This is a genomic window from Streptomyces sp. NPDC006624, from assembly GCF_040611555.1.
Classification (GTDB): domain Bacteria; phylum Actinomycetota; class Actinomycetes; order Streptomycetales; family Streptomycetaceae; genus Streptomyces.
In genome coordinates, this window is sequence record NZ_JBEXOM010000003.1 from 470132 (window position 1) to 567143 (window position 97012).

General features: G+C 73.4%; 85 protein-coding genes and 7 pseudogenes (1 of these 92 only partly in view). 49 read left to right on the forward strand and 43 right to left on the reverse strand.

Features of this window, described 5'->3' with window-relative positions; all coding sequences use genetic code 11:
• The 3 genes from ABZY20_RS08490 to rhaI all read right to left on the reverse strand — a co-directional run.
• On the reverse strand, positions 1-361 hold the start of the coding sequence (locus tag ABZY20_RS08490; RefSeq protein ID WP_356438430.1) for a rhamnulokinase family protein. It extends 1088 nt beyond the left edge of the window; 361 of the gene's 1449 nt are visible here — the first part of the coding sequence; its start codon is at positions 359-361; its stop codon lies beyond the left edge, outside the window.
• Complete coding sequence (locus tag ABZY20_RS08495; protein WP_356438433.1) at positions 358-2397, reverse strand: bifunctional aldolase/short-chain dehydrogenase; 2040 nt, start codon at positions 2395-2397, stop codon at positions 358-360. The genes ABZY20_RS08490 and ABZY20_RS08495 overlap by 4 nt, the downstream gene beginning before the upstream one ends.
• A 111-nt stretch (positions 2398-2508) precedes the next feature.
• Positions 2509-3669 (reverse strand): L-rhamnose isomerase, encoded by a 1161-nt coding sequence (gene rhaI / locus ABZY20_RS08500; RefSeq protein WP_356438436.1) that lies wholly within the window; start codon positions 3667-3669, stop codon positions 2509-2511.
• Between the two features lie 284 nt (positions 3670-3953).
• On the opposite strand from rhaI, the gene ABZY20_RS08505 reads away from it, so the two are divergent.
• The 13 genes from ABZY20_RS08505 (at position 3954) to ABZY20_RS08565 (ending at position 20886) form a co-directional block, all read left to right on the forward strand.
• Positions 3954-5471, forward strand: a complete 1518-nt coding sequence (locus ABZY20_RS08505; RefSeq protein ID WP_356438438.1) for a sugar ABC transporter ATP-binding protein — start codon at positions 3954-3956, stop codon at positions 5469-5471.
• The gene (locus ABZY20_RS08510) at positions 5468-6508 is read left to right on the forward strand and encodes an ABC transporter permease (RefSeq protein ID WP_356438441.1); all 1041 of its coding nucleotides are present in this window, start codon (positions 5468-5470) and stop codon (positions 6506-6508) included. The genes ABZY20_RS08505 and ABZY20_RS08510 overlap by 4 nt, the downstream gene beginning before the upstream one ends.
• Positions 6501-7493 carry an ABC transporter permease gene (locus tag ABZY20_RS08515; RefSeq protein WP_356438444.1) on the forward strand — a complete coding sequence of 331 codons (993 nt, stop codon included), beginning with the start codon at positions 6501-6503 and terminating at the stop codon, positions 7491-7493. The genes ABZY20_RS08510 and ABZY20_RS08515 overlap by 8 nt, the downstream gene beginning before the upstream one ends.
• Before the next feature lie 40 nt (positions 7494-7533).
• On the forward strand, positions 7534-8619 hold the full coding sequence (rhaS, locus tag ABZY20_RS08520) for a rhamnose ABC transporter substrate-binding protein (RefSeq protein WP_356438446.1): 1086 nt from the start codon (positions 7534-7536) through the stop codon (positions 8617-8619).
• A gap of 17 nt (positions 8620-8636) precedes the next feature.
• Entirely contained in the window at positions 8637-8957 is a 321-nt protein-coding gene (locus tag ABZY20_RS08525; protein WP_356438449.1) for an L-rhamnose mutarotase, read from the forward strand.
• A gap of 16 nt (positions 8958-8973) precedes the next feature.
• Positions 8974-10398 carry a BNR repeat-containing protein gene (locus ABZY20_RS08530; RefSeq protein ID WP_356438452.1) on the forward strand — a complete coding sequence of 475 codons (1425 nt, stop codon included), beginning with the start codon at positions 8974-8976 and terminating at the stop codon, positions 10396-10398.
• A gap of 88 nt (positions 10399-10486) precedes the next feature.
• Positions 10487-11521 carry a LacI family DNA-binding transcriptional regulator gene (locus ABZY20_RS08535; protein ID WP_356438455.1) on the forward strand — a complete coding sequence of 345 codons (1035 nt, stop codon included), beginning with the start codon at positions 10487-10489 and terminating at the stop codon, positions 11519-11521.
• A gap of 102 nt (positions 11522-11623) precedes the next feature.
• Positions 11624-12925 carry an alpha/beta fold hydrolase gene (locus ABZY20_RS08540; protein ID WP_356438458.1) on the forward strand — a complete coding sequence of 434 codons (1302 nt, stop codon included), beginning with the start codon at positions 11624-11626 and terminating at the stop codon, positions 12923-12925.
• A 28-nt stretch (positions 12926-12953) separates the two neighbouring features.
• Positions 12954-13697 carry a PIG-L deacetylase family protein gene (locus tag ABZY20_RS08545; protein WP_356438461.1) on the forward strand — a complete coding sequence of 248 codons (744 nt, stop codon included), beginning with the start codon at positions 12954-12956 and terminating at the stop codon, positions 13695-13697.
• 174 nt (positions 13698-13871) lie between these two features.
• Positions 13872-14243 (forward strand): trypco2 family protein, encoded by a 372-nt coding sequence (locus ABZY20_RS08550; protein ID WP_356438464.1) that lies wholly within the window; start codon positions 13872-13874, stop codon positions 14241-14243.
• Positions 14244-14254: 11 nt separating this feature from the next.
• A complete protein-coding gene (locus ABZY20_RS08555) occupies positions 14255-18493 on the forward strand; it encodes an AAA family ATPase (protein WP_356438467.1) in 4239 nt (1412 codons plus the stop codon).
• Positions 18490-20022 (forward strand): tetratricopeptide repeat protein, encoded by a 1533-nt coding sequence (locus ABZY20_RS08560; RefSeq protein ID WP_356438469.1) that lies wholly within the window; start codon positions 18490-18492, stop codon positions 20020-20022. The genes ABZY20_RS08555 and ABZY20_RS08560 overlap by 4 nt, the downstream gene beginning before the upstream one ends.
• Positions 20023-20055: 33 nt before the next feature.
• On the forward strand, positions 20056-20886 hold the full coding sequence (locus tag ABZY20_RS08565) for a pentapeptide repeat-containing protein (RefSeq protein ID WP_356438472.1): 831 nt from the start codon (positions 20056-20058) through the stop codon (positions 20884-20886).
• On the opposite strand, the gene ABZY20_RS08570 is transcribed toward ABZY20_RS08565, so the two are convergent.
• The gene (locus ABZY20_RS08570) at positions 20848-22344 is read right to left on the reverse strand and encodes a cytochrome P450 (protein ID WP_356438475.1); all 1497 of its coding nucleotides are present in this window, start codon (positions 22342-22344) and stop codon (positions 20848-20850) included. The genes ABZY20_RS08565 and ABZY20_RS08570 overlap by 39 nt on opposite strands.
• 108 nt (positions 22345-22452) lie before the next feature.
• On the opposite strand from ABZY20_RS08570, the gene ABZY20_RS08575 reads away from it, so the two are divergent.
• Both ABZY20_RS08575 and ABZY20_RS08580 read left to right on the forward strand, forming a co-directional pair.
• The gene (locus tag ABZY20_RS08575) at positions 22453-23061 is read left to right on the forward strand and encodes a TetR/AcrR family transcriptional regulator (protein WP_356438478.1); all 609 of its coding nucleotides are present in this window, start codon (positions 22453-22455) and stop codon (positions 23059-23061) included.
• A gap of 85 nt (positions 23062-23146) precedes the next feature.
• On the forward strand, positions 23147-23875 hold the full coding sequence (locus ABZY20_RS08580) for a DUF2470 domain-containing protein (RefSeq protein WP_356438481.1): 729 nt from the start codon (positions 23147-23149) through the stop codon (positions 23873-23875).
• Here the strand turns inward: ABZY20_RS08580 and ABZY20_RS08585 are convergent.
• The 4 genes from ABZY20_RS08585 to ABZY20_RS08600 form a co-directional block, all read right to left on the reverse strand.
• Positions 23843-25021 carry a lactonase family protein gene (locus ABZY20_RS08585; protein WP_356438697.1) on the reverse strand — a complete coding sequence of 393 codons (1179 nt, stop codon included), beginning with the start codon at positions 25019-25021 and terminating at the stop codon, positions 23843-23845. The genes ABZY20_RS08580 and ABZY20_RS08585 overlap by 33 nt on opposite strands.
• Before the next feature lie 125 nt (positions 25022-25146).
• Positions 25147-26277 (reverse strand): hypothetical protein, encoded by a 1131-nt coding sequence (locus ABZY20_RS08590; RefSeq protein ID WP_356438484.1) that lies wholly within the window; start codon positions 26275-26277, stop codon positions 25147-25149.
• 44 nt (positions 26278-26321) lie between these two features.
• The gene (locus tag ABZY20_RS08595; RefSeq protein ID WP_356438487.1) at positions 26322-27581 is read right to left on the reverse strand and encodes an aromatic acid exporter family protein; all 1260 of its coding nucleotides are present in this window, start codon (positions 27579-27581) and stop codon (positions 26322-26324) included.
• A 99-nt stretch (positions 27582-27680) separates the two neighbouring features.
• Positions 27681-28175 carry an FBP domain-containing protein gene (locus tag ABZY20_RS08600; RefSeq protein WP_356438489.1) on the reverse strand — a complete coding sequence of 165 codons (495 nt, stop codon included), beginning with the start codon at positions 28173-28175 and terminating at the stop codon, positions 27681-27683.
• 292 nt (positions 28176-28467) lie between these two features.
• Between ABZY20_RS08600 and ABZY20_RS08605 the strand changes: the two are divergent.
• The 4 genes and pseudogenes from ABZY20_RS08605 to ABZY20_RS08620 all read left to right on the forward strand — a co-directional run.
• A pseudogene (locus ABZY20_RS08605) lies at positions 28468-28692 on the forward strand (hypothetical protein); the annotation flags it as partial.
• A gap of 30 nt (positions 28693-28722) precedes the next feature.
• Positions 28723-29688 (forward strand): aminoglycoside phosphotransferase family protein, encoded by a 966-nt coding sequence (locus ABZY20_RS08610; protein WP_356438492.1) that lies wholly within the window; start codon positions 28723-28725, stop codon positions 29686-29688.
• Between the two features lie 93 nt (positions 29689-29781).
• Positions 29782-31071 carry an ROK family transcriptional regulator gene (locus ABZY20_RS08615; RefSeq protein WP_356438494.1) on the forward strand — a complete coding sequence of 430 codons (1290 nt, stop codon included), beginning with the start codon at positions 29782-29784 and terminating at the stop codon, positions 31069-31071.
• A gap of 61 nt (positions 31072-31132) precedes the next feature.
• A complete protein-coding gene (locus ABZY20_RS08620; RefSeq protein ID WP_356438496.1) occupies positions 31133-31423 on the forward strand; it encodes a hypothetical protein in 291 nt (96 codons plus the stop codon).
• Between the two features lie 98 nt (positions 31424-31521).
• Here the strand turns inward: ABZY20_RS08620 and ABZY20_RS08625 are convergent, their stop codons facing one another.
• From ABZY20_RS08625 to ABZY20_RS08640, 4 genes are all read right to left on the reverse strand, one after another.
• On the reverse strand, positions 31522-32550 hold the full coding sequence (locus ABZY20_RS08625; protein ID WP_356438499.1) for an SDR family oxidoreductase: 1029 nt from the start codon (positions 32548-32550) through the stop codon (positions 31522-31524).
• Positions 32551-32851: 301 nt separating this feature from the next.
• Complete coding sequence (locus tag ABZY20_RS08630; protein ID WP_356438502.1) at positions 32852-34057, reverse strand: aromatic acid exporter family protein; 1206 nt, start codon at positions 34055-34057, stop codon at positions 32852-32854.
• A gap of 493 nt (positions 34058-34550) precedes the next feature.
• Positions 34551-35216: an HAD family hydrolase gene (locus tag ABZY20_RS08635; RefSeq protein WP_356438505.1), complete on the reverse strand. Its 666-nt coding sequence runs from the start codon at positions 35214-35216 to the stop codon at positions 34551-34553.
• Between the two features lie 40 nt (positions 35217-35256).
• A complete protein-coding gene (locus ABZY20_RS08640) occupies positions 35257-36297 on the reverse strand; it encodes a PHP domain-containing protein (protein WP_356438508.1) in 1041 nt (346 codons plus the stop codon).
• Between the two features lie 116 nt (positions 36298-36413).
• On the opposite strand from ABZY20_RS08640, the gene ABZY20_RS08645 reads away from it, so the two are divergent.
• From ABZY20_RS08645 to ABZY20_RS08655, 3 genes are all read left to right on the forward strand, one after another.
• A complete protein-coding gene (locus ABZY20_RS08645) occupies positions 36414-37217 on the forward strand; it encodes an SDR family oxidoreductase (protein WP_356438511.1) in 804 nt (267 codons plus the stop codon).
• A 148-nt stretch (positions 37218-37365) separates the two neighbouring features.
• Entirely contained in the window at positions 37366-37653 is a 288-nt protein-coding gene (locus tag ABZY20_RS08650) for a hypothetical protein (RefSeq protein WP_356438700.1), read from the forward strand.
• A gap of 43 nt (positions 37654-37696) precedes the next feature.
• Positions 37697-37933 carry a hypothetical protein gene (locus tag ABZY20_RS08655; protein WP_356438514.1) on the forward strand — a complete coding sequence of 79 codons (237 nt, stop codon included), beginning with the start codon at positions 37697-37699 and terminating at the stop codon, positions 37931-37933.
• Here ABZY20_RS08655 and ABZY20_RS08660 read toward each other — a convergent pair.
• The 3 genes from ABZY20_RS08660 to ABZY20_RS08670 form a co-directional block, all read right to left on the reverse strand.
• Positions 37914-38474 (reverse strand): VanZ family protein, encoded by a 561-nt coding sequence (locus ABZY20_RS08660; protein WP_356438517.1) that lies wholly within the window; start codon positions 38472-38474, stop codon positions 37914-37916. The two genes, ABZY20_RS08655 and ABZY20_RS08660, sit on opposite strands and share 20 nt — an antisense overlap.
• 158 nt (positions 38475-38632) lie before the next feature.
• On the reverse strand, positions 38633-39295 hold the full coding sequence (locus ABZY20_RS08665) for a DUF4230 domain-containing protein (RefSeq protein ID WP_356438519.1): 663 nt from the start codon (positions 39293-39295) through the stop codon (positions 38633-38635).
• 107 nt (positions 39296-39402) lie between these two features.
• Entirely contained in the window at positions 39403-39783 is a 381-nt protein-coding gene (locus ABZY20_RS08670) for an anti-sigma factor antagonist (protein ID WP_356438522.1), read from the reverse strand.
• Between the two features lie 389 nt (positions 39784-40172).
• On the opposite strand from ABZY20_RS08670, the pseudogene ABZY20_RS08675 reads away from it, so the two are divergent.
• Positions 40173-40571 (forward strand): annotated as a pseudogene (locus ABZY20_RS08675) (type II toxin-antitoxin system PemK/MazF family toxin); the annotation flags it as partial.
• 197 nt (positions 40572-40768) lie between these two features.
• Here the strand turns inward: ABZY20_RS08675 and ABZY20_RS08680 are convergent.
• A complete protein-coding gene (locus tag ABZY20_RS08680; RefSeq protein ID WP_356438525.1) occupies positions 40769-41719 on the reverse strand; it encodes an NADP-dependent oxidoreductase in 951 nt (316 codons plus the stop codon).
• A gap of 71 nt (positions 41720-41790) precedes the next feature.
• Here ABZY20_RS08680 and ABZY20_RS08685 point away from each other — a divergent pair, with 71 nt between their 5' ends.
• From ABZY20_RS08685 to ABZY20_RS08710, 6 genes are all read left to right on the forward strand, one after another.
• A complete protein-coding gene (locus ABZY20_RS08685) occupies positions 41791-42735 on the forward strand; it encodes a helix-turn-helix domain-containing protein (RefSeq protein ID WP_356438528.1) in 945 nt (314 codons plus the stop codon).
• Positions 42736-43027: 292 nt separating this feature from the next.
• Entirely contained in the window at positions 43028-44845 is a 1818-nt protein-coding gene (locus ABZY20_RS08690; RefSeq protein ID WP_356438531.1) for an ATP-binding protein, read from the forward strand.
• A complete protein-coding gene (locus ABZY20_RS08695) occupies positions 44842-45252 on the forward strand; it encodes a roadblock/LC7 domain-containing protein (protein WP_356438534.1) in 411 nt (136 codons plus the stop codon). Before ABZY20_RS08690 ends, ABZY20_RS08695 begins: the two co-directional genes overlap by 4 nt.
• On the forward strand, positions 45249-45620 hold the full coding sequence (locus ABZY20_RS08700) for a DUF742 domain-containing protein (protein WP_356438537.1): 372 nt from the start codon (positions 45249-45251) through the stop codon (positions 45618-45620). The genes ABZY20_RS08695 and ABZY20_RS08700 overlap by 4 nt, the downstream gene beginning before the upstream one ends.
• Positions 45601-46206, forward strand: coding sequence for an ATP/GTP-binding protein (locus ABZY20_RS08705; RefSeq protein WP_356438540.1), 606 nt, complete (start codon positions 45601-45603; stop codon positions 46204-46206). Before ABZY20_RS08700 ends, ABZY20_RS08705 begins: the two co-directional genes overlap by 20 nt.
• Complete coding sequence (locus tag ABZY20_RS08710) at positions 46203-47450, forward strand: cytochrome P450 (protein ID WP_356438543.1); 1248 nt, start codon at positions 46203-46205, stop codon at positions 47448-47450. Before ABZY20_RS08705 ends, ABZY20_RS08710 begins: the two co-directional genes overlap by 4 nt.
• 51 nt (positions 47451-47501) lie before the next feature.
• Here ABZY20_RS08710 and ABZY20_RS08715 read toward each other — a convergent pair whose 3' ends face one another.
• Entirely contained in the window at positions 47502-48533 is a 1032-nt protein-coding gene (locus ABZY20_RS08715) for a 7-epi-alpha-eudesmol synthase (RefSeq protein WP_356438546.1), read from the reverse strand.
• A gap of 310 nt (positions 48534-48843) precedes the next feature.
• Here ABZY20_RS08715 and ABZY20_RS08720 point away from each other — a divergent pair, with 310 nt between their 5' ends.
• Together ABZY20_RS08720 and ABZY20_RS08725 are read left to right on the forward strand one after the other, a co-directional pair.
• A complete protein-coding gene (locus ABZY20_RS08720; protein WP_356438549.1) occupies positions 48844-49308 on the forward strand; it encodes a pyridoxamine 5'-phosphate oxidase family protein in 465 nt (154 codons plus the stop codon).
• Positions 49309-49386: 78 nt separating this feature from the next.
• On the forward strand, positions 49387-49779 hold the full coding sequence (locus ABZY20_RS08725) for a VOC family protein (protein ID WP_356438552.1): 393 nt from the start codon (positions 49387-49389) through the stop codon (positions 49777-49779).
• 84 nt (positions 49780-49863) lie between these two features.
• On the opposite strand, the gene ABZY20_RS08730 is transcribed toward ABZY20_RS08725, so the two are convergent.
• A complete protein-coding gene (locus tag ABZY20_RS08730; protein WP_031108703.1) occupies positions 49864-50160 on the reverse strand; it encodes a DUF4235 domain-containing protein in 297 nt (98 codons plus the stop codon).
• Between the two features lie 39 nt (positions 50161-50199).
• Entirely contained in the window at positions 50200-51225 is a 1026-nt protein-coding gene (locus tag ABZY20_RS08735; protein ID WP_356438555.1) for a glutathione S-transferase C-terminal domain-containing protein, read from the reverse strand.
• A 140-nt stretch (positions 51226-51365) separates the two neighbouring features.
• Between ABZY20_RS08735 and ABZY20_RS08740 the strand changes: the two genes are divergently transcribed.
• Entirely contained in the window at positions 51366-52286 is a 921-nt protein-coding gene (locus ABZY20_RS08740) for a cation diffusion facilitator family transporter (RefSeq protein WP_356438703.1), read from the forward strand.
• 88 nt (positions 52287-52374) lie between these two features.
• Here the strand turns inward: ABZY20_RS08740 and ABZY20_RS08745 are convergent, their stop codons facing one another.
• Both ABZY20_RS08745 and ABZY20_RS08750 read right to left on the reverse strand, forming a co-directional pair.
• Positions 52375-52824 (reverse strand): nitroreductase family deazaflavin-dependent oxidoreductase, encoded by a 450-nt coding sequence (locus tag ABZY20_RS08745; protein ID WP_356438558.1) that lies wholly within the window; start codon positions 52822-52824, stop codon positions 52375-52377.
• A gap of 92 nt (positions 52825-52916) precedes the next feature.
• Positions 52917-53545: pseudogene (locus ABZY20_RS08750) on the reverse strand (LysE family transporter).
• A gap of 384 nt (positions 53546-53929) precedes the next feature.
• Between ABZY20_RS08750 and ABZY20_RS08755 the strand changes: the two are divergent.
• A complete protein-coding gene (locus ABZY20_RS08755) occupies positions 53930-55126 on the forward strand; it encodes a cytochrome P450 (RefSeq protein ID WP_356438560.1) in 1197 nt (398 codons plus the stop codon).
• 13 nt (positions 55127-55139) lie between these two features.
• Entirely contained in the window at positions 55140-55340 is a 201-nt protein-coding gene (locus tag ABZY20_RS08760) for a ferredoxin (RefSeq protein ID WP_356438563.1), read from the forward strand.
• 7 nt (positions 55341-55347) lie between these two features.
• Here the strand turns inward: ABZY20_RS08760 and ABZY20_RS08765 are convergent, their stop codons facing one another.
• Positions 55348-55899 (reverse strand): TetR/AcrR family transcriptional regulator, encoded by a 552-nt coding sequence (locus tag ABZY20_RS08765; protein ID WP_356438566.1) that lies wholly within the window; start codon positions 55897-55899, stop codon positions 55348-55350.
• 91 nt (positions 55900-55990) lie between these two features.
• Here ABZY20_RS08765 and ABZY20_RS08770 point away from each other — a divergent pair, with 91 nt between their 5' ends.
• Positions 55991-56449, forward strand: coding sequence for a nuclear transport factor 2 family protein (locus ABZY20_RS08770; RefSeq protein WP_356438569.1), 459 nt, complete (start codon positions 55991-55993; stop codon positions 56447-56449).
• Positions 56450-56494: 45 nt separating this feature from the next.
• Positions 56495-57031, forward strand: a complete 537-nt coding sequence (locus ABZY20_RS08775) for a flavoprotein (RefSeq protein WP_356438572.1) — start codon at positions 56495-56497, stop codon at positions 57029-57031.
• A gap of 3 nt (positions 57032-57034) precedes the next feature.
• Here ABZY20_RS08775 and ABZY20_RS08780 read toward each other — a convergent pair whose 3' ends face one another.
• Positions 57035-57886, reverse strand: a complete 852-nt coding sequence (locus tag ABZY20_RS08780; protein WP_356438575.1) for a hypothetical protein — start codon at positions 57884-57886, stop codon at positions 57035-57037.
• A 217-nt stretch (positions 57887-58103) separates the two neighbouring features.
• Here ABZY20_RS08780 and ABZY20_RS08785 point away from each other — a divergent pair, with 217 nt between their 5' ends.
• Positions 58104-59072 carry an aldo/keto reductase gene (locus ABZY20_RS08785; RefSeq protein ID WP_356438578.1) on the forward strand — a complete coding sequence of 323 codons (969 nt, stop codon included), beginning with the start codon at positions 58104-58106 and terminating at the stop codon, positions 59070-59072.
• A gap of 31 nt (positions 59073-59103) precedes the next feature.
• Here the strand turns inward: ABZY20_RS08785 and ABZY20_RS08790 are convergent, their stop codons facing one another.
• Positions 59104-59946 carry a phytanoyl-CoA dioxygenase family protein gene (locus ABZY20_RS08790; RefSeq protein ID WP_356438580.1) on the reverse strand — a complete coding sequence of 281 codons (843 nt, stop codon included), beginning with the start codon at positions 59944-59946 and terminating at the stop codon, positions 59104-59106.
• A 63-nt stretch (positions 59947-60009) separates the two neighbouring features.
• Here ABZY20_RS08790 and ABZY20_RS08795 point away from each other — a divergent pair, with 63 nt between their 5' ends.
• Positions 60010-60960: a helix-turn-helix domain-containing protein gene (locus ABZY20_RS08795; RefSeq protein WP_356438583.1), complete on the forward strand. Its 951-nt coding sequence runs from the start codon at positions 60010-60012 to the stop codon at positions 60958-60960.
• Between the two features lie 272 nt (positions 60961-61232).
• A complete protein-coding gene (locus tag ABZY20_RS08800) occupies positions 61233-63572 on the forward strand; it encodes a ricin-type beta-trefoil lectin domain protein (protein ID WP_356438585.1) in 2340 nt (779 codons plus the stop codon).
• 43 nt (positions 63573-63615) lie between these two features.
• Here the strand turns inward: ABZY20_RS08800 and ABZY20_RS08805 are convergent, their stop codons facing one another.
• The 3 genes from ABZY20_RS08805 to ABZY20_RS08815 form a co-directional block, all read right to left on the reverse strand.
• Positions 63616-64842 (reverse strand): SLC13 family permease, encoded by a 1227-nt coding sequence (locus ABZY20_RS08805; protein WP_356438588.1) that lies wholly within the window; start codon positions 64840-64842, stop codon positions 63616-63618.
• A gap of 114 nt (positions 64843-64956) precedes the next feature.
• On the reverse strand, positions 64957-65505 hold the full coding sequence (locus ABZY20_RS08810; protein ID WP_356438591.1) for a DUF4232 domain-containing protein: 549 nt from the start codon (positions 65503-65505) through the stop codon (positions 64957-64959).
• A 44-nt stretch (positions 65506-65549) separates the two neighbouring features.
• The gene (locus tag ABZY20_RS08815; RefSeq protein ID WP_356438594.1) at positions 65550-67931 is read right to left on the reverse strand and encodes a SpoIIE family protein phosphatase; all 2382 of its coding nucleotides are present in this window, start codon (positions 67929-67931) and stop codon (positions 65550-65552) included.
• Between the two features lie 266 nt (positions 67932-68197).
• Here ABZY20_RS08815 and ABZY20_RS08820 point away from each other — a divergent pair.
• The 6 genes and pseudogenes from ABZY20_RS08820 to ABZY20_RS08845 form a co-directional block, all read left to right on the forward strand.
• Positions 68198-68553 (forward strand): annotated as a pseudogene (locus ABZY20_RS08820) (beta-galactosidase); the annotation flags it as partial.
• 289 nt (positions 68554-68842) lie between these two features.
• Entirely contained in the window at positions 68843-71086 is a 2244-nt protein-coding gene (locus ABZY20_RS08825) for a glycoside hydrolase family 9 protein (RefSeq protein ID WP_356438597.1), read from the forward strand.
• A gap of 73 nt (positions 71087-71159) precedes the next feature.
• Entirely contained in the window at positions 71160-71951 is a 792-nt protein-coding gene (locus tag ABZY20_RS08830; RefSeq protein WP_356438599.1) for an alpha/beta hydrolase, read from the forward strand.
• 431 nt (positions 71952-72382) lie between these two features.
• The gene (locus ABZY20_RS08835; protein ID WP_351137795.1) at positions 72383-72628 is read left to right on the forward strand and encodes a hypothetical protein; all 246 of its coding nucleotides are present in this window, start codon (positions 72383-72385) and stop codon (positions 72626-72628) included.
• A gap of 3 nt (positions 72629-72631) precedes the next feature.
• Positions 72632-73009: a toxin Doc gene (locus ABZY20_RS08840; RefSeq protein WP_356438602.1), complete on the forward strand. Its 378-nt coding sequence runs from the start codon at positions 72632-72634 to the stop codon at positions 73007-73009.
• A gap of 358 nt (positions 73010-73367) precedes the next feature.
• Positions 73368-75008, forward strand: coding sequence for an RICIN domain-containing protein (locus ABZY20_RS08845; RefSeq protein ID WP_356438605.1), 1641 nt, complete (start codon positions 73368-73370; stop codon positions 75006-75008).
• A gap of 48 nt (positions 75009-75056) precedes the next feature.
• Here ABZY20_RS08845 and ABZY20_RS08850 read toward each other — a convergent pair whose 3' ends face one another.
• The 3 genes from ABZY20_RS08850 to ABZY20_RS08860 all read right to left on the reverse strand — a co-directional run bounded on the left by ABZY20_RS08850 (position 75057) and on the right by ABZY20_RS08860 (position 77623).
• Complete coding sequence (locus tag ABZY20_RS08850; RefSeq protein ID WP_356438607.1) at positions 75057-76226, reverse strand: lactate 2-monooxygenase; 1170 nt, start codon at positions 76224-76226, stop codon at positions 75057-75059.
• Positions 76227-76309: 83 nt separating this feature from the next.
• Positions 76310-77002: an alpha/beta hydrolase gene (locus ABZY20_RS08855; protein WP_356438609.1), complete on the reverse strand. Its 693-nt coding sequence runs from the start codon at positions 77000-77002 to the stop codon at positions 76310-76312.
• Positions 77003-77044: 42 nt separating this feature from the next.
• Positions 77045-77623: a hypothetical protein gene (locus ABZY20_RS08860; RefSeq protein WP_356438612.1), complete on the reverse strand. Its 579-nt coding sequence runs from the start codon at positions 77621-77623 to the stop codon at positions 77045-77047.
• A gap of 328 nt (positions 77624-77951) precedes the next feature.
• Between ABZY20_RS08860 and ABZY20_RS08865 the strand changes: the two genes are divergently transcribed.
• Positions 77952-78386 carry a protease inhibitor gene (locus ABZY20_RS08865; RefSeq protein ID WP_356438615.1) on the forward strand — a complete coding sequence of 145 codons (435 nt, stop codon included), beginning with the start codon at positions 77952-77954 and terminating at the stop codon, positions 78384-78386.
• A gap of 166 nt (positions 78387-78552) precedes the next feature.
• Here the strand turns inward: ABZY20_RS08865 and ABZY20_RS08870 are convergent, their stop codons facing one another.
• The 10 genes from ABZY20_RS08870 to ABZY20_RS08915 all read right to left on the reverse strand — a co-directional run bounded on the left by ABZY20_RS08870 (position 78553) and on the right by ABZY20_RS08915 (position 89012).
• On the reverse strand, positions 78553-78726 hold the full coding sequence (locus ABZY20_RS08870; protein WP_356438706.1) for a CDGSH iron-sulfur domain-containing protein: 174 nt from the start codon (positions 78724-78726) through the stop codon (positions 78553-78555).
• 67 nt (positions 78727-78793) lie between these two features.
• Positions 78794-79447 (reverse strand): HemK2/MTQ2 family protein methyltransferase, encoded by a 654-nt coding sequence (locus ABZY20_RS08875; protein ID WP_356438618.1) that lies wholly within the window; start codon positions 79445-79447, stop codon positions 78794-78796.
• A gap of 21 nt (positions 79448-79468) precedes the next feature.
• Entirely contained in the window at positions 79469-80476 is a 1008-nt protein-coding gene (locus ABZY20_RS08880; protein WP_356438620.1) for an iron-containing redox enzyme family protein, read from the reverse strand.
• A gap of 151 nt (positions 80477-80627) precedes the next feature.
• Positions 80628-80834, reverse strand: a complete 207-nt coding sequence (locus ABZY20_RS08885) for a hypothetical protein (RefSeq protein WP_356438623.1) — start codon at positions 80832-80834, stop codon at positions 80628-80630.
• 58 nt (positions 80835-80892) lie between these two features.
• Positions 80893-81900 carry a Ppx/GppA family phosphatase gene (locus ABZY20_RS08890; protein ID WP_356438626.1) on the reverse strand — a complete coding sequence of 336 codons (1008 nt, stop codon included), beginning with the start codon at positions 81898-81900 and terminating at the stop codon, positions 80893-80895.
• A 131-nt stretch (positions 81901-82031) separates the two neighbouring features.
• A complete protein-coding gene (locus ABZY20_RS08895) occupies positions 82032-82760 on the reverse strand; it encodes an MFS transporter (RefSeq protein WP_356438709.1) in 729 nt (242 codons plus the stop codon).
• 49 nt (positions 82761-82809) lie between these two features.
• Positions 82810-85632, reverse strand: coding sequence for an NHLP bacteriocin export ABC transporter permease/ATPase subunit (locus ABZY20_RS08900; protein ID WP_356438629.1), 2823 nt, complete (start codon positions 85630-85632; stop codon positions 82810-82812).
• Between the two features lies 1 nt (position 85633).
• The gene (locus ABZY20_RS08905; protein ID WP_356438632.1) at positions 85634-87859 is read right to left on the reverse strand and encodes an NHLP family bacteriocin export ABC transporter peptidase/permease/ATPase subunit; all 2226 of its coding nucleotides are present in this window, start codon (positions 87857-87859) and stop codon (positions 85634-85636) included.
• Positions 87856-88662, reverse strand: coding sequence for an HlyD family efflux transporter periplasmic adaptor subunit (locus ABZY20_RS08910; RefSeq protein WP_356438634.1), 807 nt, complete (start codon positions 88660-88662; stop codon positions 87856-87858). The genes ABZY20_RS08905 and ABZY20_RS08910 overlap by 4 nt, the downstream gene beginning before the upstream one ends.
• A 134-nt stretch (positions 88663-88796) precedes the next feature.
• Positions 88797-89012, reverse strand: coding sequence for a type A2 lantipeptide (locus tag ABZY20_RS08915; protein WP_184980091.1), 216 nt, complete (start codon positions 89010-89012; stop codon positions 88797-88799).
• Positions 89013-89752: 740 nt separating this feature from the next.
• Here ABZY20_RS08915 and ABZY20_RS08920 point away from each other — a divergent pair.
• A complete protein-coding gene (locus ABZY20_RS08920; RefSeq protein WP_356438637.1) occupies positions 89753-91162 on the forward strand; it encodes a S1 family peptidase in 1410 nt (469 codons plus the stop codon).
• Between the two features lie 245 nt (positions 91163-91407).
• Here ABZY20_RS08920 and ABZY20_RS08925 read toward each other — a convergent pair whose 3' ends face one another.
• Positions 91408-93558 carry a SpoIIE family protein phosphatase gene (locus tag ABZY20_RS08925; RefSeq protein ID WP_356438640.1) on the reverse strand — a complete coding sequence of 717 codons (2151 nt, stop codon included), beginning with the start codon at positions 93556-93558 and terminating at the stop codon, positions 91408-91410.
• A gap of 323 nt (positions 93559-93881) precedes the next feature.
• Between ABZY20_RS08925 and ABZY20_RS08930 the strand changes: the two genes are divergently transcribed.
• Entirely contained in the window at positions 93882-94487 is a 606-nt protein-coding gene (locus ABZY20_RS08930) for a response regulator transcription factor (RefSeq protein WP_356438711.1), read from the forward strand.
• Between the two features lie 291 nt (positions 94488-94778).
• Here ABZY20_RS08930 and ABZY20_RS08935 read toward each other — a convergent pair.
• Positions 94779-96554: pseudogene (locus tag ABZY20_RS08935) on the reverse strand (ABC transporter ATP-binding protein); the annotation flags it as partial.
• Positions 96551-96919 (reverse strand): annotated as a pseudogene (locus ABZY20_RS08940) (hypothetical protein); the annotation flags it as partial. The pseudogenes ABZY20_RS08935 and ABZY20_RS08940, both read right to left, overlap by 4 nt.
• Here ABZY20_RS08940 and ABZY20_RS08945 point away from each other — a divergent pair.
• Positions 96919-97012, forward strand: a pseudogene (locus ABZY20_RS08945) (tRNA (adenine-N1)-methyltransferase); the annotation flags it as partial. The pseudogenes ABZY20_RS08940 and ABZY20_RS08945 overlap by 1 nt on opposite strands.

A 97012-nucleotide genomic window follows, 5' to 3' on the forward strand; every position in this document is an offset into this window, starting at 1 on the left:
CGTACAGCTCCGCCGCGGGCACGGTCGCCCACACCTTCTCGGCGACACCCTCGGTCCGCGCGTCCCGGTAGTGCACGGGATTGCCGAGCAGCGCCCCGTCGGCGTCCAGCAGCCCGTAGTCCACGGCCCAGCTGTCGATGCCGACGGAGTCCACCTGCCCGGCCGCCCGCAGCCCTTCGAGCACCCCCGCGTACAGCCCGAGCACGTCCCAGCGCAGCCCTTCCGGTACCCGCACGGGCCGGTTGGGGAAGCGGTGGACCTCGGTCAGCTCCAGCGCGCCGGGGCCGACGCGGCCGGCCATCACCCGCCCGCTGGACGCGCCGAGGTCGACTGCCGCGTACGTCCTCATCTGCGCGCTCATCGCAGGAAGGCGGCGGCCACGCCGGCGTCGACCGGGATGTGCAGACCGGTCGTGTGCGTGAGGTCGCCGCCGGTCAGCGCGAAGACCGCGCCCGCGACATGCTCGGGGAGCACCTCGCGCTTGAGGATGGTCCGCTGCGCGTAGAACTCGCCCAGCTTCTCCTCCTCCACCCCGTACACGGCGGCCCGCTGGGCGCCCCACCCGCCCGCGAAGATCCCCGAGCCGCGCACGACGCCGTCCGGGTTGACCCCGTTGACGCGGATCCCGTGCTCGCCCAGCTCGGCGGCGAGCAGCCGCACCTGGTGGGCCTGGTCGGCCTTGGTGGCCGAGTAGGCGATGTTGTTGGGCCCGGCGAACACGGCGTTCTTGGAAGCGATGTAGACGATGTCGCCGCCCAGGCCCTGGGCGATCATCACCCGGGCCGCCTCCCGCGACACGAGGAAGGACCCGCGCGCCATGATGTCGTGCTGGAGGTCCCAGTCCTTCGCGGAGGTCTCCAGCAGCGGCTTGGAGATCGAGATGCCGGCGTTGTTGACCACCAGGTCGACACCGCCGAAGGCCAGCACCGCCGCCCGGAACGCCTCGGCGATCTGCTCCTCGGACGTCACGTCCACGGTCACGGCGACGGCCTTGTCGGGCCCGCCCAGTTCCCCGGCGACCGCCTCGGCGTTCTCCGTGTTCAGGTCCGCGACGACCACGCACGCCCCCTCGGCCACCAGCCGGTGCGCGATGGCCTTGCCGATCCCGCTGCCGGCACCGGTCACCAGCGCGACCCGCGTCGCGAGCGCCTTCGGCTTCGGCATCCGCTGGAGCTTGGCCTCCTCCAGCGCCCAGTACTCGATGCGGAACTTCTCCGACTCCTCGATGGGCGCGTACGCCGAGACGGCCTCCGCCCCGCGCATCACGTTGACGGCGTTGACGTAGAACTCGCCCGCGACCCGGGCGGTCTGCTTGTCCTTGCCGAACGAGAACATGCCCACGCCCGGGACCAGCACGATCGCCGGGTCCGCGCCGCGCATGGCGGGCGAGCCGGGCTCGGCGTGCCGCCGGTAGTAGGCCGCGTACTCCTCGCGGTATCCGGCGTGCAGCTCCCGCAGCCGGGCGATCGCCTCGTCGAGCGGTGCGGTCGGCGGCAGGTCGAGCACCAGCGGCCGGACCTTGGTCCGCAGGAAGTGGTCGGGGCAGGAGGTGCCGAGCGCGGCGAGCCGCGGATGCTCCGCACGCGCGAGGAAGTCGAGGACCACCTCGGAGTCGTCGAAGTGCCCCACCTGGGGCCGGTCCTGTGAGGCGAGGGCGCGCACGTACGGCGCCAGGGCGGCGGCCCGCTCCCGCCGCTCCCCGTCGCCCAGCGCGGCGTACCCCTCGATCACCGGCCCGAAGGGCTCGGCCTTCCCCCGCTCGGCGAGGAACGTCTCGGCGGTCCGGATGATGAACAGCGAGTTCCGCTCGCACTCCTCGGAGGTGTCGCCCCAGGCGGTGATCCCGTGCCCGCCGAGGACGCACCCCACGGCCCGCGGGTTGGCCTTCTTCACGGCGGCGATGTCCAGCCCCAGCTGGAACCCGGGCCGCCGCCACGGCACCCACACCACGCTGTCCCCGAAGCACTCGGCGGTCAGCTTCTCCCCGTCGGCGGCACAGGCCAGCGCGATCCCCGAATCAGGGTGCAGATGATCGACGTGCGCGGCCTCGACCAGCCCGTGCATGGCGGTGTCGATGGACGGGGCGGCCCCGCCCTTGCCGTGCAGGCAGTAGTCGAACGCGGCGACCATCTCGTCCTCGCGCTCGACCCCCGGGTACACGTCGGCGAGCGCCCGCATCCGGTCCAGCCGCAGTACGGCCAGCCCCGCCTCGGTCAGCGTCCCGAGGTCACCGCCGGACCCCTTGACCCACATCAGCTCGACGTCCCCGCCGGTGACGGGATCGGTCTCGACCCCCTTGGCGGAGGCGTTGCCCCCCGCGTAGTTGGTGTTCCGGGGATCACTGCCGAGCCGGTGCGACCGGGCGAGCAGAGCGTCGGCTTCGGGGTGAACAGCCATGAACAGTTCCATTCCAAGAGAGAGTGAGGTGCCTTCTTTTCAGGGGCGCGGGAACTGCGCGATCAACCACGAACAGCCCGCACCCCGCAGATCACAGAACTCGGCAGACGCTCACGCACCCCACCCCGCCTGCTGCCCACCCACCCGCTCGGCCACGATCCGCTCGGCCCACCCGGACCGCCGATACGCAGCGAGAGGCTCGGGGTCCAGCCCCATCTCCTCGCGCACCTCCCGCAGCAACGGCCGCACATCCGTGTTGTACGCGTCCATCAGCACGGCGTTCGCCTCCAGCACGTCACCGGCCCGCTGCGCGGCGGCCAACGCCTCCCCGTCGACCAGGAGCGCCTTCGCCGTCGCCTCCTGGACGTTCATCACCGACCGGATGATCGCCGGGATCTTCGCCTCGATGTTGTGGCACTGGTCGAGCATGAACGCGACCTCGGACGTGAAGCCCCCGCCCCGGACCACCTCGTACATGATCCGGAAGAGCTGGAACGGATCGGCCGCCCCGACCATGAGGTCGTCGTCCGCGTAGAACCGGGAGTTGAAGTCGAACCCGCCGAGCTTGCCCTCCCGCAGCAGCGTCGCCACGATGAACTCGATGTTGGTGCCCGGCGCGTGGTGCCCCGTGTCGACCACGACCTGCGCCTTCGGCCCGAGCTTCAGGCAGTGCGCGTAGGCGGTGCCCCAGTCCGGCACGTCCGTCGTGTAGAACGCCGGCTCGAAGAACTTGTACTCCAGCAGCATCCGCTGCCCGTCCCCGAGCCGCTCGTAGACCTCCGCCAGCCCTTCGGCCAGCCGGTCCTGCCGCCCGCGGATGTCGTCCTGCCCGGGGTAGTTCGTCCCGTCGGCGAACCACAGCTTCAGATCCGTGGAGCCGGTCGCGTCCATGATGTCGACGCACTCCAGCAGGTGGTCCACGGCCTTGCGCCGCACCGCCGCGTCCGGATGGCAGATGCTCCCGAGCTTGTAGTCGTCGTCCTGGAAGGTGTTGGAGTTGATCGCCCCGAGTTTCACCCCCCGGTCCTCGGCGTGCTTGGCCAGCGCCGCGTAGTCGTCGACCCTGTCCCACGGGATGTGCAGCGCGACCGTGGGGGCGACGCCCGTGAACTCGTGCACCTTCGCCGCGTCGTCCAGCTTCTCCTGCGGCGTGCGCGGAACGCCCGCCTGCGCGAACACCTTGAACCGTGTGCCCGAGTTGCCGTACGCCCACGACGGCGTCTCGACGGCCTGTGTCTTGAGAGCGGCCTTCGCCGCGGCGAGCTCGGTCACGTCTGGGCTCCTGAGGCATCGGGTCGTCACGGCCTGGGCGCGACGACCTCCAATGAAACGATTCAGAACGCGAAGTTATGGGCCGCCCGAAGGGGTGTCAACCCCTCCCGTCGGACCGGCTTCCCGTGACCGGTGCGTGACCTTGCGTCCTCGAAACATTTTCGACCGGGACCCATTGACGTGACATGCGCGGCCCGCCTAACGTCCCGGCAACCCAGTTGAAACCTTTCACGACGCCCACGACGCCGCGAGGCGGTCCCGCCGGCGTCGTCGAGGAGCCCCCAATGACCCACCCGTCCACCACGGGTCCGGCCCCGGTCCTGGCGCTGAGGGACGTCTCCAAGTCCTTCGGCGCGGTCCGCGCCCTGCGGGACGTCTCCCTGGAGCTGTTCCCCGGGGAGGTGCACGCCCTGGCCGGCGAGAACGGTGCCGGCAAGTCGACCCTCATCAAGACCCTCGCCGGAGTGCACCGGCCGGACGCCGGCCAGGTGCTGCTCGACGGTGCGCCCGTCGCCTTCCACGGGCCCGGCGACGCACGCGACGCCGGCATCGCCGTGATCTACCAGGAGCCCACGCTCTTCCCCGACCTGTCGATCGCCGAGAACATCTACATGGGCCGCCGGCCGCGCCGCACGCTCGGCCGGATCGACCACAAGGCCACGCACCACGCCACCGCCGAGCTGATGAAGCGCCTCGGCGTCGAACTCGACCCCGACCGTCCCGCGCGCGGCCTGTCCATCGCGGACCAGCAGATCGTCGAGATCGCCAAGGCCCTCTCCTTCGACGCCCGCGTGCTGATCATGGACGAGCCGACCGCCGCCCTCACCGGCAGCGAGGTCGCCCGCCTCTTCGGCGTCGTACGGACCCTGAGCGAGCAGGGCGCCGCCGTGCTGTTCATCTCCCACCGGCTGGAGGAGATCTTCGAGATCTGCCGGCGGGTCACCACCCTGCGCGACGGCGCCCGGATCGCCAGCGAGCCGCTGGAGGGCATGACCGAGGACGACCTCGTGCGCCGCATGGTCGGCCGCGACCTCGACGAGCTGTACCCCAAGCAGGAGGTCGAGCCGGGCGAGGTCGCCCTGAGCGTGCGCCGGCTGACCCGTGAGGGCGTCTTCACCGACGTGTCCTTCGACGTCCGGCACGGCGAGATCGTCGGTCTCGCGGGGCTGGTCGGCGCCGGGCGCACGGAGGTCGCCCGGGCCGTCTTCGGCATCGACCGCTGGGACGCCGGCGAGGTGACCGTCCACGGCAGGCCCCTGGTCAACGGAGCCCCCTCCACCGCCATGGCCGCGGGCCTCGCCCTGGTCCCGGAGGACCGGCGCGCCCAGGGCCTGGTGATGGACATGTCCATCGAGCGGAACATCGGCCTCACCGGGCTGCGCACGACCGTGAGGGCCGGGCTGATGGACCGCGGCGCCGAGCGCAGCCGCTCCCTCGACTGGGCCGTCAAGCTCCAGGTCAAGTACGCGCGGATCGCCGACACGGTCAACACGCTCTCCGGCGGCAACCAGCAGAAGGTCGTCCTCGCCAAGTGGCTCGCCACCGGCCCCAGGGTGCTGATCGTCGACGAGCCGACCCGCGGCATCGACGTCGGCACCAAGGCCGAGGTGCACCGGCTGCTGTCCCAGCTGGCCGCCGACGGCGTGGCCGTCCTGATGATCTCCTCCGACCTGCCCGAGATCCTCGGCATGGCCGACCGCGTGCTGGTGATGCACGAGGGCCGCCTCACCGCCGAGATCCCGCGCTCCGACGCCACCGAGGAAACCGTGATGGCCGCAGCCACCGGGAGGGCCGCCGCATGACGGTCGTGACCCCGCAGGAGGCCCCCGTGGCCGAGGTGCCCAAGTCGAGCGGCACGCGCCTGGCCGATCGCGTCTTCAAGATGCGCGAACTGGCCATCCTGGTCGTCTTCCTGGTGATGATCGCCGTCACCCAGGCCGGCAACAGCGAGTTCCTGTCCGAGCAGGGCATCAAGGACCTGCTGCTGAACGCGACGATCCTCGTCCTGGTCGCCACCGGGCAGTCCCTCGTCGTCATCACCCGCAACGTCGACCTGTCCGTCGGCTCCACGCTCGGCATCAGCGCCTTCGCCGCCGGCACCCACCTCCAGGGCGGCGGCGACCCGGTCGTGGCGATCGCCCTTGCGGTGCTGCTCGGCATCGCCTTCGGGCTGCTCAACGGCCTCCTCGTCAGCCTCGGCCAGGTGCCCGCGCTCGTGGTCACCCTCGGCACGCTGTACATCATCCGCGGCATCGACTCCATCTGGGTCGGCTCCCGGCAGATCACCGCGGCCGACCTGCCCGGCGGGTTCGTCGACTTCGGCTCCGGCGGCATCTCGGCCGTGCCGTACCTGGCCCTGATCGCCCTGGCCGTCCTCGTCGCCACCGCCTACTACCTCAAGCACTTCGGCAGCGGCCGCGAGCTCTACGCCCTCGGCTCCAACCCGGAGGCGGCACGGCTCGCCGGCATCCCGGTGCGCAAGCGGATCCTCGCCGCGTACACCTTCTGCGGCGCCCTCGCCGGACTCGCCGGCGCGATGTACCTCGCCCGGTTCGGCAACGTCGACTCCGGCACCGGCAGCGGCTACGAACTGACCGTCGTCAGCGCGGTGGTGGTCGGCGGCGTCGTCTTCACCGGCGGCTCCGGCAGCGTCTACGGCGCGGCCCTCGGCGCGCTGCTGCTGACCTCGATCAACAGCGTGCTGCCCGCCCTCGGCGTCAGCTCCGTCTGGGTGCTCGCCATCAACGGCGTCCTGCTCATCCTCGCCATCGCGGTCGACCGGATCGTCGCGCTGCGCGTGGCCTCTGCCCTGAAGAAGAGGAACGCCCGCCATGGCTGACATCTCCCTGAGCCGAGCGGTCCGCTGGGACACGGTCGTCGGCGCCCTCCTCGTCGTCGTCCTGCTGTTCTCCTTCGGCTTCGTCGACGGGTTCGGCAACGCGCTCAACCTGTCGTTCCTGATCGGCAACACCCTGCCCATCGCGCTGATCGCGCTGCCGATGACCCTGCTGGTCGTCTCCGGCGAGATCGACCTGTCGGTCGCCTCCACCGCCGGTCTGTCCGGTGCCGTGATGGGCGCCCTGTGGAACCAGGGCATGGCCATCGAGGCGATCATCCCGGTCTGCCTGCTGCTGGGCCTGGTGTGCGGGCTGGTCAACGGGCTGCTGGTGACGCGGCTCGGGCTGCCGTCCCTCGCCGTCACGATCGGCACGCTGGCCGCCTACCGGGGCATCGCGCAGATCGTGCTCGGCTCCGACGCGGTGACCGACTTCCCGGCGCAGTACCTGGACTTCGCGTCCGGGCGCATCGGGGACACCTTCCTCCCGTACGCCTTCCTGCCGTTCCTCGTCCTGCTCGCCATCGCCGTGGTCGCACTGCACGCCACGCCGTTCGGGCGTTCCCTGTTCGCGATCGGGGCGAGCGAGGAGGCCGCCCGCTTCGCCGGGATCCGGGTCAGGCGGCAGAAGCTGATCCTGTTCACCCTCACCGGTCTCATGGCCTCCCTGACCGGCGTCTTCTGGGCGCTGCACTACGCCAGCGCCCGCTACGACAACGCGACCGGACTCGAACTGTCCGTCGTAGCAGCGGTGTTGCTCGGCGGTATCGACTTCGACGGCGGCAAGGGCACGCTGGGCGGCGCCATCGCCGGGGTGTTCCTGCTGGGGGCGCTGCAGAACGTGATGAGCCTCCAGGACGTGTCGGCGCAGTCGCAGATCGTCGTCACCGGCGTCCTGCTCGTTCTCTCCGTGCTCGGCCCCCGGGTCGTACGGCAGATCTCCACAGCGAGGGCGGGCCGCAGAGCCGCCTCGACTCCCACCTCGTAACCAGCCCTTCCTCAGCCCTTCCTCGTAAAGGACGACAGTCATGCGCAAGACGACCCTCCGCCGCAGTTGCGCGGCGCTCGCCACCGCCACCTCGCTCGCCCTGGCGCTCACCGCCTGCGGCGGCGGCACCACCAAGAAGGACGTCGCGAACGAGGGCGGCTCCGCGGCAGCCGCCGGCAAGGCCGACCCCGACGCCGAGCTGAAGAAGGGCCTGACCGTCGGCTTCCTGCCCAAGCAGGTCAACAACCCGTACTTCACCACCGCCGACCAGGGCGGCGAGAAGGCGCTGAAGGAGCTGGGCTCCAGCTACAAGGAGGTCGGGCCGTCCAGCGCGACCGACACCGCCGGGCAGGTCTCCTACGTCAACACGCTCACCCAGCAGCAGGTCGACGCGATGGCCGTGTCCGCGCAGGACCCGGGCGCCCTGTGCACCGCGCTCAAGCAGGCCATGAAGAACGGCGTCAAGGTCGTCACCTACGACTCCGACACCACCGCCGACTGCCGCAACGCCTTCGTCTCGCAGGCCTCCGCCGAGGACCTGGGCCGCACCGAGGTGCAGCTGCTCGCCAAGCAGATCGACCACAAGGGCGAGATCGCGATCCTGTCCGCCGCGCAGACGGCGACGAACCAGAACACCTGGATCGACTTCATGAAGGACGAGCTGAAGAAGCCCGAGTACAAGAACATGAAGCTGGTGAAGGTCGCGTACGGCAACGACGACGCCCAGCAGTCCTTCCAGCAGACCCAGGGCCTGCTCCAGGAGCACCCGAACCTGAAGGGGATCATCTCCCCGACCACCGTCGGCATCAAGGCCGCCGCACAGTACCTGTCGGGCTCCAAGTACAAGGGCAAGGTCAAGCTGACCGGCCTCGGCACCCCCAACGACATGCGCAAGTACGTCAAGAACGGCACCGTCGAGGCGTTCGAGCTGTGGGACCCGGCCAAGCTGGGCGAACTGGCCGCCCGTACCGCCGTCGCGCTGTCCTCCGGGCAGATCACCGGCAAGGAGGGCGAGACCTTCACGGCCGGCCCCATGGGCGAGTACACCATCGGCAAGGACGGCGTGATCAGCCTCGGCAAGCCGACCGTGTTCGACGCGAAGAACATCGACCAGTTCAACTTCTGATCCGCGGAGGGTTGTTGATGCAGCGCGTGTGCTTCCTGCTGAAGGTCAGGGCGGACCGCCTCGACGAGTACCGCGAGCGGCACGCCGCCGTGTGGCCGGAGATGCTGCGGGCGCTGAAGGAGACCGGCTGGCACAACTACTCGCTCTTCCTGCGCGAGGACGGACTGCTCGTCGGCTACCTGGAGACCGAGGACTTCGCGGCCGCCCGGGCCGGCATGGAAGCCACCGACGTCAACGCCCGCTGGCAGGCGGAGATGGCGCCGTTCTTCGAGTCGCCGGACGGCGCCCGGCCCGACGAGGCCATGCAACCGCTCACGGAAGTCTTCCACCTCGCATGACGACGGAGTCCACGAGATGCACAGACGTACCCTGCTGGCCGCCGCCCTCGCGGGCACCGTGGTGACCCCCGCCCTGGCCTCCGGCACCGCCCGGGCCGCGGGCCCCGGCCCCTCGGTCACCCGGACCGGCACCACCACCCTCGACAACCAGGCCCTCTTCTTCGTCTCCTACGACGGCCTGGTCAACAACAACGCGTTCCAGAAGAACGGCCTGCTGACCTACAAGGGCCACCAGTACGCCGTCTGGTACACCGCCGACCGCAACGCCGTCGTCGGCCGGCGCGCCCTCGGATCGAGCACCTGGTCCACCGTGAAGGTCGGCCACACCCTGCGCTACGACGACTCCCACAACGTCATCTCCATGGGCGTCTCCCGGGTCGACGGCCGGCTGCACCTCCACATGGACTCCCACAGCGACGGCTTCACCTACGTCAAGTCGGCCGCCGGGCTGATGGACGACCCCGGCGGCCTGAGCTGGACCGCGAGCCGCTTCGGCGCACCGCGGTCCACCCTCGACGGGCTCACCCTGACCTCGCAGTTCACCTACCCGCAGTTCGTCGCCACGCCGGAGGGCAGGCTGCAGCTCAGCTACCGCGTCGCCGTCTCCGGCAACGGCCGCAACGCGCTCGCCGAGTACGACGGCACCCGGTGGACCGCCCTGGGCGAGTGGTCGAGCTCCACCGGCACCTACACCAGCGAGCACGGCTCCTCCACCGCCCGCAACATGTACCTGCACGGCATCGACTACGACCGCAACGGCCGGCTGCACGCCTTCTTCACCTGGCGCGAGCAGAACGGCGCCGTGACGTGCAGCGGCGGCGGCATCACCAACCACGACACCGGCTACGTCCACTCCGACGACCGCGGCCGCACCTGGCGCAACGACGCGGGCACGGTCGTCGGCGTCACCGGCGGCTCCGACAAGGTGTCCGTGAACGACCCCGGCCTGGTCGTCGACCCGCTCGACCCGGACCACTCCCTGATGAACCAGGAGAGCCAGTTCACCGACTCCGCGGGCCGGCCGCACGCGATCATCTCCTACGTCCCCGGCCGCTTCGGCCAGTGCACCACGAACTACGTCTCCGACCGGACCAGGAACGGCCGCGCCTTCCACGTCCGCAAGAACGCCTCCGGCACCTGGCAGAAGACCGAGATACCGGTGCCGCTCAACTCCAGCCAGCGCACCAAGCTGATCCTGGACAGGTACGACAACGCCTACGCGATCTTCCCCTACGGCCGGATCGCCGCCGCCTCGGCCGCCTCCGGGTACGGCGACTGGAAGATCCTCTTCGACGGCGGCGGCCTCAACGCCTTCGGCGAGGTCGTCGTCGACGAGACCCGGGTCGCACAGGACGGGGTGCTGTCCTTCATGTACCAGGAGAAGTCCAGCGGTACGACACCCTCCGCCCTGCACGTCGCCGACTTCCGGCTGCCCGCCTGAGCACGGCCGGTTCCGGGGCGGCGTGCCGGTAATGTGAAGCCGCCCCGGGCCGCCGCCCCCCTCGTCTCCCTCTGGAGGTCCCTGCCCGATGGCCCAGTCGGTGGGTATCAAGGACGTCGCCCGTGCCGCCGGAGTCTCCGTCGGCACGGTGTCGAACGTGATCAACCGCCCGGACACGGTCGCCACCGAGACCCGGGCCCGCGTGCTGTCCGCGATAGACCGGCTCGGGTACGTCCGCAGCGAGTCCGCGCGCCAGCTGCGCGCCGGCCGCAGCCGCATCATGGGGCTGCTCGTCCTCGACATGGGCAACCCCTTCTTCGTCGACGTGGCCCGCGGCGCCGAGCGCGCCGCCCGCCGGGCCGGGCTCGGCGTGATGGTCTGCAACAGCGCCCAGGACCCGGGCGAGGAGGCCGAGTACCTCTCGCTCTTCGCCGAGCAGCGGGTCCGCGGCGTGCTGCTCACCCCTGCCGACGCCACCGGCCGCAACATCGAGGCGTTCCGGCGGCACGGCATCCCGTTCGTCCTGGTCGACCGGGTCGCCGAGGGCACCACCGAGTGCTCCGTCTCCGTCGACGACGTGGCGGGCGGCGCGCTGGCCGTGCGCCACCTCGTGGACGCCGGGCACCGGTCCATCGCCTACGTCAGCGGCCCGCCCGGCCTCAACCAGGTCCGCGACCGCCGCACCGGCGCCCTCGAAGCGCTCGCCGAGGCCGGACTGGGCCCCGGCGCGCTGCGCGAGCTGCCCACCGAACGGCTGGACGTCGCCGCCGGACGCGACGCCGGGGCCCGCCTGCTCGGGCTCGCCGACCGGCCCACCGCCGTGTTCTGTGCCAACGACCTGCTCGCCCTCGGTGTCCTGCAGGCCATGTACGCGGCCGGGGTGCGCGTCCCCGACGACCTCGCCATCGTCGGCTACGACGACATCGAGTTCGCCGCCGCCGCGGCCGTCCCGCTGACCTCGGTCCGCCAGCCCGCCGTCACCATGGGCGCCCTGGCCGCCGACCTGCTCCTGGAGGAGACCGAGGAGGAGAGCGCGGCCCGGCCCCACGAGCACCGGAGGGTCGTCCTCCAGCCCGAGCTGGTGGTCCGCCGCTCCAGCCTGTCCGGGCGCCGCCGCCCCTGAACCGCCGTTCAGCAAGGTTTCATGATCGAAGGGCTCACCCGCGGACGTTCCCTGTGATGAACTGGGACGCGGCCTGAGCATCCGTCCGTCCCGGGAGCCCTGTTGACCCTCAGCTACCGTCAGCCCGGAGTCGTCCTCACCGACCGCCGCTTCACCGTCCCCCTCGACCACGACCGCCCCGGCGGCGAGACCATCGAGCTGTACGCCCGCGAGGTCGTCGCGAGCGACAAGGCGCACCAGGACCTGCCGTGGCTGCTCTACCTCCAGGGCGGACCCGGCTTCGGCGCGGACCGCTCCGTCGGCCGGCCCGGCTGGCTCGGCAGGGCCCTGAAGGAGTACCGCGTCCTGCTCCTCGACCAGCGCGGTACCGGCCACAGCACACCCGCCAACCGCCAGACGCTCCCGCTGCGCGGCGGCCCGGCCGAGCAGGCCGGCTACCTCACGCACTTCCGCGCCGACGCGATCGTCCGCGACTGCGAGGCCATCCGCGCCGAGGTCACCGGCGGCGCCCCCTGGACCGTCCTCGGCCAGAGCTTCGGCGGCTTCTGCGCCACCAGCTACCTCTCCCTCGCCCCCGAAGGGCTCGCCGCCGCCGTCATCACCGGCGGACTGCCCTCCCTTGACGCGCACGCCGACGACGTCTACCGGGCCGCCTTCCCGCGCATCGAGCGCAAGGTCACCGCCCACTACGCCCGCTACCCGCAGGACGTCGAGCGCGCCCGCCGCATCGCCGACCACCTGCTCACCCACGACGTGGTCCTGCCCAACGGCTACCGGTTCACCGTCGAGGCCTTCCAGTCCCTCGGCATCGTCCTCGGCACCGGCGACGGCACCCACCGCCTGCACCACCTCCTGGAGGACGTCTTCGTCCGCACCCCGCGGGGCCTCGCGCTGTCCGACGCGTTCCAGGAGCAGGCGCAGCACCTGCTCAGCTTCGCCCGCCACCCGCTGTACGCCCTGATCCACGAGTCGATCTACGGCCAGGACGCCCGGCCCACCGCCTGGTCCGCCGAGCGGGTGCGTGCCGAGTTCCCGCGGTTCGACGCGGCCAAGGCCCTCGCGGGCGACGAACCGCTGCTGTTCACCGGAGAATCGATTCACCCCTGGATGTTCGCGTGCGACCCGGCCCTGCGCCCGCTGCGCGAGACCGCCGACCTGCTCGCCGCCCGCACCGACTGGACACCGCTGTACGACCCGGCTCGCCTGGCCGCCAACGAAGTGCCCGTCGCCGCCGCCGTCTACCACGACGACATGTACGTCGACACCGCCCACTCCCTGCGCACCGCCCGCGCGATCCGGGGCCTGCGCACCTGGGTGACGGACGAGTTCGAGCACGACGGGGTGCGCACCGGCGGCCCCCGCGTCCTCGACCGGCTGCTGGCACTGGCGCGCGACGAGGCGTGATGCCGGGGGCGCCGATTAGTCTGCCGACATGACGGAGCCGACGGTCACTCAACTCCAGCCCATGCCCGACGACTGGCGGCGTGCCCTCGCGGTCGTCGCCCACCCCGACGACCTCGAGTACGGCTGCTCCGCGGCGATCGCGGCCTGGACCGACGAGGGCCGCGAGGTCGCCTACCTGCTGGCGACCCGGGGCGAGGCGGGCATCGACACACTGGCACCCGAGGAGTGCGGGCCGCTGCGCGAACGCGAGCAGCGCGCGAGCGCGGCGGTGGTCGGCGTGTCGGAGGTGGAGTTCCTCGACCACCGGGACGGCGTCATCGAGTACGGCACCGCCCTGCGCCGCGACATCGCCGCCGCCATCCGCCGGCACCGGCCCGAACTGGTCATCACCCTCAACCACCGGGACACCTGGGGTGGGGTCGCCTGGAACACCCCGGACCACGTGGCCGTCGGCCGGGCCACCCTGGACGCGGCCGGCGACGCCGGCAACCGGTGGATCTTCCCGGAGCTCGCCGAACAGGGCCTCGACCCGTGGGACGGCGTGCGCTGGGTCGCCGTCGCCGGTTCCAGCACCCCCACGCACGCCGTCGACGCGGCACCCGGCCTGGAGCGCGCGGTGCGCTCGCTGCTGGAACACCGCACGTACATCGAGGCGCTGACCGACGAGGACCCGGAGACCTACGTCCGCGGGTTCCTGACCGGGCACGCCGAGTCCATGGGGGAGCGGTTCGGGGGCCGGCCGGCGGTGGCGTTCGAACTCTTCGGCAGATGACGGCGAAAGCACGGCAGCCGACGAAGGCCTTGTCCACCGGTTCGAGGAGCACCGCGGCCACCTGAAAGCGGCGGCGTACCGCATGCCGTGTGCGAGGTCGTTCAGGGGCGTGTAGTTACTCGCCGTAAGAGGTGCGATACTTCTCGTGCGCGAAGCCATGACGGGGAGGCACACATGGGGGACGGGCACCTGCCGCTGACAGAGGTCCTGGAGACCCTGCGCAGCCAGCTCACGGAACTGACGCGGGACACCGAAGGCAAGGAAATCCTCTTCGCCTTGAGCGAGGTCGAGCTGGAGCTCGGCGTGGAGGTCACCAGGGGTGGCGGACTGTCGGGAAAGGTGCGCTTCGGCGTCGTCGAGGGCGGCGCCGATGGCACCGCGGGCCGTAAAGCCACCCACACCGTCCGGGTCCGGCTGGAAGCCCGTACGACCCCCGAAGGCGGGCACATCATGATCAACGACATGGGCCGCGGACTGACTCCCCGCCCCCTCCAGCCCCCGGCCGCCCCGCGCCCGCAGGGGGAACGGCCGTCGACGGCTGAATGAGGGCACGTGTCGTGGAGGTGTCGGCCGAATCCGCCGGCGGTCTCCACTTCGGCACCGGATTCGCCGTGGCTCCCGGCCTCGTCCTGACGGCCGGCCACGTCGTGAGGGACGCCGACCGCATCAGCGTACGAGCTCTCGGGGACGAGACCGTGCTGCGCTGCCGTCGGCTCTGGACGGGCGAGCGGACCGACGCGGCGCTGCTGCAGGCCCCGCACGGTGCTCTGACGGGGGAACAGGTACGGCTCGGTGCCCTCGGCACTCTCGACGAGGCCGACTGCCGCGCCGTGGGATTCCCGCGCTTCCAGGCCGGCCACGGCACCGGCAACGACACCGAACAGCTCGCGGGTGTCATCGCGCCGGGGACGGGAGTGGTCAGCGGGCGGTGGCAGATGAAGGTCAAGGGCGACGTCCCGCCCGCCCGGTGGGAAGGACTGTCCGGCGCCGCCGTGTTCTCGGGCGGAGCCCTGATCGGCCTGGTCACCGAGGCCCTGCGCGAGTTCGTCCCCTCCCGGCTGCGCGTGGAGCCCCTGGACCGCATCGCGTCCGACCAGGGCTTCGCCGAAGCATGGCGACGCGTCACGGGCGCGGCACCGCCGGCCCTGGAGGCGGCCGACCTCAACGGACTCCTCACGACGTATGACTCCACACCGCACGCGAGTTCCCCGGGGGCGCTGCTGCGCGCCGAGGCGGGCGCCGTACGGTTCACCGGACGGGAGGACGAACTCGCCCGGCTCCGCCGATGGTGCGAGGGAGACGGTCTCCGTGTGCATCTCGTGACCGGTCCGGCAGGTGTGGGCAAGTCGCGGCTGGCGTTACGTCTCGCGGCGGAACGACGCGCCGCGGGCGAACACGCGGGAAACCTGCGATCGCCGTTGCCGGCCACCGCACTGGATCGCCTCGCCCGGCTGACCCGCCCGGTGCTGTGCGTCGTGGACTATGCCGAGACACGCCAGGAGGAGCTGGCCGCGCTGGTGTCGGCCGTCCGGGACCGGTGGGAAGGGGCGCCGCTTCGGCTGCTGCTGCTCGCCCGTACGGATCGGGAGTGGTACGACCGGCTCCGCGCCGAACTCGGCCTGCTGGCCCCGCACCCGATCCGGCTGGGCCCTCTCACACGCCCGGACCACGACGCGGCGTTCACCGAAGCCGCCCGCGATCTCGCGGCGGCCGTCCGTCGCCTTCCCGAAGCCTGGCCCATCGGCGATCCCGCGACGCTGCGTCCGCCACCGAACGCGGCCGAGTCACCCCTGGCCCTTCAGGCGGCAGCCCTGGTCGGACTGCTGCAGACCGGCGCCGGCGCTGTCCCGGTGACGGAGGGCAGCAGCGTGTGGGACGTCCTGCTGCGCCACGAACAGCTGTACTGGGGCCGTACGGCCCGCAGCCGCGAACTCGGTGTGTCACCCGAGCTGCGCTGTGAACTGGTGGTCGCGGCGGCGCTGCGGGAACCCCGGGAACTCGCCGAGGCACGTGGACTCGCCGCGGAAGTCCTGCACGCCGCGGACCCCCTCGAAGCGCGTCCGCGTCTGGTGGCCGACTGGCTGCGCGACCTGTACCCCGGCGAGGACGGCGCCTTCTGGGGCGGCCTGCGTCCCGACCGGCTGGCCGAGCACGCGGTGATGAACACGGTGGTGCAGGAACCGGACCTGCTCGTACGTCTCCTGCGGAACGCCCCGAACCGCCAGGCCGACGCGGCCCTGACCCTGCTGGCCAGGGCCGGGGCACACCGCCCGGAGGCCGCCCCCGCGCTCCGGCGGCTGCTCACCGAGCTGCCCCGGCTCGCGCCCCAGGCGGCACGGACCGCGGCCCGCAGCGAGCACCCCGCACCCCTCGCCCGGGCCATCGAGCACCTGCTTGACCAAGAGCGTCTGGACGCGGAGGAGTTGGGAGAGCTGGAGCGGGCGATCGCTCCGCAGAGCGTGGTGCTCGCCGGCCTCGCCGTCAGGGTCACCGAAGCGCTGGTGGACATCTGCGCGCGACCGAGTCAGGAGCATTCTCCGCACCGGGGCGACGCCGTCGGCGCCCTCGTCAGCCACGCGCAGCGACTCGCCGCGGCAGGCCGGGCGGCGGAAGCACTGGCCGCGCACACCAGGGCGTTCGCATCCGCCACGGCCCAGGCCGAAGGAGCTTGGTCGACCGACGTGGTGGTCACGGCTTCCGGCCTGGCACAGGCCTGCAGCGACACCGGCCGCCACGACGAAGCGCTCCATATCACCCGGACACTGGCCGAGCTGATGACGGACGACAGAAGGGGCCCGGTCTCGCCGGCCCTGGCGGGCTGGCACGTGATGATGCTGCTCGCCTTCGGTGCCCGGCTCAGCCAGGCGGGACAGCCGTCCACTGCCCTGGAGGTGGTCGACGAGGCGGTGGCGACGGCCCGGCGGCTCAGCGGCACGCCGGGGGCCGAGGACTTGCTGATGACGGCGCTGGAGAGCCGGGCACGGATGCTCCTCACGGCGGGACGTCCGTACGACGCGGTGGCCGCCGCACGGGAGGCGGTCACCGTCGTCCGTGCCGCTGCCGCCTCGGCGTCCGCGCAGTCCGACGGCCGGCTCGCGTGGTGCCTGCACGACCTGGCCCGCTGCCTTCGAGCGGTCGGGGCGCACACCGAGGAACTGGCGGCCCTGCGGGAAAGCGCGGGGATCCACCGGAAGCTGGCCTGCGACGAGCATCACCGGGTGGCCCTGCCCGAGGTGCTGGCCGAGCTGAGCCGCACTCTGTCCGGGGCCGGCCGGCTCGAGGAGGCCGTCGAGGCCGGTGAGGAGCGGGTGGCACGACAGCGCTCCCTGGTGTCCCTCGCGCCCGAGCGCTTCCAGGACGCCCTCGCCATGGCACTCCGGGAGCACGCGGCCCTCCTGCTGGACGCCGACCGCTTCACCGAGGCGAGGGCGGCGCTCGCCGAGGTGGAACGACTCCGGGATGAGACTCCGGCGCCGTGCCCGGCGGGACCGCTGTCCCCGCTCTCGCCCGAACCCCCGCCCCCATCACAGGAAACGGAAGCCCCCGCCATGCCGGAATCGCCGCTGAACGCAGCAGTCGACCAGCTCACGGCCCTTGTGACCGCGCAGCCCGACGACGCCGGACTGCGGCTGCTGATCGTCCAGGCCCTGGTCGCCGCCGGGCGAAGCGGCGAGGCTCTCCAGCACGCGCAGGAAGCCCTGCGGGCGGACCCGTCGAGTGCGGCCGCCCGCGAGGCCATGTCCGTCGCACTGCTGCCACGGCTCCCTGCCCCCGGGGAGCCCTCCGAGATGCCGGAACCCCCCGCCACACCCGGGCGACCGTCCGAAACTCCGGAACGGTTGCCGCCCGGCCCTCCGCGACCGGCCGAGAGACAAGCCCAGGCACGCACTGGCACGGACACCCCTGCCGACGAGGTCGTGGAGGTACAGCACACCGACGTGAAGCTGGCCGATGTGGCGGGGATGGCCGACGTCAAGGCGCGGCTGGAGACGGCGTTCTTCGCCCATCTGCGGAACCCGGAGATCGCCCGGAGCTACGGCCAGTCGCTGCGCGGCAGCCTGCTCCTGTACGGGCCTCCGGGCTGCGGCAAGACGTACCTCGCCCGGGCCGTCGCGGGCGAACTGGACGTCGGTTTCATCTCCGTCACGCTCGCCGACACCCTGGACATGTGGATGGGCAACTCGGAGAAGAACATCCAGGCCGTCTTCCGCGCCGCCCGGCGCAACAGTCCCTGCGTGCTCTTCCTCGACGAGGCGGACGCCATCGGCGGGAAGCGCTCCCTCAACCGCCACGCCAGCGGCATGCGCAACGTGGTGACCCAACTGCTCACCGAACTCGACTCCGTCGGCTCCGACAACGAGGGCGTCTTCGTCCTCGGGGCCAGCAACCATCCCTGGGACATCGACGACGCGCTGCTGCGTCCCGGCAGGTTCGACCGCACGCTCTTCGTCGCACCCCCCGACGCCGAGGCACGCAAGGCGATCATCCGGGCGCAGCTTCGGACTGTGCCGGCCTCCGACGTCGACCTGGGCGCGCTGGCCGCCGCCACCGAGAACTACTCGGGGGCCGACGTCGCTCATCTGTGCCGGTCGGCGATCGAGATCGCCATGCAGGACGCCATGGCCCGCGGGCGGATCAGAAGCGTGACGACCGCGGACTTCCACACCGCGCTGCGGGACGTCAGGCCCTCGGTCCGCCCCTGGTTCGAATCCGCGAAGAACGTGGTGGCCTTCGCGAGACAGGACGAACGCTACCGCGACCTCATCGCCTATCTGGAGCACAGGAAACGCAGGTGACCGTGGAACCGTCCACCTTGGAGCGCGTCACTCTGCTCACCGCCGCCCGGCGTTGGGAGGAGGCCCTGCGCGTTCTGGCGCCCGCGCTGGCCGGGGACCGGCGGGACCCTGCCGCGCTTCGGCTGCAGGCCGTGTGCCTGCTCGGAACCGGTGATCACGCCGGCGCACTGCGGGCCGCGAACCAGGCCGTCGCCGCCGGACCCGAAGAGGCTCGGTGCCACTTGGTGAAGGCCAGGGTCCTGCTGGTCGTGGCGAATCCCGGTGACGCCAGGAAGTCGGTCGAGCGGGCCATCCGACTCGACCCGCAGAACCCGGCGGCCTGGGCCCTGCGGGCTCTGGCGATCGGCTCGTTCATCGACTACCACCGGCAGGTGCGGTCGCACCGCGGCGACAGACGGGCCGTGAAGGAGTCGGCCGATGTCTACCTTCGGCTGGCCGCGGGTGCATGGGACAGCCAGGGGGCGTCCGACGCGGCCCGGGGACTCCACCTCGCCGGATACGCCCGCGCGGCACGCGGGCTCGTGCGGCGCGCTCTGCGCCAGGACCCGCAGAGCGCCCAGCTGACCGAGGTCCTGGGCGGGTTGGAGGCGGCGAGAGGAAACGCCCCGGCCGCGTGGCGGGCGCTCGAGGCGGCCGTCCGCACCGACGCGCAGCGGGCCTCGTCGGCGACCGAGGCGCTGAGGATGCTGTGGTCCGGCGCGACGATGCTCGCGCTGCTCCACTTGCTGCGCCTGTGCGCCTTCCTCGCCCTGATCTCGACGGCCGAAGAGACCGCGGGGCTGAGCGCCTCCCCCCGGATGGTCGTCGGTGGTCTCCTGCTGATGCCCGTGCTCTTCGCGTTCCTCAGACTCGCGCCCATCGCCTGGGGGGTGCGGGCCACGCTGCCGGACCTGCTCGGCCGACGCACGGCGTGGTACGGCTTCGCGCCTGCCTGCGCCGCAGCCACAGCCGCCGTGTTCGCGCCCCGGCCGTGGAGCGCCGTCGCGCTGGCCGCTGCCTGCACCGCCTGGTTCGCCGCCTGGCGGGTGCTGCACCGTGCGCATGACCAGCCCGTCACGCTCGCCCTGCTGCGCCGCGGCGTCGCGGACTGGCCGCACTACGTGACCCGGTGCTGGCTCTTCGGGCTCGCAGGAGGCGCGATCATGCTGGGGAGCCTGGCTACGGGCGTCTGGGAGCCCCTGCGCTTCACCATCTCGGGCATCCTGTTCACGCGGCTCGCCCTACTGCTGTTCGGCTTCACGTACCAGCCCCGCTTGCTGCGCGGACACTGGAAGAGATTCTCGGGAACCTGGCTGGGGCGCCGGTCCGCGGCGCTGTGCGGCCTGGTGCTCGCCGTCGCCTGGGTGCCGGACCCCGCCGGTTACGCGTTGCTGGTGTGTGCGGCGGTTCCGGCCTGGCAGGTGCAGCGCCGTCTCGGGCACCTCATCGAGTTCGGCCGCCCCGAGGAGGTGTTCCTGCACGACGGCCGGATCGTCTACCAGGTGCGGCACGGTTCCCGTGCACGGCGTCCGGAATGCTGGCCGCCCTGAGGCGGGCAGGGCCCGATGGGTAGCCTGAGGCCCATGCAGGAACACTTGTCCGATCCGTCGGAACTGCGCGGCGACTGCGCCCGGTGCTTCGGGCTCTGCTGCGTCGCCCTGCCGTTCGCCGCCTCGGCCGACTTCGCGGTCGGCAAGGACGCCGGCACGCCCTGCCGCAACCTCCGCGACGACCACCGCTGCGGCATCCACGCGCGGCTGCGGCAGGAGGGGTTCGCCGGCTGCACGGTCTACGACTGCTTCGGCGCCGGGCAGCAGGTCTCGCAGATCACCTTCGCCGGGCAGGACTGGCGCGGCGGTCCGCCGGGGCACGCCCGCCGCATGTTCGAGGTGTTCCCCGTGGTGCGGCAGCTGCACGAGCTGCTCTGGTACCTGACGGAGGCGCTCACCCTGCCCGCGGCGCGCTCGCTGCGCCCGGAGCTGCGCGAGGCGCAGGGCACGATCCGGGACCTGACCGGCCGGACCCCCGAGGAGCTCGTCGCACTGGACGTGGCGGCGCACCGGCGGGAGGTCAACGTCCTGCTGCTGAGGGCGAGCGAGCTGGCCCGGGCCGGCGTCAAGGGGCGGGGGAAGAACCGCCGGGGCGCCGACCTGATGGGCGCCCGGCTCAGGGGCGCGGACCTGCGCGGTGCCGATCTGCGCGGCGCCTACCTCATCGCCGCCGACCTCACCGGCGCGGACCTGCGGGGCGCCGACCTGATCGGTGCCGACCTGCGCGACACGGACCTCAGCGACGCCGACCTGACCGGGGCGTTCTTCCTCACCCAGCCGCAGCTCGACGCGGCCCGGGGGAGTGCCGGGACCCGGCTGCCCGGCTCAGTCACCCGCCCCGGGCGCTGGACGGCTCAGGTCTGAGGCAGCCTGCCGCACCGGTGCCCTGCGCTCGGGGTGCAGCCGCAGTCCTTCCGGCATCAGCGTGAGCCGTTCCGTCACCCGCAGCCGGTACGCCGGGTCGGGGCGCAGCTCGTAGCGGCGCAGCAGCAGGCCGAGCACCAGCGTGGCCTCGTGCAGCGCGAACTGGCGGCCGATGCAGGCCCGCGCCCCCGTCCCGAACGGCTTGAAGGTGTGCGCCGGCCGGGACCGTACGGCCTGTGCCTCGAAGCGGTCCGGGTCGAAGCGCTCGGCGTCCGCGCCCCACACCTCCGGGTCCCGGTGCAGCATCGGCGTCAGCACCAGCGCCCACGCCCCGCGCCGCATGGGATGCTCCCCGGCCAGCACGGTGTCCTCCCGCGCCTCCCGGGCGAAGGCGGGCGCGGTGGGCCACAGCCGCAGCGACTCGTCCAGCACCCTGCGCACGTAACGCAGCCGGGCCACCTGCTCGTAGGCCGGTTCCGCCGTGTCCGCCCACACCCGGTCCACCTCGGCCCGGGCCCGGGCGGCGGCCTCGGGGTGGCGGGAGAGGTAGTGCAGGGCGAAGGACAGCGCGCCCGAGGTCGTCTCGTGGCCCGCGACGAGGAACGTGATCACCTGGCGGCGGACGTTCTTTGGGGAGAGCCGTTCCCCCGTCTCGGGGTGGGCCGTCTCCAGCATCCGGTCGAGCAGGTCCCCGTCCCCGCGGCCCGCCGCGCGCCGGGCCCGGACCAGTTCGTCGACCGTGCCGTTGAGGTGGGCGATGTCCGCCGCGTTGCGCCGGGTCGCGCCGCGCAGCAGCAGCGGGGCCAGCGGGAAGGGCACGGTGTTGAGCCGCTGGGCGTAGGTGAGCGTGCCGATCATCGCGGTCACGAAGGGGTGCGGGCGGGAGCGTTCGAACGAGCCGAAGTCGTGCCCGAACCCGGTGCGCGCGATGGTCTCCAGTGTCAGCTTGGTCATGTCACCGGGCACGTCCACCGCCCGGCCGTCGCGCGCCGCGCGGTCCCACTGCTCCGTCAGCCGCCGGGCGACGGCCAGCATCATCGGGTGGTAACCCGCCATCGCCTCGCGGCTGAAGCCCGGGGCGAGCACATCGTGCGCCAGCTGCCAGTTCGGCTCGTGGTTGTACGCCGTGAACAGCCCGTCCCCGGCGACCGGCCGCAGGTTGGCCACGCCCAGCCCGACGTGCTTGGCGAACCGCGCCTCGTCCGCGAGGTCGGCCGTGTGCCGGGCGCCCCACACGAACACGAACTCCTTGCCGAAGGCCTTCCGCCGGAAGACGGGACCCAGTTGCCGGGCGTAGCGCAGCGAGTCCTGCAGCGGCGTGCGCCGGTTGACGCCCACCACGTCGCCGAGCAGCGGGATCCGGTGCGGCGGGTGCGGGATGCGCTCCAGCTCCGGCCAGCCCAGCTCGGCACTGCGGAACCCCTTGGGCTGCCCGGCCCGTATCGGCGCCTGGGTCATGACGCGATCTCCCTCGATCCGGCGGCGCGTTCGCACGTGTTGTACGTGAGTTCAATAACGCGGTCAGTGTGGTCCGGCCGCTGAACCGGCGTCAAGTAAAGTGCGGGCATGGCCGCGAACCAGGGCGGGCGCACTCGCCGCCGGCTCAGCACCCAGGAGCGCCGCGAGCAGCTTCTGTCGGTCGGGGCGCGGCTGTTCTCGGACCACCCCTACGACGACGTGTGGATCGAGCAGGTCGCCGAGATCGCCGGGGTCTCGCGCGGGCTGCTGTACCACTACTTCCCGACCAAGCGGGACTTCTTCGCGGCGGTCGTCGAACGGGAGAGCGAGCGGATGCTGCGCATGACGGCGGCCGTGCCCGGCGTCCCCGTGCGCGAGCAGCTCACGGCCGGGCTCGACACCTTCCTGGAGTACGTCCGGGCCCACGCCCACGGTTACCGCGCCTTCCACCGCGCCGACGCGGCCGGGGACCAGGCGGTGCGGCGCGTCTACCAGCGGGCCCTGGCCGCGCAGGAGCGGCAGATCCTGGCCGCCCTGGCCGCCGACCCCGAGTTCGGGCCGGCGTTCCGGGACCGGCCGGCGGTCCGGCTCGCGGTGCGCGGCTGGCTGGCGTTCACGACGGCCGTCTGCCTGGAGTGGCTGCGCGACACGGAGCTGACGCGGGAGCAGGTGCGCGAGCTGTGCGCCCGCGCCCTGCTGGGTGTCCTCGCCCCCTGAAAGATCCGGCAAGTCCGGGTGCCGTGGTTGGCTCGCACCCCGAACTCCGATAGGTTAGGTGAGCCTTACCTAAGGAGGGTTTCTGATGGGTGACGACAGCCACAGCTGGACGGCGGCCCCCGCCGCCGCGGAGCGGGCGCGCTCGGTGCTCGCCGCCGCCTGGTCCTGCTCGGTGACCGCGGAGGGCGCGCGGGAGGAGCTGGTCGGCGCGCACACGGTGGCCGCTGACGGCAGAGTGCTGGTCGGCGTGCCCGAGGACAGCGCCCTGCTCACGGCCGCGATCTGCGCGCCCCGCGGCGAGCCGTCCGCCGTGCTGGAGTTCGCCGACGTCGCACCCGTCCCCGTACGCAGCCGGATCCGGGCCCGGCTGTGGCTCGCGGGCTGGTTCGCCGCCGAGGGGGACCGGCTCGCCTTCACGCCCACGCGCGCGGTGCTGCGGCAGCCGTCCGGCGCCGTGGTCGTGGACCTCGACGAGTTCACCGCCGCCGCCCCCGACCCGCTCACCACGGCCGAGGCCCGGCTGCTGACCCACCTCGCCGACTGCCACCCCGACGCCGTCGAGCGGCTCACCCGGCTCGTGGACCCCGGCAGCCTGTACGGCGCGGTCCGCGTCCAGCCGCTCGCCGTCGACCGGCACGGACTGACGCTGCGCATCGAACGCGCCCGCACCCACGGCGACGTCCGCCTGGCGTTCCACACGCCCGCCGACGACCTCGCGCAGCTCACCGAACGCATGCACGCGCTGCTCGGCCAGGCGGCCGCCGCCTCCTGCCCGCGGGCCCTACAGCGGCAGCGCGCAGACGGCGACGGGTGAGGGGAACGCGTCTCCGGCGCGCCGCAGCGCGCCGGTCCTCCCGTCCACGTGGAAGACGGTGACGGTGGAGGACTTCTGGTTCGCCGCGAACAGCAGCGTGCCCTCCGGTGAGAGGGCGATCTGACGGGGGAAGTCCCCGCCCACCGGCACCGTGTCCAGCAGCACGAGCCGGGCGCCGTCCGCCTCGATCGCATAGCGCGTGAGGCTGTTGTGGCCGCGGTTGGCGAGATACGCGTGACGGCCGTCCGGCGTCACCACGAGCTGCGCCGGGTAGTTCGGGCCCGAGCCGGTGCCGGTGGACTGCGCCTCGCCGATCCGCACCCGGCCGGAGTCCGGGTCGTAGGCGCACACCGCCACGGTGTCGTCCACCTCGTTGGCGAGATAGGCGTACCGGCCGCCGGGGTGGAAGGCGAGATGACGCGGACCCGCGCCCGGCCGGGTCCGCGCCCGGCCGGTCTCGGTGAGCGTGCCGGCCTTCTCGTCGAGCCGGTAGGTGTAGACGGTGTCCGTCCCGAGGTCGACGGCGAGCACATGGCCGCCGTCGGGAGCGGTGACGATCTGGTGGGCGTGCGGACCCTGCTGCCCGGGGCCGGGCGGCGGAGCGGAGTGGGTGACGAGGTCGGTCCGCTCGCCGAGCGCTCCCGAGGCCTCGACGGGGTGCACGGCCACACTCCCGGACCCGTAGTTCGCGCTGAACAGCCAGCGCCCGGACGGATGCACGGACAGATGGCAGGGGGCCGCGCCCCCGGTGCTCCTGCTGCCCAGCACCGTGCGGTCGGACAGCCGGACCGCGGTCACGGCGCCGTCCTCGCGCTCGTTCACCGCGTACAGCGTGCGGCGGTCCGGGTGCAGCGCGAGGTACGACGGGTCGCCGACGCCGGTGAGGGTGCCGCTGCCGTCGATCCGGCCCGTCGCCGGGTCGTACGCGGCCAGGCCGATGCCCTGACCGCCGCCCTCCGCGGACGTGTAGGTGCCGAGGTAGAGCGGGCGGGGCCCGGACGGGCGGCGGGCCGCGCGGGACGGACGCGCGCTCGCCTCCGGGGCCGTGGGTGCGGGCGCGTCGGCACAGCCGGACAGGGCCGCCGCGGCGGTCCCGCCCGCCAGCACGCCGACGAAACCGCGCCTGCTCCAGCCACCACTGCCCATGTCGCCCCTCAGGTCGTCGCTCGTCCCCGTCGCGACAGCCACCTTGGCGTGTCCGGCCCACCGGGTGCAACAACGGCCGGCGGGCCGTGGGCGAGGCACCGGACGCCTCCGGACCGCCGGGGCGGCTACCAGTCGCCGTCCTCGACGGGCTTGCCCGGCGCGTCCCCCAGCGGCCGCACCTGGCCGGGTGCGGGCGGCTGCCAGGGCTCGTGGTCGTCCCCGAGCCAGTCGCCGGCCGGCTTCACGGCCCGGAGCGTGTCCGTGGGGGCGAGGTCCTCGGCGTCGTCGTCGTAGTAGTCGAACCAGGGCAGGCCCGCGCGGATGTAGGCGGCCCGGTCGACCGGGGAGGGCGGCGCGGCCTCGCCGGTGATGCGGCGCCACTCCGGAGGCGTCACCAGGTGCACGAAGATCCGTCCCGCGGGGTGCTCCGACCAGTCCGACAGCGGCCGGTCGTCCTCGTACACCTCCTGCCGCATCGACCCGCCCACCCCCAGCCCCATGGCGGCGGGCGCGCGCTGCGGGACGGCGGCAGCGGCGGCCCCGGACGCGGCGGGGGGAGGTACGGCTCCCGGGGCGGGCGGGGCCGCCATGGGCATCGCGGCGCCGAAGCCGCCCGGCGCGGGCGGCGCCGCCATCGGCATCGCGGCGCCGAACCCGCCGAGGGCGCCGCCCGGAGCGCCCGGGAACGCCGACCGGGTCTGCTCCGCACGCCGCCGCTCCTGCGCACGCCACCGCGTCAGCTCCCGGTCGTTCAGCCCGAACGACTGCAGCTGCACACCGCCCCACACCTCCTCGCCCGTGACCTGCCCCTCCACCGTGGCGCCCAGGCCCAGCGGGACGGCCACGAACTGACGGACCGTGCCCGTGCCGGAGTTGATGCCGTCCAGCCAGGGCTGCCGGGGCAGCACCACGTAGTTCTGCGGGTCGCGCGACAGCCGGTCGCTCCAGGGCCGGCCCGAGACCGCGCACACCTTGCCGACGCCGACCTGGAGCGCGGCCGGCTCACGGGTCCCCGCGAAACTCAGCCACATCGCCTCGCGCAGGTACACCGGCAGCATCACACCGCCGCGTCCCCGCATCGCCTCCGGAACCCGGTCGCCGTAGTCCGCGACGCGCCGGACCGGGAACTCGCCCAGGCCCGGCGGCAGCGGATGGGTGCCCGTCTCCGGCAGGCGCAGCGTGCGGATGAACCGCACGGACGCACCGCCCGGCAGCCGCAGTGTGTTCCCGTCGATCCGCACGGTCGTGTCGGCCATCGGCCCGCCCCCTCGCCTCGGTGCCGGTCTTTGGCCGGCCTCCCTCAGCGGTAACGCTCACCGAACCCGGCGTGGTTCCGCCACATCTGCTCGGTGACGCCCAAGCGCTCACGCAGCCGCGTCAGCCGCGGCATCCGGGCGCGCTGTTCACCCGAGACCCGGTCCAGTTCCTCGAACAGGCGGCGGGTGCGGTGCTCGGTGTCGAGCTCGTCGAGGATCCGGTTGACCTCGGTCAGGACGGCGCCCGGGAGCTGCCAGTTCCGCGGATCGCGCTCGGCCTCCTCGCGCAGCAGCAGGGCGAGCTTGTCGCGGGTGGCCGCAGCGGTGCGCAGCTCGGTGGCGAGACGTTCCTCCGCGGACTCCGCGCTCGCGCTGAGGTCGGTGGTGACCAGCACCGCGAAGCTCACCACGGCGTCGGCGATCTCGGACAGCAACTGCTCCAGCACGGCGCCGGTCTCGGGACCGAACAGCGGCTCCGGTTCGCGTTGCTTCGCGAGGTCGGTGAAGGACCGTGCCAGCACCCGCAGCACGACCGTGCAGATCTCCAGGGTGTCGAGGCCGGTGCGCAGCACCACCCGGTGCAGCAGACCCTCCCGTACGCGCGGGTTGAGCCGCAGGCTGTCCTCGGCCTGCCTGAGGGCGGCGTCCACCTCGATGATGTCGTGGTCCAGGCGCCGCGCCTCGTGCAGCCGCTCCGCCGCGCGCTCGGCGTGGCTGGGGGTGCGGCCGGCGGCCTCCTCGCCCATGCGCAGCATCAGCTGCCGCAGCCGGCGCGCCAGGCCGTCGATCGACTCGCCCGCCTCCTCCACCCACACCGGCGGAGCCAGCAGCAGGTTGCAGGCGAGCCCGACGACCGCGCCGATCAGCGTCTCCACCACCCGGGCCCAGGCGGTGTTGCCCACGGTGGTGACCCCGAGGACCAGCATCGCGCTGATCGCCACCTCCGGGACGTACTCCTCCACCCGGACCAGCCGCCCCACGGCGAGCGAGGCCACCAGGAGCAGCGCCAGGCTCCACCAGGTCAGACCCACCAGGAGGCTGAACACGATGGCGACGATCACCCCGGTCACCACGGCGTTCACCCGCCGGAAGCCGTTGGTGAGGGTGGCGTACAGGGTCACCTGGACGACGAGCAGCGCCGTCAGGGGAGCGGTGAGCGGGGCCTGCTCGGGACTGAGCCGCAGGGCGATGACATACGCGATCGTGGCCGCGGTCGCCGACCGCAGCGTCTGGACGACCACGGGGTCCCGGCGCTTCCGCAGAATCCGTGTGGCCTGCGCCGTCCACTCACGTACCTCTGGCATCCTGCGGCTGTTCCCCTTCCCCGGACACTTCGAACGCATCGACGAACAACGTTACGAAGGACGTTAACGCCGTGGGAAACCGCGGGCGACCGAGGGCGGTCAGGCGGACACCTTGTCGAGGAAGGCCGCCAGATGTCCCACGGTCCGGTCGATCTGCTCCTGAAGCGTGAGACTCTCCTCGAACCGCGCCCCGGTCTCCGGCAGCTTCTTCCCGCGTACGTACAGGGAACACGCCAGGTCGGTGCACATGTACGCGCCGACCGAGTTCCCCTCGCGCCCCGCGGCGCCCGCCTTGCGCGCGGTCATGAGGGACACGCCGCCCCGCGGATGCGTCGTCAGGCACAGCGAGCACATGCTGCGGTGCAGGAAGCCCCGCTGCGCGGCCTGGAACCGCATCGCGACTCCGACGAGCCGCCCGTCCCGCCCGGTCACCAGATAGCTCCGGTCGGGCGCCCCCGGGTCCCGCCACCCGAGGAAGTCGAGATCCTCCCAGGGGCGCTCGGCCAGATCCCGCGGGACGGCCAGACGCTTGGCCTCACCCTTCGAGCAGTTGATGAAGGAGGCGCGGATGTCCTGCTCGGTGAGTGGTCTCATGGGAGGGCTCCTGGTCGTCGTTCCCGTAAACCTAGGGGTCCTAGGTTTACGGGGATCAGGTTAGACAGGGGCGTACGGCCGGAGCCACCGCATTTCCGTGCGGCCGCCCTGCTCCGGACCGGCGGCCTCCGATAGCCGCGACGGCATCGCCGTCGAACGGCCCGTGACGGTACGGCAGCTCCTCACCGGGCGAGTCGGGTTGCGGCAGCGCCCCGGCGGCGGCGCCCGGCTCGCCCTCGCCCTCACTTCGGCTATGCCGCGGAACCACTTCGGCTACGCCGCGGAACCGCCTGCCGCCGAGGCCGGGGAGGTGCGAGCCCTGCTGGGCGCGGGGGCGCGGGGGCGCGGGGGCGCGGGGGCGCCGGTGTGCGTGTGCGGCGACGGTTCGCGAATGGCCCCCGGAGCGCGGGAGGCGTTCCGTACGCTGTACCGCAAGCACGCGCCGGGCGCCGAGGGGTGGCTCGACGGACTGATCGTGGACGGGCGTCACGTCGAGGACGTGGACGCCGCCGGCTGACCGAGGACGCGGTGGAGGGGTGGGCAGACCGTGGTGGACTCCTGGGAACGGGCCCGGCACATCCTGCGGGAGGCGGGCCTCGACCCCGGCGGCCTCGCCCACCTCACGCCGCTGACCGGCGGCACGTACAACACCGTCGAGGAACTCCGCCTCACGGACGGCACCCGCTACGTGCTGAAGATCCCGCCCGCGGCGGCCACCCCCGGGATGCGGCACGAACGGCGGCTGCTCGTCTCGGAGGCCGAGTTCTACCGCGCCGCCGGTGACGCCGGGGTCCCCGCGCCGCGGCTCGTGTCGGCGGGGGAGGACTTCCTGCTGATGACGGCCTGCCCGGGCGACACCTGGGACGGCACCCTCACCGACACCGAACACACCGCGCTGCGCACGGAGCTGGGCCGCCACGTGGCCCGGCTGCACGGCGTCCGGGGCCCCGGCTTCGGCTACCCCTCCGGCGCGCTCGGCCCGCTCGCCGCCGACTGGCGGACCGCGTTCACGGCGATGTTCGACGCCGTCCTCGACGACGCCCGGCGCTACCGGCCCCGGCTGCCGCGGCCGGTGGACGCCGTGGCCCGGACGGCGGCGTCCGCGTACGGCGCCCTGGACGAGGTCACCGAGCCGTGCCTGGTGCACTTCGACCTGTGGCGGGGCAACATCCTCGTCGACCGCTCGGACGGCAGGGCCCGCATCGGCGGCCTGCTCGACGGCGAGCGCATGTTCTGGGGCGATCCCCTGGCCGACTTCGTCTCCCTGGCCCTGCTCGGGGACATCCGGACCGACGAGGCGTTCCTGGCGGGCTACCGGGAGGCCGGCGGACGGGCCCGCTTCGACACCGCGGCCCGGCTCCGTCTCGCCCTGTACCGCGCCTACCTGTACCTGATCATGCTCACCGAGACCGTCCCGCGCGAGGCCGGCGAGGAACAGGAGCGCTGGGTCCGGGCGACCGTCGCCCCGGAACTGGTCGCCGCCCTGGACGACCTCGCGGACGGCGACTCATAAGCTCACGCCGTGAAATAAGGGCTGAAGAAGGTCGCGCCGCGCCCTGTCCCGACGGTATGTTGCAGGCCGGACAGGGGCTGGGGAAGGAGCCGCATGGCGGCGCGTAACGGGCGCACGGTGCACGATCTCAGGCGGGCCAACCGCACGGCCGTGCTGCAGCGGCTCTACTTCGACGGCCCGCTCAGCCGCTTCGAGCTCGGCCCGGCCACCGGACTGAGCTCCGGCTCGGTCAGCAACGTCGTCGCGGACCTGGTCGCCGAGGGGCTCGTGGAGGAGGCCGGCAGCGTCGACTCGGACGGCGGCCGCCCGCGCACCCTGCTGCGGGTCGCACCGGGCAGCGGTCACATGATCGGCGTCGACGTCGGCGAGACCCGCGTGCGCGTCGGGCTGTTCGACCTCACCCTCACCGAACTCGCCCGCACCGAGCGCCCCCTCACCGCGCAGCGGTACGAGGTCGAGGTCATCGTCGACCACATCCGGCACGGCATCGCCGAGGTCCTGGACTCCGCGGGGCTCGCGCCCGAGCGGCTGCTCGGCGTCGGCATCGGCGTCCCCGGCATCGTGGAGCGCACCGCCGACCGCGGCGCCGTCGTGCACGGGCAGACCATCGGCTGGGACGCCGTCCCGCTGGAGGCCCTGCTGCGCACCGGCTCCCCGCTGCCGGACACCGTCACGTACTTCATCGACAACGGCGCCAAGACCCTCGGCCAGGCCGAGATGTGGTTCGGCGCCGGACGCGGCGCCCGCAACGCGGTCGTCGTGCTGTTCGGCTCGGGCGTCGGCGCCAGTCTCGTCACCCCCGACGTGGAGGAGGGCCGGGCGGTCGAGTGGGGGCATCTGACCGTCCGGGTGCGCGGCCGGCGCTGCCGGTGCGGGGCGCTCGGCTGCCTGGAGGCCTACGCCGGGGCCGAGTCCCTGCTGGCCCGCTGGCGCGAGGAGGGCGGCCGCGTCCCGGACACCACCGACGAGGAGACCGCGCTCACCGCCATGCTCGCCGCGGCGTACCCGACCGGCGACGGCGAGGCCGACCCGGTCGCGCTGGCCGTCCTGGAGGAGACCGCCGAGTACCTGGGCGCGGGCCTGTCCGACCTGATCAACCTCTTCCAGCCCGAGCGCATCCTGATCGGCGGCTGGGCGGGCCTGGCGCTCGGCTCGCGCTTCCTGCCGGCCGTACGCCGCCACGCCCTGTCGTACGCGCTGCGCCACCCGGCCGGGAAGACGACCGTCGAGCTGGGGCGGCTCGGGCCCGACGCGGTCACGGCCGGCGCGGCGATCCTGCCGCTCGCCGACTTCTTCGCACGCGGCGGACGTCGCCCCGACCCGGCTCCGCAGCCTCCGCCCCCGGCCTGGCGCACGGCCTTCCGGGAGCGGGCACCGCGCTGAGGTTTCGCAGATCAGAGCGGAGGTACTCGCGTGGCGCCCGGACCACCGAAGGGAGTACGCCGTGACCGACCACCGCCTCGACGCACCCGGCGAGAACGGTGAACCCGTTCCCCGGGACATGCCGGACCAGCAGGCCGACGCCGGCGAGGACCCCTGGGAGGTCGCACCGCGCTTCACGGCTTCCGGCAAGGACGACAGCGACCGGACCGACGAGGCCGACGACGCCGGGGAGTCCGGCCGCGCCGCCGACGACGTCCCCGACACGGACGAAGCGGGGACCGGCCGCCAGGGAGCACCGCGCTCGGGAACGGTCCACCCCGAGCACCCGACACCGGACGAGCCCGCCGACTGACGTCGAGGGCCCGGGAACACCGAGGGCCGCGGCCGGCTGTGGGGGCCGGCCGTGGCCCTCGGCCATGACACCGGGGCCGGGCCGGGCCCGCGCCGTCCCTAGCCGACCTTGCGCCCCCGCAGCGGCGCCGTCGGCGCGCCGGCGCCCTGCTGCAGGCCCAGCAGGAACTCCTCCAGCACCTCCGTGGCCGTGTGCTCCGGCTGCCAGTCCAGCTCCGTGTGCGCCCGCGTGCAGTCCATCAGGGGCAGCCGCAGCACCGCGTCGAACAGATGCGGCGAGGCGGGGAGCAGATGCAGACCCCAGGCCGCGGCGATCGCCGAACGGGCCGCGGTCCGCGGCAGCCGCACCGGGCGCGCGCCGAACATCTCACCCAGCAGCCGCGCGTCGACCGCGGGCTCGGCCGCCAGGTTGAACGCGCCCCGGGCGCCGGAGTGGACGGCCAGCCGGTACGCGTCCGCCGCGTCGTCGGTGTGCAGCGCCTGTACGCGCAGTCCGGGGATGTCGGGCAGGAAGGGCAGCAGCTCCGGGCGGGCCAGCGGACCGGGCAGGAAACGCCCGCCGAAGATGCGGCGCTGCTCGCTCGCCGACTCCCGCCGGAGCAGGAACGCGGGCCGCATCCGCACCACCCGCGTGGCGGGATGGTCGCGCTCGAACGTGTCCAGCGCCCGCTCCAGATACGCCTTCTCACGGCAGTACGCGGCGTCCGGCCAGCCGTGCGTCGGCCACGACTCGTCGACCGGCCTGTCCTTCGGGCCGGGGGAGTACGCGCCCACCGACGAGGCGTGCACCAGCGCCGGCACTCCCGCGGCGGCCACCGCGTCGAACACCCGCATGCTGCCGAGCACGTTGGTGCGCCAGGTCGTCGCCGGATCGTGGGTCGGCTGGAACGCCCAGGCCAGGTGGACGACCGCGTCGGCGCCGCCGAACCGCTCCACCAGATCGGACCGGTCGGAGGCCAGATCGACGGCCGACCAGTCCGTCTTCGGCGGTGACCAGTCGGGGATCCGCCGGGCCAGGCCCAGCACCGAGGCGATCTCGGGATCCTCCGAGAGGAGACGCACCACGCTGGTGCCCACGTTGCCGGTGGCGCCCGTCACGACGACCCTCTTGCCCGCTGTGCTGCTCACGTTCCGCTCCTCTCGGCCGCACCCGTCCTCGGAAGGTGACCGAGTACCCGGACCGCGCCGATCGCACATGGGCAGGAAGAAGCCCCGGCCGGGACGGGGGAATCGCGGCCGGGGCGGCATGAGGTGGGCACGGACGGCGGTCGCCTCTCGGCGAAGGGCTCCACAGGGCTTCAGCCGAACGATCGTCCCTGTGGGCGAATGGTGAGGCCCGGGGACACTGTCCCATCCGCACCCACGGTTCGTTCAACGGCGAACCACTTACGGGTGTTCCGGCAACGGGCGCTTCTCGCGGTGACGTGTGTCACTGCTCCGGCGCCACCGCTCCCGTGCCTTCCTCGCCCGTGCCCTCCGCTCCCGTGCCCTCCTCCTCGTGGACCGGGACGACCTCGGCCCACAGGTTCTCGGCCTGCAGCAGCAGCGTCCCGAGCACCGCCGTGGGGGCGGCTCCCTGCCCGGCCTGCTCCCGCAGTCCTTCCTGCAGATGCTCGTGCAGCTCCCGCATCCTGCCGTCCGCCTCACCGTCCCGTCGCAGGTCCACACCGCCGTTCAGCAGGCGCTCGGCCTCCGTGTGGCAGGCGGCCCCGATCAGGTCCAGCAGATCCGCGTAGGCGCGTAGGGCGGCGCCCCCGGGCGGCGCGGGTGTGCGGTTGTCGTCCACGGCCACCGCGAGGGCCCGGGTCAGGGCGGTGACGTGGCCGGTGACACGGGCCAGACGCTCGTCCTCGTCCGGGGGCGGCAGAGGCTGGAGCGGGACGCGGTGCAGGCGGCGCAGCGGACCGTAGGTCAGGCGCAGGCTCTCCTGGCTCCAGCGGCGTGCCGAGCGCAGGGCGTCCAGACAGTGGTCGAGCCGGGTCGCGGCGCTGAGCCAGCCGGCGGCGGTCTGCGCGTCCCAGTCACCCTCGCGCAGGTCCCCGGCGACGGTGCGCAGCACGTTCCCCGACTCGCGGGCCAGAGTCGCCAGGTTCTCGCGCACGTCCCGCAGATGCACCGGCGGCAGGACGAGTGCGTTGACGGCGACCCCGATGACGGCGCCGAGGGCGGCCTGGCCGACCCGGTGCCCGACGGAGTACGAGCTCACCGTGCCCGCGGTGAGGGTGAACATGGCCGTGGTCGCCGCGTAGATGCCCTGGTCGCCGAAGCGGGGCCAGTTCGAGAGCAGCATCAGGATCGGAACGGACAGGGCCAGCGCGCCCGTCGTGTCGCCGGTGACCGCCTGGGCCGCCGAGGCCAGCACGGTACCGACGCAGATCGCCCCGAACTGCCGGGCGCCCTGCATGACCGAGCTGTAGACGGTGGCCTGCACCAGCACCAGCGCCACCCAGGGCGCCATCAGCGCCAGCGGGTCGCCCATCCACACGCCGCCGATCAGCCAGGCGAGCACCGCGGCACCGGCCGCCTTCAGCGACTGGACCAGCAGGTCCCGCTCGCGCCCGGGCCGCCGGAAGGCCGCGCGGGCGGCGTCGGTGATACCGCGCGTCTCGCGCCGCACGGCGTCCAGCGGACGCACCTCGTGCGCCCTGCGGCCGGCCCTCGTGATTCCGGTGGCTCCCGGGACGTGGACGGTGTGCGTGTGCAGATCGGGGCGGGTGCCGTCCGCGGCCCCGGCAGTGCCCGTCCCGCGGGTTGTCCGTCCGTCGGGGGGTGCGGAGTCGGTGGTGTCGGCGGTGTCCGGTCCACGGTGTGTGCGTCCGTCGGGGCGGGTGCCGTCCGCGGCCCCGGCGGTTCCCGTTCCACGGGTCGTCCGTCCGTCGGGACGTGCGGAGTCCGCCACCTTGCCGGCCCCCACCCCACGGCTCGTCCGTCCGTCGGGGCGGGTGCCGTCCGTCGGCCTGCCGGGCCTCGCCGCCCGGTTCCCCCGCCCGTCCGGGCGGGTGCCGCCCGCCGTACCGCCGCCGTCACCACCTGTCCGCCGGCGGAGGGCGTCAGCCGTCCGCCGGACCGCACTCGTCACACGCGTCATCCGCTGCGAGTAACCGCGCGACCCGGGGTCCCATGCCTCCTCATGCCAACGGGCTGTCCGCGAGGGCGGACAGCAGGTGCGCGGGGTCGGCGTAGACCGCGTCCGCGCCGGCCCTCTCCAGGTCGGCGCGCGGGATGCCCCCGCACAGGACGCCGACGCGGCGCACCCCGGCGCGGGCGGCCGCGCGCATGTCCCAGACCGTGTCGCCCACGAAGACGGCCCGCTCGGCGGGCACCCCGGCCAGTTCCAGGGCGTGCTCGACCGGCTCGGGGGACGGCTTGCCCGCGTCGACGTCGTCGGCGCTCGCCGTGGCGGTGATGGCCTCGTCCGCGTCGATCGCCCGGCGCAGCGCGCCCAGCTCGGCGCCGCCCGCCGAGGTGGCCAGCACCACCGTCCAGCCGTCCCTGTGCAGGCGCCGCAGCAGCTCCCCGGCCTGCGGCAGCGCGGGCAGCCGGCCGAAGTATTGCCCGTACAGCGCCTTGTGCCCGGCGCTGATGCCGGCGTCCTGGTCCGGGTCGCGGTCGTCGCCGAGCACGTGCGCCACGAGGTCGGTGGACGGCAGGCCCACGGCCCGGTGGATGGCGTGCATCGGCACGTCGTGCCCCGCCTGCCGGAAGGCCTCCCACCAGGACACGACGTGCAGGTGGTTGGTGTCGGCCAGCGTGCCGTCGACGTCGAAGACGGCCGCCCGTTCCGCCTGTGCCATGAGTGTCATCCCTTTCTCTCCGGCCCCGCCGGGTACCACCTCAGCCGCCGCCCACGCCGGACGGCAGCCGCCGCTCGCGGGTCCAGGCCAGCAGGTCGTCCAGGGACCACGTCGTCACCACCCGCTCGGGCGGCACCCCGCACTCCTCCGCCCGCGCGCACCCGTTGATCTGCCAGTCCAGCTGCCCCGGCGCGTGCGCGTCGGTGTCCACGGAGAACAGCACCCCCGCGTCGACGGCTTGGCGCAGCAGCCGCCGCGGTGGGTCGAGCCGCTCCGGCCTGCTGTTGATCTCCAGGGCCGTGCCCGTCTCGGCGAGCGCCGCGAACACCTCGTCCGCGTCGAACTCCGACTCCGGCCGCCCCCGCCCGGTCAGCAGCCGCCCCGTGCAGTGCCCCAGCACGTCCGAGTGCGGGTCGCGGACGGCGGCGACCATCCGCCGGGTCATCGACCGGGCGTCCATCCGCAGCTTGGAGTGCACCGACACCACCACCACGTCGAGCCGGTCCAGCAGCTCCGGCTCCTGGTCGAGCGAGCCGTCCTCGAGGATGTCGCACTCGATCCCGGTCAGCAGCCGGAACGGCGCCCACGTGCCGTTCAGCTCCGCCACCACGTCCAGCTGCTCCCGCAGCCGCTCCGGTGACAGCCCGCGGGCCACCGTCAGACGCGGCGAGTGGTCCGTGAGCGCCGCCCACTCATGGCCCAGCGCCGCCGCGGCCCGGCCCATCTCCTCGATCGGGCTGCCGCCGTCCGACCAGTCGGAGTGCAGATGGCAGTCCCCGCGCAGCAGCGCCCGCAGCGTCTGCCCGCCCCGCACGGCCGGCGGCTCCCCCGCCTCGCTCTCCAGCTTCTCCAGATAGCCCGGCACCTGCCCGGCCAGCGCCTCCCGCGCCACCTGGGCGGTCTTCGGCCCGACGCCCTTGAGCCCTTCCAGCGAGCCGTCCGCCGCCCGCCGCCGCACCTCGTCCTCGCCCAGCTCCTTCAGCACCCGGGACGCCGTACGGAAGGCGCGCACGCGGTACGTCGGCGCCAGGGACCGCTCCAGCAGGAAGGCGATCCGCTCCAGTGCCTCCACGGGATCCATCGCCACCTCCACCTCAAGGGTTCCCCAGGGCCCGGCGGGCCGCACGGCCGGTTTGCCCGGTACCCACCCGGGTACTGCGATGCCTCGTCCCGTCCGCTCCGCCGAGGAGGCCTGTCATGTCCGCCCCCAGCCACGACAAGGTCGCCGTGATCACCGGCGCCGACTCCGGCATCGGCCGGGCCACCGCCGTACGCCTGGCCCGCGCGGGGCTGGACGTCGGCATCACCTGGCACAGCGACGAGCAGGGGGCGCGGGAGACGGCCGAGGAGGTCCGGTCGCACGGGCGGCGCGCCGAGATCGCCCGGATGGACCTCACCCGGCTGCCCGAGGCCGCCGACACCGTCGACGAGCTGTGCGAGCGCCTCGGCCGCCTGGACGTGCTGGTCAACAACGCCGGTACCGGCACCATGACCCCCTTCCTCGACCTGGAGCTGCCGCAGGTGCGCGAGGTCCTCGACGTCGACCTCGTGGGGCCGTTCCTGTGCGGGCAGAGGGCGGCCCGGCACATGATCCGCCAGGGCGACGGCGGCCGGATCGTCAACGTCACCTCCGTCCACGAGCACCAGCCGCGTGTGGGCGCCGCCCCCTACTGCGCCGCCAAGGGCGGGCTCGGCCTGCTCACCCAGGTCATGGCCCTCGAACTCGCCGAGCACGGCATCACCGTCAACGCCGTCGCACCCGGTGAGATCTCCACGCCCATGACCGGGCAGGACGACACCGACCCGCACACCGAGAGCCGCCCCGGCGTACCGCTCGGCCGGCCCGGCGACGCCCGCGAGGTCGCCGCCGTGATCGCGTTCCTCGCCGGCCCGGACGCCTCGTACGTCACCGGCGCCTCCTGGAGCGTCGACGGCGGCATGCTGCGGATGGGCCCGCAGGCCGGCTCGCATCTGCGCAGCCACGACTGGCGCCGTCCCTGAGCGAGCGGGCCGCGGTGAGACTGGGCACCGGCTCCGGCGACGAACCCGGCTTCGGCCGGGTCCGCCACGGGCGCGGCTTCCGCTACCTGGACACCGATACCTGGACACTGACGGCGGGCCCCTCACCGATCCCCGGCACCTCGACCGGATCAAGACCCTGGTGATCCCGCCCGCCTGCCGGGACGTGTGGATCTGCCACCGCCCTGGCGGCCACCTCCAGGCGGTCGGCACCGACGCCGCCGGACGCCGCCAGTACCTCGGCAACACCCCGGCGGTGTGCCGGGCCTCCTCCATCGACCCGCGCGTCTTCGAGCTCTTCGCACAGGGCGAGACCAGGGCCGCCGCGCTCACCCGGCTGGGCGAGCACGGCGACTTCGGCCGCCCCGCGACCCAGGGGCCGATCGGGGCGGCCGTTCTCGATCTGCTCGACCGCTGATCCGGACCCCGCGCGAGCGCCGTTTCCGCTCTACGCTCGATGCATGACCGAAATCGCGAGCCCGCACATGTCCCACCCGCGGATCATGGTGCTCGGGGTGCAACCGGGCCCACCGCCGTTCCGGATCGTGCAGATCGACGGCCAGGTGGTCGGAGAGGCCAGGGCCGTCACCGATGTCCTCGCGGCCGCCGCCGCGTTCGGCATCAGGGTCCACGACCTGGACGACCCGGACGTGGTCCGCTGGGTCGGGGGCGACAAGTTCACTTGGACCGTGCACTAGCGGCGGACGGCGGCGCGTTCTTCTCCGCCCGGCCCGCGCGCGGCTTGCGCGCGTGCACGGCCCGGCTCAGCCTGCGCCCCAGCAGCAGGTAGCCGATCAGCGCGCCCGTCGTGTTGAGGATGACGTCGTCGATGTCGAAGGCGCGGCCCGTGATGAGCGCGCCCTGCGCGAACTCCACGAGCAGCATCACGATCGCGGTCAGCAGCAGCACCCGCAGGATGCCGCGGGTGCGCGGCGCGACGACCGGCACCAGGACGCCGAAGGGGATGCCCAGCAGGATGTTGCCGCCGATCTGCTTGAAGGCGTCCCGCAGCTCCGGCTGGTCGAGATAGGCCCTCACCGAGCTGCCCGGCTGGAGGTTGCTGTGGGTCAGTGCCTCCGAGGCGGGCGAGGGCTGCAGGGTCAGCCGCGCCAGCACCACGGCGAACGCGACCATGAACACGAAGGCGCACAGCATCGCCAGCAGCCGGACGGGTAGCGGGAGCGGGCGTCGCTCGCCCTCGGATCCGGCGCTCCGGGAGCGTGAGCCTGCACTGGCCATTTTGTCCTCCAGTCTTCAACTTCCCTGCGGGGCCCGGTGGTTGTCCGCCGGGCCCCGAAGATGCCGCCGTCGGCCGCACACCCTCCGTTGCCCGCCTTTCGCCCGGGCACTCCCCGAGGGGTGCCGCGAGGCGGGGAGCGCGGGTGCCGGGAGCCCGGTCAGTCGCCGTACGAGACGCGCACGTCCTTGAAGCCGAGGGATCGCAGCAGTCCTTGGAGCATGCCGGTGGTGTTCGACTCGGCGCGTGCGGTCAGTTCGCTCTCCTTCGCGGCGTCGCCGATGTGCCGCACCGCGAGTTTCTGCACGGCCTGCTCGCTGTTGGGATTGTCCGAGAAGAGGTCCCCGAGCCGGTCGAAGAGACCCCGCTCCTTGGACACGGCGTAGGAGCGGTCGGGGTCGAGGGCCGGCTTGCCGAGCCGGGCGTGGGGCAGCCGGAGCGTGGCGGACGTACGGTCGGCGTCGACCCGCACGTCGTCCTCGCCGATCTTGCCGAGGTCCACGTAGGCGTCGACGGTGCCCGCCCCGACGTACAGGGTGCGGGTGCCGCGGATCGCGTCGGGGAGGAACTTCGCGTCCTTCTCCAGGTCCACGACCACCTGGAAGTTCCCGGAGGCGGCGTCGTAACGGCTGAGGTCCTGGACGGACTTCAGCAGGGCGGGGCCGGAACGGTCGTGGGTGTCGGTGCCGAACACGTCCTTCAGGCCCGGGATCACGCTCAGCCGGATCCCGGCGAAGAACACGACCAGCACCAGTACGAGCGCGGCCACCACTTTCACCCAGCCGGGCACGCGCCTGGGGAGACGCTTGACGTCAGTGGTCATGCGACGGCCCTCCTTCCTGCTGTCCGCATGCCCGCAACGACCCCTGCTAGGCCGGTGAGTTGGGGCTTGCCCCCTGCGGAGGGAGCACGGAGGGCGCACCGGGCGCCTCACCCCGGACGGGAGGTGGCCTCCGGCTGCGCGAGCGCGGCGTCCAGCGTCGGCTGCGGCGGCAGCAGCCGGGACAGGCCGGTGATCCGCAGGACGCGCAGGGTCAGCGGGTGGGAGCAGACGAGCAGCACGTACCCGCCCTGGGCGACCACGCGGCTGCGGGCCCGGTACAGCAGCCGCAGGCCCGAGCAGTCGAAGAACTCGATCCGGCTGAGGTCGATCACCAGCCGGGCCGCGGGGCGGCGGGTCTCCCGGTCCAGGTGCGGGGCGATCTCGTGGGCCGCGGCGAGGTCGATCTCGCCGCGGAACTCCAGCACCGTGTGCCCTCGTTCCCGGCGGACGCGCAGATGCCGGGTGAGCGGCGCAGGTTCCTGCCGCACGACGAGATCGCCTCCCTGCTCCGTCCAAGGGGGAGGGGCTGCGGCCCTCAAAACCGTTCCCCGCCCTGCAAGTTACCCTCCAACGAGTGAATTTGAGCATGTTCGATTGACATATGTCTTTGAATTGCGTGCGACTTGGCCAAGCTTCGCGCCGGGACTTGCGCGGTGGTGAGCGCGGGCGCGTGGAGGGGGGTGTGGGGGGTCGTTCGGTGGGGGAGCGGGGGCTGTGTGGCGCGGCGAGGGCGTTCCGGCACGTACTCGCGCGCGTCATCGCGCACGGTGTCGGCATCCCGCTTGGCTACGCTGTGGCTCGAAGACGGGGCCGCATCCCTTCCGTGTCCCGCACGGGGCACGCAGCGCTCGCCCGCCGTCTCGTCCCAGGAGGACACATGCAACGCGGTGAAGTCTGGTGGGTCGACTTCGATGAGCGGCGCCCGGTCGTGCTGCTCTCGGACGAGGAGTCATCGGGGTTTCAGGCGATGCAGGTTGTCGCGCCGGCGGGCGTCGACATCAGAGGCCTGGGCGTCGAAGTGGCTGTAGGAGCCCCGGAAGGACTGCCCTTCGAAGGCGTGCTGAGGTTCGCGTTCCCCCGTCCAGGCTTCACTCCGTGCACATGGCTGACCACCGTCGCCCGGGACGACCTGATCGAGCGGGCGGGCGTGTTGTCCTCCGTGAAGCTCAGCGAGGTGGGAGAAGCCCTCCGTGCCGCTGGGCAGAGGAGGGAGTGGACCCCGATGACGGCCGCCAGGATCAGCGAGATCAAAGACGCCCGCCGTCTCGGAGGACTCGCCTGGCGGATGCCGGTGCTGCTCAGCTCGATCTCGTCGACGACCGACCGCCGCCCCCTCTCCACCGCACTCCAGCAACAAGATCACGATCTGGGGCTGGAGCAATAACCCCGGGGTGACCGCGGACCCCCGGGGCCCTCAGGTCCCGCGCACCCCGTGGGCCCCTCAGTCATCCGCCAGCCGGCCGCCCGGCCCCCTCACTCGTTCACCAGCACCAGCTTCCCCGTCGTCCGCCCGGTGTCGCCCGACTCGTGGGCCTCGGCCGCGGCGGCCAGCGGGAACGTGCCGGCGATCGTGGCGCGGAGCGTGCCCGACTCGGCGAGGCGGGCGATCGCCTCCATGCCGGCCCGGTCGGCGTCCACCAGCATGCGGACCGCGCGGACTCCGAGCCGTTCGGCCTCCCGGGTGAAGTCGTCCGAGCCGACCGGGAGGATCGACACCACGACACCGCCGGGGCGCAGCACGCGCAGCGAGCGTACGGAGGTGTCGCCGCCGATCGTGTCCAGGACGACGTCGACGTCCTTCACGGCCTCGGCGAAGTCCGTCTCCCGGTAGTCCACCGCCTCGTCCGCGCCCAGCTCCCGCAGGAACTCGTGCTTGCCGGCGCTCGCCGTGCCGATGACGTACGCGCCGCGCTCCTTGGCGATCTGCACCGCCACGTGCCCGACCCCGCCCGCCGCGGCGTGGACCAGCACCCGCTGCCCGGGCCGCAGGTCCGCGTGCTCGGTCAGCGCCTGCCACGCGGTGAGGGAGACCAGCGGGAGCGCGCCCGCCTGGACGTGGTCCAGCCCGGCCGGCTTGCGGGTGAGGGCGCGGACCGGCGCGATGACGTACTCCGCGTGCGAGCCGTGCCCGAACGGGTACGGCAGCATGCCGAAGACCTCGTCGCCGGGCGCGAACGCGGCCACGCCGATCCCGACGGCCTCCACCACGCCGGAGACGTCCCAGCCGAGGACGAAGGGCGGTTCGCCCAGGAAGCCGCCGGTGGCGCGGTGCTTCCAGTCGGTCGGGTTGACGCCCGCGGCCCGTACGCGGACCAGCACCTCGTTGGGCCTCGGTGCCGGGCGCTCGATCTCCACGGTCTTCAGGACCTCGGGACCGCCGAGGACGTCCTGGCTGACGGCTCGCATCGTCTTCTGTGTGCTCATGGTCATCAAGCGTGCCGGTCCGGACACCGTCCGCCAATGGCAAGATGGTCAACCTTCGATAAGATCGTGCCATGCGGCGTGAGCGAGTGGTGGTCCTGGCCCTCGACGGGGTGTACCCCTTCGAACTGGGCATTCCGAGCCGGATCCTCGGTGCGGCCGACGGCCGGTACGAGGTGCTGACCTGCTCGGCCGACGGCGGCCCGGTCCGCACGAACGCCGACTTCGGCATCACCGTGGAGCACGGACCCGAGGTCCTGGCCACGGCCGGCACGGTGGTGATCGCGCCCGTCGCGCCCGCCCGGCTGAGCGACGAGGTGCCCGGCGACGTCCTCGCCGCGCTCGCCCTGATCCGCCCCGGGACCCGCATCGTCTCCATCTGCACCGGCGCCTTCGTCCTCGCCGCCGCCGGACTCCTCGACGGGCGCCGGGCGACGACCCACTGGCAGGTCGCCGACCACTTCCGGCGCATGTTCCCGCGCGTCGACCTGGACCCGGACGTGCTGTTCGTCGACGACCACCCGTTCCTCACCTCCGCCGGCGCCGCCTCCGGCGTGGACGTCTGCCTGCACCTCGTCCGCAAGGACCACGGCAGCGAACTGGCCAACAGCGTCGCCCGGCGCTGCGTCGTCCCGCCGTTCCGGGACGGCGGTCAGGCCCAGTACATCGAGCAGCCCGTCCCCGAACCGGGCGCGGCCTCCACCGCCGCGACCCGTGCCTGGGCCCTGGAGCGCCTCGGTGAACCGCTCACCCTGGCCGACCTCTCCGGCCACGCCCGGATGAGCCGGCGGACCTTCGCCCGCCGGTTCCACGACGAGACGGGCCTCAGCCCCGGCCGCTGGCTGATCCAGCAGCGCGTGTCCCGGGCCCGGCACCTGCTGGAGTCCAGCGACCTCACCGTCGACCAGATCGCCGGCCGGGTCGGCTTCGCGACCGGCGCCTCCCTGCGCCAGCACCTGCACGCGGCGATCGGGGTCTCCCCGCAGGCCTACCGCCGCACGTTCCAGAGCACCCGCTGACCCGGCCCGCCCACGCCCGCCCACGGGCCCCGCGCGGATCCCGTGCCGCCATCTGTCGAAGCGTCAAGTACCCGCTCTCACAGGCCATTTGTCGACGTGTTGCTTTCTGTCGGAGCGTGACGGAACCCTCACGTCCGGAGGGGGTCGAGATTGATCCTTTCGGGTTCGAACCCGATAAGGTTCCGATCGGCGCTGCGAGTTGACGCGATCGCGTCCGATCGACCCGCAGTTGCGTACTCATGAGTGCGGTCCATACACCCCCCCGTTGATCGTGTTGCTTCGAAGGATGCAGATGGAACTCGCCACTCCGCCACCGGCGGCGCGGGCACCTGTCGCCTGGCACAGCTGGTGGCTGCTGCCACTGGGCCTGGGAGGCGGGACGGTAGCCGCCACATTCATGAGCTCCGAGCGCATATCCGCGGCCGTCGCCGGTCTCGCGGCCACGGCGGCCGGCGCCGTGTGCGTACGCCTGCTGCTGCGCACCAAGGCGCAGCTGCACCGGGCGGAAGGCTCCTTCCGCGCCACGCAGGCCGAGCACAACCAGCAGTGGCAGCAGCATGTGGCGGGCCTGGAGCGGAAGTTCTCCGCCGAGCGCACCGCCCTGGAGTCCCGGCTCACCGAGCAGAACGCCGCGTACGAGCAGCGCCTCGCGGAACAGGGCGCCACGTACGAGTCGGAGCTCGCGGACCGCTCCAGGGCCTACGAGGAACGGCTGGCCGAGCAGGCCGGCTCCTACGAAGCACGGCTCGCCGAGCAGACCGGTTCCTACGAGACCCGGCTCGCCGAGCAGGCCGAGGCATGGCAGGAGCAGGTCTCCCACCAGCTCTCCGCGGTCGCCCGGCTCGCCGACGAGCAGCTGCCCGCGGCCATGGACCGGCTGCGCTCCGGTGAGTCCATCGACGACGTCCTGCCCACCGTCAACCAGTGTGCGAAGGTCAGCTCCGAACTCCAGGCGGAGCTGCGCAAGCTGCTGCGCACCGCCCTGAGGGGACTGGAGGCCGAGTTCGACCGCTCGACCACCGCCGAGCAGGCCGTCATCAGCATCGGCAACCGCATCCACGTCCTGACCAGCAAGCTCCGCGGCCGTCTGCACGAGATGCAGGGCGAGCACGGCCGGCTGCCGTCCGTCGCCCGCGGTCTGATGGAGCTCGACCAGGAGCTTGGCCCCGCCGACTCCCTCGCCGCGAGCATCGGCGTGCTCGGCGGCTCGGACCGCCCGGGACGCCAGTGGCAGGAGCCGCAGCGTCTGCTGAGCGTGGTGCGCGGCGGCATCGGCCGGATCAAGGACTTCCACCGCGTCCAGGTGCACCACCTGCCCGAACTCGGCGTCGACGGCGGCCTCGTGGACCACCTGACGCTGATCTTCGCCCACCTGCTGGACAACGCGGCCCGCTACTCGCCGCCCAGCGAGCCGGTGCTCGTCTCCGGCAGGGAGGTCCCCAACGGCGTCGGCATCGAGATCCAGGACTCCGGCAAGGGACTGAGCGAGGAGAAGAAGCGCGAGGCCGAACATGCCCTGGCGGGCACCGCGCCGGGCGCGGGCCTCGGCGGCATCACCGAGGACGCCAGCATCGGCCTGCGCGTCGTCGGCACCCTCGCCCGCCGCTACGGCATCCGTGTGACGTTCGCGGACTCGCCGTGGCTCGGCACCTCCGTCGTGGTCGTCGTCCCGCACAAGTACTTCAGCCCGCTGCCCACGGCCGCGCCCGCCCAGGCCGCGCCTGCTCCGGCCGCCTCCGCCCCGTCCGCCGCGGGAGCCCGTACCGCCGTGGCCACGCCGCCCCGGGAGACGCTCACCACCTCCTCCGCCTCCGGGGCGGCGCCCGCCGCCCCCTCCGGGACCGCGGAGACCACGCCCGGCGGACTGCCCCGGCGCCGCAGCAGGCGCAGCGAGGCCGTCGAGCCGAAGACCGCCGGCGCGACCGGGCGGGGCACCGTCGCCGCCGTCCCGCCGGACGCCTCCTTCTCCGGCCTCGCCGCCTTCGCCACCGCCGGGCGCGACGCGACCGAGGCCTCCCGTACGGCCGGCGACCGGGCCGGCGCCCCCGACACCCCCGCCGGACGTGAGTCCGCCGAGCACCGCACCGAAGAGAGCGACTGGTCGTCATGACGCAACAAGGAACCGACGTGAGCTGGGCGCTCCGCGATCTCGTCGAGAGCATCAAGGAGATCCGTTTCGCCCTGGTGGCCTCCAGCGACGGCAAGGCCATCACCTCCTACGGCGCCGAAGACCCCGACGACGTCGACCGTTTCGCCGCCGTGGTGGCCGGACTGCAGGCCCTGGCCCAGCCGGTCGCCGAGCAGTTCCCGCAGTACGCCGGGCAGTTGCGCCTCGCCATGATCGAGGTGGACGGCGGGCACCTGTTCGTCGTGCGCGCCGGAGTGGAGACGTACCTCGGGGTCCTGGCCAGGGAAGGGCTCGACCAGGGCCTGCTCGGACACCAGATGAGGGACCTGGCCCGCAGGATGGGTGAGCTCCTCGGCACCACTCCGCGCCTGGAGGAGCACTCTGGATGAGTGCTCCTCGCAGGCCCTCCGACCCGTCCGGCCTCGAGCGCTACTACGTCCTCACCGGAGGGCGCAGCGGGCCGGGCGGTGCGGCGTCGAGCCTCGACGTGGCGACCCTCGTGGTCGCCCGGGCCGCCCCGTCACCGGGCATGCAGCACGAGCACGAGGAGATCCTGCGCCGCTGCCGCGACCCGCTGTCGGTCGCCGAGCTCGGCGCCCACCTCGGGCTGCCCTTCAACATTCTGGCGGTGCTGCTGTCGGACCTGCTGGAGGCAGGTCACGTCGAAGCCCGTCACCCCATCCCGGCACACGACGCCGGCCGCGGGCCCGACCTCGCGCTCCTTGAGGAGGTACTCAGTGGACTTCAAAGGCTTTGACCAACCCGGAGGGCCGGCGGCCGGGGACACCCGCTCGGTGAAGGTGATGATCGCCGGCGGGTTCGGCACCGGGAAGACCACCATGGTCCGTTCGGTCAGCGACATCAAACCGCTCACCACGGAGGAGACCCTCACCGAGGCCAGCGCCGGCGTCGACCGCCTGATCGGCGTCACCGACAAGACGCAGACCACCGTGAGCCTGGACTTCGGCAAGATCGGCATCAACGAGAGCCTGGTGCTGTACCTGTTCGGCACGCCCGGGCAGGAACGGTTCTGGTTCCTGTGGAACGGGCTGTTCAAAGGCGCGCTCGGCGCCGTCGTCCTGGTGGACACCCGCCGTCTGGAGTCCAGCTTCCGGGCGATCGAGGAGATGGAACGGCAGGACGTGCCGTTCGTCGTCGCGCTGAACGTCTTCCCCGACTCCCGGCCCTTCCCGGTCGCGGAGATCCGCGACGCCCTGGACATCCCCGAGCACACCCCGGTGGTGTCCTTCGACGCCCGCGACCGGGCCTCCAGCCGGGACGTCCTGGTGGCCCTGATCCACCATCTGAAGGAACGCTCCGCCGTGTCCCTGGAGCCCCGATGACCGATCAGCAGGAAGACCTCCAGGTGCCGCGCGGCTGCCCGGTCGACCACCGCGGCGCCGACCTGACCCGGCTGTACGGGCCGGAGGCGGCGACGGACCCGTCGGCCATCTACGAGCGGCTGCGCAAGGAGCACGGGCCGGTCGCCCCGGTGCTGCTCGAAGGGGACGTGCCGGCCTGGCTGGTGCTCGGCTACCGCGACAACCGGCGGGTCCTCGGCAACCCCCGCCAGTTCAGCCGGGACGCCCGCATCTGGCGGGACTGGGCCGAGGGGCGGGTCGAGGAGACCTCGCCGCTGATCCCGATGGTCGGCTGGCGGCCGGACTGCGTCTCCCAGGACGGCGAGCCGCACCGCAGGCTGCGGGCGGCCGTCACCGACGGACTGCAGGCGGCCGCCGGCCGGGGCATCCGGCGCCACGCGACCCACTTCGCGAACAAGCAGATCGACGCCTTCGCGGCCGCCGGGCGCGCCGACCTGGTCGCCGACTACGCCGAATACCTGCCGATGCTGGTGCTGTCCCGGATCCTGGGCCTCGGCGAGGCCCAGGGCCGCGACCTGGTCGAGTCCTGCGCCCAGGTCCTCAAGGGCGGCGAGGACGCCCTCGCGCACAACGAGCGGATCGTGGCGATCCTCGGTGAACTCGCCGAGCGCAAGCGGGCCGAGCCCGGCGGCGACTTCACCACCGCCCTGCTGGAGCACCCGGCCGGCCTCGACGAGGAGGAGGTGGTCAGCCATCTGCGTCTCGTGCTGATCGCCGCGCACACCACCACCAGCAACCTGCTGGCGCGGGTCCTGCAGCTGATCCTCACCGACACCGCACGGCTCTCCGGACTGATCAGCGGTCAGCTGACCATCTCCGCCGTGGTGGAGGAGGTCATGTGGAACAGCCCGCCGCTGGCCGTCATGCCGGGCCGGTTCGCCGCCGGCGACCTGGAACTCGGCGGGCACCGGATCCAGGAGGGCGACCTGCTGGTGCTGGGCCTCGCGGCGGGCAACACCGACCCCGAGATCCGGCCCGACACCGGTGTCTCGGTCCAGGGCAACCAGGCCCACCTGGCGTTCAGCTCGGGTCCGCACGAGTGCCCCGGGCAGAGCATCGGCCAGTCCGTCATCGAGATCGCCGTGGACGTCCTGCTGCACCGCCTGCCCGGCCTGACCCTGGCCGTGCCGCCGGAGGAGCTCACCTCGACCGCCTCCACCTGGGAGTCCCGGCTGGACAGCCTGCCGGTCGAGTTCGCCGTGTAGCCGGGGCGCGGCGCTGCCCGGCCGGCCGCGACCGGCCGGGCACCACCGCCGTCACACCGTGAGCAGGTCGTCCACCGAGCCGCGCCCCGCGCGTTCGGCGGTGGCCACCGCGCCCTCCTTCGCCGCCGCGTAGCGGCCGGTCGTCAGCGCCCACTCGTAGTTGCCGTTGATCCAGTGCTGGATGGCCTCGACGCCCATCCGCACCCGGTCCCGCTCCGCGTCGTCGAGCCGCAGCTCGTCGCACATCCGCGGCACGCGCGCCTGGAGTTCGAGGTACTCCTGGAGGCGGTCCGTCGTCATCCGGTACGCCTCGTCGGTGGCCTCCTGCCACGACAGGCCCCGCTCCCGGCGCAGCACCGCGATGAGGTTGTGGCCGTCCCCGCGGCGCTTCTCCCGCTCGAAGGAGTGGATGTCGTTCATGAACCCGATGGTGTCCGCGGCCAGATCGCGCATCCGCTCCATCACCGGGTGCGCCACCGCCTGAGCGGGCGCCTCGAAGCGGCGGCTGCGCTCGCCCGCGTCGATGCTGTGGTGGATGCCGACCGTACGGCGCCGGAACGCCGCGTACTCGTCGAGCCCCAGCGTGCCCTCCAGCCCCCGGGCGGCCAGGTCGACCTCCTCGCAGTGCGCGACCAGGAACCGCCCCCACGAGGCGGCGAAACGGCTCTGCCACGTCAGGGACATGCCATCCGAGAGACGGCCCCAGACCTCCGTCCAGGCCAGCGTGACCGGGCACACCACCCGGGGCGGACTGCCGGCCGGCCGCAGGGGGGTGACGATCAGCTCCCGCGCCACCTCCGCTATGCGGTCGGCACGGTCGGGGCGGCTCGCGTCGAACTGGTCGTCGAAGAGGAACGCCAGCGAGAACCAGTTCATCAGGACGACCATGTCGTCCGCCGACGCGTAGGGGTAGGTGCGGGCGGCGGCCTGGGGCAGGTCCCAGGACTTGTACTCCTCGAACCCCTCCCGGCTGCGGACCAGCCGCATCTCCCACACCCAGCGCAGATGGCGCGCGCGGGCGTACTCCAGATGCTCGCTCACCGGGGTGTCGAAGGGGAGATCGAACCGGACGTCCTGAGGCATGCGCTTCCTTTCGGGGAACGGACCGCAGAGTCCCCCGATCCCTGCGAGCGGACGGCTGCCGTCGCCGTCCGCCACTCGAACTCGGCTTCCCGATACGGAAGTTGAACCGGGAAGCGGTACGAGCCTAGCCGGGGCCTGAACGAGCCGTTCCGCGACGCCGCCGTGATCTTGGTAACTGCGCCGACCGCCTGAGCTGCGTACACTCCGTCCTCCCTCGCCCGGCATCGGCCTGGTTTCCCGGGCCCCGGGGGCCTTTCCGCGTCACACTGGACCGCGTCCGTCCCGCGACTCGCCAGGAGGCCCTCCGACGATGACGTCCCCGCCCGCACGCAGCGCCGAGCAGCGCAAGAAGGACACCCTGCACCGCCTGGACCACGACGTGGACGCCTGGGTCGCCACGGCCGACAGCACGTCGGGGGAGCCGTACCTCGTCCCGCTGTCCTTCCTCTGGAACGGCTCGTACCTGCTCTTCGCCACCCCCGCGTCGAGCCGCACCGGACGGAACCTCGCCGCCTCCGGCGCGGCCCGCGTCGGCATCGGCCCGACCCGCGACGTCGTCATGGTCGACGGCACCGTGGAGACGATCGAGCCGGCCGGCCTGACCGAGCAGGACGCGGAACTCTTCGCCGCCAAGACCGGATTCGACCCCCGCGAGCTGGCCACCCCCTACCTCTACTTCCGCGTCGTGCCGCGCCGGGTGCAGGCCTGGCGCGAGGCCGACGAGTTGGACGGCCGCGAACTCATGCGCGACGGACGGTGGTTGCACACCGACTGAATCGGCCGTACGGGGATATCCGCAAGGTACGGGGCCGCGGGGCACGACAGTCCCGCGGCCGGAACCTGCGGAGGAGACATGGCACTGGTGAAAGCGGGGGTCCTCGTGCTCGACTGCGCCGAGCCCGAGAAGCTCGCCGTGTTCTACAAGGAGCTGCTGGAGGGGGAGGAGGCGGACGCCACGGCCAACCGGGTGGAGATCGTCAGCGCCGACGGCTTCCGGATCGCACTGCGGCGGGACGTCAACGCCACCCCGCCCAGCTGGCCGCGCCCCGAGAACTCCCTCCAGGCCCATCTGGAGTTCGTGGTGGACGACCTCGACGCCGTGGAGCGCCGCGTCGTCAGCCTCGGCGGCCGCCCCCTGGAGGCCAAGGACGCCTCCGGTCCCCTGGAGGAGCGCGGCTACGCCGACCCGGCCGGCCACTCCTTCACCCTGCGCCGCACCGCGCCGACGGCACCGAAGCAGGGCTGAGCCCGGCGCGGGCGGACGCGCGCGGACGGCTGCGGACACACGCCGGCCCCGTCCGGCCCAGGGCCGGACGGGGCCGCGCCGCCGTCAGTCCCTGCCGCCCTTCTCGCCGACCGGCCAGGTGCCGGTCGAGCGCTCGATCGCCTTGGCGCCCGCGCGGTCCACCGCGCTGCGCACCACGGCGAAGATGGCGCCCTGGATCGCGGCGGCCAGCAGGACCTCGCCCCAGCCGCGGTCCTTGTCCAGCGCGTCGGGCGCGTCCTCCTCGTGCCGGATCGCCATCCACGTCTTGCGGAAGGCGAGTCCGGCCAGCCAGCCGCCCGACCAGCCGAGCACGAAGCCCAGGGGCTGGTAGGCGAGGGACATCTTCTTCTTCTTCGCCACTTGGATCTCCTCGGTACTTGGGGGTTCGGGTGAACGGGGTCAGGGGGTGTGTGCGGCCGGGACGCGCTCGTCGGCGCGCACCGGGCCGGGCGGTGTGCCGTCCCCGAACGGCCGGCCGCCCAGCTCCTCGCGGTGATGCGGGGTCAGCCAGCCGGACAGGTCCGGCCCCAGGGGCACGACACGGGTCGGGTTGATGCCCGTGTGCACCTGGTAGTAGTGCCGCTTGATGTGGTCGAAGTCGACGGTGTCGCCGAATCCGGGTGTCTGGTACAGGTCACGCGCGTACCCCCAGAGCACCCGGTTCTCCGTCAGCTTCCAGAGGTTGCACTTGAAGTGGCCGTGGTAGACCGCGTCGAAGCGGACCAGCGTGGTGAACAGCCGGATGTCGGCCTCGGTGAGCGTGTCGCCGACGAGGTACCGCTGCCGCTCCAGCCGCCCGGCCAGCAGCTCGAGCCGCCGGAACAGGCGTGCGCAGGCACCCTCGTACTCCTCCTGCCGGGGTGCGAAACCGGCCCGGTAGACGCCGTTGTTGACGTCCTCGTAGACGTCTGCCATCACCTCGTCGATCTCGTCGCGCAGCCGCTCCGGGTACAGGTCGGGTGCCCCGTCCCGGTGCAGGGCCGTCCACTCGGTGGCGAGGTCGAGCGTGAGCTGCTGGTAGTCGTTGGTGACCAGCTTCCCGCTGGGCACGTCCACGATCGCCGGCACGCTGACACCACCCGGATAGCCGGTCTCCCGCCGGTCGTAGGCCTCACCCAGATAGCGGATGCCGAGCACCGGGTCGCGGCCGTCCTCGTCCAGCGTGAAGCGCCAGCTGCGGTCGTCCTGGATCGGGTCGGCGACGGCCAGGGACAGCGCGTCCTCCAGGCCGAGCAGCCGCCGGGAGACCAGCGACCGGCTCGCCCACGGGCAGGCGCGGCTGACGACCAGACGGTAGCGGCCCGCCTCCACCGGCCAGCCGTCCCGCCCGTCCGCCGTGATCCGGTCCGCGAAATGCGCCTTGGACCGCTTGAACGCCCTCCTTCCGTAGGCACTGTTGCCGTCGTCGCCGTCGTCGCGGCTCATGGGGGTGTCCTCCTCTGCCTGATGAGTTCCCTGGTGAACGCGTTCCCCGTTTTCCGCGGACGGCACGGTATGAGCGCCGCCGACCGGGGCAACAGCCCGAGGTGAGTGAACAAGGAACGGATCGGAGAACCCGCGTCACCGTGCTGGTGGCGCTCGCGGCCAACCTGGTGATCGCGGCCGCCAAGGCCGTGGGCGGTCTCGCCGCGGGATCACCCGCACTGCTGTCGGAGGCGGCCCATTCGGTGGCCGACAGCCTGAACGAGGTGTTCCTGCTGGCGGCCCTGCGCCGCAGCCGCCGCCCCGCCGACCGGCGTCATCCCTTCGGCTACGGCAAGGAGCGGTTCTTCTGGTCGCTCCTCGCGGCCGTCGGGATCTTCGTCATGGGCGGCTGCTTCTCCTTCTACCAGGGTGTCGAGGCACTGACGGGCGGAGGGGCGGAGGAATTCGGCGGCTACGTCGCCGGCCTGATCGTGCTCGGCATAGCACTCCTCGCCGAGGGCGGTTCACTGCTGCGCGCGCTGTACCAGGTGCGCCGGCAGGGCGGTGCGCGCGAGGGGATGAAGGACCCGGCCCTGCGCACGGTCGTCGCCGAGGACGGGACCGCGGTGCTGGGCGTGACCCTGGCGATCGCGGGCATGGCGCTGCACATGGCCACGGGACAGGTGGTGTGGGAGGCGGCCGCCTCGCTCGCCATCGGCGCGCTGCTGGTCTACGTCGCCTACCGGCTGGGCCGTGAGGCACGCGACCAGCTCATCGGCGAGGCGGCCGACCCGGAGTGCAGCGGACGGATCCAGGCCGTGCTGGAGGCGCAGCCGGAGATCGACAGCGTCGAGGCGCTGTTCACGATGAAGACCGGCCTCGACACGGTCCTGGTGGCCGCCCGCGTCGACCTGGCGCCCGGCCTGGACAGCGAGCGCGTCGAGGACGTCGCCGTCCGCATCAAGCGCTCCATCGCCCACACGGTCGCCGAGGCCGACCAGGTCTTCCTCGACGTCACCGACCGGCTCGCGCGCGAGGCGTCAGAAAGCCCCGCCGCGACGGGGGAGCGCGGCGGGGCCTGACCCACGCGTGCCCCGCCCGGAACGCTTCATGCACACGAGGAATGAGTTTTTTTCGCCGGCCGCCCGCACCGGGCGGCCGGCCTCCGGGTCACCCGCCCTCGGCCGGCTCCAGCACGAACACCGGGATCTCCCGGTCCGTCTTGCGCTGGTAGTCGGCGTAGGCCGGATACGCCGCCACCGCGCGCTCCCACCACGCGGCCTTCTCCGCGCCCGTGACCTCACGGGCCGTCATGTCCCGTTTGACGGGGCCGTCCTGGAGTTCCACGTGCGGGTCGGCCTTGAGGTTGAAGTACCAGACCGGGTGCCGGGGCGAGCCGCCGAGGGAGGCCACGGCGGCGTAGCGCCCCTCGTGCTCCACCCGCATCACCGGCGTCTTGCGCAGCTTCCCGCTCCGGGCACCCCGTGAGGTCAGCACGACCACCGGCAGCGTCGTGCCCTGCAAGGTCGTCCCGCGCGTGCCTCCGGAGCTCTCGTACAGCTCCACCTGGCGGCGCACCCACCCGGTCGGACTGGGTTCGTACTCACCCTCGAGAGGCATGACATCCGTCCCATCGTCGTGTCGCGTCCACGGTTGACTGCTGCCCCCTGCAACAGCGCGGCGCCCCGGAATCATCCGGACGGCGGCGGGCTTCACCCGGGCGCCACCGCCATCCGCACGGCCAGGGCCGTCATCACCCCGCTCGCCACCAGTGCGGTCGCCGGCCCCGACGGCCGGTCAGCGCCCGCCCCAGCAGGGCACCGCTGCCGGCGAGCAGCACCTGCCAGCTCGCGGAGGCGGTGAAGGCGGCCAGGACGAACACGCCCTGTTCCACGGCCCCGGCCGGGCCGGTGGCGCGGGAGCCGAGCACGAGTGCCGCGAAGTAGACCACCGTGGTGGGGTTGAGCAGCGTGATGCCGAGGAGCCCGAGATAGGCTCGGGCGGGGCCCGGGGGAGCGGTGGGCGTCCGCGCGGCGATCCGGTGGCCGCGGTACGCGCGCAGCGCGCTCAGCGCCCCCCGCAGCGCCGGCCCGAGCAGCACCAGCACGCAGACCCGGCGCAGCGGCCCGAGCACCGGCCGCAGCGCGGCGGCCAGGGCCGATCCCCCGTGGGCCGCCGCGAGGGCGTACAGCCCGTCGGCGGTGGCGACGCCGAGCGCGGCGCAGACCCCGGTGCGCGGGGAGGTACGGGCGGTGAGGGAGACGAGGTAGACCCCGACCGCGCCGACGGGAACGGCGATGCCGTACCCGGCGAGCAGACCGGCGACGAGCGCGGCGGTCATGACCGGGGCGGCGTCGGCCCTCCACGGCGGCCGGACCGCTGCTGCCGGACCCCGTAACGCACGGCGGCGGACGGCGGCACGGAGGCGGTGAAGGTGGGCATGGCCGGATCCTGTGCCCGGCCCCGCCCCGCCGACAACCGGTTTTCGCGCCCGCCGTACCCGACCCGGACCCGACCCGGACCCGAACCGGACACGACCCGGACCCGAGCGGACGGTTTCGCTCCGGCGAACCCGCCCCTCCCCGCGGGCGTTTCGCACGGGAGGACGGCGTTCCCCGGCCAAGTCGCAGCCGCCACCGATCTGGCCGAACTTCGCGTCGCCCTATAGGTGCCTCGGGCATCTAATGAAGATCGGCACGACGCTCACTCCCTCTGCGAGGTCTTCATGACGGACACGACCGCACCCGTCGCCTTCCCCCAGAGCAGGACCTGCCCCTACCACCCGCCCGCCGCCTACGAGCCGCTGCGCGCCGAGCGCCCCCTGACCCGGATCACCCTCTTCGACGGCCGTGAGGCCTGGCTGGTCAGCGGCCACGCCACCGCCCGCGCCCTGCTCGCCGACCCCCGCCTGTCCTCCGACCGCGACCGCCCCGGCTTCCCCACCCCCACCGCGCGCTTCGCCGGCATCCGCAACCGCCGTACGGCCCTGCTCGGCGTCGACGATCCCGAGCACCGCGCCCAGCGGCGGATGGTCGTCGGGGACTTCACCCTCAAACGGGCCGCCGCACTGCGGCCCCGCATCCAGCGGATCGTCGACGATCGACTCGACGCGATGATCGCCCAGGGCCCGCCAGCCGACCTGGTGAGCGCCTTCGCGCTGCCCGTGCCCTCCATGGTGATCTGCGCCCTGCTCGGCGTCCCCTACGCCGACCACGACTTCTTCGAGGCCCAGTCGCGGCGCCTGCTGCGCGGCCCGGGGACCGCCGACGTGCAGGACGCCCGGAGCAGGCTGGAGGAGTACTTCGGCGAGCTGATCGACCGCAAGCGCGAGGACCCCGGCACCGGCCTCCTGGACGACCTGGTCCAACGGCGGCCCGGCGACGGCGGACCCGACCGCGAGGGCCTGATCGCCATGGCCCTCATCCTGCTGGTCGCCGGCCACGAGACGACCGCCAACATGATCTCCCTCGGCACCTTCACGCTCCTGCAGCACCCCGAGCGGCTCGCCGAACTGCGCGCCGACCCCGAGGTCATGCCGGCCGCGGTCGAGGAACTGATGCGGCTGCTGTCCATCGCGGACGGCCTGCTGCGCATCGCCGTCGAGGACGTCGAGGTGGCCGGGACGACGATCCGCGCCGGCGAGGGCGTGGTGTTCGCGACGTCGGTCATCAACCGCGACGAGACGGTCTTCGCCGAGCCGGACACCCTCGACTGGAGCCGCCCGGCCCGCCACCACGTGGCGTTCGGCTTCGGCATCCACCAGTGTCTCGGCCAGAACCTCGCACGCGCCGAACTGGAGATCGCCCTCGGCACCCTCTTCGGCCGGCTGCCCACGCTGCGCCTGGCCGCCCCGCCCGACGAGATCCCCTTCAAGCCGGGCGACACGATCCAGGGGATGCTGGAACTCCCCGTGACCTGGTAAGAGGCTTGCGGGCATGCGCATCGACATCGACAAGGACGTCTGCATCGGCGCGGGCCAGTGCGCCCTGACCGCCCCGGACGTGTTCACCCAGGACGACGACGGCTACAGCACCCTGCTGCCCGGCCGGGAGGACGGCGGCGGCAGCCCGCTGCTGCGGGAGGCGGCCCGGGCCTGCCCGGTGAGCGCCATCACCGTCTCGGAGACCGTCGGCTGACGCGGGGTCACACGGCGTCCAGGAGCAGCCGGGCCGCCTCCCGCGCCTCGGCGGCGGGCTCGGCGCTCCGGGTGACGCCGGCCGTGACCATCGCGCCCTCGGCCAGCAGGAACAGCTGCCCGCCCAGCGCGGCGGGCAGCCCCGCCGCGCCCGCCAGCACGCCGAGGTACTCCCGGAACGCCCGTTTGTGCGCCCGCACCTGGGCGGCGACCCGCTCCGAGGTCGCGCCCAGCTCACCGTGGGCGTTGATCCACGCGCAGCCGCGGAAGCCCGGCTCGCCGAACCACCGGCCCAGCCAGTCGAACACGGCCAGGATCCGCTCCCGCGGCTCCTCCTGCCGTTCGACGAACGCGGCCAGCTCGCCGCGCCAGCGCGCGTCACGCCGCTCCAGATACGCCTCCACCAACTGCTCCTTCGCCGGGAACAGCTGGTAGAGCCGCTTGAGCGAGACACCGGAGGCGGCGCGCACGTCGTCCATGCCGACGGACTTGACGCCCCGTCCGTAGAACAGCTCCTCGGCGGCGTCCAGGCTCCGCTCCCGGGCCTCCGCGCGGTCCATCGCCCACCCCTCCTTGACCCGAGAACGATCGTTCTCCTACGGTAGCAGCCGAGAGGAGAACGCTCGTTCTCCCCTGTTGCCGGGAGGCTCCGTGACCGACCGACCGCCCCTGCCGCCCTTCACCCGCGAGACCGCGGCGCGGAAGGTCCAGGCCGCCGAGGACGCCTGGAACACCCGCGATCCGCACAAGGTCGCCCTCGCCTACTCCGAGGACTCCGTCTGGCGCAACCGCGACACCTTCGTCACCGGCCGGGCCGGGATCACCGCGTTCCTGACCCGCAAATGGGAGCGCGAACGGGAGTACGCCCTGCGCAAGGACCTGTGGGCCTTCGACGGCAACCGCATCGCCGTCCGCTTCCAGTACGAGTGCCGGGACACCGACGGCCAGTGCTGGCGCTCCTACGGCAACGAACTGTGGGAGTTCGACGAGCACGGCCTCATGACCCGCCGCGAGGCCAGCATCAACGACGTCCCGATCGACGAGACCGAGCGCCGCATCCTCGGCCCCCGGCCGGAAGCGGAGCGCGGGCGGACCCTCCCGCTGCGCTGACGCCCGCCCGGAACACCGGGGTCCCGGATCACTAGGGTTTCCCGGGTGACCGAACAGACCGCCCGCAAGCCGTTCCTCTACGTCGTCGTCTGCGCCGCCGGTGTCGCCGCGGACGTCGGCACCCTGATCACCGCCGCGCAGGAGCGCGGCTGGGAGGTCGGTGTGATCGCGACACCGGTCGCCATGAACGGCTTCTTCGACGCCGCCGACGCGGCGGCCCGCACGGGCCGCCCGATCCGGTCCGCCTGGCGCACCCCCGGCGAACCGCGCCCGTTCCCGGCACCGGACGCCGTGGCCGTCGCCCCCGCCACCTTCAACACCGTCAACAAGTGGGCGGCCGGCATCGCCGACACCCTCGCCCTGGGCACCCTCTGCGAGGCGGCGGGCCTCGGGGTGCCGATCGCCGTCCTGCCGTGCGTCGGCGACGCGCTGGCCGCCCATCCCGCCTACCGCGACAGCGTCGAACGGCTGCGGGGGATGGGCGTCCGCTTCGGCCGGCCGTACGCCGGTGAGCCGGGGCAGGACGGCGGGCGGCCGGACTTCGCCTGGGAACGGGCGCTGGACCTCATCGCCCGCGGCTGATCCTCAGGCGCAGCGCACGGTCGGGCCCTGCACCATGCCGCCGGTGTACAGCGCCTGCCCGCGCGGCATCCAGTAGCCGAGCTTCGAGACCACCGTCGAGCACGCCTTGTCCAGCGTCACCTCGACCCGCACGGTGGCCGGGCGCCCCGGCTGCAGGTCGGTGAGCGCGCAGTCCACCGCGTACGTCAGGCGGTCCTCCGCGGGCGCCCGGCCGACGAGCGGATTCACGCACCGGGCGTCCGCCGTGCTGATCCGCACCCCCGTGCTCTCCTCGCCGATCAGCCCGAACCGCGCGCTGCCGTCGCCCTGTTCGCTGTCGCGGTACACCCGGTACGTCAGCGTGGTCGTGGCGCCCGGCCGCAGGGTCCGCCGGTCGACCTCCACCCGGTGGGTGGGCCGCTGCTTCGGCGCGGACAGCGTGAGCGTGGCCCGGACCGTGCCGCGCAGGTCCACACCGGACGGCGCGGAGCGTACGTGCACGTCCGCGGTGACGTCGTAGGTGCCCGGCCCGGGGTACGGCTGCGAACCGGGCAGCGTCCCGGAGGCCACGGTCGCGCCGTCGCGCTTCGCCGTCCAGCTGCCGGACGTCAGGCAGGCGTGGCGCACGGACGTCCCCGGGCGGCTGCAGGAGGCGGGCGCGGACACCGCCATCACCGGCGTGCCGCTGCCCGCGCACAGGCTGACCGAGGCCCGCTCGCCGTCCGGACCGCGCAGCACGCCCGCCGGTGCGCACAGCGTCGCCGGGCCCTCCACCGCCGGTGCCTGCGCCCGGACGTGGTGGGACGGCGGCGGGACCGGCCGGCTCCACGCGAGGGAGACCATGGCGAGACAGGCCGCGGCCGTCCCGGTCAGCAACCTGAGTGTCCTCCGTCGTGCCGCCACGCGTCCTCCGTACATCGCCGACCGGCCCGGCGCCGGTCACCTGCGCCGAGGATGCGGCAGCGGCCGGGCCGCCCCGTCGCTCCCACGCCGGTCCGTCACCTGAGGGCAGCAACCCCGAAGGCCCGCCGCGCAGCGCACACCGGCACGTACGCTCCCCGTGGAAACCCTCCCGAAGGCAGGAGCAGCAACGATGCAGTACGTGAAGCTCGGTTCGACGGGCCTGGACGTCTCGCGGATCTGTCTGGGGTGCATGACCTACGGCCTGCCCGACCGCGGCACGCACGAGTGGACCCTCGACGAGGAGGCCTCCCGCCCGCTGATCCGGCAGGCGGTCGAGGCGGGGATCACCTTCTTCGACACCGCCAACGTCTACTCCGACGGCACCAGCGAGGAGATCGTCGGCCGGGCCCTGCGCGACTTCGCGCGGCGCGACGAGATCGTGCTCGCCACGAAGGTGCACGGCCGGATGCGCCCCGGGCCGAACGGCGCCGGACTGTCCCGCAAGGCGATCATGACCGAGCTCGACCGGAGCCTGGCCCGTCTCAGCACCGACTACGTCGACCTCTACCAGATCCACCGCTTCGACCCGCACACCCCGGTCGAGGAGACGATGGAGGCGCTGCACGACGTCGTCAAGGCGGGCAAGGTCCGCTACATCGGGGCGAGTTCGATGTACGCCTGGCAGTTCTCCAAGATGCAGTACACCGCGCGGCTGAACGGCTGGACCCGCTTCGTCTCCATGCAGAACCACTACAACCTGATCTACCGCGAGGAGGAGCGCGAGATGCTGCCCCTGTGCGCGGACCAGGGCGTCGGGGTCCTGCCCTGGAGCCCGCTCGCCCGCGGCCGCCTCACCCGCGACTGGAACACCACGACCGGCCGCAGCGCCACCGACGCCTTCGGCAGCCGCCTCTACCAGGAGGGCGACCGCACGATCGTCGAGGCCGTCACCCGCATCGCCGAGGCGCGCGGGGTGCCGCGTGCCCAGGTCGCCCTCGCCTGGCTGCTCCACCAGCCGGGGGTGACGGCCCCGATCGTCGGCGCGTCCCGGCCCGGGCACCTCCAGGACGCGGTGGCGGCCGTGGAACTCCGGCTGAGCGACGAGGAGCGGGCGGAACTGGAGCGCCCCTACGCGGCGCACCCCGTCGCCGGGCACTGAGACGCCGCGCCTCCCCGGCCCGGGGGAGGTGTCAGTGCGGTCCCTGCGGCGCGAACTCGGTGCCGCAGGGACCCGCGCCCTCGCTCTCCGGCAGCACGACCCGCGCCCCGCTCATCGTCAGGGTCGGGTAGAACGCGCCGATGCGCTCGGCCGACCGCCCCACGTAGTGCCCGATGAAGGACCGCCGGAACCGATCGTCCGTTCCGTTCGGCTGCGACCCGTGCACCAGACTGCCGTTGAAGAACAGGACGTCACCCGGCCGCATGTCCACCGGCACCGGCACCAGACCGGGCGGCGGCGGCACGTACTCCCGGGCGAACGACACCTCGGGATCGGCGAGTTCCGGACAGAACAGGTCCATGCGATGCGTGCCGGGCACGACTTCCAGCCCGCCGTTCGCCCGGTCGATCACATCGCACGCCACCCAGGCCGCCACACACGTCCCCGGCTCCACCCGCAGATAGAAGTTGTCCTGGTGCAGCGCCTGGCCCCGGGCCCCGGGCGGCTTGAAGTAGAACATGCTCTGCGCGGCCAGCACCTCCTCGCCGAGCAGCACCTCCAGCACCGTCCGCAGGCGGGCGTCCAGCAGCATCCGGCGGGCGGGTTCGCTGATCCGGTGCGGCTGCATCACCCGCGGCCAGACGTGCAGCGGATCGGCGCCCGGGGTGTCCGCGGCGCGCGGCTCGAAGTGCCCGGGGACCGGGCCGCCCGCCCGCAGCGCGGCGAACTCCTCGCACAACCGCTCGATCTCATCGGCCTCGAAGAGCCCGCGTACGACCGTGAAGCCGTCCTCCTTGAAGCCGTCCCGGTACCGCAGCAGCCCCACGGGGTCCAGGAGGGGAGCGCCGGCGGCGCCGTTGCCCGAGACTGTCATGTGCGTACTCCTTGCATCGGGTGTCCAGGTCACCGACGCTAGGCCTCCGAGTCGCCGAGGAGGATGCCCGTGCGTGCTGACGGATTGCCCGGGACCGCTGAACGGGAGGGCGGCCAAGACCCCGCCCCGCCGCCGGGCCTGGTGGTGCTCGGCCACTTCGACCAGCCGCCCGGGTACGGCGTCAACCGGCCGCGGGGATCGGCGAGCTGGCTGTTCACCTGGACCACGGCGGGCCGGGGGCGGCTGTGGCAGGGCGCCGTCCGGACCTCGGCCGGCCCGGGCGACCTCGTCGTACTCGCCCCGGGTGTCCCGCACGGCTACGCCGTCGCGCCCGGCGCCCGGCACTGGGCGTTCTGGTGGGCGCACTGCCAGGCCCGCCCGTCCTGGACCGCCTGGCTGCGGCCGTACGCCACCGGCGACGGCACCTACGCGGTCCCGTCCGCCGCGTCGGGCCCGCACCGGCGCGTCGAGACGGCGTTCCGGCGGATGCTCGCCGACGCCCGCTGGCCCGGGAGCGGGGAGCCGCCCGACGCCGGGCCGCCGGACGGGCAGGTCGCCGTCGCCCACGGCAGCGCGGCCCGCGAACTGGCCCTGTGCGCGCTGGAGGAGATCGTCCTCCTCGCCACGGCCGGCGCCCGGCCGGCCGCCTCCGGCTCCGGGCTCGACGCACGGATCCACCGGGCCCAGGAACTGATCGCCGCCGACCCCGCCGCCCCGCACACCGTCCGCTCCCTGGCCGCGCACGTCGCCCTGTCGCCCTCCCGGTTCGCGCACCTGTTCACCTCCCAGCTCGGCCAGTCGCCGATGCGCGCGCTGCGCGAGGCCCGGCTGCGGCACGCCGCCCGGCTGCTGGAAGGCACCGCCCTGCCCGTGGAGCGCGTCGCCGCCGCCTCCGGTTTCGCCAGCCCGTTCCACTTCAACCGCGTCTTCCGCGAGCGCTACGGGGCCCCGCCCGGCGCGTACCGGACGGCACACGGCGGCCCGCCCGACGGTGGTCCCAGCGTTTCCGGATGACAACGGAAACCGGGCGAATACACACCATTAAAAGCGGGCGGACCGCGCGGAAATCCCTTTCACCGCGCTGGTTGACATTCTGTCAAAAGGCTTTGGCCGCACACGCAATGCACAAAACCGTGAGATCGCTTGTTCCCTGTTGCTGACCTGTGCAAAGGTGTGCGGTGCCGGCGTGCGGACACCACGCCCCCATTTCTAGTGCGCGAGGCCGCCGCGCTGGCATACCCCTTGGTATGGACTATATTCCGCAGGTCCTTGAGAGGAATGCAGTCGTGAACGACGCAAGTCCGTCGACATCACCGGCCCCGGCCCGCAGGTCCGGCGCGACGGACGAGCAACTGAGCGCCGAACTCAGGAAGTGGACGGGGGCTACCCCCGCGCTTCACCCCGTCGGCGAACTGCTGGACCGGCACTGGGAGGCGGCCTTCGCCTACGCCCGCCTGTGCGCCGACGGTCCGCGCGCGGCGGGCATGCTCACCACCGCCGCCTTCACCCGCATCTTCGGCGAGAGCCTGCGCCAGAACGGCCCGACCTCCGCCTGGCGCCCCCACCTGCTGGTGACCGTACGGCGCATCGCGGCCGAATGGGCCGGTGACCACAGACGCGACATGCTCCACCCGGACCTGCTGTCCCCGGCGGTGCAGGGGGAGCGGCCCGCCGCCCGGCTGCTGCCCCCGCAGCACCGGCGCCTGCTGTCCGGGGCGTTCCAGCGACTGCCCCAGTCCGCCCGCTGCCTGTTGTGGCACGTCGAGGTCGAGGCCGAACCGCTCGCGTCCCCGGCCGGACTGCTCGGCCTCGACGAGGACGGCGCCCGCGTGGAACTGGGCCGGGCCCGTGACCGGCTGCGCGAGGAGTGCCTGCAACTCCACCGCGAACTCGCCCCGGACGACGTGTGCCGGCGCTATCTGCGGCTGCTGGACGTGACGTATCGACGCGGCGGGCTCGACCTCGACCTCGATCTACGCGCGCATATCGAGGGCTGCGGGCACTGCGCCGCCGCGGCGGACCAGCTCGACCGGTTCAACCACGGCCTCGGCCCCGCCCTGGCGGAGGCGGTGCTGGGCTGGGGCGGCGAGGCGTACGCGCAGGGCCGGCTGCTCGCGGCGGAGAGCTCTGCGGAGACCTCCGGAGACCTCTCCGGAGAGACCTCCCCGCGGAGCGGGATGTCCGCGGGGCAGCCCGGAGGCGTGCCCGTGCCGCCCGTCCCGGCCGGTCCGGAGTCCGCCCGGACCCCGGCGGACCAGTCGTACGAGGAGACCTTCCCGGACCCCGTGCCGCTCGCCCGCGAGGTCTTCCCCGACCCCGTGCGGACCGCCCCGGGGACCGCCTCCCCGGATCCGGTCGCCCTCACCGGCACGATCGGGGAGTCGTTCACCGACCCGTCCGACCCGTCCGACCCGTCCGGCCCGCCCGGCCCGCCCGGCGCCGCCGTGCCGGGCCCCGCTGCCCGGACGCACGAGGATTTCCCGCCGCCGCCCACGGTCGCGCCCCGGGACCGGGACAGCTTCTCCGCCGCGCCCGGAGCACCGGCCCGGACCGGCACCGCCACCCCTGGCCCGCACACCCCCGGCCCGCCCACCGTCGGCCCCCGCACCGCCGCCCGCAGGTCCGCCCAGAAGGCGGCCCGCCGGGCCGCCCGGCGCCGCCACCTCACCGTGGGCATCCTGACGGTCGGCTCGCTGGTCGCCCTCCCCCTCGTGCTGTGGTCCGTCGGCACCTCGGACGACGGGTCGCCCGGCGGCGGGGGACGGTCCGCCGAGAAGTCACCCGACCCCGGCAAGAGCGGCTCGGCCAAGGACCCGTCCCGGGCCGGGGCGGGTGGCGCCGAGAAGGGCGCCCTGCGCGGCCGGCTGCACAACGTCGCCTCGGACCTGTGCGTCGGACTCGAAGGCGGCAAGGCCGTCAAGGGCGCGGAGGCCGAGCTCACCACCTGCTCCTCCGCCTCCGTCCAGCAGTGGACCTACGAGACCGACGGGCTGCTGCGCAGCGGCGCGGCCCCCGGCCTCTGCCTGGACTCGCGCCTCGGCTACTCGGTGCGGCTGGCCCCCTGCGCAGGCGCGTCCCAGCCGGACACCAGGAACGTCCGCTACGACTTCACCCTCCAGGGCGCCCTGGTGCCCCGCTGGGACCAGGACCTCGCCCTCGCCCCGGCCGCCACCGACGGCTCGGGAGCCCTGGTCGTCAAGGCCCGGGCGGACGACAGCGTCCAGCGCTGGGTGATCGACCCCTCCAAGGCCCGGCTGCGGATGCAGGCCGTCAACTGGGACGCCCCGCCGCGCCCCACCCCGACCCGCACCCCGGCCCCGCCGAAGAAGCCCGAGCCCGCACCGACACCGTCCGCGACCCGGCCGACCGCACAGCCGACGCCCAGCGGCCCGGCCCCCACCGCCCCGCCCTGCCACCCCCACGGCTCCTACTGCGACGAGGACGGCCGGTACGGCGACCCCGGCCACGGGTATCCGGGCTACGGCTACGGCGGGGGTTACGGGTACGACGGCTACGGCTACGGCGGCGGCTATGGGTACGACGGCTACGGCTACGACGGATACAGCGGCCACGGCTACGACGGCTACGACGTTTACAGCGGCTACGGCTCCGGCGACCGGCGCTGACCGGTCGTGCCCTCGACGGGACACGCCTGAACCGGACGTCCCGTCAGGGGCCGACGACCCTGAGTGACAGCCACAGCGCCACCACGGCCGGCACCAGCGCGGCCGGTACCGCGAGCAGGCCGAGCCGGGTGAACTCCCCGAGGCCGATCCGCAGCCCGTGCCGCTGCACGATCCGCCGCCACAGCAGCGTCGCCAGCGACCCGGCGTAGGTCAGGTTCGGCCCGATGTTCACGCCCAGCAGCACGGCCAGCACGGCACCGGGACCGGCCCCGGCGGTCAGCGGGAGCAGTACCAGCACCGCGGGCAGGTTGTTGATGAGGTTCGCCAGGACGGCGGCCAGCGCGGCCACGCCCAGCAGTGTCAGCAGGCCCGAGCCGTCGGGCAGCACCCGCCGGAGCGCGTCGGCCAGCCCTTGGTCGACGACCGCGCGCACGACGACCCCGAGGGCGAGCACGAACGCCAGGAAGGCCGGGGCCGCGGACCTCACCACCGTCACCGCCGTGGCCCGTCGCCGCAGCAGCGCCCGCCCCGCCAGGACCAGCGCACCGGCCAGCGCGGCCCACGCCGGCGCGATCCCGGCGGCGGAGGTCACGACGAACCCGGCGAGCGTGCAGCCCACGGTGATCAGCGCGAATCTCGGCAGCTCCGGGGGCCGCCCGGGCGCGGGGGAGGGGAGCGGGGCGTTCAGCTCGTCGTCGAAGAAACGCCGGAACACCAGGTACTCGGCGGCGATCGCGACCAGCCAGGGCAGCGCCATCAGGGCCGCGAACCGGGTGAAGCTCAGCCCGCTGGCCGTGAAGGCGAGCAGGTTGGTCAGGTTGGAGACCGGCAGCAGCAGCGACGCGGTGTTCGACAGATGGGCGCAGGCGTAGAGGTGGGGCCGGGCGTTCACGCCCATGCGGGTGGCGGTCGCGAGCACCACCGGGGTGAGCAGGACGACCGTGGCGTCCAGGCTGAGCACCGCCGTGACCACGGAGGCCAGGACGAACACCGCGGTCAGCAGCCGCGCCGGGCGTCCGGCCGCCCAGCGCGCCGTCCACGCCCCGCACGCGGTGAACAGTCCCTCGACGTCGCAGAAGTACGCCAGGACCAGCACGGCGGCGAGGAACCCGACCACGGGCCCCAGCCGCTGGATCTCCTCCCAGGCGTGGCCGGGCGTGATCACCCCGGTGGCGACGGCGAGCCCGGCGGCCGGGACCGCGAGCACGGCCTCGGGCAGCCCCCGGGGGCGCAGCACGGCCCAGGCGAGCACGGCGGCCAGCAGCGTCACGGACAGGACTTCGGCGAGCGGGGCGTTCAGGGCGAGGTCCTCCGGGACAGGATCAGATCGAGCCCGCCCATGAGAACAAGCGCCGGTAAGAGAACGGCAAGGGCTCCGCCCGGGTCAAGGGCCGCTGCCCGGCTCCAGCACCGTCAGGAACACCGAGGACGCGTTCCCGCCGACCGGGACCTCACCGGCCGTCCAGCGCACCTTCAGCGGCTTGCGCTCGTCCGGCGGGGTCACCAGCAGCGCCGCCGGGACGGCGGTGTCCGCGCCGCTCGTCTCGGGGCTGGCGTACCGCAGTCCCGCCCAGGCGCTGTCGCCCGGGGCCAGCCGCACCGTCGCCGGGTCGCCGGGGGTGCGCTTGGGGTCGGGGCCCAGCTGCCGGCCGGACGCGTCGACGAACGCGGCGCCCGGATAGCCGTACAGCGTGCAGGTGCGGGAGGAGACGTTGGTCAGCACCACGGGGAAGTTGCGCTGCCCCGCACCCGGATCCATACGGCCGACGGAGGCGCGCAGCTCATGGCTGTGGCACCGGGTGACGGTGGTGGTCGTCTGCTGCGAGACGGTCTGGGTACGGTTCTCGGTGCCGCAGGCGGCCAGCGGGCCGAGGAGCGCGAGCAGCCCCGCGCCTAAGGCCGCCCGGCGTACCGACGGGGATGATGTGGCCATGTCCTTCCGGGTTTCCTGCGTGCCCCGGGGGAAACAGGGCGGGGTCACGTCTCGTCGAGGAGCGCCAGTTCCGCCCAGATCGTCTTGCCCTCGGCGGTGTGCCTGCTGCCCCAGCGCTGGGTCAGCTGAGCGACCAGGAGCAGACCGCGGCCGCCCTCGTCCCAGGTCTTGGCCCGGCGCAGATGCGGAGCCGTGTGGTTGGTGTCGGACACCTCGCAGATCAGCGTGGACGCGTCGTGGATCAGCCGGAGCCGGATCGGCGGTGCGCCGTAGCGGATCGCGTTGGTGACCAGTTCGCTCACCACCAGCTCGGCGGTGAACGTGGCCTCCTGCATCCCCCAGCGGTCGAGCTGGTCGACGACCTGCTTGCGGATGGGCGCCACCAGCGCCGGATCGGCGGGGATGTCCCAGGTGGCGACCTGGGAGGACGGCAGACCCCGGGTGCGGGCGAGCAGCAGGGCCACGTCGTCGGCGGAGCCGCTCGGCGGCAGCAGTGTGTGCAGCACGCGGTCGCACATCTCGTCCAGCGAGCCGGAGGGTGCCGACAGGGCCTCGCGGAGCATGCGGAGACCCGCCTCGACGTCCCGCTCCCCGCTCGACAGCAGCCCGTCCGTGTGGAACGCCAGGACGCTGCCCTCCCGCAGCTCCACCTCGGCGGACTCGAACGGCAGCCCCCCGACGCCCAGCGGCGGTCCCGAGGGCAGGTGCAACTGCCGGGCCGGTCCGTCCGGCGGGACGATCAGGGGCTCGGGGTGCCCGGCCCGGGCCAGGGTGCAGCGCCGGGACACCGGGTCGTAGACCGCGTACAGGCAGGTCGCGCCGACCTCGCCGGCCGCGGCGTCGGTGCCGGACTCCCCGGAGAGCCGGACGACCAGGTCGTCGAGGTGGGTGAGGAGCTCGTCGGGGGCGAGGTCGATGTCGGCGAGCGTGCGGACCGCCGTACGCAGCCGGCCCATGGTGGCCGAGGCCTGGATGCCGTGCCCGACGACGTCCCCGACGACCATGGCGACCCGCATCCCGGACAGCGGGATCACGTCGAACCAGTCGCCGCCCACGCCGGAGCGGGTGGCGGGCAGATAGCGGGAGGCCGCCTCCACCGCCGCGGTGCGCGGCAGGGTGCGGGGCAGCAGGCTGCGCTGCAGCGCGAGGGTGGTCTCGCGCTCGCGGGAGTAGCGGCGGGCGTTGTCGATGCAGACGGCGGCCCGGGCCGTGACCTCCTCGGCCAGCAGCACGTCGTCGTCGGTGAACGGCTCGGGGCTGCGGAAACGCGTGAAGACCGCGACGCCGAGGGTCGTGCCCCGGGCCTGCAGCGGCACGGACATCGTCGAGTGGATGCCGTACTCCTGCACCCGCCGGAAGCGGACCGGGTCCCAGGCCAGCCACCGCTCCAGGTCGCCGGACGTCCCCGAGGCCACGACGGTGTGGCCCGCGACCAGCGAGGCGGCCTGCGGGGAGCTCTCGGGGTAGACGTCGACCTGGCCCGGCTTGGCGACGGCCTCGGGGCTGCCCTGGTTGACCGACTGGTGGGCGGCCCGGCGCAGGCTCACCGGCGGGCGAGGGGGCCCGGGGGACTCGCCGTCGTCCCCCTGTGCGTCGAGCAGGTCGACGCTGACGAAGTCGGCGAGCGCGGGGACGCACACGTCCGCCAGTTCCTGTGCCGTGCGGGTGACGTCTAGGGTGGTGCCGATGCGCACACTCGCCTCGTTGACCAGTTGCAGCCGCTCGCGTGAGCGGTACTGGTCGGAGAAGTCGTGGGCCGTCACGCACACGCCCCGCACCTGCCCCGACTCGTCGGTGAGCGGTGCGAGCCGGGCCAGCCAGGCGTGCGGCCCCCGGGTCTCGCCGCTGGCCTTCATGTAGGACTGCAGCTCCTGGCGCCGTCCGGTGCGCAGCACCCGGCGCAGGTACTCCTCCAGTTCGCGGTTCTGCGGGCGGCTGCCGATGTCCGTCGGCCGCAGCCCGCGCACTCGCTCGGCGGGCAGACCGAGGAGTGCCGCCATGGCCTCGTTGACCCCGCGCAGCCGCAGCCGCTCGTCGAAGATCATCGTCGCGCAGGGTGACTGCGTCAGGGCCGCCCGCACCAGCGGGTCCTCCGGCAGGTCCCGGTACGGCGCCACGGGCGGGGACACCGCGAGCCAGTCGGAGGCCTTCCCGGCGTCCGGCGGCCTGCTGTGGGCGACGACCCACACGGACACCGTGTGCCCGTCGCGGTGGCGCAGGTCGAGCGTGCCGCTCCAGCGGGCGTCCACGGGCACCGGGGCCTCGGCACCGTCGGCCAGCAGCCGGGCTGCGGGGCGGCCCACGACCTCGTCGGCCGTGTGGCCCAGCAGACGGCGGGCGCCCTCGCCCCACTCGGTGAGCGTGCCGTCGGCGGCGATGACGGCGCGTGCGGCCAGGCCATCGTCGAACGGCTCGTCCGGGCTCATCGTCGCCCCTCCATACGGACACTCACAGTGAACAGGGAGGTCACTTGCGTTCCAGACTAGTCGGAAGACGCCCGGCGTGGACGGGTAACCCCCATGCCGCCCGGTCCCGCCCCGCCCCGCCCGGCCCGGGCGGAGACCGGCGCGAAGCGGCCCACGGGACAGCAGGGCTCTGCCGCACCCTTGACGGCCCGATGTGACGCCTCAACAGAACCTGTTTGGTCGCGCTGAGTTGTGCTTGGTTCTGAGTCCCGATGCGGGAGACCCGCATGTCGGTCACGCGCGGATCGGTCCTGCTCGCCTCCGCGGCGGCCCCCGCGGCCGGAGCGCTGCCGGGCACCCCGCAGGCCCGGGCCGCCGAGGAGGAGCGCGGGACATCCGGACGCCGCACCGTCGCGCTCCGCGACGGTGCGGCGCTTCGCGCCGGCCGACCCCGACGGCGGCGCCGACCGGGGCGGCGCATACGCGGAGACCCGCCTCCCCGGGTACGACGACTCCGCCTGGCGCGAGGTCGCCGTCCCGCACGGCTGGAACATCGAGCAGACCCCCACGACCGCACACGGCACCACCGGCGGGCGGCACCGGTCTCCTCCCCGGCGGCCTCGGCCGGTACCGCCTGCCCTTCCACCGGATCGGGCGCGGACGTCGAGCTCGCTTCCCGGATCGTCGACGGCGCGGGCCGTACCCGACGATGACCAGCCGCCACCCGCACGAGGCCCGGGGCGCGCTCCGCGTCCGCCGGCCGGCGGCACCGGCCGGCTGAGCCCTGCGCGACGGTCCGGACGTGCGGTTGAACAGCTCGTCCTGTCCGGACCGTTGACGGCGCGTCACATGTGCCACAACCATGGCTTGCGTCCGCTCTGGGAGCGCTCCCATTTTGAGCGCCGCCCGTCCCTCCCCACAGGAGCCCAGACGTGAAACGACGCAGAACCGCCCTGCTGTCCCTGACAGCGCTCCTGGCGACCGCGCTCACCGCGCTGCCCTCCGCCCCGGCCGGAGCCGAGGAGATCGAGCAGGTCAGGAACGGCACCTTCGACACCACCACCGACCCCTGGTGGACGACCAGCAACGTCACCGCCGGCCTGTCCGACGGCCGGCTCTGCGCCGACGTCCCCGGCGGCACCACCAACCGCTGGGACGCCGCCGTCGGGCAGAACGACATCACCCTCGTGAAGGGCGAGACCTACCGCTTCTCCTTCAGCGCGACCGGCACACCCGCCGGGCACGTGGTGCGCGCGATCGTCGGCCTGTCCGTGTCGCCGTACGACACCTACCACGAGGTGACACCGCAGCTCAGCGTCTCCGGCGACACCTACGCGTACACCTTCACCGCGCCCGTCGACACCACCCAGGGGCAGGTCGGCTTCCAGCTCGGCGGCAGCGCCGACCCCTGGCGCTTCTGCATGGACGACGTGTCGCTGCTGGGCGGGGTGGAGCCGGAGCCGTACGAGCCCGACACCGGGCCCCGGGTCCGCGTCAACCAGGTCGCCTACCTGCCCGCCGGGCCCAAGAACGCCACCCTGGTCACCGACGCCACCACGAAGCTGCCCTGGGAGCTGAGGAACTCCGGCGGGAACGTGGTCGCCCGGGGCACCACCGTGCCGCGCGGGGTCGACGCCTCCTCCGGCCAGAACGTCCACTCGATCGACTTCGGCGCCTACCGCACCAAGGGCTCGGGCCTCACCCTCGTCGCCGACGGCGAGACCAGCCGCCCCTTCGACATCGACGCGAGCGCCTACGAGCGGCTCCGCCTGGACTCGGCGAAGTACTACTACACCCAGCGCAGCGGCATCGCGATACGCGACGACCTCCGGCCCGGCTACGGCCGCCCCGCCGGACACGTGGGCGTGGCACCCAACCAGGGCGACACCGCCGTGCCCTGCCAGCCCGGCGTCTGCGACTACACCCTGGACGTCAGCGGCGGCTGGTACGACGCCGGGGACCACGGCAAGTACGTCGTCAACGGCGGCATCTCCACGTGGGAACTGCTCAGCACCTACGAACGCGCCCGGCACGCCCGCACCGGCGACACCGGCAAGCTCGGCGACGGCACCCTGGCCATACCCGAGAGCGGCAACAAGGTCCCGGACCTCCTCGACGAGGCCCGCTGGGAGCTGGAGTTCCTGCTGAGGATGCAGGTTCCGGAAGGGAAGCCGCTGGCGGGCATGGCCCACCACAAGATGCACGACGAGCAGTGGACCGGCCTGCCGCTGATGCCCCACGACGACCCGCAGAAGCGCGAACTGCACCCGCCGTCCACGGCCGCGACCCTGAACCTGGCGGCCACGGCCGCGCAGGCGGCCCGCCTGTACCGGCCGTACGACAAGGCGTTCGCCGGCAAGGCGCTGACGGCCGCCCGCAAGGCCTGGGCGGCGGCGCTCGCCCACCCCGACCGCCTCGCCTCCGAGAGCGACGGCGTCGGCGGCGGCGCCTACGCCGACAGCGACGTCAGCGACGACTTCTACTGGGCGGCGGCCGAGCTGTACCTCTCCACGGGGGAGAAGCAGTTCGAGGAGTACGTCCTGAAGTCCCCGGTCCACACGGCCGACCTCTTCAAGCCCGTCGGCTTCGACTGGGCCCGCACCGGCGCGGCGGGCCGGCTCGACCTCGCCACCGTGCCGAACCACCTGCCCGGCCGGGACGCGGTGCGCCGCTCCGTCGTCCAGGGCGCCGACCGCTACCTGGCCACCCTGAAGGCCCAGCCGTACGGCATGCCCTACGCGCCGGACGGCAACAAGTACGACTGGGGCTCCAGCCACCAGGTCCTCAACAACGCCGTCGTCCTCGCCACCGCGTACGACATCACCGGCGCCTCCAAGTACCGGGACGGCGCGCTGCAGAGCATGGACTACATCCTCGGCCGCAACGCGCTGAACATCTCCTACGTCACCGGCTACGGCGAGGTCAGCGCCCAGAACCAGCACAGCCGCTGGTACGCCCGCCAGCTCGACCCGAACCAGCCGAACCCGCCCCGGGGCACCCTCGCCGGCGGACCGAACTCGAGCATCCAGGACCCCTACGCACAGAGCAAACTCCAGGGCTGCGTCGGCCAGTTCTGCTACATCGACGACATCCAGTCCTGGTCGACCAACGAGCACACGATCAACTGGAACGCCGCCCTGACCCGCATGGCCTCCTTCGTGGCGGACCAGGGATAACAGGGACGACCGCCTGCTACCGGAGGGGTCCGCACGACAGGACGCCTCCGGCAGCCGCGCGTAGCCTGGTGGCATGCACGGGGTGCGGGTCGGCGACGTCGAGGTCGCGTACGACCGGGCCGGCCAGGGGCCGCCCCTCGTGCTGGCGCACGGCGCCACCAGTGACTCGCGCCTGTTCCGCTGGCAGATCGAGGACCTGGCCGACGCGTTCACCGTGGTCGCCTGGGACGAACCGGGCGCCGGCCGCTCCTCCGACGTCCCGCCCTCCTTCGGGCTGGCCGACTACGCCCACTGCCTGGCGGCCGTGATCGAGGACGTGGGCCTCGGCCCCGCCCACGCCCTCGGCCTGTCCTGGGGCGGCACCGTCGTCCTGGAGCTGTACCGGCTCCACCCCCGGCTCGTGCGCACGCTGCTCCTCGTCGACGCCTACGCCGGCTGGAAGGGCTCGCTCCCCGCGGCGGAGGTGCGGTCGCGCATCGAGGGCGCCGAGCGGATGCTCGCGGTCCCGGCCGAGGAGTTCGCCCCGACCGTGCCGGGCCTGTTCGCCGGGCAGCCGTCCGCCGAGGCCGTACGGCTGCTGTCCGTGATGTCCGCCGACACCCGCCGGCAGAGCATGCGGACGCAGCTGACCGTCATGGCCGAGGCCGACCAGCGCGACCTGCTGCCCGGGATCGCGGTGCCCACGCTGCTGCTGTGGGGCGAGCTCGACGCGCGCTCCCCGGTGGAGTCCGTCGCCCGCGCGTTCCTGGAGGCGATCCCGGAGGCCACCCTGGTGGTGCTGCCGGGCGTCGGCCACCTCAGCAACATCGAGGCCCCTGAGCCGTTCAACCGCACCGTCCGCGAATTCTGCCGCTCCCGTTCCTGACGGGCCCGGCCCGGCCACCGCACGACGCATGGCCGCCCGCTGCCCCGGCGGTCGGCGCGAGCCGCCCGGACGCCGCACCCGGTCGCCCTCCGCCGGAGGATCAGGCCGGGGAGCGGCGCGCCACCGGCGACCCGGCGGCGCCCGCCGCCCGTGTTCTCCCGCTCGTCGACGGCGTCCTGGTCATCGCGGCCGCGCCGTGCCCCGGGGGCCCGGACGGCGAAGCGCTCCCGGCGGCCAGGTCACGCGCATCGGACGCGGGGCCGTCGCCACGTCCCTGCCGGGCAGCACGACCGTGCCGCAGCGCCGGCAGCGCCTCCCGCCCGCGCGGGCGGGCCTCGCCGCGCCTCTGCCGACTCTCTGCGGGTACCGTTCGATCACTGCCCTGAGCTGCGGATATTTACGAGTCAGTACCCGAGCGGTACCGTGAAGGCATGCCAGCTCTCAACGTGGAGTTCAGCGACCGCGAGCTCGAGGACCTGCGGCAGATCGCCAAGGAACGCGGTACGTCCATGAAGGCGCTCGTGCGGGAGGCGGCCGCCGCCGACATCGCCCGCCACCGGGCGCTGCAGGAGGGCGCCGAGGCCTTCCGCCGGTTCTTCTCGGCCCACGCCGACGAGTTCGCCGCCGCCTTCCCCGACGACGAGCCGCCCGCCAAGGGCGAGGGCCGGGCCGCCTGACCCATGGCGCCGGTCCTCCACATCGACGTGCCCTGGCTGCTCCAGCGCCACGAAGAGGTCCTCCCGGACCAACCCGTGATCAACGACTTCTCGGCGCTGGTGGCCGCCGTCGCCCGGCACCGCGTCGACCCGCCGCGCCTCGGGGTGGACTCCGACGCGGCCTGGCGGGCCGCCGCGCTGCTGCACACCCTCGCCGTGCTGCGCCCGCTGCCCTCGGCCAACGCCCGCTTCGCCTGCGCGACCGCCGTGGCGTACATGTTCGTCAGCGGCGTCGGCATCGACCCGCCCTACGGCGCCCTGGTCGACCTCGCCCGCGACCTGATGTCCGGCACCACCGACGTCTACGGCGCGGCCGACCGGCTGCGTTCCTGGCAGATCTGAGCCGGGGGGCGCACGCCGGGCGCGTGCGCGGCACACGCGCCCGCGGGGTGCCCGATGCGACCGGGGCGTCTGGAATGTCGAAAACGGGTGCGAGCCACGTGCGCGCGTTCGACTTCTGACTTTCTGTCAATGGCGCGGATGTGGTCCGTGCGCCTTGTTGCTGGTGTGGGGGTTGTGCAAGAGTGCAACGCGCGTGCGGGGGGAATGGCCGGGTGTCGCACGCGATGTGCAGACCGACTCCGATTCACCGCCGGTGAATTCCCACCTCCCGCGCCGCCCCAAAAAGGTACGCACCAACCGGGCTTCCTTTTTCGGCGACAGAACTTCTGTGTCACATGCGTGGGAAGGAACCATCTCAGTGCCCACCCCCCACCCCCCTCGTCCTCCGTATCCCCCGCCCGGCGGGGATCCCGGGGAATCCGACGAAAGCCTCGCCGCCCGGCTGAGAGGCAGCCCGCAGGGCGGAGTCGCCGCCCATTCCGTGGCGCTGCTGATGGCACGGCACTGGCAGTCGGTCCACGACTACGCGGTCATCTGCCTCGCCTCTTCGGCGCAGGTCGCCTCGATGGTCACCGGAACGGCGTTCCACCGGACCCTCAACCGCCTGGCCTTCGGGGAGTCGGCCGCGGCCCTGCGCCCGGCGCTTCTGGTGACCGTGCGCGACACCATCCGGGAGTGGTCGGGCGACGATCGGATATCGGCCGTTCTGCCCGCACTGCAGAAACCCGCCGGAGGGCGCGGACTGCGCGCCGCGACGACCATGACACCCGAAAATCGCGTCGTCGCGGAGCGGGCATTCCAGGCACTCCCCTCCGCCGCACGCTGTTTGCTCTGGCACGTCGAGGTCGAAGCCGATCCCATAAACGTCCCCGCCGGACTCCTGGGCATGGATACCGACCTCGCGTCGGCCGCACTGGAACAAGCGCGTGACAAATTCCGCGAGGGGTGTGTAAGGGCCCATCGTGAACTCGCGCCCACCCAGGATTGCCGCTTCTACAACCGCCTGCTCGACGTCCCGATCCGCCGGGGCGGCGCACTGCTGCCGGACGTCCAGGAGCATCTGGCGGAGTGCCGCTACTGCCGGAACGCGGCCGAACAACTGAGCCACTTCGAGGGATCCCTCGGCCCGCTGATCGCCGAGGCGGTCCTCGGCTGGGGCGCCCGCCGCTACCTCGACTCCCGGTGGGGCCGGGCCCCGCACGGCACGAAGGGCGCCCGCACCGGCGGGCGCGGCGGCGGCCGGCGGGCCGGCGGGCGGCGGCCCCGGCTGCTGGCCCGGATCCCCGCGCCCGGGCGCCGGATCCCGGGCGCGCGCGTCCCGCAGGCGCTGCGGTCCTCGCGCGCGCTGCTCACGGGCGTGGGCGCGGTCTCCGCCGGAGTGCTGGCGACCGTGCTCATCATCAGCGCCTCGCCCTACGACGGCGACGAGGCCGACCCGGCCGGTTCCAGCGCCGCCGCCGGCGGCAAGGGCGCCACGTCCGTGTCGCCGCCCGGCACGGCCGGGCTGCCCACCGGGGCGGGCGTCACCCGGCTGCGCAACACCGGCGCCGGCCTGTGCCTCGACATCAGGGACCTGCCGAAGGAGGGCGCGGCGGCGAAACTGGCGGAGTGCTCCACGGTGTGGACCCAGCAGTGGACGTACGAGAAGGACGGGCTGCTGCGCAGCGTCGCCGATCCGGGACTGTGCCTGGACTCGCACAAGGACGCCGGCGTCGTGATTCTCGGTACCTGCGCCGACGAGGATGCCGAGCGGGGCGGCGACGTGCGCTACGACCTCACCGTGCAGGGCGAGTTGCTGCCCCGCTGGGACGAACAGCTCGCCCTCGCCCCCGCCGACGACGAACCGGACTCGGACATCGTCGTCAAGGTCCGGGACCGCTCCCGCGGCCAGCGCTGGCGGGCCGAGCCCATGCCGACGGCGGCGGGGTCCCTGTCGATCGAGGAGCGCGAGAGCCCGGCGGCACGGCAGGTGACCGTGCCGGACGACCGCCGGCAGTGACCACGGGCCCTCGCGCCCCGGCGGGGCCGCCGCGCGGCGGCCCCGCCGTCAGACCGGGCCCTCGACGAGGTCGGACGCCTCGATCGTGCCCGGTGTGGCGTGCCCCGACAGGGCGAGGGTCAGGTCGAGTTCGGCCAGCAGGCAGCGGATGACGTGCTCGACGCCCGCCTGGCCGTCGAGGCCGAGGCCGTACACGTAGGGGCGGCCGACCAGGACGGCGCGGGCGCCGAGGGCGAGCGCCTTGAAGACGTCGTCCCCGCTGCGCACGCCGCTGTCGAACAGGACGGTCAGCCGGTCGCCGACCGCCTCGGCCACGCGGGGGAGCGCGTCGGCCGCCGCGACGGAACCGGCGACCTGCCGGCCGCCGTGGTTGGAGACGACCACCCCGTCCATGCCGGCGTCCGCGGCCAGCCGCGCGTCGTCCGGGTGCAGCACGCCCTTCAGGACGATCGGCCCGTCCCAGTTCTCCCGCAGGAACGCCAGGTCCGGCCAGGACTTGGCCGGGTCGGCGAACAGGCCGACGAAGTGCATCACGGCCGCGTTCGGATCCTCGTGCACGGGCTTGTCCAGACCCGCCTGGAACGCCGGGTCCGTGAAGTAGTTGGCCGTGCCGACGCCCCGCAGGAACGGCAGATACGCCTGGTCGAGATCGCGGGGCCGCCACGACAGCAGCGGCGTGTCCAGGGTGACGACCAGCACGCTGAAGCCGGACGCCTTCGCCCGCTTCAGGAAGCTGCGGGCCACCTCCGGGTCCTTCGGCCAGTAGAGCTGGAACCACCGTTCGGCGTCGCCCATCGCCTCCGCGACCTGCTCCATGGGCGTGCTGGACGCCGAGGACAGGATGTACGGCACGCCCTGCGCGGCGGCGGCCCGGGCCGCCGCCGGCTCGGCGTCCGGGTGCATGATCGACAGCACGCCGACCGGGGCCAGCGCGAGGGGCGCGGGCAGCGCGCGGCCCAGTACCTCGACCGACAGGTCCCGCTCGTGCACGTCCCGCAGCATGCGCGGCACGATCCGGCGGCGCTCCAGGGCCGCGCGGTTGGCCCGGGCCGTGCTGCCGTTCCCCGCGCTGCCCGCCACATAACCGACCGGGCCGGGACCGAGCCGCCGCTCGGTCAGCTCCTCCAGCCGGGTCAGGTCGGTGGGCAGCCGCGGAACGGCCCCCGTCATGCCGTTGAGGTAGATCTCGTACTGGAAATCCGCCCAGTGCTTGCCCACCGTACGTACCCGCCTCTCGTCGTCTCCTCGTCGAGACCGTGCCGTGGGGGCCGACGATACCGAGCGGTACGGCCGGTGGTGGGTCAGGGGCGGACCGCCGTGTCGAGGACCCGGGCGAGTGCCTGCGGCTGCGAGAACATCGGCCAGTGACCGGTGTCCATCGTCACCAGCTCCCAGCTGTCGCCCGGCAGCAGCGCGGCCACCGCCGGCAGCGGCTCCTCGCCGTCGAGCAGGCACTTCACATACGTCACCGGCAGCTCGCCGAGGGAGCGGGCCAGCACGGCCGGTTCGGTGAGCGTGACGCCCGGGTGCGGCGTCGCGCCGGCGATCCTGGCGATCTGCTCGTCCGTCAGATCCTGGCCCGCGTAGTCCTCCGGGCCGAGCGGCGGCCAGAGCCCGTCGTGGTCGGCGATGGCCCGGCGGACGCCCTCGCTCGGCCAGCCCGACAGGAACGACTCCCCGTCCACCGGCACGTTGGCGTCGACGAAGACCACGCGCCTCAGCCGGTCCCCGATCCGCCCGGCCGCCTGCCCGACCGGGATGCCCGCGTAGCTGTGCCCGACCAGGACCACGTCCCGCAGGCCGAGGCGCTCCACCTCCTCGACGACGTCCCGCACGTGCGCCTGCTGTCCCGACGGCTGGATGTCCCGCTTCTCGGCGAGGCCCGACAGCGTCAGCGGATGGACCCGGTGTCCGGCGTCGCGCAGGTGCGCGGCCACCTCGTCCCACGCCCAGGCCCCGAGCCACGTCCCCGCGACCAATACGAAGTCAGTCATGCCGGCCAACCTAGCCGGAGGGTCCGACAACGCCGGCCGTGCTCAGAGACGGGCCGCACCCGTGGGCGGCCCGTCCTCCTCCGGGCCCCGCGCGGGGTCCGGCCCCGCGTCCGGTCCCCGGGCCCGGACCCGCCGCACGTCCTCCAGGAAGTCGCGCAACTCGGGCAGCCAATCGCCCGTGTGACGCTGGATCAGGCGGACGCACCGCGCCAGTGCCTCGCTGCGGCTGCGGGCGACGCCGCCCGCGATCAGGGTGTCGAGGACCTGGCGCTCCGGCTGGCACAGCCGCGTCATGACGGGCGCGGCCACGTGCGTGAAGAGGGCGCGCCGGCCGCCGCACTCCACGCCCCAGGACCCCTTCCGGCGGAACCGGTGCTCGCCCTCGCGGGCTGCGGCCGTCCGCTCCTCGCGCGTGCGCTCCCGGAACTCCTGCATCCGGCTCTCCAGGGCCGCCTCCCGCTCGGCGGCCGGAACGTCCTCGGCCAGCCGGGGTGCGGGGATGCGGCCGACCACGGTGATCTCCTCCCGGTCGACCGTGACCTTGGCCGGTCCGTCGAAGAGGCCGTCGGGAAGGCGGCCGGCGAACCAGCCGCGCAGTTGCTCTCGCTGCTCGTTCGTCATCCTGTAATGACCAATACTCGGCGGGACCATGAACGCAAGCGGTTGCAAAGTGGTCGGCGGAGAGCGGAATCGGAATGTTTCCGGCCTATTAACGAGCGCATGAAAATCGGCCATCTGGCCGCTTCATGCCCCCGCGGCCCGTGCGGCTACCGGCTTCCCGTGCGCCGATTCCGTAACTTCACGCCACTGATTCAATACGCAATGTTACTGAAACCCGTAGGTTCGATGTGTGTTTCGGCGGCGGACTCGGCAGACTCGCGCTCGCCGTCCTGGGCACCGACCGAGCACGGGCCGGCACACCCTGTAATCGAGCGGAAGGATGCACACAATGCGGACCACCGCGCGCTGGGCCACGACTCTCGGACTGACGGCCACCGCCGTCTGCGGACCCCTCTCCGGGGCCGCCCTCGCCGAACCGGGTCAGGCCCCCACCGCGCTCTACGCCCCGTCTGCCCTCGTTCTCACGGTGGGCCACGGAGAGAGCGCGATCTCCGCGACTCCGGAACGCGCGGTCACCCTGTCCTGCGCCCCGAGGCCGTCGGGCACCCACCCGGCCGCCGGGCCGGCCTGCGCGGACCTGCGCGGCGTCGGCGGGGACTTCGACGCCCTGACCGCCAAGGAGGGCGTGATGTGCACCAAGCAGTACGACCCGGTGGTCGTCACCGTCGACGGTGTCTGGCAGGGGCAGCGCGTCTCCTATGAGCGCACCTTCTCCAACGACTGCATGAAGAACGCCTACGGCTCGGGCGTCTTCTCCTTCTAGGGGGTCCCTCGGGGGACAGCCCTTCCGAGACCGGGATCGCGCCGCACCGTGAACCCACGGCGGGCCGTGGCTGGGGAGCCGGGCCGCTGTCACGATCGGTGGCGATCTCGTACAAGGGGGCCGGCGGGCGGAGTGGGGCCGCCCGCCGGCCCCTGGGCGTTCGTCCCTACGCCCGGTCGCGGTGGCTCGTGTCGCACCACGGATACCGCCGGCTGCGGCGGCAGGTGCACAGGGCGACCCGGAAGCGGTCGGAGGAGACGACGGAGCCGTCCTCCAGCTCCACCTCCACCGGGCCCTCCATCAGCAGCGGGCCCTTGCGCTGGACCGCCACCCGGCGCACGTCCCCGGAGCGGCCGGACGGGGCGGCCCGCTCGGGTGCGGGATCCCGCTCTGCGGCGGGGTCCCGCTCAGACGGGGAGTTCGGCACGGACCACCACCAGCTCTTCCATCGTGTCGGCGGCCGACAGCAGCCCCCGCTCCCGCAGCCAGCGCTCCCGGCCGCGCAGCACCGGCCCGAACGCGATCCGGTGCCGCCGGGTCACGGAGGCCTTCAGTCCCGCCGTACGCAACTGCCCGACGGTCAGGTCCGGGCCGCTGAGCGCCGACTGCACCAGCAGCAGCACCCCGCCCGGACGCAGCAGCGCGGGCGCCTCCCGGCAGAGCCGGTCCACGACCATCCGCCCGTCCCCGCCCGCGTCCCAGGCCCGGGCCGCGCCGCGCGGCAGACGGTGACCGTCCGGCGCCGGCACGTAGGGCGGGTTCGCGAGGATGAGGTCGAAGGTCTCCTCGTGCACGGGCTCGAAGAGGTTGCCGTGCCGGATCCGGACCGGGAGCCCGGCGATCCGGGCGTTGAGCCGCGCGGCCCACACGGCGCTCCAGGACACGTCCACGGCGGTCACCCGTCCGCCCCTGCGCGCGGCCTCCAGGGCCAGGGCGCCGGTCCCGGTGCCCACGTCGAGGACCTCCGCGCCCGGGCGCAGCGGTTCGTCGGCCAGGGCACCGGCCAGCAGCTCGGTGTCTTCCTGCGGGGCGTACACGCCCGGGGGTACCAGTGCAATCACGGACGTCGAGTACCCCCGCGCTCAGGAGATATAGGTGACTTCCTGAGCAAGTGGTGCACGAAGTGACGAACGGGATGCGCGCCAGTCGGCGAGCAGCCGGGCGCCGAAGCGCTCCTCGACGAACTCGGTGGCGTCGATGCCGAACGCCACGTCCGCCGCGAGATGGGGTTCCTGCTCCAGCAGACCGCCGATGACGTCGTGCCGCACGACCTGCTCGTGCACCGCGTCGGCCTCGACGTGCTCGTCGTAGAAGTGCTCGGCGGCGGGCCCCGCGCCCGTGCGGCGCATCGCCTCGGCGAGCCGCCGCGAACCCGGCGACGAGGTGATCTCGACCGTCGCGAAGTGCCCGACCAGGGCGCCCCTGAGCGCCCGGTGCAGTCCGAACAGGGACATGAGGTTCACGGTGAGCAGGGCCTCGGCGCACGCCGCGTCGAGATAGCGGCCGTAAGTGGTGTCCAGGCCGAGGTCCGTCATCAGGTCCGCGAACAGGCGGGCGTGCACGCGGTCGGCGCGGCCCCCGCCCCACTCGTCGAACTCGACCGCCGCCATCCCCGCCTTCGCCCGGCCCCACAGCCGGGGCAGCACCCAGGCGTGCGGGTCCGCCTCCTTGAGGTGGTACAGGGAGCGCTGCGCCGCGTACTCGCGCAGATGCCACAGCTCGCCCTCGTCGCGCAGGAAATGGCTGACGCCCGTGCCGTCGACGGGCTCGACCAGCAGGGCGGCCAGCGCCTCCTCCACGCTGTCGTGGACCCGGGCGTCGGCGCGCAGGGCGGACAGGAAGCGGTGCTCCATGGCCGCGCGGACGCGCAGCAGGTCCGGGTCCCACTCGTGCTCCGGGGGGATGCCCGCGAAACCGCGGTAGTGCAGCTCGTAGCACAGGTACAGGGCGAGCTGGAGGTCCTCGCCGTACACCTCGGCCCGGGCGACGTCCTCCAGCCGGGGCAGCCGGCCCGCGCCCCGCAGATGGGCCTCGACGCCCCTGCTCAGCGGGCCGCGGGCGGTGGGAAGTCGTGGTTCTTCGTGCTCCATGGGCGCGGAGTACCCCGTGGGGCCGTGGTCACCCCCTCCGCGTGACGAGGGCCCCGAGGGGTAGTCCGGCACGTCATGAAGGCACTCGTGGTCAACTGCGGAGCGTCCGCCGGGGCCGCCGCCGCAGTGATCCGGGCCCGCCCGGTCCGGCTCAGTCCCCTTCGGAGCGCTCCTGCGCGCCGGTGTTCGGGGTGATGGCGTCCCCGGCCTCGCCCCGGCGGCGGCGCTGCGCGGCGGAGTCGGTGGTGCGGGTCTCGGCGTCCTCCACCTCGCGGAGGACCTCCTCGAGTGCCGTCTCGGGCTGCTCGCCGGTGCCGGTGGTGTCCTTGTCCCGGGTGCGGTCGCTGTCGTGGGACACGGGATCTCCTTCCTGCGTGCGGTACTGACTGCGTCCTCTGCGCGGGTGTGCGCGCCGGTCAGCTGCCGGCGGTCGCGATGCGCAGCGGTACGGGTTCGGGTACGGACGCCTCCTCGGTGCGCCGGGTCACCTCCGCCCACCAGGACGGTCCGTCCTCGATGTGGCGCAGCAGCACGCCCTCGCGGATCGCCCAGGGGCAGACGGTGAGCGACTTGAGGCCGGTCAGCTTCATCGCGGTGTGCCCGACGACCGCGCCGGCCAGGCTCTGGGCGGCGCGCGGCGCGGAGATGCCGGGAAGGCGCGCCCGGTCGGCGGCGGGCAGGGCGGCGAGCTGTGTGATCGCCTCGCGCAGGTCCGCGCGCCGCATCTCCCGGTCCACGAAGGGACCGTGACGGCCCGGCGCGGCGCCGCACAGCCGGCCCAGCTGCTGGAAGGTGCGGGAGGTGGCGACCGCGGTGCGCGGCCCCTCCCAGCGGATCCGGGCCGCGACGTCCCGCAACTGGTGGCGCACCTTGCGGCGCAGCGCCCGCACCTGCTCGGGCGACGGCGGGTCCGCGTCGTCGAAGAACTCGTGGGTGAGCCGCCGCGCGCCCAGCGGCAGCGAGGCCACGAAGTCCGGCAGCCGGCCGCGCCCGAAGGCGACGTCGAGCGTGCCGCCGCCGATGTCGAGCAGCGCGAGCGGGCCCGACCGCCAGCCCATCCAGCGGCGCGCGCCGAGGAACGTCAGCTCGGCCTCGACCTCGCCCGGCAGGGTGCACAGGTCCACGCCGGTACGGGCCCGGACGGTGTGCAGCACCTCCTGGCGGTTCGGCGCGTTGCGCACCACCGCGGTCGCGAACGCCGGCGGCCCGGCCGCACCCCAGCGGGCGGCCGTCCTGCTGGCCTCCGCGACCGCGTGCACCAGCTGCTCCACGGCCCGGTCCGGAATGGGTCCCCCCGGTGGGACCTGCTCGGACAGCCTGAGGCGCCACTTGGCGGTGTGCACGGGGAGCGGCACCCCGTCCGCCGCGTCCGCGACCACCAGTCTGACCGTGTTCGATCCCACATCCACCACGCTGATTCGCATGCGCGGTGGGTACCCAGTTCGGCGCCGTACCAACGATGCGGTGTGCCGCCGACGGCGAAGACGCGCCACCCGTGCGGGACCGGGGCCGCCGCGTCCCCGCGCTCGGCGGCCCCGGTCCCGCGCGCCCGCGGTCACAGGTGCACGACGGGCGCCGCCCCGGCGTCCTGCCGCGGCACCCCGCGCCGGTACAGCACCAGCGCGATCAGCGCGCCCGCGGCGAAGAACACGGCCGACCACCAGAAGGCGGTGGTGTAGCTCTCGATCGTCGCCTGGGCCCGCACCGCCCCGCTGCCGGGGTCGCGGCCGGTCAGGTAGTCGGTCGCCGCGCTCGCGGCGAGGGTGTTCAGCAGGGCCGTGCCCACCGAGCCGCCGACCTGCTGCATAGCGTTGACGACGGAGAACAGTCCGGTGGCGGCCAGGAGCGTGCCCGGCACGTCCAGCTTGGCGCCCCGGGCGTCGCGGTGGTGGTGCAGCAGGAGCGAGCCGCCCGCGAACGCCACGACGGCGATGACGACGTTGACGTAGAGCGTCCAGCGCCAGTCGAGGGCGTCGGTCAGGATGCCGCCGAGCAGCAGGCCCACCGCGCCGCCGGCCCCGGCGACGGCGCCGTAGACGCTGAAGGCGCGGGCGCGTTCCCGGGCGTCGGTGAAGGTCGTGTTCAGCAGCGGCAGTGCGGCGGGGGCCAGCAGCGCGCCGAAGACGCCCTGCAGGGCGCGGGCGACGACCAGCATCTCGAAGCCGGTGGCGCCGCCGCCCAGCGCGGAGGCCGCGGCGAAGCCCACGATGCCCACGAGGAAGGCCGGTTTGCGGCCGAACAGATCGGCGATCCGGCCACCGAGCAGGAGCAGGAGCAGGAGCAGGGCAGCGAAACGGCAACGTTTCGCTGGGAGGGTGGGGGAGTGCGCCGCGTCACGCCATCTGGCGTCGCACCAGCTCGTGCAGCCGCCCGTTGGTGTCGGCGAGCAGCTGGGCGGGCGGGCCCTGCTGGATGACCTTGCCGTCCTCCATCACCACGACCCGGTCGGCGTCCATCACCGTCGACAGGCGGTGCGCGATGACGACGCGGGTGGCGTTGAGGGCCTTGGTGCTCTCGATGACCGTGCGCTGCGTCTCGTTGTCGAGGGCACTGGTCGCCTCGTCGAAGAAGAGGATCCGCGGCCGGCGGATCAGCGCCTGCGCGATCATCAGCCGCTGGCGCTGCCCGCCGGAGACGGCGCCGCTGCCCGAGACGATGGTGTGCAGGCCCATCGGCATCCGCTTGATGTCCTCCGCGAGCCCGGCCATCTGAGCCGCCGCCATCGCCTCCTCCGGCGTGTACGGCTCGGTGCCGCAGATGACGTCGAGGATCGAGCCGGTGAACGGCTGCGCGTGCTGCAGCACCACACCGCACTGGCGGCGCACCGCCGACTGGTCCAGGGCCGCCAGGTCCTGGCCGTCGTACAGCACGCTGCCCGACACGGGACGGTCGAAGCCGATGAGCAGGCGCAGCAGCGTCGACTTGCCGCAGCCGCTCGGGCCGACGATCGCGACGAACTCGCCCGGCCGCACCTCGAACGACACGTCGTCCAGGACCAGCGGACCGTCGTCCGCGTACCGGAAGGACACCCGCCGCGCCTCGATCGCCCCGGTCAGCGGCCCGGGCCGGGTGCTCGCCGCGCGCACCTCGGGCGTCGCGTCCAGCACCGGTTTGATCTCCTCGAACAGCGGCAGCGCCGCCACGGCCGAGACGAAGGCGCCCGTCAGCTGGGTGACGGAGGTCAGCAGCATCGTCACCGAGGTGTTGAAGGTGAGGAACGCCGCCGCCGACATCGTGCCCCGGGCCGGGCCGGCCAGCAGCATGAACATCAGCAGCGTGCACAGCGGCAGGTACACCGCGCCCAGCACCGAGGTGATGTTCTTGATGCGGCCGGCCTTCTGCTGGAGTTCCCGGCTGCGCGCGAACTCCGACGCCCAGGCGGCGTACGCGTAGTTCTCCGCGGCGGCCACCCGCAGCTTGGGCAGGCCGCGCAGCGTCTGGAACGCCTGGTTGTTCAGCTTGTTGGAGAGCACCACCAGCCGCCGCTGCCAGCGCACCTGCCACAGCCCGAGCCCCAGGAACACGGCCGCGATGACCACCAGCATGGCGATCGCGGCCATCGCCATCGGCACACTGAACCACAGCAGCAGACCGAGGTTCATCGCCCCGACCGTCACCGACTGGGCGACCGTCGGGCCGACGCCCGCCAGCAGCCGGCGGATCGAGCTGATGCCCATGGCCGCGCTGGCCAGTTCGCCGGTGGAGCGCTCGGTGAAGAACTTCGTCGGCAGCCGCAGCAGCCGGTCCCACACCGCCGGCTGGAGCGTGGCCTCGATACGGCCCTCGAGCCGCAGGATCGTCAGGTTCTGCAGCAGCATGAAGGCCGCAGCCACCACGCTGCTGAGCATCACCGCCAGGCACACCTGCACGATCAGGTCCGTCTGCGCCTTCGGCACGAACTCGCCGAGCACCTTGCCCGTCGCGATCGGCACCAGCGCGCCGATCGCCACCGTGACCAGACCGCTGAGCAGCAGCGCCGCCAGGTCGCCGCGCATGCCGCGCACACAGAACCGCAGCAGCCTCAGCGGGCTGAGCCCCCGCTCGGGCAGCGGGCGGTAGAACATCACGGCGCGCGGCTCGAACTCGTCGGCGTTCGCCTTCTCCACCGGCGTCTCGCGCCCGGTGGAGGGGTGGACCGCGACATAGCCGCCGCGCCGCCACAGCAGCGCCACCGGCGCACCCGACAGGGCGCGGTGACCGACCAGCGGCCCGACGTTGTCCCGCCACCAGCGCCCGTCCAGCCGTACGGCGCGGGTGCGGACCCGGGAGGCCAGGGCGATCTGCTCGACCGGGTCGAGGCGGTCGCCGCCTGTGCCCTTCTGGGTGGGCTCGGTGAGGCTGATGCCCGCCGCCTGCGCGACCAGCCGGCACGCCGCGTACGTGGCGTCGGCGTCGGCCGCGGTGGCGCGCTTCGAGGACCGCTTGCCGATCGAGGCGAGCAGCGTCCGGTCGGCCTGGGCGCGGACCGCCTCACCGGCTTTGATGCCCTCGGCCGTGCGCGTCTCGTGGGTGCGCTCCAGCTGCTCGATCCAGCGGTCCAGGGTGGTCAGCAGCCGGTACTGCTGGTCGACCACGGACTGCCACAGCGCCGGGTCCATCAGCAGGTCGGCCGCCGCCTCGGCGCCGTAGAGCGAGCCGTACTGCACGCTGCCCGGCGGCACCTGCATCCAGAACACGTCGTCGTCCGTGGGCGCCGCCGCCCGTTCGGTGGCCATCGGCGCCTGGAAGAGGACGGACAGGCTGCGGCCCACGCCCAGCGCGAGCGCGTACTCCAGCGGACTCGTCGTCGGCGGCACGTACTGCGGGTTGCCGTACGCGTCGTACGACCAGGTGGCCGTCTCGGCGGGCTGGTACAGCTCGCGCAGGCCGATGCGGTGCACCACGCAGTCCCGCAGCGGGCGGGCCACCAGGGTGTGCTGGGGTCCCGTCACCGGGCCGAGCACCAGCGAGCCCGCCTCCAGGCGGCCCAGGTGGTGCCAGTGGCCCTGCTGACCGGCGTCGACCGCGAACAGGTCGACGGCCCCCGACGCGACCAGCCACAGCACCTGCGGACCCTCCAGGTCCAGGCGGTTGAAGCCGGCGCAGTCGATGCGCGAGCCCAGCTGCCCGAAGGCGCCGAGCACCAGGTCGCCGTGTCCTTCGTGAACGGCTGTCATCTCACCGCTCCCTGACCAGTGCCGCGTAGGCGCCGCCGTGCGCGACCAGGTCCTCGTGCCGTCCCCGCTCCACGACCGTGCCGTGCTGCAGGACGACGATCTCGTCGCTGTCGCGCACCGTGCTGAGCCGGTGCGCGATCACCACGCAGGCGCAGCCGCGCCGGCGCAGGTTGTCCATCACCACCAGCTCGGTCTCCGCGTCCAGCGCGCTCGTCACCTCGTCGAGCACCAGGATGCTCGGCCGGCGCACCAGCGCCCGCGCGATCTCCAGGCGCTGGCGCTGCCCGCCGGAGAAGTTGCGGCCGTCCTGCTCGACCCTGCTGTGGATGCCGCCCGGACGGCGCGTGATCACGTCGTACAGGGCGGCGTCGCGCAGCGCGTCCTCCACGGCCTCGTCCGGGATGGACGGGTCCCACAGCGCCACGTTGTCGCGGACCGTGCCCTCGAACAGGTACACGTCCTGGTCGACGAAGGAGACGGAGGCGGCCAGCGCCCCGCGCGGGATGTCCTCGATGCGCTGCCCGTCGATGCGGATGACGCCCTCCCACGGCGCGTACAGGCCGGAGATCAGCCGGGACACCGTGGACTTGCCGCTGCCCGAGCCGCCGACCAGCGCGACCTGCTGCCCGGGCCCGACCGTCAGGTCGAAGCCGGTGAGCAGGGGCTTGTCGAGCGGGCTGTAGCCGAACGTGATGTTCTGCAGCTCGACGTGGCCCTGCAGGCGGCGCGTCGACTCGCCCGCGCCGGGGCGGCCGTAGAGCGGGTCCGCCTTGAAGTTCTCCACGTCCTTCAGCCGGGCCACGTCGGCCGCGAAGTCCTGGATGCGGCCCGCGACGCCGTTCAGCCGGGTCAGCGGGGCCGTGAAGCGGGTGACCAGGGCCTGGAAGGCGACCAGCAGACCGACCGAGATGTGGCCCTCGACCGCGCGCATGCCGCCGATCCACAGGATCAGCGCGCTGTTGAGGGTGGCGAGCGTCGGCGCGACCACGCCCAGCCACGCGCTCGGCACTCCGAGCCGCTGCTGCTCCTCCAGGGTGGTGGCGTGCTGCCCGGCCCACTTGCGGAAGTAGCCGTCCTCGCCGCCGGTCGCCTTCATCGTCTCGATGAGCTGCAGACCGGTGTAGGCGGTGTTGGTGAGCCGGGCCGTGTCGGCGCGCAGCTTCGCGGTGCGGGTGGCGCGCAGCCGTACGACGACCCGCATGGCGACGATGTTCAGCAGGGCCACGCCGATGCCGACGAACGTCAGCTGCGGGTCGTAGGTGTACAGCAGCACCGCGTACAGCACGACCACGACCGCGTCCACGCCCGCCGCCGCGAGGTCGCGGGACAGGGCCTCGGCGACGGCGTCGTTGGACTGCAGCCGCTGCACCAGGTCGGCCGGGCTGCGCTGGGAGAAGAACGTGACCGGCAGCCGCAGCAGATGCCGCAGGAAGCGGGCGCTGGACAGGGTGGAGGAGATGATGCGGCCGTGCAGCAGGTTGGCCTGCTGCAGCCAGGTCAGCACCACGGTGAGCAGCACGCACGCCGCCATCGACGCGAACAGCACGCCGAGCAGCGAGGTCTGGTTGCCGATCAGGAACTCGTCGATGTAGGTGCGGCTGAGCGCGGGCACCGCCGCGCCGACCGCCACCAGCAGCAGGCTGGCCAGGACGGCGGCGGGCATGGTGCCCGCGGTGCCGCGCAGCCGGGCGGGCATCGCGCCCAGCACGCCGGGCTTGCGGCCGCCCCGGGTGAAGTCCTCGCCGGGCTCCATGACCAGCACGACACCGGTGAAGCTGCCGTCGAAGTCCTCCAGGGAGACGAAGCGGCGGCCCTTGCCGGGGTCGTTGATGTAGACGCCGCGGCGGCCGAAGCGGCGGCCCATGCCGTCGTAGACGACGTAGTGGTTGAACTCCCAGAACAGGATGGCCGGCGACGTGACCTCGGCGAGGGCCGCCAGGTCCATCTGCATGCCCTTGGCCGTCAGGCCGTAACTGCGGGCCGCCTTGAGGAGGTTGCTGGCGCGCGAGCCGTCGCGGGAGACGCCGCAGGCGATGCGCAGTTCCTCCAGCGGGACGTGCTTGCCGTAGTGGCCGAGCACCATCGCCAGCGAGGCGGCGCCGCACTCGACGGCCTCCATCTGCAGCACGGTGGGCGTGCGGACGGTCTTAGCCCTGCTCTTGGGCACCTTGCGCTTCGGTGGGGCGGCGCGGCGCCGGCCCCGGGTCTCCTGTGCGGTCGTGCTCATGGCAGCAGCCAGTCGACGGGACGCTGGTCGGCCAGCCTGATCGAACCGGAGGCCGTCGTCATGGAGGTCAGCGCGAACGGCGGTCCGTCGGCGGAGGACCACCGGTAACCGCTCTTCGTGGCGGACGACTTGTCCAGCCGGACCGTCACGGCCACCGGCCTGCCCTTCTTCGTGAACTGCTCGCCGAGCTGGCTGTCCCCGAGGAACGCGGCGATCTGCTGCGGCGACTGGGCCGAGCGGTCCACCGACTTCACACGGCCGCGCAGCACGCCGTACTCCTGGGTCGGCACGGACTGCACGGTCAGGTCGACGGGGGCGTCGTCCGGGATCGAGGCGGCGTTCTCGGCGGGCACGTACACGGTCGCGTACAGCGGGTCCCCGGCGCGGGCGACCTTCTCCACGGCGGCGACGTTCGCACCGGTCCGGATGATCTGCCCGACGGTCGCGGCGAGCGCGGAGACCCGGCCCGCGTCGAGCGAGCGCACGACGGTCTCGCCCTCGGCGGTGCGGACCTTGAGCACGGGGGAGTTCGCGGGCAGCCGCCGGCCCTGCCGGGCGAGCACCGCGGTGACCTGGCCCGCGACGGGGCTCTGCAGGACGTAACTGCCCTGCCCGTGCGTGAGGATGGCGGGTGCGCTGACGGTGGAGGCCACCGAGCCGGTCACCGCCCACACCGAGGCGGCCGCCATCGCGACCACCGTCACCGAGAGCACCAGCCAGCCCTGCGGGCGGGCGAAGCGCACCGGCAGGTCGAGTTCCTCGGGCGACTGGAGCTTGGCGAGGGCCTGTTGGCGGAACTGCAAGGAACTTCCCTCACCCGTAGAAGTGGTTCGTGACGCCAGTGGCGGAGGGGGTCGCCGTGGCGGCGGGTGTCATGGCACCCGAAGATCCCGGAACCGCCGGCTGCGGCTCCGGGAGTCGACGGCACAGGGCCAGATCAGAGACCGGCGACCAGGTTGGTGACCGGGGCCGTGTTCAGGCCGGTGACACCCTCGACGGTGCCGACGGCGGTGTTCACCAGGCCGGAAACCGGAGCGATGCCGTCCACCGTGTCGGTGACGGTGTTCACGGCGTTCACGGACAGGCCGCCGGAGACGGCGTCGAGCTCGGCGTCGGCGATCTCGACGGTCTCGACCTGGGGGGTGGAGTTCATGATGGAACTTCCCTTCATTGGATATCTCACAAGGGGGGAGCGGCCCCCTCTGGGGACAGATGACGGCCGCGACCGCGAGTGCCGGGCATCCGTTTCCGAATGCCCTTCACGGCCCCCGCGGTGCGATGGATCAAAGCACGCTGCGGGCGCGCGCTTCCAATCAACCAAGCGCCTCACCAGGCAACTTGCGTCCCAGCGGTACCGATCCGTGCAGGTCTGCGCACGGCTTGGCGGCGACTTCTTCACATGCGCCACCGCATCGGCGCATTAGGGCCCTTGCCCGCCCGGACATCGAATCCGGCACTCCACACCAAAGGCGTGACCCACGCGACCGCGGTGTGGACAACCCTTCTCGCGGTGACCGCCTTGGGTATTCGATGTGCAGATTCGCTGAAGCCAGGATTCGACTCTCCGACCACAACAGATCGTTTCCGAGTGGATACGGAGCGTTTCCTTCCGGGGGTGCGGAGGGCCGCGGTCGCTGAAAGGCCGTCATCCGGCCATGGGCTCCGCGAGATGGTCGCGCACCCTGTGCGGCGGACGGGCGTCGCGACCAGGGCCGTCACCGGCCGTGCGGTCGGCGTGCGGCCGGGGGGAGTTGGCCGGTTCCCCGGTGCGACGGCACCACCTGCAAACGGAATTGAACGCCCCACGCCACCCGTGCGTACCAACAGCCATCCAGGCGCCCCCCAGAAGCTGCCGGACGGCGGCACCCACTCCGTCTCCAGGAGGAGAGAAGTTTGAGTCACAAGCGAATTCCGAAGCGCAAGGCCGCGATAGCGGCGGGCAGTGTGGTGGCGCTCGGCGCGGCCGCGATCCTGCTCCCCAACGCCAACGCGTCGCAGGACGGTTCGTCCGACGACGCGGCGGCAGCGCCGAAGACCCTCAAGGCGGGCGACGCGTCGGATCTCGCCTCGCAGCTCTCCGGGCTCCTCGGTGAGGCGTTCGGCGGCTCCTACTACGACAGCGACAACAAGCAACTCGTCGTCAACGTCGTACCCGGCGACAACAACAACGTGATCGTGCAGGCAAAGGCGGCCGGCGCCAAGGTGCGCGAGGTCGACAACAGCTGGTCCGAGCTCCAGGACGGGGCCTCCACGCTGAAGTCCGAGGCGACCATCGCGGGCACCTCCTGGTCGATCGACCCGCGCACCAACAAGCTGCTGGTGACGGCCGACAGCACGGTCACCGGCGCCAAGTGGGACAGACTGGAATCCACCGTGCAGAGCCTCGGCTCCGGCATGGCCACCCTCAAGAAGTCCTCCGGCACCTTCAAGCCGTTCGTCTCCGGCGGCGACGCCATCTTCGCGGGCGGCTCCCGCTGCTCCCTCGGCTTCAACGTCACGGCGGGCGACGGCTCACCGGCGTTCCTGACGGCCGGTCACTGCACCCTCGGCGGCAACGAGTGGTCGGACACCCAGGGCGGCCAGCCCATCGCCACCGTCGACCAGTCGACCTTCCCCGGCACCGGTGACTTCGCACTCGTGAAGTACGACGACCCGGCGACCCAGGCGCCCAGCGAGGTCAACACCGGGGACCAGACGGTCCAGATCACCGAGGCCGCCGAGGCGACCGTCGGTCAGCAGGTCTTCCGCATGGGCAGCACCACCGGGCTCGCCGACGGCCAGGTCCTCGGCCTCGACGCCACGGTCAACTACCCGGAGGGCACCGTCACCGGGCTCATCCAGACCAACGTCTGCGCCGAGCCCGGCGACAGCGGCGGCTCGCTCTTCACCCAGGACGGTCTCGCGATCGGCCTGACCTCCGGCGGCAGCGGCGACTGCACCGCCGGCGGTGAGACGTTCTTCCAGCCGGTCACCACCGCCCTGGAGGCGGTCGGCGCGACCCTCGGCGGTGGTGCCGCGGGTGGCGGCGCCGGTGCGGGTGAGGAGGCCGGCAACGGCCAGGGCGCCGGCAACGGCCAGGGTGCTGAGAACGGCCAGGGTGCCGAGAACGGCCAAGGTGCCGAGAACGGCCAGGGCGCCGAGAACGGCCAGGGAGTCGGCAACGGCCAGGGTGCCGGTGCCGGTGACCAGGCCGGTGCGGGTGCCGGACAGGAGCAGGCCGGCGGCGAGGAAGCGGGCGCCGGTGCCGGTCAGGAAGCGGGCCAGGGCGAGCAGGACCACTCGGAACTGACCGAGTCGCGCTGACCCCGTACGCGTCGGCAGCCGGTCCGACGACGCCGGCCCGGTCCCGCCCCCCTTCCTGGCGGGACCGGACCGGCCACCGGCGTCCGGGGCACGCTCCGGCGCCGGGCGGCGACGGATCCGGCCGGTGATGCGGACGGGCCGGTCCTCCAGCGGGAGGACCGGCCCGTTCCGCTGTCCGCGCGCGGCACGGCACCACCGGGGGACGAGTCCCGGCCCGCACCAGCGGCCCGCACCGCCGGAACGCGCTACCCCACAGCCCTGAGCAGCAGCACGGCGATGTCGTCGAGCCGCTCCTCGCCGTCGAGCCGGTGGCCCTGACGGCGGATGAGGCCGTCGGCGAGCTCGTCCAGCGGCTGCTCCCCTGCGTCGGCCAGACGGCGGCACAGTTCGGCGAGGGACTCCTCGAAGTCCGTGCCGGGGGACTCGACGAGGCCGTCGGTGTAGAGGACGAGCAGCGAACCGGGCGGCAGGGCCACCTCCGTCGCCGGGTACACCGCCGAGGCGTCGATACCCAGCAGCGGCCCCCCCGCCAGGTCGAGGACACGCACCCGCCCGTCCGGTCGGAGCAGCAGCGGCGGCGGATGACCGGCCCGGGACATCACGGCCCGCCCGTGCGCCGGATCGAGCCGCAGATACAGGCAACTGGCGAACAGTTCGGCCCCCAGGTCGAGCAGCAGCCGGTTGGTGCTGCGCATGACCTCCTCCGGCGCCTGCCCCACGGCCGTGTACGCCCGGACCGCCGTGCGGACCTGCCCCATCAGCCCGGCCGCCGTGACGTTGTGGCCCTGGACGTCCCCGATCACGGCCGCCGCCGTCTGCTCGGTGGTGCCCACCAGGTCGTAGAAGTCACCGCCGATGTCCATGCCCTGAGTGGCCGGCATGTAGCGGCCCGCCGCCTCGATGCCGGGCAGTGCGGGCAGCGAGTGCGGCAGCAGGGCCTCCTGCAGGCCGTGCGCGAGCCGGTGCTTGGCGTCGTAGAGGAGCGCCCGCTCCAGCGCCTGGGCGATCAGCCCGGCCAGACTGGTCATGACCGCGCGCTCTTCCGTCGGGAAGTGGTGCGGCTCGGCGTAGGCCAGCACACAGGTCCCCACCGGCCGGCCCTGGGCGATCAGCGGCAGATAGGCCCAGGCCTCGAACCCGTCGCGGGTCCCGGCCCGCGCCGGGTACAGCCGCTCCAGTTGGTCCCGCGTCTCGAAGAACGCGGGTACGCCCGTCCGCAGCACCTGCGTGCCGGGCGTCGGCTCGGTCAGCGGCAGCCCGTCGAACCGCTCCACCACGTGCGCGTCCCGGTACCCGCGATGCCCGAGCACCCGCAGCCGGTTCGCCCGCGAGCCCAGCATCACCAGCGCCTGGCTGCCCACGGCCGGGGCGATCTCGTCCGCCACGAGCTGCACCACGTCCTGCACCCCGACCGCCTCGGTGAGCGCACCGGCCAGGTTCAGCACCTGCGAGATCGTCACCAGCCGGGACGGAGCCCCGTCGGGCGGCGGTACGGCGCGGTTCATCTCCGACACGGCACGGGAGCGGGTGATGCGCACGCTCAGGCCCGTGGTGCTCGGGTACAGCCGGAACGACAGCCACTCGCCGGGCGGGCGCAGCGCCACGAACGAGGTGGTGTGCTGGCTCAGCAGCGCGGCCCGGTAGCGGTCCTCGTAGACGGGGTCGTTGAGCCAGGGCACCGACGCCCACAGCTGCGTGCCGAGGAGGCGGCTGACCGGGACGTTCAGCAGCTCGGCCGCCGCCGCGTTGACGAAGCCGATCCGCCCGTGCAGATCCAGCGACACCAGTCCGTACGGCAGCCGGCTCACCATCCGGGCCGACTCGACCGCGCCGAGCGTCCCCGCCATGCCGCCGACCAGGGGCGCGGCGACCAGGTCGGTCTCGGGCTGCGGCGAGATGCTCTGCGCGGCGGCCCGCTCCAGCCGGACCGCCAGCCGGCTGCACGCCGCCGTCAGGTGCTCGCGCTCGTGCTCGGACAGGTCGGGGGGATGCGCGCCCGGCCAGGTCACGAAGACCGCGCCGTACACGGTGGACTCGGTGGCGATCGGCACCGAGGCCAGGGCGAACGGGTAGGGCAGGACCACGGCGATGCGCGGATAGCGGCGGGCCATCTCCTCCTCGCCGCCGACCCACACCAGCCGCCGCTCGCGCGCCGCGTCGGCGACCGGGATGGGCGCGCTCAGCCCGACCCGCTCCCAGGGCGCCGCGAACGCCCGGGGCAGCCCGGCCATCACCGCCATCTCCAGCACCGGCTGGTCGGGGGCCAGCAGGTAGACCGCGCCGGAGTGGGCGTGCACCTCGTCCATCATCGAGGCCAGCGCCAGGGACAGCACCGGACGGCCGACCGGGGTCCTGGCGGCCGCCGGCGCCTGGGCGGACGACTGCACGTCGGACACGCCGACCACCTCCTCGCACGGCCGCGCGACCGGGTCCAGGAACAAATCTCCCCCCTGGCGGCCCGACGCGCACCACGAGCGGCCGGCGGAGGACGTCCGCTCACCCTCGGTCACCTCCTCCCGGCCTGCCCGGACGCGCCGGCGTACCCCGACGACCTGAGCCCATGCCCCCGTACTCGAAGCGCGGCCGGGCGTACGGGCGCCGCGTGTGCGCCCCCGCGCACCCCGATGGCCGAATCCTCGTGGCCACGCACGGTCACCGTCACGAACAATGGGCACGCGATCAACAGACGAGGGGCGTGGGGCGAGCCGTGGGGGTGGCAGTGATCCGGGTGCTTCTGGTGCACGACGAGTGTCTGGTGCGATCGGTGCTGGCGGAGTGGCTACGGGGGGAGCCCGACCTCGTGGTGCACGACACGTCCTGGCACGGCGCGCCGGGGCTGGTCCGCTCCGCCCGGCCGGACGTGTGCGCGGCGGACCTGGAGTGCGCGGACTCCTACGGCATCCCCCCGCTGGGCGAGCTGTGCCGGACGGGCCCGGCGACGCGCTCCCGATTACTCGTGCTCGCCACCGCGAACCGGCCCGGCCTGCTGAAACGGGCCGTCGAGGCGGGGGCGCTCGGGTACGTCGACAAGGAGGGCTCGCCGCAGAACCTGCTCCGCGGCATACGCCGGGTCGCCGAGGGGGAACGTTTCGTCAACGACTCGCTCGGCTTCGGGTTCCTCAAGGCGGCCGAGATGCCGCTGACCCGCAGGGAGCTGAGCGTGTTATCCCTCGCCGCCGAGGGCGCCTCCGTCGCGGAGATCGCCGGCAGCCTGCACCTGTCCCACGGGACCGTGCGCAACTACATGGCCGCCATCACCCGTAAGACCGGGGCCCGCAACCGCATCGACGCCATCCGTATCTCGCAGGGGCAGGGCTGGCTCTGACCACCGCCGGGACGGCCCGGGCGCCCAGCTGCCCACCAGGTCCCGGTACAGCGCCGAGGACCGCAACAGCTCCTCATGGCTGCCGCAGTCCGTGCTCCGGCCGTCCATCACCAGCACCCGGCCGGCCCGGCGCGCCGAGCTGATGCGGTGGGCGACGACCACCAGCGTCCCGCCCGGCCGTCGCGCGAAGGCCCGCTCCGCCCGCTCCTCCGCCTCGGCGTCCAGATGGCAGGTCGCCTCGTCGAGCAGCGCGAGCGGGGCGTGCGACAGATACGCCCGGGTCAGCGCGATCAGCTGCCGTTCACCGGCCGACAGGGACGCCGGGTCCACGGGCGCGCCGAGACCGCCGAGCCGGGCGGCCAGCGGGGCGAGCCCGACCGCCTCGGAGGCGGCGAGCAGCTCCGCCTCCGGCACCGGGTCCGGGCGCAGATAGGCGAGGTTCTCGGCCATGGTGCCGCCGAAGACGTACGCCTCCTGCGGGATGAGCACACGCCGGGCGGCGGCCTCCGGCCCTGGCACGGGGTGTCCGTGCACGGTGATCGTGCCCCGGTCCGGTGCGAGGAGCCCGGCGGCGAGGGCGGTGAGCGTGGACTTGCCGGCGCCGCTGGGGCCGACGACGGCCAGGTGCGAGCCGGGCGGGAGGGTGAGGTCGAGATCCTCCAGGACGGGCGTCCCGGAGCGGCCGTAGGCGAAGGTCACGCCGGAGAGGGCGAGCGCGGGGGCGGGGGCTGCGCCGCCCGGGGGCGGGGAGGCGGAGCCGCTCTCCACGGGCGTGTTCTTCGCGGGTGCGCCCGTGTCCTGCGGTGGTGTGCCTGTGTCCTGCGGTGGTGCGCCCGTGTCCTGCGGTGGTGCGCCCGTGTCCTGCGGTGGGGCCAGCCTGCGCAGCACCACCGTCAGGCGCGAGCCGCTGGTGCCCAGGCCGTGGACCAGGTCGCGCAGGGCGGGCAGCAGGGACTGCGAGACGTAGGCGAGGGCGCCGACCAGTGCGCCCGCGGTGACGCCGTGGGCCAGGAGCCACGGGGCGGTGGCGAGCAGCAGGACGAGGGGCAGCCGGCCGCCGACCGTCAGCGACGCCACGCGCAGTACGCCCCAGCGGGCCAGGGAACGGGCCGCGCGCAGTTCCGCCCCGATCCGTTCGCCCACGCCGGCGGCGATCTGCTCCTCCGCCCCGGTCGCCGTGATGTCCCGCAGGCCCGGGCACACCGCACCCAGATGTCCGGCCAGCGCCTCGTCGGCGACCAGGAACGCCTCCTGCCGCCGGGCGAGGGGCCGCAGCGTCGCCGCGAACAGCGCCACACCGGCGGCCAGGGAAGGGCCCACGACGAGCAGGAGCGGCGGGGCGAGCGCGAACAGCCCGGCCAGGGCGCCCGCGGCCGTGAAGACGAAGGAGCGGGCGACCATGACCAGTCCGGCGAAGGTGTCCCGGGCGATCTCCACCTGCTGGGTCAGCCCCGACAGCGCCCCCGCGTCGCCGGTCCGCACGCCCCGGGCCACCACCCGCTCCACGAGCCGGTCCCGCAACGGTTCGACCAGCGCGGCGACTGCGGAGTGGACCCGCGCGGTGCCGTACGCGCCGAGCAGTACGCCGAGCCCCGTCACCGCCAGCCACACCAGCCCGACGTCCGGGCGCCCGCGCAGGAACCCCTCGTCCAGTGCGCGGGCGGGTCCGTATCCGATCAGGAAGGTCTGCCCGGTCTCCAGCACCGACCAGAACGCGAGCCGCAGCAGGACCCGCCGCCGGGCCAGCAGGAAGCGCAGCCCCCGGACGGGCAGGGCCGTGCGGTGACCGGAGCCCGTGCCGGTGCGGCTGCCGCCGGGTGAGGGATGCGTGCCAGGTCGGCGGGGGGTGCGGTGGGGGACCGGCTTGCTGCGCGTGGTGCAGGGGGCCGGTCCCGCGTCTGTGCCGTCCAGGACCGGCTGCGCATGCGTACCGTCGGGGACCGGCTGCGCATGCGTGCCGTCCGGGACCGGCTTCGCATCCGTGCCGTCGGGGACCGGCTCGCCGCCGGTGCCGTTGGGGCCCCACTCCCCGCCCGCTCCCGTCGGCTTCCCGCCCGTCCTCCTCATGTCCCCGCCCCCGCACCCGGACTCAGCCGCCTCGGCGTTTCCGTTTCCGTTTCCGCCCGCGCGGTGGCCGGGTCCTCCGCCTCCGCGAAGACCGCCCGGTACTCGGGGATCCGCCACAGTTCCTCGTGTCGTCCCACCGCCCGGACCCGTCCGGCGTCCAGCCAGGCGACCGCGTCCGCGCGGGCGGCCGTCGCGCTGCGGTGGGCGACCAGGAGCCGCGTGCTGCCGGGGCCGGCGCCGAGCAGGGCGTCGGTGATGTGGCGTTCCGTCACCGTGTCGAGGCTGGAGAGGGCGTCGTCGAGGATGAGCAGACGGCCCCGGTGGGCGAACGCCCTGGCGAGGCCCAGCCGTTGGGACTCGCCGCCGCAACTGGCACATCGAGGGCCTCGCCGTCCGCCCGGACCACCGGATGATCGGCCACACCGGCTTCCTGCTGACCGCCCGCCGCCTCGCCGACG

Coding starts and splice junctions, on each gene's coding strand:
- ABZY20_RS08495 (WP_356438433.1), bottom strand. CDS start 2,397: ATGGCTGTTCACCCCGAAGCCGACGCTCTGCTCGCCCGGTCGCACCGG.
- ABZY20_RS08505 (WP_356438438.1), top strand. CDS start 3,954: ATGACCCACCCGTCCACCACGGGTCCGGCCCCGGTCCTGGCGCTGAGG.
- ABZY20_RS08510 (WP_356438441.1), top strand. CDS start 5,468: ATGACGGTCGTGACCCCGCAGGAGGCCCCCGTGGCCGAGGTGCCCAAG.
- ABZY20_RS08515 (WP_356438444.1), top strand. CDS start 6,501: ATGGCTGACATCTCCCTGAGCCGAGCGGTCCGCTGGGACACGGTCGTC.
- rhaS (WP_356438446.1), top strand. CDS start 7,534: ATGCGCAAGACGACCCTCCGCCGCAGTTGCGCGGCGCTCGCCACCGCC.
- ABZY20_RS08525 (WP_356438449.1), top strand. CDS start 8,637: ATGCAGCGCGTGTGCTTCCTGCTGAAGGTCAGGGCGGACCGCCTCGAC.
- ABZY20_RS08530 (WP_356438452.1), top strand. CDS start 8,974: ATGCACAGACGTACCCTGCTGGCCGCCGCCCTCGCGGGCACCGTGGTG.
- ABZY20_RS08535 (WP_356438455.1), top strand. CDS start 10,487: ATGGCCCAGTCGGTGGGTATCAAGGACGTCGCCCGTGCCGCCGGAGTC.
- ABZY20_RS08545 (WP_356438461.1), top strand. CDS start 12,954: ATGACGGAGCCGACGGTCACTCAACTCCAGCCCATGCCCGACGACTGG.
- ABZY20_RS08550 (WP_356438464.1), top strand. CDS start 13,872: ATGGGGGACGGGCACCTGCCGCTGACAGAGGTCCTGGAGACCCTGCGC.
- ABZY20_RS08565 (WP_356438472.1), top strand. CDS start 20,056: ATGCAGGAACACTTGTCCGATCCGTCGGAACTGCGCGGCGACTGCGCC.
- ABZY20_RS08570 (WP_356438475.1), bottom strand. CDS start 22,344: ATGACCCAGGCGCCGATACGGGCCGGGCAGCCCAAGGGGTTCCGCAGT.
- ABZY20_RS08575 (WP_356438478.1), top strand. CDS start 22,453: ATGGCCGCGAACCAGGGCGGGCGCACTCGCCGCCGGCTCAGCACCCAG.
- ABZY20_RS08580 (WP_356438481.1), top strand. CDS start 23,147: ATGGGTGACGACAGCCACAGCTGGACGGCGGCCCCCGCCGCCGCGGAG.
- ABZY20_RS08585 (WP_356438697.1), bottom strand. CDS start 25,021: ATGGGCAGTGGTGGCTGGAGCAGGCGCGGTTTCGTCGGCGTGCTGGCG.
- ABZY20_RS08590 (WP_356438484.1), bottom strand. CDS start 26,277: ATGGCCGACACGACCGTGCGGATCGACGGGAACACACTGCGGCTGCCG.
- ABZY20_RS08595 (WP_356438487.1), bottom strand. CDS start 27,581: ATGCCAGAGGTACGTGAGTGGACGGCGCAGGCCACACGGATTCTGCGG.
- ABZY20_RS08600 (WP_356438489.1), bottom strand. CDS start 28,175: ATGAGACCACTCACCGAGCAGGACATCCGCGCCTCCTTCATCAACTGC.
- ABZY20_RS08615 (WP_356438494.1), top strand. CDS start 29,782: ATGGCGGCGCGTAACGGGCGCACGGTGCACGATCTCAGGCGGGCCAAC.
- ABZY20_RS08635 (WP_356438505.1), bottom strand. CDS start 35,216: ATGGCACAGGCGGAACGGGCGGCCGTCTTCGACGTCGACGGCACGCTG.
- ABZY20_RS08640 (WP_356438508.1), bottom strand. CDS start 36,297: ATGGATCCCGTGGAGGCACTGGAGCGGATCGCCTTCCTGCTGGAGCGG.
- ABZY20_RS08645 (WP_356438511.1), top strand. CDS start 36,414: ATGTCCGCCCCCAGCCACGACAAGGTCGCCGTGATCACCGGCGCCGAC.
- ABZY20_RS08655 (WP_356438514.1), top strand. CDS start 37,697: ATGACCGAAATCGCGAGCCCGCACATGTCCCACCCGCGGATCATGGTG.
- ABZY20_RS08660 (WP_356438517.1), bottom strand. CDS start 38,474: ATGGCCAGTGCAGGCTCACGCTCCCGGAGCGCCGGATCCGAGGGCGAG.
- ABZY20_RS08665 (WP_356438519.1), bottom strand. CDS start 39,295: ATGACCACTGACGTCAAGCGTCTCCCCAGGCGCGTGCCCGGCTGGGTG.
- ABZY20_RS08680 (WP_356438525.1), bottom strand. CDS start 41,719: ATGAGCACACAGAAGACGATGCGAGCCGTCAGCCAGGACGTCCTCGGC.
- ABZY20_RS08685 (WP_356438528.1), top strand. CDS start 41,791: ATGCGGCGTGAGCGAGTGGTGGTCCTGGCCCTCGACGGGGTGTACCCC.
- ABZY20_RS08690 (WP_356438531.1), top strand. CDS start 43,028: ATGGAACTCGCCACTCCGCCACCGGCGGCGCGGGCACCTGTCGCCTGG.
- ABZY20_RS08695 (WP_356438534.1), top strand. CDS start 44,842: ATGACGCAACAAGGAACCGACGTGAGCTGGGCGCTCCGCGATCTCGTC.
- ABZY20_RS08700 (WP_356438537.1), top strand. CDS start 45,249: ATGAGTGCTCCTCGCAGGCCCTCCGACCCGTCCGGCCTCGAGCGCTAC.
- ABZY20_RS08710 (WP_356438543.1), top strand. CDS start 46,203: ATGACCGATCAGCAGGAAGACCTCCAGGTGCCGCGCGGCTGCCCGGTC.
- ABZY20_RS08715 (WP_356438546.1), bottom strand. CDS start 48,533: ATGCCTCAGGACGTCCGGTTCGATCTCCCCTTCGACACCCCGGTGAGC.
- ABZY20_RS08720 (WP_356438549.1), top strand. CDS start 48,844: ATGACGTCCCCGCCCGCACGCAGCGCCGAGCAGCGCAAGAAGGACACC.
- ABZY20_RS08725 (WP_356438552.1), top strand. CDS start 49,387: ATGGCACTGGTGAAAGCGGGGGTCCTCGTGCTCGACTGCGCCGAGCCC.
- ABZY20_RS08735 (WP_356438555.1), bottom strand. CDS start 51,225: ATGAGCCGCGACGACGGCGACGACGGCAACAGTGCCTACGGAAGGAGG.
- ABZY20_RS08745 (WP_356438558.1), bottom strand. CDS start 52,824: ATGCCTCTCGAGGGTGAGTACGAACCCAGTCCGACCGGGTGGGTGCGC.
- ABZY20_RS08755 (WP_356438560.1), top strand. CDS start 53,930: ATGACGGACACGACCGCACCCGTCGCCTTCCCCCAGAGCAGGACCTGC.
- ABZY20_RS08760 (WP_356438563.1), top strand. CDS start 55,140: ATGCGCATCGACATCGACAAGGACGTCTGCATCGGCGCGGGCCAGTGC.
- ABZY20_RS08765 (WP_356438566.1), bottom strand. CDS start 55,899: ATGGACCGCGCGGAGGCCCGGGAGCGGAGCCTGGACGCCGCCGAGGAG.
- ABZY20_RS08785 (WP_356438578.1), top strand. CDS start 58,104: ATGCAGTACGTGAAGCTCGGTTCGACGGGCCTGGACGTCTCGCGGATC.
- ABZY20_RS08790 (WP_356438580.1), bottom strand. CDS start 59,946: ATGACAGTCTCGGGCAACGGCGCCGCCGGCGCTCCCCTCCTGGACCCC.
- ABZY20_RS08795 (WP_356438583.1), top strand. CDS start 60,010: ATGCCCGTGCGTGCTGACGGATTGCCCGGGACCGCTGAACGGGAGGGC.
- ABZY20_RS08810 (WP_356438591.1), bottom strand. CDS start 65,505: ATGGCCACATCATCCCCGTCGGTACGCCGGGCGGCCTTAGGCGCGGGG.
- ABZY20_RS08815 (WP_356438594.1), bottom strand. CDS start 67,931: ATGAGCCCGGACGAGCCGTTCGACGATGGCCTGGCCGCACGCGCCGTC.
- ABZY20_RS08830 (WP_356438599.1), top strand. CDS start 71,160: ATGCACGGGGTGCGGGTCGGCGACGTCGAGGTCGCGTACGACCGGGCC.
- ABZY20_RS08835 (WP_351137795.1), top strand. CDS start 72,383: ATGCCAGCTCTCAACGTGGAGTTCAGCGACCGCGAGCTCGAGGACCTG.
- ABZY20_RS08840 (WP_356438602.1), top strand. CDS start 72,632: ATGGCGCCGGTCCTCCACATCGACGTGCCCTGGCTGCTCCAGCGCCAC.
- ABZY20_RS08855 (WP_356438609.1), bottom strand. CDS start 77,002: ATGACTGACTTCGTATTGGTCGCGGGGACGTGGCTCGGGGCCTGGGCG.
- ABZY20_RS08860 (WP_356438612.1), bottom strand. CDS start 77,623: ATGACGAACGAGCAGCGAGAGCAACTGCGCGGCTGGTTCGCCGGCCGC.
- ABZY20_RS08865 (WP_356438615.1), top strand. CDS start 77,952: ATGCGGACCACCGCGCGCTGGGCCACGACTCTCGGACTGACGGCCACC.
- ABZY20_RS08880 (WP_356438620.1), bottom strand. CDS start 80,476: ATGGAGCACGAAGAACCACGACTTCCCACCGCCCGCGGCCCGCTGAGC.
- ABZY20_RS08890 (WP_356438626.1), bottom strand. CDS start 81,900: ATGCGAATCAGCGTGGTGGATGTGGGATCGAACACGGTCAGACTGGTG.
- ABZY20_RS08900 (WP_356438629.1), bottom strand. CDS start 85,632: ATGACAGCCGTTCACGAAGGACACGGCGACCTGGTGCTCGGCGCCTTC.
- ABZY20_RS08905 (WP_356438632.1), bottom strand. CDS start 87,859: ATGAGCACGACCGCACAGGAGACCCGGGGCCGGCGCCGCGCCGCCCCA.
- ABZY20_RS08915 (WP_184980091.1), bottom strand. CDS start 89,012: ATGAACTCCACCCCCCAGGTCGAGACCGTCGAGATCGCCGACGCCGAG.